At 66.0% G+C, this 112,011-nt stretch carries 107 protein-coding genes and 1 riboswitch (2 of these 108 only partly in view); of the genes, 64 read left to right on the top strand and 43 right to left on the bottom strand.

The window, feature by feature from the left end:
• Window positions 1-141, bottom strand: the beginning of a protein-coding gene (locus ACQR1I_RS13330) for a methyl-accepting chemotaxis protein (protein ID WP_434865044.1). The gene continues 5,478 nt to the left of window position 1, outside the view; only the first 141 of its 5,619 coding nucleotides appear in the window; its start codon is at window positions 139-141; its stop codon lies beyond the left edge, outside the window.
• A 384-nt stretch (window positions 142-525) separates the two neighbouring features.
• On the opposite strand from ACQR1I_RS13330, the gene ACQR1I_RS13325 reads away from it, so the two are divergent.
• The gene (locus tag ACQR1I_RS13325) at window positions 526-900 is read left to right on the top strand and encodes an Hpt domain-containing protein (RefSeq protein WP_434865043.1); all 375 of its coding nucleotides are present in this window, start codon (window positions 526-528) and stop codon (window positions 898-900) included.
• An 86-nt stretch (window positions 901-986) separates the two neighbouring features.
• Window positions 987-1,307, top strand: a complete 321-nt coding sequence (locus ACQR1I_RS13320) for a 2Fe-2S iron-sulfur cluster-binding protein (RefSeq protein ID WP_434865042.1) — start codon at window positions 987-989, stop codon at window positions 1,305-1,307.
• A gap of 53 nt (window positions 1,308-1,360) precedes the next feature.
• Here the strand turns inward: ACQR1I_RS13320 and ACQR1I_RS13315 are convergent, their stop codons facing one another.
• Window positions 1,361-1,825, bottom strand: coding sequence for an acyl-CoA thioesterase (locus ACQR1I_RS13315; protein ID WP_434865041.1), 465 nt, complete (start codon window positions 1,823-1,825; stop codon window positions 1,361-1,363).
• 169 nt (window positions 1,826-1,994) lie between these two features.
• Between ACQR1I_RS13315 and ACQR1I_RS13310 the strand changes: the two genes are divergently transcribed.
• Window positions 1,995-3,023: an NAD(P)/FAD-dependent oxidoreductase gene (locus ACQR1I_RS13310; protein WP_434865040.1), complete on the top strand. Its 1,029-nt coding sequence runs from the start codon at window positions 1,995-1,997 to the stop codon at window positions 3,021-3,023.
• 171 nt (window positions 3,024-3,194) lie between these two features.
• The gene (locus tag ACQR1I_RS13305) at window positions 3,195-3,821 is read left to right on the top strand and encodes a DUF2147 domain-containing protein (RefSeq protein WP_434865139.1); all 627 of its coding nucleotides are present in this window, start codon (window positions 3,195-3,197) and stop codon (window positions 3,819-3,821) included.
• A gap of 831 nt (window positions 3,822-4,652) precedes the next feature.
• On the opposite strand, the gene ACQR1I_RS13300 is transcribed toward ACQR1I_RS13305, so the two are convergent.
• Entirely contained in the window at window positions 4,653-6,596 is a 1,944-nt protein-coding gene (locus ACQR1I_RS13300; RefSeq protein WP_434865039.1) for a hypothetical protein, read from the bottom strand.
• 94 nt (window positions 6,597-6,690) lie between these two features.
• A complete protein-coding gene (locus tag ACQR1I_RS13295) occupies window positions 6,691-7,782 on the bottom strand; it encodes a lysylphosphatidylglycerol synthase transmembrane domain-containing protein (protein ID WP_434865038.1) in 1,092 nt (363 codons plus the stop codon).
• Window positions 7,783-8,169: 387 nt separating this feature from the next.
• Here ACQR1I_RS13295 and ACQR1I_RS13290 point away from each other — a divergent pair, with 387 nt between their 5' ends.
• Together ACQR1I_RS13290 and ACQR1I_RS13285 are read left to right on the top strand one after the other, a co-directional pair.
• Window positions 8,170-8,676: a ferritin-like domain-containing protein gene (locus tag ACQR1I_RS13290; RefSeq protein ID WP_434865037.1), complete on the top strand. Its 507-nt coding sequence runs from the start codon at window positions 8,170-8,172 to the stop codon at window positions 8,674-8,676.
• Window positions 8,677-8,845: 169 nt separating this feature from the next.
• A complete protein-coding gene (locus tag ACQR1I_RS13285) occupies window positions 8,846-10,258 on the top strand; it encodes an MFS transporter (RefSeq protein WP_434865036.1) in 1,413 nt (470 codons plus the stop codon).
• Between the two features lie 3 nt (window positions 10,259-10,261).
• On the opposite strand, the gene ACQR1I_RS13280 is transcribed toward ACQR1I_RS13285, so the two are convergent.
• Complete coding sequence (locus tag ACQR1I_RS13280; RefSeq protein WP_434865035.1) at window positions 10,262-10,705, bottom strand: hypothetical protein; 444 nt, start codon at window positions 10,703-10,705, stop codon at window positions 10,262-10,264.
• Between the two features lie 48 nt (window positions 10,706-10,753).
• Between ACQR1I_RS13280 and ACQR1I_RS13275 the strand changes: the two genes are divergently transcribed.
• Together ACQR1I_RS13275 and ACQR1I_RS13270 are read left to right on the top strand one after the other, a co-directional pair.
• Window positions 10,754-11,344 (top strand): hypothetical protein, encoded by a 591-nt coding sequence (locus ACQR1I_RS13275; RefSeq protein ID WP_434865138.1) that lies wholly within the window; start codon window positions 10,754-10,756, stop codon window positions 11,342-11,344.
• A gap of 87 nt (window positions 11,345-11,431) precedes the next feature.
• Window positions 11,432-12,019 carry a YdcF family protein gene (locus tag ACQR1I_RS13270; protein WP_434865034.1) on the top strand — a complete coding sequence of 196 codons (588 nt, stop codon included), beginning with the start codon at window positions 11,432-11,434 and terminating at the stop codon, window positions 12,017-12,019.
• Window positions 12,020-12,213: 194 nt separating this feature from the next.
• On the opposite strand, the gene ACQR1I_RS13265 is transcribed toward ACQR1I_RS13270, so the two are convergent.
• Window positions 12,214-12,639, bottom strand: coding sequence for a universal stress protein (locus ACQR1I_RS13265; protein WP_434865033.1), 426 nt, complete (start codon window positions 12,637-12,639; stop codon window positions 12,214-12,216).
• 53 nt (window positions 12,640-12,692) lie between these two features.
• A complete protein-coding gene (locus ACQR1I_RS13260; protein ID WP_434865032.1) occupies window positions 12,693-13,235 on the bottom strand; it encodes a SixA phosphatase family protein in 543 nt (180 codons plus the stop codon).
• A 105-nt stretch (window positions 13,236-13,340) separates the two neighbouring features.
• On the opposite strand from ACQR1I_RS13260, the gene ACQR1I_RS13255 reads away from it, so the two are divergent.
• From ACQR1I_RS13255 to ACQR1I_RS13210, 10 genes are all read left to right on the top strand, one after another.
• Window positions 13,341-14,777: an NAD(P)/FAD-dependent oxidoreductase gene (locus ACQR1I_RS13255; protein WP_434865031.1), complete on the top strand. Its 1,437-nt coding sequence runs from the start codon at window positions 13,341-13,343 to the stop codon at window positions 14,775-14,777.
• 95 nt (window positions 14,778-14,872) lie between these two features.
• On the top strand, window positions 14,873-15,376 hold the full coding sequence (msrB, locus tag ACQR1I_RS13250; protein WP_434865030.1) for a peptide-methionine (R)-S-oxide reductase MsrB: 504 nt from the start codon (window positions 14,873-14,875) through the stop codon (window positions 15,374-15,376).
• Between the two features lie 300 nt (window positions 15,377-15,676).
• The gene (locus ACQR1I_RS13245; RefSeq protein WP_434865029.1) at window positions 15,677-17,479 is read left to right on the top strand and encodes a flagellar hook-basal body complex protein; all 1,803 of its coding nucleotides are present in this window, start codon (window positions 15,677-15,679) and stop codon (window positions 17,477-17,479) included.
• A 43-nt stretch (window positions 17,480-17,522) separates the two neighbouring features.
• Window positions 17,523-19,388 carry a flagellar hook-associated protein FlgK gene (gene flgK, locus ACQR1I_RS13240; RefSeq protein WP_434865028.1) on the top strand — a complete coding sequence of 622 codons (1,866 nt, stop codon included), beginning with the start codon at window positions 17,523-17,525 and terminating at the stop codon, window positions 19,386-19,388.
• A gap of 12 nt (window positions 19,389-19,400) precedes the next feature.
• Window positions 19,401-21,272 carry a flagellar protein gene (locus ACQR1I_RS13235; protein WP_434865027.1) on the top strand — a complete coding sequence of 624 codons (1,872 nt, stop codon included), beginning with the start codon at window positions 19,401-19,403 and terminating at the stop codon, window positions 21,270-21,272.
• A gap of 92 nt (window positions 21,273-21,364) precedes the next feature.
• On the top strand, window positions 21,365-22,171 hold the full coding sequence (locus ACQR1I_RS13230; RefSeq protein ID WP_434865026.1) for a hypothetical protein: 807 nt from the start codon (window positions 21,365-21,367) through the stop codon (window positions 22,169-22,171).
• 10 nt (window positions 22,172-22,181) lie between these two features.
• Window positions 22,182-23,804 carry a hypothetical protein gene (locus ACQR1I_RS13225; protein ID WP_434865025.1) on the top strand — a complete coding sequence of 541 codons (1,623 nt, stop codon included), beginning with the start codon at window positions 22,182-22,184 and terminating at the stop codon, window positions 23,802-23,804.
• Between the two features lie 52 nt (window positions 23,805-23,856).
• On the top strand, window positions 23,857-25,047 hold the full coding sequence (locus tag ACQR1I_RS13220; protein WP_434865137.1) for an ATP-grasp domain-containing protein: 1,191 nt from the start codon (window positions 23,857-23,859) through the stop codon (window positions 25,045-25,047).
• On the top strand, window positions 25,044-26,552 hold the full coding sequence (locus ACQR1I_RS13215; RefSeq protein ID WP_434865024.1) for a pyridoxal phosphate-dependent decarboxylase family protein: 1,509 nt from the start codon (window positions 25,044-25,046) through the stop codon (window positions 26,550-26,552). The genes ACQR1I_RS13220 and ACQR1I_RS13215 overlap by 4 nt, the downstream gene beginning before the upstream one ends.
• A gap of 337 nt (window positions 26,553-26,889) precedes the next feature.
• Complete coding sequence (locus ACQR1I_RS13210; RefSeq protein WP_434865023.1) at window positions 26,890-28,440, top strand: flagellin; 1,551 nt, start codon at window positions 26,890-26,892, stop codon at window positions 28,438-28,440.
• Window positions 28,441-28,577: 137 nt separating this feature from the next.
• Here ACQR1I_RS13210 and flbT read toward each other — a convergent pair whose 3' ends face one another.
• On the bottom strand, window positions 28,578-29,003 hold the full coding sequence (flbT, locus tag ACQR1I_RS13205) for a flagellar biosynthesis repressor FlbT (RefSeq protein ID WP_434865022.1): 426 nt from the start codon (window positions 29,001-29,003) through the stop codon (window positions 28,578-28,580).
• 383 nt (window positions 29,004-29,386) lie between these two features.
• Between flbT and ACQR1I_RS13200 the strand changes: the two genes are divergently transcribed.
• The 3 genes from ACQR1I_RS13200 to flaF all read left to right on the top strand — a co-directional run bounded on the left by ACQR1I_RS13200 (window position 29,387) and on the right by flaF (window position 33,462).
• Entirely contained in the window at window positions 29,387-30,934 is a 1,548-nt protein-coding gene (locus ACQR1I_RS13200) for a flagellin (RefSeq protein ID WP_434865021.1), read from the top strand.
• Window positions 30,935-31,163: 229 nt separating this feature from the next.
• The gene (locus tag ACQR1I_RS13195) at window positions 31,164-32,735 is read left to right on the top strand and encodes a flagellin (RefSeq protein WP_434865020.1); all 1,572 of its coding nucleotides are present in this window, start codon (window positions 31,164-31,166) and stop codon (window positions 32,733-32,735) included.
• Between the two features lie 361 nt (window positions 32,736-33,096).
• Complete coding sequence (flaF, locus tag ACQR1I_RS13190; RefSeq protein ID WP_434865019.1) at window positions 33,097-33,462, top strand: flagellar biosynthesis regulator FlaF; 366 nt, start codon at window positions 33,097-33,099, stop codon at window positions 33,460-33,462.
• A gap of 223 nt (window positions 33,463-33,685) precedes the next feature.
• Here flaF and ACQR1I_RS13185 read toward each other — a convergent pair whose 3' ends face one another.
• The 4 genes from ACQR1I_RS13185 to ACQR1I_RS13170 all read right to left on the bottom strand — a co-directional run bounded on the left by ACQR1I_RS13185 (window position 33,686) and on the right by ACQR1I_RS13170 (window position 36,357).
• Window positions 33,686-34,072, bottom strand: a complete 387-nt coding sequence (locus ACQR1I_RS13185) for a hypothetical protein (RefSeq protein ID WP_434865018.1) — start codon at window positions 34,070-34,072, stop codon at window positions 33,686-33,688.
• Between the two features lie 218 nt (window positions 34,073-34,290).
• Window positions 34,291-34,776 carry a hypothetical protein gene (locus tag ACQR1I_RS13180; RefSeq protein WP_434865017.1) on the bottom strand — a complete coding sequence of 162 codons (486 nt, stop codon included), beginning with the start codon at window positions 34,774-34,776 and terminating at the stop codon, window positions 34,291-34,293.
• A gap of 70 nt (window positions 34,777-34,846) precedes the next feature.
• A complete protein-coding gene (gene flgJ / locus ACQR1I_RS13175) occupies window positions 34,847-35,233 on the bottom strand; it encodes a flagellar assembly peptidoglycan hydrolase FlgJ (RefSeq protein ID WP_434865016.1) in 387 nt (128 codons plus the stop codon).
• The gene (locus ACQR1I_RS13170; RefSeq protein WP_434865015.1) at window positions 35,233-36,357 is read right to left on the bottom strand and encodes a flagellar basal body P-ring protein FlgI; all 1,125 of its coding nucleotides are present in this window, start codon (window positions 36,355-36,357) and stop codon (window positions 35,233-35,235) included. Before ACQR1I_RS13170 ends, flgJ begins: the two co-directional genes overlap by 1 nt.
• Window positions 36,358-36,628: 271 nt before the next feature.
• On the opposite strand from ACQR1I_RS13170, the gene ACQR1I_RS13165 reads away from it, so the two are divergent.
• Complete coding sequence (locus ACQR1I_RS13165) at window positions 36,629-37,042, top strand: flagellar assembly protein FliX (RefSeq protein ID WP_434865014.1); 414 nt, start codon at window positions 36,629-36,631, stop codon at window positions 37,040-37,042.
• Between the two features lie 8 nt (window positions 37,043-37,050).
• Here the strand turns inward: ACQR1I_RS13165 and ACQR1I_RS13160 are convergent, their stop codons facing one another.
• Window positions 37,051-37,425 (bottom strand): winged helix-turn-helix transcriptional regulator, encoded by a 375-nt coding sequence (locus ACQR1I_RS13160; RefSeq protein WP_434865013.1) that lies wholly within the window; start codon window positions 37,423-37,425, stop codon window positions 37,051-37,053.
• 144 nt (window positions 37,426-37,569) lie between these two features.
• Between ACQR1I_RS13160 and ACQR1I_RS13155 the strand changes: the two genes are divergently transcribed.
• The 7 genes from ACQR1I_RS13155 (at window position 37,570) to ACQR1I_RS13125 (ending at window position 44,957) form a co-directional block, all read left to right on the top strand.
• Entirely contained in the window at window positions 37,570-38,181 is a 612-nt protein-coding gene (locus ACQR1I_RS13155) for an NAD(P)-dependent oxidoreductase (RefSeq protein ID WP_434865012.1), read from the top strand.
• Between the two features lie 227 nt (window positions 38,182-38,408).
• On the top strand, window positions 38,409-38,774 hold the full coding sequence (gene dksA, locus ACQR1I_RS13150; RefSeq protein ID WP_172889752.1) for an RNA polymerase-binding protein DksA: 366 nt from the start codon (window positions 38,409-38,411) through the stop codon (window positions 38,772-38,774).
• A 171-nt stretch (window positions 38,775-38,945) separates the two neighbouring features.
• Window positions 38,946-41,057, top strand: a complete 2,112-nt coding sequence (locus tag ACQR1I_RS13145) for a sensor histidine kinase (protein WP_434865011.1) — start codon at window positions 38,946-38,948, stop codon at window positions 41,055-41,057.
• A gap of 346 nt (window positions 41,058-41,403) precedes the next feature.
• Complete coding sequence (locus ACQR1I_RS13140) at window positions 41,404-42,195, top strand: 2-keto-4-pentenoate hydratase (protein ID WP_434865010.1); 792 nt, start codon at window positions 41,404-41,406, stop codon at window positions 42,193-42,195.
• Window positions 42,196-42,554: 359 nt separating this feature from the next.
• On the top strand, window positions 42,555-43,052 hold the full coding sequence (locus ACQR1I_RS13135) for a TadE/TadG family type IV pilus assembly protein (RefSeq protein WP_434865009.1): 498 nt from the start codon (window positions 42,555-42,557) through the stop codon (window positions 43,050-43,052).
• Window positions 43,052-43,603 carry a TadE/TadG family type IV pilus assembly protein gene (locus ACQR1I_RS13130; protein WP_434865008.1) on the top strand — a complete coding sequence of 184 codons (552 nt, stop codon included), beginning with the start codon at window positions 43,052-43,054 and terminating at the stop codon, window positions 43,601-43,603. Before ACQR1I_RS13135 ends, ACQR1I_RS13130 begins: the two co-directional genes overlap by 1 nt.
• 10 nt (window positions 43,604-43,613) lie before the next feature.
• On the top strand, window positions 43,614-44,957 hold the full coding sequence (locus tag ACQR1I_RS13125; RefSeq protein ID WP_434865007.1) for a TadE/TadG family type IV pilus assembly protein: 1,344 nt from the start codon (window positions 43,614-43,616) through the stop codon (window positions 44,955-44,957).
• A 396-nt stretch (window positions 44,958-45,353) separates the two neighbouring features.
• Here the strand turns inward: ACQR1I_RS13125 and flgH are convergent, their stop codons facing one another.
• The 4 genes from flgH to flgF are packed head-to-tail and all read right to left on the bottom strand — an operon-like array spanning window position 45,354 to window position 48,804.
• Window positions 45,354-46,133, bottom strand: a complete 780-nt coding sequence (gene flgH, locus ACQR1I_RS13120) for a flagellar basal body L-ring protein FlgH (protein ID WP_434865006.1) — start codon at window positions 46,131-46,133, stop codon at window positions 45,354-45,356.
• A 5-nt stretch (window positions 46,134-46,138) separates the two neighbouring features.
• Complete coding sequence (flgA, locus tag ACQR1I_RS13115; RefSeq protein WP_434865005.1) at window positions 46,139-47,206, bottom strand: flagellar basal body P-ring formation chaperone FlgA; 1,068 nt, start codon at window positions 47,204-47,206, stop codon at window positions 46,139-46,141.
• Between the two features lie 19 nt (window positions 47,207-47,225).
• The gene (gene flgG, locus ACQR1I_RS13110) at window positions 47,226-48,014 is read right to left on the bottom strand and encodes a flagellar basal-body rod protein FlgG (RefSeq protein ID WP_434865004.1); all 789 of its coding nucleotides are present in this window, start codon (window positions 48,012-48,014) and stop codon (window positions 47,226-47,228) included.
• Window positions 48,015-48,039: 25 nt separating this feature from the next.
• Entirely contained in the window at window positions 48,040-48,804 is a 765-nt protein-coding gene (gene flgF / locus ACQR1I_RS13105; protein ID WP_434865003.1) for a flagellar basal-body rod protein FlgF, read from the bottom strand.
• A 388-nt stretch (window positions 48,805-49,192) separates the two neighbouring features.
• Between flgF and fliL the strand changes: the two genes are divergently transcribed.
• The 5 genes from fliL (at window position 49,193) to ACQR1I_RS13080 (ending at window position 56,158) form a co-directional block, all read left to right on the top strand.
• Entirely contained in the window at window positions 49,193-49,687 is a 495-nt protein-coding gene (gene fliL / locus ACQR1I_RS13100) for a flagellar basal body-associated protein FliL (protein ID WP_434865002.1), read from the top strand.
• A 20-nt stretch (window positions 49,688-49,707) separates the two neighbouring features.
• Window positions 49,708-50,910, top strand: a complete 1,203-nt coding sequence (gene fliM / locus ACQR1I_RS13095) for a flagellar motor switch protein FliM (RefSeq protein WP_434865001.1) — start codon at window positions 49,708-49,710, stop codon at window positions 50,908-50,910.
• Window positions 50,907-51,386, top strand: a complete 480-nt coding sequence (locus tag ACQR1I_RS13090) for a DUF6468 domain-containing protein (protein ID WP_434865000.1) — start codon at window positions 50,907-50,909, stop codon at window positions 51,384-51,386. The genes fliM and ACQR1I_RS13090 overlap by 4 nt, the downstream gene beginning before the upstream one ends.
• Window positions 51,383-52,144: a MotE family protein gene (locus ACQR1I_RS13085; protein WP_434864999.1), complete on the top strand. Its 762-nt coding sequence runs from the start codon at window positions 51,383-51,385 to the stop codon at window positions 52,142-52,144. The genes ACQR1I_RS13090 and ACQR1I_RS13085 overlap by 4 nt, the downstream gene beginning before the upstream one ends.
• 102 nt (window positions 52,145-52,246) lie before the next feature.
• Entirely contained in the window at window positions 52,247-56,158 is a 3,912-nt protein-coding gene (locus tag ACQR1I_RS13080) for a tetratricopeptide repeat protein (RefSeq protein ID WP_434864998.1), read from the top strand.
• A gap of 131 nt (window positions 56,159-56,289) precedes the next feature.
• Here the strand turns inward: ACQR1I_RS13080 and fliP are convergent, their stop codons facing one another.
• Window positions 56,290-57,045, bottom strand: coding sequence for a flagellar type III secretion system pore protein FliP (gene fliP / locus ACQR1I_RS13075; protein ID WP_434864997.1), 756 nt, complete (start codon window positions 57,043-57,045; stop codon window positions 56,290-56,292).
• Complete coding sequence (locus ACQR1I_RS13070; protein ID WP_434864996.1) at window positions 57,042-58,124, bottom strand: flagellar biosynthetic protein FliO; 1,083 nt, start codon at window positions 58,122-58,124, stop codon at window positions 57,042-57,044. The genes fliP and ACQR1I_RS13070 overlap by 4 nt, the downstream gene beginning before the upstream one ends.
• Window positions 58,125-58,478: 354 nt before the next feature.
• Here ACQR1I_RS13070 and flgB point away from each other — a divergent pair, with 354 nt between their 5' ends.
• The 10 genes from flgB to ACQR1I_RS13020 all read left to right on the top strand — a co-directional run bounded on the left by flgB (window position 58,479) and on the right by ACQR1I_RS13020 (window position 67,651).
• Entirely contained in the window at window positions 58,479-58,886 is a 408-nt protein-coding gene (flgB, locus tag ACQR1I_RS13065) for a flagellar basal body rod protein FlgB (protein ID WP_434864995.1), read from the top strand.
• 27 nt (window positions 58,887-58,913) lie between these two features.
• Complete coding sequence (gene flgC / locus ACQR1I_RS13060) at window positions 58,914-59,339, top strand: flagellar basal body rod protein FlgC (protein WP_434864994.1); 426 nt, start codon at window positions 58,914-58,916, stop codon at window positions 59,337-59,339.
• Window positions 59,340-59,355: 16 nt separating this feature from the next.
• A complete protein-coding gene (fliE, locus tag ACQR1I_RS13055; protein WP_434864993.1) occupies window positions 59,356-59,712 on the top strand; it encodes a flagellar hook-basal body complex protein FliE in 357 nt (118 codons plus the stop codon).
• Window positions 59,713-59,852: 140 nt separating this feature from the next.
• Window positions 59,853-60,116, top strand: coding sequence for a flagellar biosynthesis protein FliQ (gene fliQ, locus ACQR1I_RS13050; RefSeq protein WP_008965881.1), 264 nt, complete (start codon window positions 59,853-59,855; stop codon window positions 60,114-60,116).
• A gap of 203 nt (window positions 60,117-60,319) precedes the next feature.
• Complete coding sequence (fliR, locus tag ACQR1I_RS13045) at window positions 60,320-61,087, top strand: flagellar biosynthetic protein FliR (protein WP_434864992.1); 768 nt, start codon at window positions 60,320-60,322, stop codon at window positions 61,085-61,087.
• A 14-nt stretch (window positions 61,088-61,101) separates the two neighbouring features.
• Window positions 61,102-62,181: a flagellar biosynthesis protein FlhB gene (gene flhB / locus ACQR1I_RS13040; RefSeq protein WP_434864991.1), complete on the top strand. Its 1,080-nt coding sequence runs from the start codon at window positions 61,102-61,104 to the stop codon at window positions 62,179-62,181.
• 155 nt (window positions 62,182-62,336) lie between these two features.
• A complete protein-coding gene (gene cckA, locus ACQR1I_RS13035; RefSeq protein ID WP_434864990.1) occupies window positions 62,337-64,904 on the top strand; it encodes a cell cycle histidine kinase CckA in 2,568 nt (855 codons plus the stop codon).
• A gap of 155 nt (window positions 64,905-65,059) precedes the next feature.
• Complete coding sequence (locus ACQR1I_RS13030; protein ID WP_434864989.1) at window positions 65,060-66,022, top strand: Tim44 domain-containing protein; 963 nt, start codon at window positions 65,060-65,062, stop codon at window positions 66,020-66,022.
• Window positions 66,023-66,201: 179 nt separating this feature from the next.
• Complete coding sequence (locus tag ACQR1I_RS13025) at window positions 66,202-66,888, top strand: lectin (RefSeq protein WP_434864988.1); 687 nt, start codon at window positions 66,202-66,204, stop codon at window positions 66,886-66,888.
• Window positions 66,889-66,946: 58 nt separating this feature from the next.
• A complete protein-coding gene (locus tag ACQR1I_RS13020) occupies window positions 66,947-67,651 on the top strand; it encodes a glutathione S-transferase (protein WP_434864987.1) in 705 nt (234 codons plus the stop codon).
• Between the two features lie 456 nt (window positions 67,652-68,107).
• Here the strand turns inward: ACQR1I_RS13020 and ACQR1I_RS13015 are convergent, their stop codons facing one another.
• Both ACQR1I_RS13015 and ACQR1I_RS13010 read right to left on the bottom strand, forming a co-directional pair.
• Window positions 68,108-68,332 carry a hypothetical protein gene (locus tag ACQR1I_RS13015; protein WP_434864986.1) on the bottom strand — a complete coding sequence of 75 codons (225 nt, stop codon included), beginning with the start codon at window positions 68,330-68,332 and terminating at the stop codon, window positions 68,108-68,110.
• A gap of 143 nt (window positions 68,333-68,475) precedes the next feature.
• Complete coding sequence (locus ACQR1I_RS13010; RefSeq protein WP_434864985.1) at window positions 68,476-68,952, bottom strand: hypothetical protein; 477 nt, start codon at window positions 68,950-68,952, stop codon at window positions 68,476-68,478.
• A gap of 67 nt (window positions 68,953-69,019) precedes the next feature.
• On the opposite strand from ACQR1I_RS13010, the gene ACQR1I_RS13005 reads away from it, so the two are divergent.
• The 4 genes from ACQR1I_RS13005 (at window position 69,020) to ACQR1I_RS12990 (ending at window position 74,705) form a co-directional block, all read left to right on the top strand.
• Window positions 69,020-69,346, top strand: a complete 327-nt coding sequence (locus ACQR1I_RS13005) for a hypothetical protein (protein ID WP_434864984.1) — start codon at window positions 69,020-69,022, stop codon at window positions 69,344-69,346.
• Window positions 69,347-69,545: 199 nt separating this feature from the next.
• Complete coding sequence (locus ACQR1I_RS13000; RefSeq protein WP_434864983.1) at window positions 69,546-71,792, top strand: DNA/RNA non-specific endonuclease; 2,247 nt, start codon at window positions 69,546-69,548, stop codon at window positions 71,790-71,792.
• Between the two features lie 160 nt (window positions 71,793-71,952).
• Window positions 71,953-73,608, top strand: coding sequence for a fumarate hydratase (locus tag ACQR1I_RS12995; RefSeq protein ID WP_434864982.1), 1,656 nt, complete (start codon window positions 71,953-71,955; stop codon window positions 73,606-73,608).
• A gap of 416 nt (window positions 73,609-74,024) precedes the next feature.
• Window positions 74,025-74,705, top strand: a complete 681-nt coding sequence (locus tag ACQR1I_RS12990) for a DUF429 domain-containing protein (protein ID WP_434864981.1) — start codon at window positions 74,025-74,027, stop codon at window positions 74,703-74,705.
• Between the two features lie 1,057 nt (window positions 74,706-75,762).
• Here the strand turns inward: ACQR1I_RS12990 and ACQR1I_RS12985 are convergent.
• The 4 genes from ACQR1I_RS12985 to ACQR1I_RS12970 form a co-directional block, all read right to left on the bottom strand.
• Entirely contained in the window at window positions 75,763-76,059 is a 297-nt protein-coding gene (locus tag ACQR1I_RS12985; RefSeq protein WP_434864980.1) for a hypothetical protein, read from the bottom strand.
• 103 nt (window positions 76,060-76,162) lie between these two features.
• The gene (locus tag ACQR1I_RS12980; RefSeq protein ID WP_434864979.1) at window positions 76,163-76,711 is read right to left on the bottom strand and encodes an inner membrane-spanning protein YciB; all 549 of its coding nucleotides are present in this window, start codon (window positions 76,709-76,711) and stop codon (window positions 76,163-76,165) included.
• A gap of 24 nt (window positions 76,712-76,735) precedes the next feature.
• The gene (locus ACQR1I_RS12975; RefSeq protein ID WP_434864978.1) at window positions 76,736-77,320 is read right to left on the bottom strand and encodes a hypothetical protein; all 585 of its coding nucleotides are present in this window, start codon (window positions 77,318-77,320) and stop codon (window positions 76,736-76,738) included.
• A 123-nt stretch (window positions 77,321-77,443) separates the two neighbouring features.
• Window positions 77,444-78,856, bottom strand: coding sequence for a carotenoid oxygenase family protein (locus ACQR1I_RS12970; RefSeq protein ID WP_434864977.1), 1,413 nt, complete (start codon window positions 78,854-78,856; stop codon window positions 77,444-77,446).
• 109 nt (window positions 78,857-78,965) lie between these two features.
• On the opposite strand from ACQR1I_RS12970, the gene ACQR1I_RS12965 reads away from it, so the two are divergent.
• Together ACQR1I_RS12965 and ACQR1I_RS12960 are read left to right on the top strand one after the other, a co-directional pair.
• Window positions 78,966-79,679 carry a TetR/AcrR family transcriptional regulator gene (locus ACQR1I_RS12965; protein WP_434864976.1) on the top strand — a complete coding sequence of 238 codons (714 nt, stop codon included), beginning with the start codon at window positions 78,966-78,968 and terminating at the stop codon, window positions 79,677-79,679.
• 45 nt (window positions 79,680-79,724) lie between these two features.
• The gene (locus ACQR1I_RS12960; RefSeq protein ID WP_434864975.1) at window positions 79,725-80,432 is read left to right on the top strand and encodes a DUF6321 domain-containing protein; all 708 of its coding nucleotides are present in this window, start codon (window positions 79,725-79,727) and stop codon (window positions 80,430-80,432) included.
• On the opposite strand, the gene ACQR1I_RS12955 is transcribed toward ACQR1I_RS12960, so the two are convergent.
• The gene (locus tag ACQR1I_RS12955; RefSeq protein ID WP_434864974.1) at window positions 80,429-81,043 is read right to left on the bottom strand and encodes a hypothetical protein; all 615 of its coding nucleotides are present in this window, start codon (window positions 81,041-81,043) and stop codon (window positions 80,429-80,431) included. The genes ACQR1I_RS12960 and ACQR1I_RS12955 overlap by 4 nt on opposite strands.
• A gap of 133 nt (window positions 81,044-81,176) precedes the next feature.
• Between ACQR1I_RS12955 and ACQR1I_RS12950 the strand changes: the two genes are divergently transcribed.
• On the top strand, window positions 81,177-81,848 hold the full coding sequence (locus tag ACQR1I_RS12950) for an SET domain-containing protein (protein ID WP_434864973.1): 672 nt from the start codon (window positions 81,177-81,179) through the stop codon (window positions 81,846-81,848).
• A gap of 14 nt (window positions 81,849-81,862) precedes the next feature.
• On the opposite strand, the gene ACQR1I_RS12945 is transcribed toward ACQR1I_RS12950, so the two are convergent.
• The 3 genes from ACQR1I_RS12945 to ACQR1I_RS12935 all read right to left on the bottom strand — a co-directional run bounded on the left by ACQR1I_RS12945 (window position 81,863) and on the right by ACQR1I_RS12935 (window position 83,259).
• The gene (locus ACQR1I_RS12945) at window positions 81,863-82,477 is read right to left on the bottom strand and encodes a class I SAM-dependent methyltransferase (RefSeq protein WP_434865136.1); all 615 of its coding nucleotides are present in this window, start codon (window positions 82,475-82,477) and stop codon (window positions 81,863-81,865) included.
• 126 nt (window positions 82,478-82,603) lie between these two features.
• Complete coding sequence (locus ACQR1I_RS12940; protein WP_434864972.1) at window positions 82,604-83,002, bottom strand: hypothetical protein; 399 nt, start codon at window positions 83,000-83,002, stop codon at window positions 82,604-82,606.
• Window positions 83,003-83,034: 32 nt separating this feature from the next.
• Entirely contained in the window at window positions 83,035-83,259 is a 225-nt protein-coding gene (locus ACQR1I_RS12935) for a hypothetical protein (RefSeq protein ID WP_434864971.1), read from the bottom strand.
• Window positions 83,260-83,363: 104 nt separating this feature from the next.
• On the opposite strand from ACQR1I_RS12935, the gene ACQR1I_RS12930 reads away from it, so the two are divergent.
• Window positions 83,364-84,179 carry a helix-turn-helix domain-containing protein gene (locus ACQR1I_RS12930; RefSeq protein ID WP_434865135.1) on the top strand — a complete coding sequence of 272 codons (816 nt, stop codon included), beginning with the start codon at window positions 83,364-83,366 and terminating at the stop codon, window positions 84,177-84,179.
• 67 nt (window positions 84,180-84,246) lie between these two features.
• Window positions 84,247-84,912, top strand: a complete 666-nt coding sequence (locus tag ACQR1I_RS12925) for a DsbA family oxidoreductase (RefSeq protein ID WP_434864970.1) — start codon at window positions 84,247-84,249, stop codon at window positions 84,910-84,912.
• On the opposite strand, the gene ACQR1I_RS12920 is transcribed toward ACQR1I_RS12925, so the two are convergent.
• Window positions 84,890-86,116, bottom strand: coding sequence for a GNAT family N-acetyltransferase (locus tag ACQR1I_RS12920; protein ID WP_434864969.1), 1,227 nt, complete (start codon window positions 86,114-86,116; stop codon window positions 84,890-84,892). The genes ACQR1I_RS12925 and ACQR1I_RS12920 overlap by 23 nt on opposite strands.
• A 137-nt stretch (window positions 86,117-86,253) precedes the next feature.
• The gene (locus tag ACQR1I_RS12915) at window positions 86,254-87,300 is read right to left on the bottom strand and encodes an HD-GYP domain-containing protein (RefSeq protein WP_434864968.1); all 1,047 of its coding nucleotides are present in this window, start codon (window positions 87,298-87,300) and stop codon (window positions 86,254-86,256) included.
• Between the two features lie 263 nt (window positions 87,301-87,563).
• On the opposite strand from ACQR1I_RS12915, the gene ACQR1I_RS12910 reads away from it, so the two are divergent.
• Window positions 87,564-89,063, top strand: a complete 1,500-nt coding sequence (locus ACQR1I_RS12910) for a caspase family protein (RefSeq protein ID WP_434864967.1) — start codon at window positions 87,564-87,566, stop codon at window positions 89,061-89,063.
• Window positions 89,064-89,279: 216 nt separating this feature from the next.
• Complete coding sequence (locus ACQR1I_RS12905) at window positions 89,280-91,307, top strand: pyrroloquinoline quinone-dependent dehydrogenase (RefSeq protein WP_434864966.1); 2,028 nt, start codon at window positions 89,280-89,282, stop codon at window positions 91,305-91,307.
• Window positions 91,308-91,322: 15 nt separating this feature from the next.
• On the opposite strand, the gene ACQR1I_RS12900 is transcribed toward ACQR1I_RS12905, so the two are convergent.
• Entirely contained in the window at window positions 91,323-91,574 is a 252-nt protein-coding gene (locus tag ACQR1I_RS12900) for a PilZ domain-containing protein (RefSeq protein WP_434864965.1), read from the bottom strand.
• 145 nt (window positions 91,575-91,719) lie between these two features.
• Complete coding sequence (locus tag ACQR1I_RS12895; protein ID WP_434864964.1) at window positions 91,720-92,160, bottom strand: PaaI family thioesterase; 441 nt, start codon at window positions 92,158-92,160, stop codon at window positions 91,720-91,722.
• Between the two features lie 288 nt (window positions 92,161-92,448).
• On the opposite strand from ACQR1I_RS12895, the gene ACQR1I_RS12890 reads away from it, so the two are divergent.
• Entirely contained in the window at window positions 92,449-92,745 is a 297-nt protein-coding gene (locus tag ACQR1I_RS12890) for a hypothetical protein (protein WP_434864963.1), read from the top strand.
• A gap of 114 nt (window positions 92,746-92,859) precedes the next feature.
• Window positions 92,860-93,090 carry a hypothetical protein gene (locus ACQR1I_RS12885; RefSeq protein ID WP_434864962.1) on the top strand — a complete coding sequence of 77 codons (231 nt, stop codon included), beginning with the start codon at window positions 92,860-92,862 and terminating at the stop codon, window positions 93,088-93,090.
• 15 nt (window positions 93,091-93,105) lie between these two features.
• Here ACQR1I_RS12885 and ACQR1I_RS12880 read toward each other — a convergent pair whose 3' ends face one another.
• The 3 genes from ACQR1I_RS12880 to ACQR1I_RS12870 form a co-directional block, all read right to left on the bottom strand.
• Window positions 93,106-93,375: a hypothetical protein gene (locus ACQR1I_RS12880; protein WP_434864961.1), complete on the bottom strand. Its 270-nt coding sequence runs from the start codon at window positions 93,373-93,375 to the stop codon at window positions 93,106-93,108.
• A gap of 51 nt (window positions 93,376-93,426) precedes the next feature.
• Window positions 93,427-93,666, bottom strand: coding sequence for a DUF6894 family protein (locus tag ACQR1I_RS12875; protein WP_434864960.1), 240 nt, complete (start codon window positions 93,664-93,666; stop codon window positions 93,427-93,429).
• A gap of 1,124 nt (window positions 93,667-94,790) precedes the next feature.
• Complete coding sequence (locus tag ACQR1I_RS12870) at window positions 94,791-95,150, bottom strand: ADP-ribosylation/crystallin J1 (RefSeq protein ID WP_434864959.1); 360 nt, start codon at window positions 95,148-95,150, stop codon at window positions 94,791-94,793.
• Between the two features lie 410 nt (window positions 95,151-95,560).
• Between ACQR1I_RS12870 and recA the strand changes: the two genes are divergently transcribed.
• On the top strand, window positions 95,561-96,649 hold the full coding sequence (gene recA / locus ACQR1I_RS12865) for a recombinase RecA (RefSeq protein ID WP_434864958.1): 1,089 nt from the start codon (window positions 95,561-95,563) through the stop codon (window positions 96,647-96,649).
• A 158-nt stretch (window positions 96,650-96,807) separates the two neighbouring features.
• Here recA and gcvP read toward each other — a convergent pair whose 3' ends face one another.
• From gcvP to gcvT, 3 genes are all read right to left on the bottom strand, one after another.
• The gene (gene gcvP / locus ACQR1I_RS12860; RefSeq protein WP_434864957.1) at window positions 96,808-99,681 is read right to left on the bottom strand and encodes an aminomethyl-transferring glycine dehydrogenase; all 2,874 of its coding nucleotides are present in this window, start codon (window positions 99,679-99,681) and stop codon (window positions 96,808-96,810) included.
• Between the two features lie 192 nt (window positions 99,682-99,873).
• Complete coding sequence (gene gcvH / locus ACQR1I_RS12855) at window positions 99,874-100,239, bottom strand: glycine cleavage system protein GcvH (protein ID WP_434864956.1); 366 nt, start codon at window positions 100,237-100,239, stop codon at window positions 99,874-99,876.
• A gap of 26 nt (window positions 100,240-100,265) precedes the next feature.
• Complete coding sequence (gene gcvT, locus ACQR1I_RS12850; protein WP_434864955.1) at window positions 100,266-101,414, bottom strand: glycine cleavage system aminomethyltransferase GcvT; 1,149 nt, start codon at window positions 101,412-101,414, stop codon at window positions 100,266-100,268.
• A 142-nt stretch (window positions 101,415-101,556) separates the two neighbouring features.
• Window positions 101,557-101,668: riboswitch (glycine riboswitch) on the bottom strand.
• Window positions 101,669-101,850: 182 nt separating this feature from the next.
• On the opposite strand from gcvT, the gene alaS reads away from it, so the two are divergent.
• The 5 genes from alaS (at window position 101,851) to ACQR1I_RS12825 (ending at window position 108,801) form a co-directional block, all read left to right on the top strand.
• A complete protein-coding gene (gene alaS, locus ACQR1I_RS12845) occupies window positions 101,851-104,526 on the top strand; it encodes an alanine--tRNA ligase (RefSeq protein WP_434864954.1) in 2,676 nt (891 codons plus the stop codon).
• Window positions 104,527-104,528: 2 nt separating this feature from the next.
• On the top strand, window positions 104,529-105,758 hold the full coding sequence (locus ACQR1I_RS12840; protein WP_434864953.1) for a cyclic nucleotide-gated ion channel: 1,230 nt from the start codon (window positions 104,529-104,531) through the stop codon (window positions 105,756-105,758).
• Window positions 105,759-106,960: 1,202 nt separating this feature from the next.
• Window positions 106,961-107,095: a hypothetical protein gene (locus ACQR1I_RS12835; protein WP_434864952.1), complete on the top strand. Its 135-nt coding sequence runs from the start codon at window positions 106,961-106,963 to the stop codon at window positions 107,093-107,095.
• Window positions 107,096-107,284: 189 nt separating this feature from the next.
• On the top strand, window positions 107,285-107,455 hold the full coding sequence (locus tag ACQR1I_RS12830; RefSeq protein ID WP_434864951.1) for a type II toxin-antitoxin system RelE/ParE family toxin: 171 nt from the start codon (window positions 107,285-107,287) through the stop codon (window positions 107,453-107,455).
• 146 nt (window positions 107,456-107,601) lie between these two features.
• Window positions 107,602-108,801 carry an adenylate/guanylate cyclase domain-containing protein gene (locus ACQR1I_RS12825; protein WP_434864950.1) on the top strand — a complete coding sequence of 400 codons (1,200 nt, stop codon included), beginning with the start codon at window positions 107,602-107,604 and terminating at the stop codon, window positions 108,799-108,801.
• A gap of 193 nt (window positions 108,802-108,994) precedes the next feature.
• Here the strand turns inward: ACQR1I_RS12825 and ACQR1I_RS12820 are convergent, their stop codons facing one another.
• The 3 genes from ACQR1I_RS12820 to ACQR1I_RS12810 form a co-directional block, all read right to left on the bottom strand.
• Window positions 108,995-110,002, bottom strand: a complete 1,008-nt coding sequence (locus ACQR1I_RS12820; RefSeq protein ID WP_434864949.1) for a hypothetical protein — start codon at window positions 110,000-110,002, stop codon at window positions 108,995-108,997.
• A gap of 126 nt (window positions 110,003-110,128) precedes the next feature.
• Window positions 110,129-110,521: a hypothetical protein gene (locus ACQR1I_RS12815; RefSeq protein ID WP_434864948.1), complete on the bottom strand. Its 393-nt coding sequence runs from the start codon at window positions 110,519-110,521 to the stop codon at window positions 110,129-110,131.
• A 14-nt stretch (window positions 110,522-110,535) separates the two neighbouring features.
• Entirely contained in the window at window positions 110,536-110,823 is a 288-nt protein-coding gene (locus tag ACQR1I_RS12810) for a DUF3303 domain-containing protein (RefSeq protein WP_434864947.1), read from the bottom strand.
• A 344-nt stretch (window positions 110,824-111,167) separates the two neighbouring features.
• Between ACQR1I_RS12810 and ACQR1I_RS12805 the strand changes: the two genes are divergently transcribed.
• Window positions 111,168-111,806 (top strand): DUF6778 family protein, encoded by a 639-nt coding sequence (locus ACQR1I_RS12805; protein ID WP_434864946.1) that lies wholly within the window; start codon window positions 111,168-111,170, stop codon window positions 111,804-111,806.
• Between the two features lie 42 nt (window positions 111,807-111,848).
• On the opposite strand, the gene ACQR1I_RS12800 is transcribed toward ACQR1I_RS12805, so the two are convergent.
• Window positions 111,849-112,011, bottom strand: partial view of a caspase family protein gene (locus ACQR1I_RS12800; protein ID WP_434864945.1) — the 3' end only. 1,541 nt of this gene lie beyond the right edge of the window; 163 of the gene's 1,704 nt are visible here — the last part of the coding sequence; its start codon lies beyond the right edge, outside the window; the stop codon is at window positions 111,849-111,851.

Below are 112,011 nucleotides of genomic sequence, written 5' to 3'. Positions count from 1 at the left end.
CATGACCGGCGGCACCCCGTCAGCGTGGACCGAGCCCGGCGGATCCCCGGGCACGGTCGAATCACTGATGTTCAAAGCCTCCTGAATGGCGGACAGCGCGACTTCAGTCGGGTCTTTGACCTTTTTGGGGGTGTTCGCCATGTTGAATCCGAGCCCTCGTCTTATTTCCGATCCGGCGAGCCGCGTACGAGTACCCTCTCGAAGCGCTCGAACCGAATGTCATCCTCCGCAGGCACCGGCGGTGGCAAATTCCGTCTGGTGGCCCACTCCATCCGGGGCTCATCCTATTGACTGTGCCTGTTGAAAGAAATGGCCGTGGTTAAGAGATTCTTAATCATCGTTAACAGCAGCCGTCGTTAACACACTAGAAGTTCTGCGAATTCCGGTTTCGGTCGCGATTGGGGCGGAGACGGGTCAGAATCGCGGCAAACCTGCGGCAAATGGGGCGGTAACAAAGCATTAACCATTGCTGTGCTTGGCTCACCACACGGGCGCCAGCTGCGCCCACCGCACCGGATTGCCGTCATGATTCCCGACCTGGAACGGATCGAATGGATGCCCTCGCCGCCGCTGGTGCCCGATGACGGGCCGATCAGCCTGGATCTGCTGCGCCACATGACGCTCGGCGATGCCGAGCTGGAGCGCGAGGTCCTCGGCATGTTCTCCAGCCAGGCTGTCCGCCTGCTGGAACGGCTGCAGGTGATGCCCGAGGACACGGCTTCGGTGGTCCACACCCTCAAGGGGGCAGCCCGCGCGATCGGGGCGCTGGATGTCGCCGACGCGGCCGAAGGGCTCGAGGCGGCGCTGCGCGACGGGGATCCGGCCGACGCCTTGGCCTGGCTCGGGACCGCCGTGGCGCAGGCGCGCGCGGCGATCGCGGACATGATCGGCGCGGCCTGACGGCACGGCGCCGGCGCCACTAGCGCGGAGCGGAGCGGTCCGTTATAGGACAGCCCGACCTCATTCCCTCCGCAGTACGAGCGCACATGGCCAAGATCACCTTTGTCGACCATACCGGCGAATCCCGAACCGTTGAGATCGAAAACGGCGCGACCGTGATGGAAGCGGCCATCCGCAACGCCATCCCCGGCATCGAGGCCGAGTGCGGCGGCGCCTGCGCCTGCGCGACCTGCCATGTCTATGTCGACGAAGCCTGGCGCGAGAAGGTCGGCCCGCCGACCCCGATGGAAGAGGACATGCTCGATTTCGGCTACGACGTGCGGCCGAACTCGCGTCTGTCCTGCCAGATCAAGGTGTCCGACGAGCTCAACGGGCTCGTGGTCTCCACCCCCGAGCGCCAGGCCTGAGCGCGTCGCGCCGCGGCCGTGGCGGCAACGGTGCCGGATGATCGACGCAGCGCTCATGCAGAGGGCATCAGCGCTATGCCGCGCCGGGTCCAGGGCTGCAGCGCGTCGATCAGCTTCGGCGTCAGCGCCGCCGGCCTGCGCGTCACCTCGTCGATCAGCACCATCACCGCGGTCGCCGAGGCCACGCAGCGGCCGTCGGAGAACACGACCTGCTCTGACGTCACCGACGTCCGCCCGAGCTTGACGACCCCCAATCCGAGCTCGATTCCGCCTGGCCAGCGCAGCTCGGCGCGAAAGTGCATGTCGAGCCGCACCATGATCCAGGCCAGCCCCTCCTGCGTCAGGCCATGGCGCGGATCCTTCATCAGCGTCACCCGTCCGGTCTCGAAATACGTCGCATAGACCGCATTGTTGACGTGCTGGTTCGGATCGAGGTCGCCAAAGCGCACATTGTCCGTGAGGCGGTAGGGGAAGTCCTCCAGAACGGGGCTCTGGTCGCGGCGGGCCGTCTCTGTCACCGATTGATCTCCATCATTTCATCACCTCTTCAAACCCCGCTAGACCGGCGGCTGCAAGCCGGGCGAGGGGCGGCTTTTGTGCCTTCCCTGCGACCGCCCCGTTGGCTACAAATTCGGAACCGCCATCTGCCGCCATCTTCCGAGCGGCGCCTCCAACGAGAAGAGCGACATGAGCGAAGCGATCAAGACCGATGTGCTGATTATTGGCGCGGGCCCGTGCGGACTGTTTGCCGTGTTTGAACTGGGGCTGCTCGACATCAAGGCGCATCTGATCGACATCCTCGACAAGGTCGGCGGGCAGTGCGCCGAGCTCTATCCGGAGAAGCCGATCTACGACATTCCCGGCGTGCCGATGGTCACGGGGCAGGGCCTCACCGACCAGCTGATGGAGCAGATCAAGCCGTTCAGCCCGACCTTCCATCTCGGTGAGATGGTCGAGAAGGTGGAGAAGATCGGCGACCCCGGTTTCCGTGTGACCACGGATGCCGGCAAGGTGTTCGAGTGCAAGATCGTGGTGATCGCCGCCGGCGGCGGCTCGTTCCAGCCGAAGCGTCCGCCGGTGCCGGGCATCGAGGCCTATGAGGGCACCTCGGTGTTCTATGCCGTGCGCAAGATGGAGCAGTTCCGCGACAAGCATGTCGTCATCGTCGGCGGCGGCGATTCCGCGCTCGACTGGACGCTCAATCTGCATCCGCTGGCGAAGCGCATCACGCTGATCCACCGCCGCGACGACTTCCGCGCCGCGCCGCATAGCGTCGAACAGATGCGCGCGCTTGTCGCAGGCGGCAAAATGGACCTGCGCATCGGCCAAGTCACTGCGCTCGAAGGCGCCAATGGCCAGCTCTCCGCAGCGACCATCAAGGGCAATGATAACGCTGTCGAGACCATCCCCTGCGAGATGATGCTGCCGTTCTTCGGGTTGACGATGAAGCTCGGCCCGGTCGCCGAGTGGGGCCTCGCGCTCGAGCACAATCTCATTCCGGTCGAGACCTCGGCATTCGAGACCTCGGTGCCCGGCATCTTCGCGATCGGCGACATCAATACCTATCCGGGCAAGATCAAGCTGATTTTGTGCGGCTTCCACGAGGGTGCGCTGATGGCGCAGAAGGCGCACCGCTACGTCTATCCGGAGAAGCGGCTGGTGTTCCAGTACACGACCTCGTCGTCGAGCCTGCAGAAGAAGCTCGGCGTGAACTAATTGCTTCGCGGCGGGGAACCCGAGATCGTCCAGCCAACTCAAATGTGAAGAAATGTTTCCTGCGCGCGCTGGTTTCACCGGCGCGCGAGACCTGTTATGGGCTGGAACGGTCTTCGAAACCGCCGTACTGTGCGGCCTTTCGATTTGTGGATTGGTCAAGGTGAGACGATGATGCGCAATGCGTTTCTTCCCCGGCTTCGGCTGATGTCTGGTGCGACGACGCTCGCGATCGGCGCGCTCGTCGTTGCCGGCGCGCTGCTGACGCGGCCTGCGCTTGCGGCGGAGCCGACCGCGGCCGGGCTGTGGCAGAAGGTCGAGGACGGCAGGCCGGTCGGCTGGTTTCTCTTCATCGATCATGATGGCGTGTTCGAGGGCGTGATCGCCAAGACGTTTCCGCGTCCGACCGACAATCCGAACGAGGTCTGCTCGAAGTGCACCGACGATCGCAAGAATGCGCCGGTGCTCGGCATCTCCTTCGTACGCGACATGAAGCGTGAGGGCCTGAAATACGAAGGCGGCAACGTGCTCAACCCGCGCGACGGCAACATCTGGAAGGCCAACATGCGGGTCACGCCGGACGGCCAGTCGCTGATCCTGCACGGCTATCTCGGCATCTCGCTGTTCGGCAAGGACGAGACCTGGACGCGTCTGCCGGATACCAGCATGGCGGAGATCGATCCGGCGATCCTCGCCAAATATCTGCCGCCGCCGGCACCGGTCCCGGCGACAGCGCGTCCCGCGACCAAGCAGGCTCCGCCGCCGATGACGAAGAAGCCGCCGCCGCCGGCGGTGAAGTAGTTGTTCGGCGCTGACGTCGTCGCCGAAGCGCTGACGATACGTTCTCATTGTGATAGACATGATGTCGCGATCTCGCGGCGCGTGGCGTCCGAGCTGTGCAGGACTTGCCGCCCTCTGGAAGTGAGAGGGCGCAGGGAATGCCGGGTGAGAGCCTCACCCATGGCCCGCCTGCGAAAAAAATGCAGGCGGCAGGAACCACAGGCAAAGCCGATCAACCGGCATTCCCTGCGCGATGTTTGACGGCTTATACGTCCTCTCCCCGGGGACCGGCTGTCTTGCCCCCGTCACCCGCGCAACGCCAAAGCGTTGTCGCGAGCTTGGCATCAGCGTCGGGATGCCAGGACCGTGACGACTTCACCGTGCGCCCCGGTCGTTCGTCGGCATGATCAGATCACGCTGCGACCGATGGCGCCCATCGCATCCCGCACTCCACGCTCGTGACGACCGCGAACCGCCCCTCTCATGAGCACGGGATGGCTCAAGAGAGCATGGTTTCTGGAAAAAAGAAACGAATAAATTCGCTCGGCTTGGCTGGACGGTGCGTTCGGCCTGATCTGGTTGACGAATTTCGTCTTTGCCGAATGGCGCCCAGGCGCCGCCGACACCCTGCGCGATTGCGTTGACCGATGCCCGACGGGCGACTCGGGTCCGAGGCGGAGGGGGGCTGTGCTCTATGAAAATACGAAGCTCCCGCCACTCAAGATCCCGCGACTTTGTTACTCCGTCATGCCCGGGACAAGCCCGGCCATGACGACGCGGAGAGAGGCACGCGCAAATCTCCGATCGGAGATGCGTAGCTCTGCGGGCGGAGGGGACGCTGCGGTAACGCGGCTACTCCAGGCCCCCATTCGACGGCAGCGGCTGGCTGGTAACGTTGCCTTCAACCGCGTCGAGGCTGAGCACCTGCGCGGCGGCCGGAAAGGCCGCATCGGCCATCGCGGCGTGGCCTTCGGCGGTCGGGTGTACGGCGCCGCCATAGACCGCCGACAGCACGCCCCAGCCTGCGTCGTGAATATCGGCCGGCTGCATTGCCGCCGGCAGGCCCTGCGGATAGGTCATCGCCGAGAAGTAGCTGTCGTTGGCGTCGCGGATCCAGCGGGCGCGCGGCAGATAGGGGCGATATTCGCTGGCGCCGCGGCCACACAGCAGCGGCTCGTTGGCGGCGGAGACGATGTTCGGATCGAAGCTCTTGCCGTCGGCCGCGAAGCACTCGCGGTCGAACGCGGGATCCTGCGCGGAGCGGGCGCAGAAGCCGTGCTGCGCGAAGGCCGGCTGGTGTGCATCGACGAAGCTCATGCGATCGGTGCGCGGGTCGCGGCACAGCACGCCTGCGGTGCATTGCGCGAGCCCGCGCAGCGCCGGCAGAAACTCGTTCTCGACGAAGCCCGCGACATTGGCGAGCCGCTGCGGATTGGCGGTGAAGGAGGGGTGCACCTCGAAGCCGGCCGGACCGCCGGGGCAGGGCGTGCCCGGGCCGCTCAGCGCCGGGTTGCCATAGGAGGTGTAGATGACGCGCGCGAGATCGCCGACCAGCGGCTTGAGCGCCTCGCGCAGCTTGACGAAGCCCTGCGGCAGGTCGCGCGCCAGCTCGCCGCGCGACTCCTCGACCGAGCCGATCACGCCGGAGCGCTTGAACAGCGTGCGCTCGGTCGGCGTGTCGACGATGACGTCGGCGACTAGGCCGGAGAAGTTGATGTCGTTGGCGCCGATCGACAGCAGCACCAGGTCGAGCCGGCGATCCGGCTGCCGGCGCTTCGCGGCCGTCAGCGCCTCGCGCAGCTCGCCGAGCTGGCCGTTGACGCCGCCGGCGCAGGTCGTGATCGAACGCCCCGGCGCGCATTCGCGGGCACGCTGGCTGCCGAACAGGCCGTCGGCGATGGTCGCTCCGGTGCAGGCGAGCGGCAGATAGGTGACCGCAACGTGCGGATAGCGCACGGCCAGCGCCAGCGCGGTGCGGGTCTGATAGCTGTAGAGCGAGCGATGACAGGCCGCGTTCATCCAGACGGCGCTGTGCTTCTGCCAGTTCTGCAGCGTGTCCGGCGCCTCGCAGGCGCGGCCGCCCTTGAAGCCGGCGCGGCTTGGCCGGTAATATTGTCCAGAGGCGCCGCCGAGATAGGAGCGGAAGCAGAAGCCGTCGTCTGCCAGCGCGACGGGACGGTCGGGGTTGCCTTCCCCCGCGGCGATGCTGTCGCCGAGACCCGCGATGAAGACGTCCCGGACCTGGATGCCGGTCTGAGCCCGCTGGGTGCCCTCGGCGCTGGTGACGTCGACGGTGGCGACGGTCTGGCGTCCGTAGCGGACGCGCAGATTGACCGGCTCGGCGCAGTCGAAGGTCGAGGTCTGCGGCCCGTCGCCATCGTCGAACGACCAGGCGCAGGTGGCGCCCACCGGCACCGGCCCGGTCAGGCGCACGGAGACCGGATGATCGATCGGCGTCAGATAGCTTTCCTTGACGTTGTCGCGGGTGCACGGCTCGTTGACGCGGCCGGTGAGGTCGATGCACAGCCGGTTGACGATGTTGCGCGCCCAGCCGCGGCCGTCGCTCTGGATCGCGAGAGCCTGCTCGGCGGCGAGGATGGAGCGGTCGCGCGTGGTCTCGGCATGCAGCAGGAAGTCGCGCTCTTCGCGGAACAGCCGGAAGCGGTTGCGCACCTCCCAGGTGATCTGCAGCTGCGAAGCGCCGAGCTGCGCGGCGGCCGGGCGGGTGGCGAAAGGGGCGAGCAGGCCGGCCAGCACGCAGGCGGCAAGCATCGGACGAAGGGACATTCGGTTCATGCGCCAGGATTCACGTCAGCCATGGGGCGGAAATAAGAGTGCAGCGCGGAAGGTCAACCGCGCCGCTCGCAAACTCTCGTGCAAGGCCTACGGATCAACCCTGCGAGTGTCGCTTGATCCGCTGCGGGACGGCGGCGGGCGCGGTCGCTGCCGCGCGCTTGGCGGCGATCTCGTCGGAGACCGCCGCCTGCAGCCGGCGCCGCTCCTGCCACGGCTTGACGACGCTGAGCCAGATTTCCCTGGTTCCCATGATCGAGATCGCAATCGCGAACGGGATCACGAAATACAGCACGCGGAACACCAGCAGGGTAGCGAGCAGCTGCTCGCGGCCGAACTGCGGCAGCGCCACCAGCATGGCGGCGTCGAACACGCCGAGGCTGCCGGGCGCGTGACTGGCGAAGCCGAGCAGGGTGGCAAGGATGAACACCACCGACAGCGACAAAAAGTCGATCGGCGGGTTCGACGGCACCAGCAGGTACATCGCAAGCGCGCAGAAGCCGAGATCGACGACGCCGATCAGGATCTGCACCAGCGTGAGCTGGGCCGAGGGCAGCACCACCTTCCAGCCGTTCTGGCCGAGCTGGCGCCGGTTCTTGCCGGCGGTCAGCCAACCGAGATAGGCGAAGATCGCCCCGAGGATGCCGATCGCGATCAGCTGATTGATCGCCGGGGGCAGCTGGTCCATCGACGAGGCCGCGGCCGGATGCAGGGTCATGCCGATGCCGAGCACGAACAGGTTGCCGAGCCAGAAGGTCAGTCCCGACAGGAAGCAGATCTTGGCGACGTCGATCGCCGACAGGCCATAGTCCGAATAGATCCGGAACCGGATGGCGCCGCCGGTGAACACCGTGGCGCCGACGTTGTGGCCGATCGAATAGCTGGTGAAGGCGCTCATCGCGGCGATGCGATAGGGCACGTGTTTCTTGCCAATCGTTCGCAGCGCAAAATAGTCGTAGAACGTCAGCGTGCAGAACGCGCCGACCACACACAAGGCCGCGAGCGCAATGTGACCGGGCGGAATCTCGGTCAGCGCGGTCAGGATGACGCCGGCGTCGACACCCTTGAGGGTGCGCACGAGCGTGGTGATCGCGAAGGCGATGATCGCAAGGCTCGCTGCAATCCCCAGCCGCTTCCAGCCGATCCATTTCTTGAAGCCACGCGACAGCGTGGTCAGCAGGCCTTGCATTCATCCTCCCGGCGGGGCGGCATCAAATCTTTGAAGAAGGGCGAAACCATTGAACGATGTGGGCGGGCAATCCTTGATAGCCTGTTCCTTAAGCTAAAACGCGCGCTTTGTGCAGTCCTTGACACAACGCAGCTCCGACTTCGCTTCGCGGGTCTGTCACACTCCAGTCACATGGCCAATCACATGGCCGAGGGAATGCGGCCGCCTTGGTTTGGTCCCAATGGTTACCTGAACGGTTCGATCTCGACAGCCTTGGTTCCGGCTGGTGCGTCCAATGGCGCCGGAACAACCTCCGTATCAACCGGTTAGCCGCCCGCGGGCGCAAGCGAACATGGTCACGGCCGGTCGGGCGGGGTGCCGTGTTCCGAACCAGAGGACGTCAGGCAAATGGGACTGTTCACCAAGGACATCAAGACGATGAACGATCTGTTCGTTCATCAGCTGCAGGACATCTATTACGCCGAGAACCAGCTCGTCAAAGCGCTGCCGAAAATGGCAGACAAGGCGACCGATCAGCAGCTGAAGCAGGGCTTTCTGACCCATCTCGAGGAAACCCGCACGCATGTGAAGCGGCTGGAGCAGGTGTTCGAAATGCACGGCATCGCGCCGAAGGCGGTCGATTGCCCGGCGATCGACGGCATCATCGAGGAGGCCGAGGAGGTCGCCGGCGAAGTCGCCGACAAGACCGTGCTGGACGCGGCGTTGATCAATGCCGGCCAGGCCGCCGAGCATTACGAGATCACCCGCTACGGCAGCCTCGTCGCCTGGGCCAAGCAGCTCGGCCGCAGCGACTGCGCCGCGGTGCTGCAGAAGACGCTCGACGAGGAGAAGGCGACCGACATGAAGCTGACCAAGCTCGCCGAGACCAGCGTCAATCTGCGCGCGGCCTCCTGACGTCAGCAGCCATGAGACAAAACGCCGCGCCCCGCGCGGCGTTTTGCTTGGGGAGAGCAGGGCAGCAAAGCCTAGGCACCGACGCTCATCTCACACTTCGATCGATACCGAAGCATCATTGTGACATGACAGGGTAAGATCGGACCGTTGCCTCGACAGGAGGTCCGGCATGAAGCTCTCTTCATCAACGGCCGTCGCACCGATCTCAGACGCGCCATTCGCTTCCCCCTCGCGTCTGCGGGGCGCGCTGACGCTGGCGGCGATGAGCCTGGGCTTCGGCGTCGTCCAGCTCGACATCACGATCGTCAACACCGCGCTGGAAAGCATCCGTACCGCGCTCGGCGGCGATGTCGCCGAGCTGCAATGGGTGGTGAATGCCTACACCATCGCCTTTGCCGCCTTCATCCTGACGGCGGGCGCGCTCGGCGACCGTCTCGGCGCGAGGCGCGTCTTCATCGCCGGGTTTGCGCTGTTTACGGCGGCCTCGCTCGGCTGCGCCCTGGCGCCGGATGCGATCAGCCTGGTGGCGCTGCGCGGCGTCCAGGGCCTCGCGGCGGCGCTGCTGGTGCCGAACTCGCTGGCGCTGCTCAACCATGCCTATCCGGATGCGAGGGCCCGGGGCCGGGCGGTCGGCATCTGGGCCGCCGGCGCCAGCCTGGCGCTGACCGCGGGGCCGTTCGTCGGCGGCGCGCTGATCGCGCTGGTCGGCTGGCGCGCCATCTTCGTCGTCAACCTGCCGATCGGCCTGGTCGGGCTCGGGTTGGCCAAGGCCTTCGCCCGGGAAACGCCGGTTCAGCCAGCGCGCGCGCTCGACCTGCCGGGGCAGGTCACGGCGGTGGCCGCACTCGGCGCGCTGGCAGCGGCAGTGATCGAGGCCGGCGTGCGTGGCTGGAGCGATGCGGGCGTGATGCTCGGCCTCGCCACGGCCCTCGTCGCCGGCGCGGCGTTCGTCTGGCAGGAGGGCCGGGGCGGACAGCCGATGCTGCCTCTGGCCCTGTTCGGCAATCGCCTGTTCGCGCGCTGTGCCCTGGTCGGGCTGCTCGCCAACATGGCGATGTATGGCCTGATCTTCGTGCTCAGCCTGTACTTTCAGGAGGTCGACGGGATGTCGCCGTTCACGACGGGACTGGCCTTCCTGCCAATGTTCGGCGTCGTATTCCCCATCAACCTGCTGGCGCCGCGTATCGCCGAGCGGGTCGGGCCGCGCACCACCATCGCGGTCGGCGCCGCGCTGTCGGCGGCCTCGTGCCTGGCGCTGCTGCAGGCCGCACCGGGCGCGCCTTATGCTGCCATTGCGCTGCAGCTGATCGGCCTGAGCTGCGGCCTCGGATTGATGGTGCCGCCGCTGACCTCGACCCTGCTCGGCAGCGTCGAGAGGTCACGCTCGGGCGTCGCCGCGGGAGTCCTGAACGCGACCCGGCAGAGCGGCAGCGTCATGGGCGTGGCGCTGTTCGGAGCGTTGATCGGACAGGCCGGCGCCTTCATGCACGGATTGCGGCTGTCGCTGATCATCGCCGCAGGCTTGATGCTCGCCGCGGCGGCGGTGATCCGCTCGGGCGGATCGGGCAGCGGCGCGCGCTAGCGGTCAGGTCTTGCGGAGCGCGAAATTGGCGCCGCAGAACGCCATCAGGGCGCCGAGGCACAGCGCGGCGAGGCCGGCCAGCACGCCGGACGCCGAGGGCCCGGGGCTCGGGCCCGAGATCGCCTGACCGATGCCCGCCAGCATCAGCACGCCGACCACGACCAGGAAGTTGCGCATGCGCTGCGGGAGTTCGCCGGACACCGCGCTGTGCATGATGTTGGCGATGAAATAGCCCGAGGAGAAGCCGACGGTCGCGATCAGCCACCACGCGATCGCCGAGCCGGCCGGCATGAAGGCGCCTTCCGCTGGCCCTTGGCTCTGCCACAGCCCGCCGAGATCGAGCCCGTAGCGGGCGCCGAGCATGTGCACGGCGAGCGCCAGCAGCACGCCGGCGGCCATGGCGCCGGCCAGGATCAGGCGCCGCGGAAAATAGATCGTTTCGCTCATTCTCCGTTTGTAGGATAAGGCGCGCGCCTCACGCAACAGGACCGATCCATTTCCGAGACCACCACCACAGCCGGCGCCGACCCGATCCGCTACGCCTACAAGGCGTCGCTGATCGGCGCGGCACAGGCGTTCGAGCTGACGGAGCAGGGCCTGTCGTGGCGGTTCGCCGGCCGTACCGGCCTGTGGCCTTACGCCGACATTGCCGCGATCCGGCTGTCGTTCCGGCCGGTGTCGATGCAGGCGAAACGCTTCCGCGCCGACATCACCCATCGCGACGGCCGCCGCCTCAGCATCATCTCGACCTCCTGGCAGACTGCGACCCTGATGGCGCCGCAGAGCGAGGCCTATCGTGCCTTCATCGTGGCGCTGCACGCGCGGCTCGCCGCCAGCGGCAGCACCGCGCGGCTCACCGCGGGCCTCGGCCGCTTCACCTATCGCGCAGCGCTCGCGATCGTCGCATTGCTCGCGGTGGCGATGGCCGGGCTGCTGGTGCGGGCGCTGATCATCCGCGAATGGTCCGGCGCGCTGTTCCTGATCGGCTTCGCCGCGCTGTTCGCCTGGTATGTCGGCGGCTTCATCACCCGCAACCAGCCGCGCAACTACACATTCACGGACGTTCCGGCCCAGCTGCTGCCGTGATCACGCGGCGACATCGTCGGTGATCGAAATTGACCGCGCGCAGCGGCCGATCATGCGAGGATGCACGGCCGTTGTTGGAGAGGGATCATGCAGGATCGGAGCTTGCGCATGCCTGAGGCCGATGAGATCGCCGCGATCACCGCGCGGCATTTCGCCGATACCCCGCTGCGTCCCGCCGATCTGCTGTTCGTGTTCGGCACCCGTGTCGAGGAGGAACTGCGCGCCGAGACCGCGGTGAAGCTCTGGCAGCAGGGCTATTTTCGCCACGCCATCGTCAGCGGCGGCATCACGCCGGGCGCGCATCTTTCGGAGTGCACGCTGATCAAGGCCGCCATGGTCCGGCGCGGCATTCCGGCCGAGCGCATTCTCGAAGAGCACCGCGCCACAAACACCGGCGAGAACGTGCTGTTCGCGCTGCCGGTTATCGACACAGCTCTTGGCCTCGCCAATGTCAGCAGCGTGATCTGCCTCGGCAACAGCTGGACCGCACGCCGCTATGCCATGACGGTGCAGCGGCACTGGCCGCAGGTGGAGAAGATGCTGCTGACGGTCGACGGCTTCGGCGTGCCGCGGCATCTCTGGCACACCCATCCCGAATTTCGCCGCCGCGTCCTCAGCGAGTGGGACAAGATCGGGCCGTACAAGGCGAAGGGGTTCATTGCGGAGTGGCCGTGATGCAGAAAGCTCCAGGCCTCCCCCTCGTCGCGTAGGGTGGGCAAAGCGGCCGCCGCCAGGCGGCAGCGTGCCCACCGCGGATCAGCGAACTCATCAGCATGATGGTGGGCACGGCGCGCGCAGACTGCGTAGACTAACAGGAATCTCCCGGGCGCGCCTTTGCCCACCCTACGCAGCGGGGCTGTCCGTGCGCCTCACGGCCTGACCACCAGCACCGAGCATTTCGCGTAGCGCACCACGTGCCCCGCGTTGCTGCCGAGGAAGTACGTCCGCATCGCCGGGCGGTGCGAGGTCATGACGATCAGGTCGGCATGGACCTTGGCGGCTTCTTCCAGGATCTCGTGATAGATGCCGCCCTGGCGTACCGTGTAGCTGATGCGCTCGGCCGGGATGCCGGATTCGCGCGCCACGATCGACAGCGCTTCCTCCGCGGTCTCGCGCTGCTGGGCGTCGAAATCGGCCGGAACGTATTCGGCGAGCATCACCGGGGTCATCGGCATGACGTTCAGGAGATGCACCGTGCCGCTCCAGGTCTGCGCCAGCGTCGCCGCGGTCGCGATGGCCGGCTTGGCGAGGTCGGTGTCGGCCAGATCGATCGGAACGAGAATCGATTTGAACATCGCGAGGCCTCCTGATTGCGCGAGCGCATTACGCGCCGCGCCAGGCTGCCGTGTCAATCGACCGAACCGTGCTTGAGCAGCTTCGGCGTCACGAACATCCTGAGATCGCCGCGCGTGAAGCTGACGTCGGTCCAGTCGTCGCTGGCGAAGTCGAGCACGGCAAGCGCCGCCGTGGGCATGTTGCGCGCCAGCTCGTGGCGGCCATCGGCATCGCCCTGGCCGGTGAGCGCCAGCGCCAGCTCGTGCAGGCCGGGATTGTGACCGACCACCAGCAGCACTTTCGGATCAGGCGCCGCGGCGAGGCGGATCTGATGCAGGATCTGCATCGCCTCGGCGGCGTAGAGCTCCGGAACGGACTCGACCCGCGGCGCGGCGACGCGGTCCTGCATCGCCGCCCAGGCGAGCTCCCAGGTCTGCTGTGCCCGGACCGCGGTCGACACCAGCACGAGCTCGGGCGCAAGCGGATGGCCGGCGATGAAGTCGCCGATCTCTGCGGCATCCTGATGCCCACGCTCGTCGAGACGGCGGTCCTGGTCGCGGCCTGACGGCGCGTCGGTCTCGGTCTTGGCGTGGCGCAGCAGCATCAATCGGCGCATGGAATTCGGTCTCGAATCGTTCAGGCTGTGTCAGGCTGTACCACGTCTCTTTATCGCCATTAAAAGCGTCATGACGTCCGGCACAGGGTTCGCTAAGAAAACGCCATGAGCGAGACTTCCACAAGCGTGAACGACGACGCGGATGCCGCAGCTGCGGCCGACCGTATCCGGCTGACTTTCGATCTCGACGTCGATGTCTGCATCATCGGCGCGGGGCTGGCCGGACTGACGACGGCGCTGTGCGCGGCGCGGCAGGGCGCCAGCGTTGCGGTGCTGGAAGGCCGCCATGTCGGCTGGAACGCCTCCGGCCACATGGTCGGCACGGTGCTGCCCGGATTCGACCTGGCTCTGCCGGAGCTGATCGAGCGCGTCGGGCTGCAGCAGGCCCGGGCGCTGTGGGCGTTGTCCTGGTCGGGCGCCGAGTTCATCCGGGCTCAGGCCACCGAGGCGGCGATGCCGGGCATCGCCATGAGCGACGGCGCGCTCGAGGTCTCCAACGTCGATGCCGGCGACGCCCTGATCCGGCGCCTGCAGCTGCTGCACGAGGATTTCGGCACCGAGGTCGAGGGCTGGCAGGTCGAGCGCGTCCGCACCGAGCTCAAGACCAGCCGCTATTTCCACGGCGTGCACTACCCGCGCGCGTTCCAGCTCGACGGCCGCAAATACGTCCACGCGCTGGCGCGGCTCGCGCGCAAGGCGGGGGCGCGGATCTTCGAGGATACGCCGGTGGTCAGCATCGATGCGTCGGGCGTGCGCAAGCGCATCGTGACGCCGTCGGCGCGGATGCGGGCCTCGCACATCGTGCTGGCGGGGAACATCCATCTCGGCGCGCCCTTGCAGAAGCTGTCGGACACGCTGCTGCCGGTGTGGCGCTATGGCGGCGTTACCGCGCCGCTCGGTGATGGTCTGGCCGAGGCGATCGCGTTCAAAGGCTCGGTCCACGACACCGACGGGATCGACCATTTCCGCATCGTCGACGGCGACCGGCTGATGTGGGCGAGCCCGGAGACCACCTGGGACGCCCGCCCGAGCGGCTTCGCCTCGGCCCTGCAGCGCCGGATCCGGACCGTGTTCCCGCAGCTCGGCCGGGTCGAGATCACCGAGACCTTCGGCGGCGTCACCGGTCAGACCGTGCACGGCATGCCGCAGATCGGACAGTTGCGCAAAGGCCTGTGGGTCGCGAGCGGCTTCGGCCGCCAGGGCATGAACACCTCGGCAATGGCCGGGCAATTGATCTCGCAGGCGATCCTGGCCGGCGACGACCGCTGGAAGCTGTTCTCGCCGTTCGAACTGGTGTGGGCCGGCGGCCTCAGCGGCCGGGTCGCCGGACATGTCGTCAATCTCTGGGTCCGCGGCCGCTCTGCTGCGGCCGGAACCTTGGCGCGGCATCGCGAACGGGCGCGGGCGCAGGAACGCGTCCGTGAGCTCAGGGCCGCGGAGGCCCGGCGGCAGGGCGCCCAGCGCCCGGGCTCCCGGCTGCCGCTGCGGCCGCAGCCGTCCGACCTGACCCGCCGTCCCGACGCCGGGGAGGGCGGCGCCTAGCTCGCAATAAAGTGAGACCATGGGAGCGCGCCCGACGTAACTTCGCGTGATCCCATCCGTAAGTCCGGTAACCCTATCGCCGTACGGAGACGTTCATGATCGACCGCCGCCTGATGTTCACCACTGCCGCCGGCCTGTTCGGCTTCGCCGCCTTGCGCTGGTTCGGCGGCTCCGCGCCGGCCCGCGCCGCCGAAAAGTTCGAGATCGAGAAGACCGAGGCGGAGTGGCGCGCCAAGCTGACGCCGGAGCAGTACGAAATCCTGCGCGAGGAGGGCACCGAGCGGCCCTGGACCAGCCCGCTGCTCAAGGAGCACCGCAAGGGCACCTTCGCCTGTGCCGGCTGCGACCTGCCGCTGTTCTCCTCGGAGACCAAATTCGACAGCGGCACTGGCTGGCCGAGCTTCTTCAAGCCGCTCGACAATGCGGTCGCCACGCGCCACGACAAGACCTACGGCATGGTCCGCACCGAGGTGCATTGCCGCCGCTGCGGCGGCCATCTCGGCCACGTGTTCGACGACGGCCCCAAGCCGACCGGACTGCGCTACTGCATGGACGGATTGTCGCTGGCGTTCCATCCGGCCAATCCGTCGTCCACCTGAGAAAAAATCTGCGCCTGGATTGCCGCGCGCGTGCGTTGAAGACCTGAAAAGCGGGTCTTCACGACGCGCCGGCATCTGCGCGCAGCAGCCGTGCCGGGCGGCGCTGGTGCACGCGCCGGCCCGGCAAGAACTGCCCGCTCGGCAATTGTTCACCAGTTTTGCCAGCGCTTTTTTCACGTCGTTATTTTTCAAGCCGTTGATTTTGCAGCAAATTCACATCTGGCACGGCGATTGCGACAGCTCTCCACGAAAACGCGGTCCGGGGCGAACCGGCCGTAGGGTCAATGTGGAGAGATTGGTATGGGTATCTTCGACGCGATGAACACCTCGGTGAGCGGCCTGTCCGCTCAATCATTCGCGCTGCAGAACATTTCCGGCAACATCGCGAACGCCTCGACCACCGGCTACAAGGGCATCGGCACCAGCTTCGAAGACCTCATTCCCAACGCCACCAACCCGACCCGGCAGAACGCCGGCGGCGTCACCGCCTTCGCCAAGGCGACCATCACCACCCAGGGCACCGTCTCGACGTCCTCGGTCGCCACCAACATGGCGATCAACGGCGACGGCTTCTTCAACGTGCAGAAGGCCTCGTCGGTCGTCGACAACGTCCCGGTCTTCACCGGCGTCACCGACTACACCCGCCGCGGCGACTTCCAGCTCAACGCCAACGGCAACCTGATCAACGGCGCCGGCTACTATCTGATGGGCGTCGCGGTCGACGCCAAGACCGGCAACGCGACCGGCAACGTGCCGACGGTGCTGCAGTTCGCCAACAACTTCGTGCCCGCGCAGGCGACCACCGCCATTCAATACGCCGCCAACCTGCCGACCCAGCCCAAGACCGGCGCCAGCGGCAATGCGGCGACCGGCACGCTGGTCGCGGCCGGCGGCCTCAACTCGGCCGACCTGTCCAACGTGCCGCTGCCGGTCGGTACCAATTTCTACTACGACAAGACGGTGACCGGCACCACGGCTCAGAACAAGGTCCCGGCGCAGATCACGACCTCGACATTGCTGAGCGGCGCCAGCGGCGACTCGATCTCGTCCAATTTCGCCACGGGCGATACGATCGTGATGACCGGCAGCGCCGGCGACGTCGTCACCTTCTCCTTCGTTGCCTCCGGTGCGTCGGGCAACCAGATCAACATCACCGACTCCGTCGGCACGCTGCTCGCCAAGATCGGCGCTGTGACGGGCGTGCAGCCGACCATCACGGGTGGCCAGATCACGCTGCATTCCGGTAGCGGCGAGGACTGGACGTTGACCAGCGCAGCCACAGGCTTCACCGCGCTCGGCTTCACGTCGCCGTTGAGCTTAGCGCGCAATTCCAGCGCCGGCACAGGCATCGTGATCGGCAACGATCTCACCAACTTCAACAACGAGACCATCTCCGGCGGCGCGGTCACGACCTACAACGCGGCCGGTACGCCGGTGAACGTGCAGTTGCGCTGGGGCAAGACCGATAGCGCGACGCTCGGCACCGGCCACAAGGACACCTGGAACCTGTTCTACCAGACCAACTCCAGCGCCACCGGCTCGACGGTGGCCTGGCAGAACGTCGGCACCAATTTCCAGTTCGCCTCCGACGGCTCGCTGACCTCGCCGACGACCTCCAACATCTCGATCCCGAACGTCGTCGTCGACGGCACCACGCTGGGCACCGTCAGCCTCAACATCTCCTCGGGCGGGCTGACGCAATATGCCAGCACGATCGGCTCGGCGACGATCAACAACATCTCGCAGAACGGCTTCGCCGCCGGTCAGCTGCAGTCGGTCGCCGTCAACAACAGCGGCATCGTCACCGGCACGTTCTCCAACGGCCAGACCATCAATTTGGCGCAGGTGACCTTGTCGCACTTCAACGGCACCAACTACCTGAAGGCGCTCGACGGCGGCGCCTATGAGGCGACCGACCAGTCCGGCCAGGCCATCATCGGCGCCTCCGGCAAGATCTCGGGCGGCTCGCTCGAGGGCTCCAACACCGACATCGCCGACGAGTTCACCAAGTTGATCGTCACCCAGCAGGCCTATTCGGCCAACACCAAGGTGATCACCACGGCCAACTCCATGGTGCAGGATCTTCTGAACGTGCTGCGCTGACGCGCAGCCACGTGGCAGTTGAATTGACATAAGGCAAACGAACATGGGTTTGAGTTCAGCCCTCGCCACCGCGATGTCCGGCCTGCGCTCGACGCAGGCGGCGCTGTCGATCATCTCGTCGAACGTCTCCAACGCCAACACGCCTGGCTACGTCGCGCAGAACCCGAACCAGATCGAGGTCGCCAGCGGCGGCTTCGGCTCGACGGTGATGACGACAGGCGTCAATCGCCAGCTCGACCTGTTCGTGCAGAACCAGCTCCGCACCGAGACCTCGGGCGGAGCCTATGCCAATCAAATGGCCAACATCCTGACCCAGCTGCAGAGCGTGTACGGCACGCCCGGCGGCAGCGGCACCCTGGAGACGGCGCTCAACAACTTCACGACTGCGCTGCAGTCGCTGTCCAACAATCCGAGCAACCAGTCGGCGCAGTCGGTGGCGCTGTCGGCCGCGCAGGGCCTCGCGCAGCAGCTCAATGCGACCACCAAGGGCATCCAGACCCTGCGCACCAATGTCGAGCAGGACATCGGCGATTCGGCGACTCAGGCCAACGCCGCGATCTCGCAGATCGCCACCCTGAACACGCAGCTGCAGGGCCTCAGCCCGTCGGATCCGCTGACCGCCACGCTGCAGGACCAGCGCGACAACGCGATCGACACGCTGTCAAAATTTGTCGACATCCGCGTCGTGTCGGACTCGACTAACGGCGTCAGCATCTTCACCAATTCCGGCGTGCAGCTGGTCGGTGCAGGCCTGAGCTCGCAGTTCACCTTCTCCTCGCCGGGCACGCTCGACGCCACCTCGCAATACAACAGCAACCCGACCAAGAACGGCGTTGGGCAGCTCAACATCAAGCTCTCCAACGGCGTCACGCTCGATGTCGTCGCCAACAATCTCTTGAACTCGGGCCAGATCGCGGCCGACCTCAAGCTGCGTGACCAGACCCTGGTGCAGGCGCAGACCCAGGTCGACCAGCTCGCGGCGACGATGGCTTCGGCGCTGTCCGACAAGACCACGGCCGGCACCGCGGTGACCGGGCCGCCGGCCGGCTTCGACGTCTCGACGACAGGGCTCCTGGCCGGCAACACGATCAACCTGACCTACACGGATTCGAGCAACGTCCAGCGCCAGGTCAAGATCGTCAACGTCAACGACCCGGCCGCGCTGCCGCTGCAGAACGCCACCGGCGCCAATCCGTCCTATGTCGGCGTCGACTTCTCGCTCGGCATGGCCTCGGTGGTCTCGCAGCTCAATAGCGCGCTCGGGTCGGCGCATCTGCAGTTCGCCAATCCCTCCGGCACGACGCTGCGCATCACCGACGACGGCACCAGCCAGGCGACGGTGAAGGCGGCATCGACCACGACCACGGTGCAGACGCTCGCCAGTGGCAACGCGCAACTGCCGGTGTTCACCGACGGCGGCGCGCTGTACACCGGCGCGATCACCTCGACCGGCTCGCAGATGACGGGACTCGCCGGGCGGCTCAACGTCAATCCGGCGCTGCTCAACGATGCGACCAAGCTGTCGACCTATTCGACCTCGCCGCAGACGGCGGCGGGCGATGCGACCCGGCCGGACTTCATTTTTGCGCAACTGACCTCGGCGACGTTCAGCTACTCGCCGACGACCGGGCTCGGCTCGCCGGCGCAGCCGTTCCAGGGCACCGTGTCGGGCTATCTGCAGCAGTTCGTCAGCCAGCAAGGCAGCGCCGCGACGCTCGCGACGCAGCTCAGCCAGGGCCAAAGCGTCGTCGTCTCGACGCTGAAGGAAAAATTCAACGCCACGGCCGGGGTCAACATGGACAGCGAGATGTCCAACCTGATCCAGGTCCAGAACACCTACGCGGCCAATGCCCATATCATGTCCGTCGTGCAGAGCATGATGCAGAGCCTGCTCCAGGCCTTTCAGTAAGGTGCGTGTCAGATGACGATCAGCAGTGTCAATTACGGAACGTCTCTGCTCGGCCTGTCCGTGCGGAACATCTCCAAGCAGCTCGCGGACCTCTCGACCCAGCTGTCGAGCGGCACCAAGGCGAACAACTACGCCGGGATGGGGCCCGACGAGGGTTTCGCCGTCGCGGCGCGGGCGCAGTTGTCGAACATCTCCGCCTTCACGCTGACGATGACCCACGTCAACACGGTGATCGGCGCGGTCAACACCTCGCTGCAGTCGCTGTCGAAGATCAACGACCAAGTGCAGAACGGGGCGTCGGCGACGCCGCAGAACCTGACCAGCACCGGCCAGACCACCGGACAGCTGACGGCCTCGTCGAACCTGTCGGCCATCGTCGGCATCCTCAACACCCAGGTCGGCGATCGCTTCATCTTCTCCGGCAGCGCGACCGACCGTCCGGCCATCGTGCCGGCCGACGAGATCCTGAACGGCACCGCCACCCAGGCCGGCCTCAAGCAGGTCATCGCCGAGCGGCGGCAGGCCGATCTCGGGCTCAATGGCCTCGGCCGCCTCAACCTCTCGGCCTCGGCGACGATGCCGATTACGCTTTCGGAGGACGTCGCCGGCTCGCCGTTCGGATTCAAGCTGAGCTCGGTGACGTCGTCGCTGACCAACGCCACCGTGACTGGGCCAACCGGCTCGCCAGCCGGCATCTCGGTCGACCTCACGGCCGGCAATCCCAACGCCGGCGATCAGATCGGCTTCACCTTCAAGCTGCCCGACGGCACCTCGGAATCGATCCAGCTGACCGCGTCGACCACGACGCCGGCGCCCGCCAACACCTTCGCGATCGGCGCGACGCCCGCCGCGACTTCGGCGAACCTCAATGCCGCGCTGAACACGGCGATCACGACGCTCGCCAACACCTCGCTCGTCGCCGCCTCCGCGGTCACGGCCGGCGACAACTTCTTCAACACCGCGAGCGCGGTGTCGGGCACTGTCGTCAACAACAAGGCTGCAACTCCGGCACCGATCACCGGCGCGACGCTGCTGTCGGGCGGGTCGCCCAGCAATTCGATCGCGACCAACTTCGCCAGCGGCGACACGCTCACGGTGAATGGCCAGACGCTGACCTTCGTCGGCTCCGGCGCGAACGGCAACAACCAGATCAACATCACCGACAACGTGCAGACGCTGCTGTCGAAGATCGATACGCTGAGCGGCACATCGAAGGCCTCGACGGTGAGCGGCGGCGCGATCACGCTGCGCACCGACGATGCAGCGAGCTTCTCGGTCACCAGCTCGAATGCCGGCGCCCTGGCGGCGCTCGGCTTCTCCGGCACGGTCACCGCTCCGACGCCGCCATTGCGGGTCTCCGGCACGCCCTTGGGGTCGGCAACGAGCTTGGTCAACGGCTCCACGAACACCGTGTCCTGGTACACCGGCAACAACGGTCCGGGCTCGGCGCGCTCGACCGCGACCATCCGCATCGACACCTCCCAGAGCATCCAGTTCGGCGCCCAGGGCAACGAGTTCGCGATCCGCAACCTCGTGCAGCAGACCGCGGTCTATGCCGCCGTCAACACCCCGCCGGCGGGCGCCAATGCAGGGCAGCAGATCGGTGCGCTGAGCCAGCGCATCGCCTCCAACCTGACGCCGCAACTCGGCCAGCAGACGATCTCGGACATCCAGACCGACTTCGCCAACGCCCAGACCACGATGAAGGACGCCACAGCGCGGCAGACCCAGGCCAAGGCGGCGATGCAGAGCCTGGTCGACCAGACCGAGGGCATCTCGCAGCAGGAGGTCGCGAGCCAGATCCTGCAGCTGCAGACCAACCTCCAGGCCTCCTATCAGACGACGGCGATGCTGGCTCAGTTGACGCTCGTGAAGTACCTGTAAAATCACGGGGACGGCGGTTAGGTATTCGTTAACCACGTCTCTTTAGCTTTTGTTCAGATGTGGGGCGGGAGCCTCGTTTTCTGGAGGCTGACGTGAGTAACCCGACCGACGAGCGCATCCATCTGGTGATCGCGACACCATGTTTCGGCGGCCAGGTGTCGAGCATCTATGCGAGCTCGGTGTTCGCCTTGCAGCGCGAGCTGCGCGCCACGTCGAACGTCGATCTCACCGTCCACATGCGCGACGGCGACGCGCTGATCACCCGTGCCCGCGCCAATCTCGTCACGCTGTTCCTCAATGACCCCACGGCCACCCATCTGCTGTTCGTCGATGCCGATATCGGCTTCACGCCGAAGCAGGTGTTCCGGCTGATCGAATCCGGCGGTGACATGGTCGCGGGCGTCTATCCGGTCAAGAAGGTCAACTGGACCAAGGCGCGCCGCGCGATCCATACCAACCGCATGGACCTCCCGGCGGCTTCGCTCGACTACGTGCTCGAGGTCGACAATCCCGACCACGTCGCCGTGGTCAATGGCTTCACCCGCGTGCGCTACGCCGGCACCGGGTTCCTGATGATCCGCCGCCGCGTCATCGAGGCGATGATCGCGCATCCGGCCTACGCGCCGCTGCAGTTCTTCCGCGAGCACTCGCACGATGCGCTCGCCGGCAGCCCGAACCGGTTCGCGCTGTTCGAGTGCATGATCGAGCCCGACACCGGCACCTATCTCAGCGAGGATTTTGCTTTCTGCAAGCGGTGGACCGATCTCGGCGGCGAGATCTGGGCCGATCTCGACAGCCGTCTGGATCACGTCGGCCCCTCCGTCTTCCATGGCAATGTCGCCTCGCAATTCGCGTCGGCCGTAGCGGTTCCCACCGCTGCTGCCGCCGACGCAGCCTGATGATGATCCGATGAACTCGGCAGCGACCCGGTCGGAGATCAGGAACTCATCCGGCCCGGAGCGGCGCGCGCAGGGCGCTGTGACCGGACTGCGCGATCTGTTCGCATTGCTCGGCGATCTCCTGATCGATGGCGGCGATGCGCGTCTCGCGCTGGACCGTCCCTGGGGGCGCAACGCCTATGGCTGCCCGCCATCGCCCGCGCCCGACATGCTGTCCTTCGCATCGAGCACGGCCTCGCCGATCTCCGAGCGCGCCTATGCCCGCGTCGAGTTGGCGCGCGAGCAGTTGATGCATGCCGCGATCTCGCTCGGGCTCGAGCAGGCGCTCGACCGGCGCACCGAGGAGATGCGCTGCGAGCTGCGCCAGCATCTCGGCTTGTCCGGCGATGTCGACATCGTGTTCTCGCCATCGGGCACGGATTCGCAGCTGCATGCGCTGGCGCTGACGCGGTCGCTGCTCGGGGACGACGTCACTAGCGTGGTCATTGGCTCCGACCAGACCGGCAGCGGCACGGCCGCGAGCGCGCGCGGCCGTCATTTCAGCACGCGAACCGCGAGCGGCCTCGCCGTCACCAAGGATGCGCCGATCGAAGGCCTCGACGGCGATGCGGAGCAACTGCCGCTGCTCGATAGCACCACCATGCAGGCGCGCGGTGATATCGACGAAGCCGCGCTCGCTGCCGTCGAGACCCTCGTGCGCGACGGCCGCAACGTGCTGCTGCAGGTGATGGACTCCTCCAAGCTCGGCTGGCGGGCGCCGGACCGCGCCTGTCTGGACGAGGTGTCGCAACGCTGGCCCGGGCGCGTGCAGATCGTGGTCGACGCCTGCCAGATGCGGCTGAGCCCGGCGCGGCTGGCCGAGCATCTCGATCGCGGTCATCTCGTGCTGATCTCGGGATCCAAGTTCTTCGGCGGACCGGCCTTCAGCGGGGCGCTGCTCGTCCCGCGCGGGGTGTCATCGGCTTTGCGCAACGGTTATCCGATCGCGCCCGGCATCTTCGATTACGTCAATCGCAGCGACTGGCCGTCCGGCTGGAGCGATCTGCGGGCGCGCTCCGCGCCGCGCGCCAATATCGGCCAATGGCTGCGCTGGGAGGCCGCGCTGGAGGAGATCGCGGCCTATCACCAGGTGCCGGCTACGTTTCGCCGGATGGCGATCAGGCAGCTCGGTGAGGCGATCGAGAGCCTGCTGATGTTGTCGCCCGTGCTGCATCCGATTGCGACCGGCGCTGTCGTTGCCGATGACGGCGAGTTCGGCTTTGCCACGGTGTTCCCGTTCGCGCTCCAGCGCAACGGCGAACTGCTCGGCATCGGCGAGACCCAGGCGGTCTATCGCGCGCTGCAGCTGGATCTGAGCGGGCGGTTTCACGGGCGCATGGCGGACGTCGCTGCACGCCGGTGTCTGCTCGGCCAGCCCGTCCGGATCGAACGGCCGTCGGGCGCGCCAATCGCCGCCTTGCGGCTGTGCATCGGGGCGCGCCAGATCACCGAGGCGTGGTCTGACGACGTCACCAGTCGCCGCATCAATCTCGACGCCGATATCGACCGGATCGTGGACGTCGTCGCAAAAACAGAGCTGCTCGTGTCGGATGTGAGCAGCCAGGATCTCAGGGACATCTGCAATGCCAACTGATTTGCTCGCGCTGGCCGACACCGCCGGTGCAGGATGCGCTGACCGGGTCGGCATGGCCAAGATCGCCAAGGCCGCTTTCGACGGAGAGGACCTCGAGCCGCGATGGACCGCGTTGCTCGCCAAGATGCTCGGCGGCAGCGCCGAGGCGGGGGAGGGACTCGACCTCGCGCTGATCGCGCAGCTGCGCGGCGACAAGGCGTCGGGGCTGGCAATCCAGCACGACGTGCTGCAGTCCCACCAGCTCTATCGTGTCGCGGGCGGGCCCGCGGCGCCGCGGCTGCGTGTGCTCGCGTTGGCGGCCGCCACCGACATGGGCAGCAACACGCCGATCGAGTTTCTGCTCGAGGACACCGACATCGAGCTAATGCTGCTGTACGTCGTGCCGGGCGCCGCGCTGCCGGCGCCGCTGCCGGCCCATGACGTCGCCATCGTGATCGCCTCGGACTCGGAGGATTGTCAGCATACGCTGCGCGAGATCGACGCCGTGGCCGCGCGCTGGCCGCGCCCGCTGCTCAATCCGCCGCAGCAGATCTGGCATCTCGATCGCGACAAGCTGCATGCGCGGCTCGCCGGCATCGAGGGGCTGGTCATTCCGGCGACGCTGGCGGCCGGCCGCGACCTGCTGGTCGAGATCTCCGAAGAGCGCGAGTGGCTGAGCGCGGTCGCGGAGGACCTGACGTTTCCGATCATCATCCGGCCGCGTGGCTCGCATGCCGGCGTCGGGCTCGAGAAGGTCGATGAGGCAATCGAGCTCTCGCTCTATCTCGACGAGCGCGACGAGCAGGAGTTTTTCGTCTCGCGCTTCATCGACTATGCCAGCGAGGACGGCCTGTTCCGCAAGTACCGGGTCGTGTTCGTCGACGGCACGGCCTATGCGTGCCACATGGCGATCGCCAACCGCTGGGACATCTGGTACCTCAACGCCGGCATGGCGGCGAGCGAGAGCAAGCGCCTCGAAGAGGCGGCGTTCATGCAGACGTTCGACATCGGCTTCGGCCGGCGGCACCGCAGCGTGCTCGCCGCGATCGCCGAGCGCATCGGTCTCGACTATTTCATCATCGACTGCGCCGAGACCAGGGACGGTGCGCTGCTGGTGTTCGAAGCCGACAACACGGCGGTCGTGCACAACATGGATCCGCCGGACGTCTTCCCCTACAAGCCGCCGCAGATGCAGAAGATCTTCGCCGCCTTCGCGGCCATGGTCACTAGGCGCGCCGCATCGGCGGCGGAGCAGGCGGCGTGAGCGCCACCGCGCCCACCGATCATTCCGTGCGGCCGGCCGAGACGCTCGACCCGCAGAATTGGGACGAGGTGCGCGCGCAGGGGCATCGCATGCTCGACGACATGATCGACTACGTCGCCGGCATCCGCGATCGTCCGGTGTGGCAGCCGATGTCGCCCGAGACGCGGCGACGCTTTCGCAGCGAGCTGCCGCGCGCGCCGACCGATCTGGCCGCCGTCTATGCCGATTTCAACGAGCTCGTCGTTCCCCATGCCACCGGCAACGTCCATCCCGGTTTCATGGGCTGGGTGCATGGCGGCGGCACGGTGGTCGGCATGCTGGCGGAGATGCTGGCGGCGGGACTGAACGCCAATCTGGGCGGCCGGGACCACGCGCCGATCGAGATCGAGCGCCAGGTGGTGGACTGGACGCGGCAGCTGTTCGGCTTCCCGCAGGGCGCCAGCGGCCTGTTCGTCACCGGAACCTCGATGGCCAATCTGCTGGCCGTTCTCGTCGCAAGGCGTGCGGCGCTCGGCGCGCGCGTGCGCAGCGAAGGCATCGGCGAGGCCGGGCAGCGGCTGCGGGCCTACACGTCGAAGGCCGCGCATGGCTGCATCGCCAAGGCGATGGACATTGCTGGCCTCGGCAGCAACGCGCTCCAATGCATCGGGATCGATGCGGCGCACCGGATCGATGTCGCCGCATTGCGCGGCGCGATCGCCCGGGACCGCGCTGCGGGCCTGCATCCCTTTCTCGTCGTCGCCTCGGCAGGCACGGTCGACATCGGCGCGATCGACGATCTCACAGCGGTGGCGGAGCTCTGCCGCAGCGAAGGCTTGTGGTTTCACGTCGACGGCGCCTTCGGCGCGCTGGCGATGCTCTCGCCCGAGCTGGCGCCGAAGCTCGCCGGGATCGAGCGGGCCAATTCGATCGCGCTGGATTTCCACAAATGGGGGCAGGTGCCGTACGACGCCGGCTTCCTGCTGGTGCGTGACGGCGAGCAGCATCGCGAGGCCTTTGCGTCGCCCGCCGCCTATCTGCGCCGCGAGACGCGCGGCCTTGCCGCGGGCACCGAATGGCCCTGCGATCTCGGGCCGGATCTGTCGCGCGGCTTTCGGGCGCTGAAGACCTGGTTCACGCTGCGGACCTTCGGCGGCGATGCGCTCGGCGCCATGATGGCGAAGAGCTGCGAGCTCGCGCGCGATCTCGAAGCGCGCGTGCTGGCCGAGCCCGAGCTCGAGCTGCTCGCGCCGGTCAACCTCAACATCGTCTGCTTCCGTTACCGCGGTGATGACGCCGATGCCGTCAACGCCGAGATCGTCGCCGACATCCACGAGTCGGGCATCGCCGCGCCGTCGACGACGATGTTGGACGGACGGCTCGCGATCCGCGCCGCCATCGTCAACCATCGTACCCAACAGATCGATCTCGCTCGTCTGGTCGCAGCCGTCCTGAGCTTCGGACGGCAGCGCACAGGCGGCGACACGCCGCTGATCGAGATGTCCTCGCCGTCGATCGCACCCTGAAGCCGGCGGCCATTTTTCGGCATGTAACCGCGCGCGGACTGCGCGCGGCGACGGCCGTTCGAAGCCTTTTCAAAGGTGGTTTACAGGCAATGAAGGCGGCGGGCGTTTGGTAAATCCCTGAGCGTTTTCAACGCGGCCGTCGAGCGTCCAGGACGATCCCCGACTGCTCTAAGCCTCTGTCCGAGCGATTGAAGCCGGAGAGCGCCACAACCATTTCAGCGTTTGTTAGCCACTCTTGTTCACCGTGACGCCCGTCACCAGGCCGGAAAATCCGGACTTGGCGACGCCCGATCTCGAAGGGATCGGGGTATTTGTTTCACACCAGAAAGGTATGAAAATGTCAGGCATTGTTCTCTCGGCGTCGGTGCGCCAGAATCTGCTTTCGTTGCAGTCGACGGCGCAGCTTCTCGCCACCACCCAGAACAACCTCTCGACCGGCAAGAAGGTCAACTCGGCGCTCGACAATCCGACCAACTTCTTCACCGCCCAGGGTCTCGACAACCGCGCATCCGACATCTCCAATCTGCTCGATGGTATCGGCAACGGCGTGCAGGTCCTGCAGTCCGCCAACACCGGCATCACCTCGCTGCAGAAGCTCGTCGACAGCGCCAAGTCGATCGTCAACCAGGTGCTGCAGAGCGCGGTCGGCTATTCTACCAAGTCGAACGTGACGTCGGCTGCGCTGAGCGGCGCGAGCGCCTCCGACCTGCTGGCTTCCAGCTCGACGGCGGTGACCGGCACGGCGGTGCAGAACGACGCCTCCTCCGGCGCAGGCAACATCACCGGCTCGACCAAGCTGTCGGGTACGTCGGCAACCTCGTCGAACAACCTCGCCAGCGGCATCACGTCGGGTGAAACGCTGGTCGTCAACGGCACCACCTTCACCTTCATCACCGGCACGTCCTCGACCGGCACCAGCATCGGCATCGGTGACACCGTGTCGAACCTGCTGTCGGCGATCCAGACGCAGGCCGGCGTGACCGCCACCCTCAGCAGCGGCCAGATCACCTTGACGCCTCCGGCGGCAGGATTGACGCTCTCGGGCAGCTCCGGCACCTTGGCCAAGCTTGGGCTGAGTGCTGTCGGCGACGGCTTGTCGGGGCAGACACTCACGGTCGCAGCCACAGGAGGTGGCACGGCCACGAGTATCACCTTCGGTCTGGGGACAGGGCAGGTGAAGTCGTTGACCGACCTCAACGCGAAGCTCGCAGCCAACAACCTGCAGGCCTCGATCGATTCGTCCACCGGCAAGATCACGCTCACCACCACCAACGACGCGGCGTCTGCCACGATCGGCGCGGTCGGTGGTACGGCGGCGGCATCCAGCCAGTCCTTCAACGGCCTGACGGCAGGGGCTCCGGTGGCTGACTCGACCGCGCAGACGCAGCGCGCGAACCTGGTCTCGCAGTACAACAACGTGCTGACGCAGATCAATCTCACGGCGGCGGATGCCTCGTTCAACGGCGTCAACCTGCTGAACGGCGATACGCTGAAGTTGACGTTCAACGAGAACGGCAAGTCGACGCTGTCGATCACCGGCGTCACGTTCAACACCGGCGGCCTGGGTCTGTCGACCCTGACCTCGGGCACCGACTTCCTCGACAACAACTCGGCGAACAAGGTGATCGGCGTGCTGAACAGCGCTAGCTCCACGTTGCGGTCGGAAGCCTCGACGCTCGGTTCGAACCTGTCGGTGGTGCAGATCCGTCAGGACTTCAACAAGAACCTGATCAACGTGCTGCAGACCGGCTCGTCGAACCTGACGCTGGCCGACACCAACGAGGAAGCGGCCAACAGCCAGGCGCTGTCGACCCGCCAGTCGATCGCGGTATCGGCGCTGTCGCTGGCCAACCAGTCGCAGGCGAGCGTGCTGCAGCTGCTGCGCTGATCCACGGCACGATCCGTTCGACATCGAAGGCGGCGGGGGAAACCCCGCCGCCTTTGCTTTTGGCCGGGTAAGACAACCAGAAGCCCGGCGCCGTCTGTGGCGGGCCGGGCGTTGGATGTTTGATCGAGGAGCGAGGCTCAGGCGGCGGAGCTGACCGGCTTGGCCTGCTGTTCGGCCTCGGCCTGCTCGATCAGCTGCTTCTCGTAAGCGACGAGCTTCTTGGCTTCCTTCAGCGCCTGATACAGATCGCCATTGAGGATGTGGCCATTGATCGCCTCGATGATCGGCCAGGCGCTCGGCACTGTCGTGATGATGTCGCGCAGCAGGTTGAAATAGGTGCCGTGATTGGTGTCCGCGCCCGGCGAGATGTACATCAGCTGGACGGCGAGATAGACGAGCTTGGCCGGCGTGTCGGCAGTCTCCGGCGTGAGAATGTCCTTTTCGCGCAGGATCGGGATATTGTCGCCGTCGATCAGCAGCCGCGCCCGCTGGTCCGTGTTGGTGATCACGCACGAGCCGATGATGATGCGCTCATGCGGCTTCAGTTCGACTTTCAGGGCCATTCTCGTCCTCCGTTGCGGCGATCGGCGCGGCGCTGAATCTGCTCCGGCGAGGCCGGTCACCGCTGTGGGGCCAGTCAAAATCGCAGCGGACAGTCTGCGCGCTCGATCGGTCGGCGCGCAGCGATCCTTTCCGAACATGGTTAACGCTCGGTAAACGACCGGCGAGCTTGGTAAATGTCAGGTGTTTTCAACGTGATGGCCGTGTGGCGCCGCAGGTATCAGGGGCGTCGCAGTCGGCGCAAGCGGGCTGCGCCGCGCGCCGCTTCACCGTTTGTTAGCCACTCCCATTTACCTTAACGGACGTCGCCCGGTTGCGAAGTCGATGCGGGCACAACCGATCCTGAAGGGTCGGTCTGTTTGAGTCACACCAGAAGGGTATGAAAATGTCAGGCATTGTTCTCTCGGCGTCGGTGCGTCAGAACCTGCTTTCGCTGCAGTCGACGGCTCAGCTCCTCGCCACCACCCAGAACAATCTCTCCACGGGCAAGAAGGTCAACTCGGCGCTCGACAATCCGACCAACTTCTTCACCGCCCAGGGTCTCGACAACCGCGCATCCGACATCTCCAATCTGCTCGACGGTATCGGCAACGGCGTGCAGGTGCTGCAGGCCGCCAACACCGGCATCACCTCGCTGCAGAAGCTCGTCGACAGCGCCAAGTCGATCGCCAACCAGGTGCTGCAGAGCTCGGTCGGTTATTCCACCAAGTCGAACGTGACGTCGGCGGCTCTGACCGGCGCGACCTCGAGCGACCTGTTGGGCTCCAGCACGACGGCGGTGACCGGCACGGCGGTGCAGAACGACGCGTCCTCCGGCGCAGGCAACATCACCGGCTCGACCAAGCTGTCCGGTACGTCGGCGACCTCGTCGAACAACCTCGCCAGCGGCATCACGTCGGGTGAAACGCTGGTCGTCAACGGCACCACCTTTACCTTCATCACCGGCACGTCCTCGACCGGCACCAGCATCGGCATCGGTGACACCGTGTCGAACCTGCTGTCGGCGATCCAGACCCAGGCCGGCGTGACCGCGACCCTCAGCAGCGGCCAGATCACCTTGACGCCTCCGGCGGCAGGATTGACGCTCTCGGGCAGCTCCGGCACCTTGGCCAAGCTCGGACTGAGTCAGGTCGGCGACGGCTTGTCGGGACAGACACTCACGGTCGCAGCCACCGGAGGCGGCACGGCCACGAGTATCACCTTCGGTCTGGGGACAGGGCAGGTGAAGTCGCTGACCGACCTCAACACGCAGCTCGCAGCCAACAACCTGCAGGCCTCGATCGACTCCACCGGCAAGATCACGCTCACCACCACCAACGACGCGGCGTCTGCCACGATCGGCGCGATCGGTGGTTCGGCAGCTGCGTCCAGCCAGTCCTTCAACGGTCTGACGGCGGCGGCTCCGATCACCGACGCAACGGCGCAGACGCAGCGTGCGAGCCTGGTCTCGCAGTACAACAACGTGCTGGCGCAGATCAACACGACCGCGTCGGATGCCTCGTTCAACGGCGTCAACCTGCTGAACGGCGACACGCTGAAGCTGACCTTCAACGAGACTGGAAAGTCGTCGCTGTCGATCACCGGCGTGACCTTCAACACCAGCGGCCTGGGTCTGTCGACGCTGACCTCGGGCACCGACTTCCTCGACAACAACTCGGCGAACAAGGTGATCACCGTGCTGAACAGCGCTAGCTCCACGTTGCGGTCGGAAGCCTCGACGCTCGGTTCGAACCTGTCGGTGGTGCAGATCCGTCAGGACTTCAACAAGAACCTGATCAACGTGCTGCAGACCGGCTCGTCGAACCTGACGCTGGCCGACACCAACGAGGAAGCGGCCAACAGCCAGGCGCTGTCGACCCGCCAGTCGATCGCGGTGTCCGCGCTGTCGCTGGCCAACCAGTCGCAGGCGAGCGTGCTGCAGCTGCTGCGCTGATCCACGGCACGACCATTTCGACACCGAAGGCGGCGGGGGAAACCCCGCCGCCTTTTTTGCGCCTGGATCGGCGCGACGGTCCGTATCAATACTGGTTCCGATCGCGCGGACGATGGAGGATGCGGGCAGTAACCCGGCGTTAAGCAAGAAATTTAAAGCGCCATTAACCATGTTTTAAAACAGCGTGGACTAGAACCTCCTGGTGAATAACTAGGAAGGTTTCACAAACATGTCCGGTATCGTTCTTTCGGCTTCGGTTCGCCAAAACCTGCTGGCGTTGCAAAATACCGCATCGCTGCTGGCCACGACTCAAAACAACCTGGCCACCGGCAACAAGGTCAACACGGCGCTCGATAACCCAACCGAATTCTTCACCGCGCAATCGCTCAACAACCGGGCGAGCGACATTGCGAACCTGCTCGACAGCATCGGCAACGGCGTCCAGGTTCTGCAGGCGGCAAATACCGGTCTGACCTCGCTCCAGAAGCTGGTCGACAGCGCAAAGTCGATCGCCAGCCAGGTCCTTCAGGCACCCACGGGTTATACGACCAAGTCGAGCATCACCTCGGCGGTCATTTCCGGCGCCACGGCGAACAATCTGCTCGGCAGTTCGTCGAACAAGTTCGTGGTCGGCAGCGTCACCAACAACGACAATCTCAGCTCGGCCGTCGCGATCACCGGCTCCACCAGGCTGTCGGGCACGGCAACCTCGACCTCGAACGATCTGGCCAGCAGCGTCACGACCGGTGATACGCTCGTGGTCAACGGTGTGGTGTTCACCTTCGTGGCCGGCTCCGTCTCGGCGGGCACCAATATCGGCGTCGGCGACACCGTCAGCAACCTTCTTGCCGCGATCGATTCGGTGACCGGCGCGACCGCGACGCCGTCATCGGTGACCGGCGGCCAGATATCTCTTGCGACAGGCACGGCACAGGATCTTACAATATCGGGCACCGCCTTGGCCAAGCTCGGATTGTCGCCCGGCACGACAACACGCAATCCTCCAGCTCTATCCGGAGAGACATTGACCATCGCCTCGACAGGAGGCGGTGTGGCGACGAACATAACGTTCGGAACAGGCGCATCGCAGATATCGACCTTGGCGCAGCTCAACACCGCGCTCGCCGCGAACAATCTGCAGGCCAGCCTGAGCACCAACGGTCAGCTCACGATCCTCACCACCAACGAAGCAGCGTCGTCCACGATCGGCGCGGTGGCCGGCTCGTCGACCGCGGCCAGCCAGGCCTTCAACGGCGTGACGGCGTCTACGCCGGTGGCCGACACCAACTCACAGACGACCCGCGCCGGTCTGATCGCGCAGTACAACAACGTGCTCGCGCAGATCGATACCACCGCGCAGGACGCCTCGTTCAACGGCATCAACCTGCTGAACGGCGACACGCTGAAGCTGACCTTCAACGAGACCGGCCGGTCCACCCTGAACATCACGGGCGTGACTTTCAACAGCACGGGTCTCGGCCTGTCATCCCTGGTGGTCGGAACCGACTTCCTCGACAGCAATTCGGCGAACAGGGTGCTGACGACGCTGAATAGCGCGTCGACCTCGATCCGCTCCGAGGCTTCGTCGCTGGGTTCAAACCTCTCGATCGTGCAGATCCGCCAGGACTTCAACAAGAACCTGATCAACGTGCTGCAGACCGGATCGTCGAACCTGACGCTCGCTGACACCAACGAGGAGGCGGCCAACAGCCAGGCGCTGTCGACCCGCCAATCGATCGCGGTGTCGGCGCTGGCGCTCGCCAACCAGTCGCAGGCGAGCGTGCTGCAGCTGCTGCGCTGAACACGATCCATCCTTACATCATCGAAGCGGCGGGCCTTGCCCGCCGCTTCTTGTTTGTCTGCAGCTCTCGTTTGTTGCGCGCTCAACGCGTGGACCACGCGCGCTTCCGGCGCGACGGTTGCGCGAGCCGGGGCATGGCAGCCTCGTTGTTTTACGGGGGTCCGCGCGGCGTTTTCTTTCTGACAATTTGAATCGCTGCGTTCGCATCAAATTAAGAGGTGCAGCAGACACGGAGATTTCGCGGTGTCCAGCAACGCCACGACATGAAATCCGCTAACAGCCGCTAACCATATTTTAAAGCAGCACAACGTACAAAACCCGAGCAGTTTGGTCGTGTCCCAGCGTCAGTCCGGAGTAATTGATGTCATACGCCGCTCAAGCCTATGCACGCACGTCGCAGACGACGGCATCACCACGGGAGATCGAAGCTCAGGCATTGTTGAAGGCGGCGCGGCAGCTGCAGGACGTTCAAGCCAATTGGAACGGCCCTGATCGGAACATGTACAAGGCACTGCTCTTCAATCGTCGTCTGTGGACGATTTTCATGAGCGCAATGGAGATGAACGACAATCCGAACTCGCTCGAGGTTCGCCAGAACATCGCCAACATCGGCGTGTTCGTGATGAAGCAGACGATCGAGATGCAGATGGATCCGAACCCCGCCAAGCTGAAGTCGCTGATCGACATCAACTGCCATATCGCCGCTGGCCTGTCCGGACGCAGCTGATCGACGAGGCCGGAGAGAATGGCATCCTTGGCCGATTTGACGGCCAACGGCCATACCACGATCGAGCACGTGGCGACCGGCGTGGCAAGGTCCGAGACCTGGCTCAACAACGCCCAGGCCCCCTCCGAACAATCAAGTCCGCCTTTCCTGTCCCCGAAACGACAGCGCCGCCCCAAGGGGCGGCGTGTCGTGGCGAGCGGGTGATCGGCTGCTCTGATCCCGCTCAGGCCGTACGGTCCGTCGGCATCACTCGCGGCACGTCTTCCTTGTGCAGATCCTTCTGCATGTCGAGGGTGTTGAAGTAGGCGCGGCGGCGCAGCACGGCCTCGTCGGGAAATTGGTTCACGACCTGGTCGGTCTTGCGATTGACGACCTGGAACACCAGCGCTGCCGCAGCACGGTCGTAATAGGCCTGGCGCGAGACGGACAGCTCGCTCGCGACGTTGGCCTGCACGTCGTTGCGCACAGGTGTGCCGGAGTCCGCCGCAGTCACGCTCTGACTGGGAGGAAGATCCGTCGGAACAGCGTTCACCACCGCCTGGTTCGACGGCTGAATGATCGGGGCAGGCGCTGGCGCACCCACCGGTCTAACGCTGAAGTCGGAACTCATGGCAGCCTCCTCATGGCCATCGAGTCAATTCCCAACCCATCCCGCTTGCAACTATGCCGATGACCAATCAACGTTATGTTAGGAAATAGGATGAACGCTGCGTTGCGTGTAATGCCACCGTTTTAATCTTAATCCGTGCATCGAACGGCGAGAGCCGCGCGACCTTCACGGTGGCGCGGCTCCCGATATTCGGGGAAGGGGGTCGACGTGCGGGCGGCTCAGAGCGTCCGGCTGACCGCCAGCGGCGTCAGATGGCGCGGCCCGGGGGCGGCGCGGCGGCCACCGGCGGTGTAGGTATTGGGGACGTTGCGGCGCTGGATCTCCGCGTTGACCCCGCGCACGACCTTCTCCGAGATGGCATGAGCCGTGGCCAGCACGGTCAGATTCACCTGCAGCATGGCGCGGAACGTATCGTGGTGGCGATGCAGCGTTGCCAGAAGCTCGGGAGTCGCCTGCTTCATGAACGGCTGGCTGGCCTTCAGGCGGCCCACGGTGGAGACGTAGTGACGTGAGAGCTCGGTCTTCTTCGGTCCGAATGCCATGCCCTCGCTGAGCTTGCCGGCGCGGACCAGCTCGGTCTCCTGCTCGATAACAGTGATCAGCTCGCTCATGACGCCGACCATCTCGTCGGCGAGCGCGCGCGCCTCGGCCGCGCTTGCCGCGGCGGTGTAGGTGGTTTTCTTCGCCTGGCCCTGTGCGGTCATTTCATAACTCCCTTGACTGACTTCCTTGGGCGTGAGCCGTAACGAGGCCACGCGCTTGTCACGCAAACGATCACGCCTTGACGTCGGCGGTCGTGCTGCTCTTGGCCTGCTGCAGGATCAGCGTGCGATAGATGTCGTTGGAAATGCCGACGCCGCCGGCCTTGGCGAAGTTCTTCGAATATTCCTCCGTCAGCATCGAGCGCCAGACACCGGTGCCCGGCGTGTTGCCGAATGGGCCATCGCCCTTCACGCCGCTCGTCATCTGCGAGAACATGGAATTGAGAAACATCGCCTCGAAATCGGTTGCAGTCGCCTTGGCTTTGGCCTGGGCCTTCGGGGAGACCTTGGTGAGGGCTTCTGCGAGATCGAAGTCGGTGCGGGGCGCTGTGGTCGCCGCCGCGTGCGGCATGCTGAGCGGCACGCGGCCGGCATAGGAATCGACGAAGGAGGTCGCCATCACATCACCTCGATGTCGGCTTCGATCGCGCCGGCGGCCTTGATCGCCTGCAGGATGCTGATCAGGTCGCGCGGTCCGATGCCGAGGCCGTTGAGGCCATCGACCAATTGCTGCAGCGAGACGCCGTCCTTGACGACTGCGAACTTCTTGCCGTCCTCCTGGACCCCGACGCTGGTGCGCGGCGTGACCACGGTACGGCCGCGCGACAGCGGGTTGGGCTGGCTTACCTGCGGGCTCTCGGAGATCGTGACGGTCAGGTTGCCTTGTGCGACCGCCACGGTGGCGACGCGGACGTCGCGGCCCATCACGATGATGCCGGAGCGCTCGTCGATGACGATCTTGGCGGCGAGATCCGGATCGACCTGCAGCTGCTCGATCTCGGTCATGAAGGCGACGACGTTGCCCTTGAACTCCGCGGGAATGCTGAGCTGCACCGTCGACGGATCGATCGGCTCGGCGGTCTTGACGCCGAGGAAATCGTTCACTGCGGCCGCGATCCGCTTGGCGGTGGTGAAGTCGGCATTGCGCAGCGCCAGCCGCACGTTCGGCAGCCGGTTCAGCGCGAACTCGATCTCGCGCTCGATGATGGCGCCGTTGGCGATACGGCCGACCGTCGGCACGCCGCGCACGATCTTGGCGGCCTCGCCCTCGGCCTGGAAGCCGGAGATCGCCAGCGAGCCCTGCGCCACGGCATAGACGTTGCCGTCGGCGCCGAGCAGGGGGGTGACGAGCAGGGTGCCGCCCTGCAGGTTCTTGGCGTCGCCGAGCGCCGACACCGTCACGTCCATGCGCGTGCCCTGTGTCGCGAACGGCGGCAGATTGCCGGTGACCATGACGGCGGCGACGTTGCCGGTGCGGATGGTGGCGCCGCGGATGTTGACGCCCATGCGCTCGAGCATCGCCTGCAGCGACTGCTTGGTGAACGGGATGTTGTTGAGCGTATCGCCGGTGCCGTTGAGGCCGACCACGAGGCCGTAGCCGATCAGCTGGTTCTGGCGCACGCCTTCGATATTGGCGAGATCCTTGATCCGCGACGTCGCATGCGCGGACATGACGGCAGAGGCCAGCGCCAGCATGGCGGCGCAAGCGGCCTGAAACAGGCGCGTAAGTCGGACGCGTCGCATCCTATGCTCCCCTCGAACTCTTCCAAGTGATCAATTGGCCACTCCCATGACCGCATGATCGGCATCATCTATGCGAGGGCCGTGCCAGGGCGATGCTCCTGACTAACTCATTGAAAGAGTGTGAAATCGATCGCGCGACTTGTTGCCATTCCGGGTCAGCACGGAGGAACGAAGCTGCCGCCCCGGCAGAATTTGCCGGGCCATTTACGCACCGTTAACCACGACGCAGCCAATCTCCGCTCCGACACGCAGAGCTTGCGGGGAGCCACCGATGCGCATCTACGGACCGAACGGAACGACGCTGAACACGTCGACCAGCTCCACGCGGAAGACCTCGTCCGGCGGCTTCAAGTTGCCCGACGCCGGCACCACGCAGGAGACGCGCGCGACCTTGGCGCCGAAGCAGACCGCCAACATCGACGCGCTGCTGGCGCTGCAGGGCATTGAGGAGGATCCGGCCGAACGCCGCAAGCGTTCGGTCCAGCGCGGCAAGCGCGCGCTCGACGTGCTCGATGATCTCAAGCTTTCGCTGCTCGCGGGCAAGCTCGATACAACCATGGCGCTGCGGCTGCGCGATGCCGCGGCCGACCTGAAGCAGACCTCCGGCGACGCGCGGCTGGACGCAATCCTGTCGGAGATCGAGCTCCGCGTCGAAGTTGAGCTCGCCAAGTCTGGGCAGACCTGACCGCCGGCTCAGGCTGCCTTCGCCGACGTCTGCGCATCGTAGCGCCGCTGCGCGGCGGTGACGTCCTTGAGATGCTGCTCCGCCCAGTCGCGCAACGGGTCGAGCGCGGCGGCGAGCGTCAGCCCGAGCGGCGTGATCGAATACTCGACCGTCACCGGTACGGTGGCGATCGCGCGCCGCCGCACCAGCCCGTCGCGCTCCAGGCTCTTCAACACTTGCGAGAGCATCTTCTGCGAAATGCCTTCGATCGTCCGCCGCAACTGATTGAACCGCAACGGTTCGTTGCGCAGCAGGATCAGGATCAGCACGGCCCATTTGTCACCGACGCGGTCGAGGATCTGACGGGTCGGGCAGTCGGCCGCATAGACGTTGGCAGCTCGCATCGGTTACTCCGGCGTGACCTGGTGATCTTAAAGTGCGCTCTAAACACCAGCATTCGTTCCGCTATCTAGTCACTATCGGATACCGAGGGGATTTCGTCCAGAGCCTTCGCTCCGACCGAACGATCGCAAACAAGGAGTTGCAGCATGAAGATCGCCGTCGCCGGTGCCTCCGGCCGTGCCGGATCCCGTATTACCGCCGAGCTGGCCAGCCGTGGCCATCAGGTCACCGGCATCGCGCGGAATCCGGAGAAGATCGCGGCCCACGCCAATGTCACCGCGGTGCAGGGCGATGCCAACGACCGCGCCGCGCTGGCCAAGCTGTGGGCCGGCCACGACGTCGCGGTCAGCTCGATCCATTTTCTGGCCAGCGATGCCGAGACCCTGATCGGAGCTGCCAGGGATTCCGGCGTATCGCGTTACCTCGTGGTCGGCGGCGCCGGCTCGCTCGAGGTCGCGCCGGGCGTGCGGCTGGTGACGACGCCCAACTTTCCGGCCATGTACAAGGCCGAAGCGGAGAAGGGTGGAGCGTTCCTCGACCGGCTGCGCCAGGAGAAGGAGCTCGACTGGACCTTCCTGTCGCCCTCCGCAATGATCGATTTTGGCGCCCGAACGGGCAAGTTCCGGCTCGGAACGGACCAGCTGTTGGTCGATGCCGAGGGCAAGAGCTTCATCACCTTCGAGGACTTCGCCGTTGCGATGGCCGACGAAATCGAGCGTCCAGCGCACCGGCGTGCCCGTTTCACGGTCGGTTATTGAGGCAGTCCCAGGCGCCCTGCCGTCCCGCCGCAATTTGGGCTGGACAATGGCGGGACGGCGGGGCGCCCGTGTCGATGGAAATATTGTCTGTCACAAGAGGCCGCTATATAACGCGGCCGCGAACGGGCGTATTCCGTCCGCCGGTGCCGAAACCGGCGCCAGCACGTACAGATGGGCTGACCTTGGAAAAGTTGAAGAACTACAAACCTTCCGAAAAAGAGCCTTTCATGAACGACCGCCAGCGCGACTACTTCCGCGCCAAGCTGCTGGCATGGAAGGAGGAAATCCTGCGCGAATCGAAGCTCACCCTGCAGGCTCTGCAGGAGGAGAACGTGAACCACCCCGACCTCGCCGATCGGGCGTCGTCGGAAACCGACCGGGCGATCGAGCTTCGCGCCCGCGACCGCCAGCGCAAGCTGATCTCCAAGATCGACGCGGCGCTCCAGCGCATCGAGGACAACACCTACGGCTATTGCGAAGAGACCGGCGAGCCGATTTCGCTGAAGCGGCTCGAAGCCCGTCCGATCGCGACGCTTTCGGTGGAGGCGCAGGAACGCCACGAGAAGCGCGAAAAAGTCTATCGCGACGAATAAGTCGCGGGGGTGAACCGGGAGCCATGATTGCGGCCGCCTGCCGGGTGCGGCCGCAGGATCTTTGCGCGCCGATCTGATGTCGCACGCTCCGCGGTTTCTCGCGGACGCGAGGAACTTTACCGCCGTTCCCGAATTGTTGGCAGTTCCATCTCGGAACGGCCGCGGGGGACTATGCGGAATCCGGAGACATCGACTGGCGCGCTGGAAGGCGCGCTCGCGGCCTTGCAGCGCTCTTATGGTGTTCTGAGCATCAAGGGACGTCTCGTGCTGCTGGCGGGCATCCTGTTCCTGCCCTGCGTCGGCCTGATTGCGTATGTCATCGCCTCGATGGCGCAATCCGCCGACGATTCCATCCGCCGCGGCCTGTCCTATGCAGCCCAGACCATCTCCGGCGCCGTCGACGCCGAGCTGCGTCGCTACATCGCTCTCGCCGAGGTGCTGGGGAAGTCCCCCGAACTGGGCGCGGCTGACATGACCGAGTTCGAAGCGGAGGCGCGCCGCGTCGGGCTGGTGAGCGGGGACGCCTGGATCGTCGTGTCCGACGCTGAGGGACGGCTGCTGCTGAACACCATCGGCGCGCCAGGCAAGCCGCTGGGCGAGCGCACCCCGGAGGGCCGGCGCTCGGCGGAGCGTGCGTTCCTGACCGGGCAACCGTCGATCTCGGACGTCTTCATGGGTCCCAATTCAGGCGAATGGGTCGCCACCGTCGACGTTCCCGTCTTCAAGGATGGCAAGCCGTTCCGGTCACTGTCGATCGCGATGCCCGCGACCAACTATACGCGGCTGCTGGCGCAGCAGCAGCTCCCGGCCGACTGGCTGGTCGGCATCATGGACGGGCAGGGCCGCTACATCTCGCGCATTCCGAAGAACGCGACGACGACGGGCCAGCCTGCGTCGGCTGGGTGGCGCGCCCATGCCAAGGCGCCGGGCATCTCGGAATTTCCGTCGGTGGAGGGCGACCGCATCATCAACGCCAATGCGCATCCGCAGCTCAGCGACTGGACGGTCGGCGTCGGCATCAAGCAGGGCGCGTTCGCGCAAGCGATCTCCTCGACCGTCAAGACCGCGACCATCGCGGCGACCACGATCTGCGCGCTGGCGCTGCTGCTCGCCGCGATGATCGGGACCAGTATCGCGCGGCCGCTCGGCAGCATCGCAGTGACGAGCTCGATCCCGGGAGAGGCCGGGCCGTCGGATCCTCCGGAGGTGCGAGCGCTCAATGCACGTCTGGCCGCGGCCGAAAAAGCTCAGGCCGAGAGCGCGCGCATCGTCCAGGACAACTTTCGACTGCTCGCTCACGCGCGCGATGATGCCTCGCGCACTGCCGAGCAGCTCAAGCTTGCCGCCAAATACGGCCGGCTCGGCACTTTCATCTGGGACCCGAAGTCTGGCACCAGCCAATGGTCGGACGAGATCGAGGAGCTCTATGGGCTCAAGCCCGGGACGTTCCCCGGTACCTACAACGACTGGCTGGCGCTCGTGCATCCGGAGGACCAGGCCCATGCCGACCACGACAACAAGCAGGCCTTGATCACCGGCGAGCTCGATTCCGAATGGCGGGTGCCGCTGCCGGACGGCTCGGTCCGTTGGATCGAGGCGCGTGCGCGGATGTTGCGCGGCGAGGACGGCAGCGATCTGCAGATGATCGGCGTCAACATCGATGTCACCGCGGCAAAAGAGGCCGACCGCAAGCGTGAGCTGCTGGTTCACGAACTGGCCCATCGCGTCAAGAACAGCCTGGCAGTGGTGCAATCGCTCGCGCACCAGCTGCTGCCCCGCCACGATGCCAAGGTTCGCGACTTCACCTCGCGGCTGCATGCGCTCGCCACGGTCCACACCAGCCTCGCGGAAAGCGACTGGCAGGGCGCCGATCTCGCCGCGCTCGTCACCAGCCAGGTGGCGCCGTTCGCCAGTGCACCGGATCAACTCGCCCTCAGCGGCCCCGCCATTCTGGTGCCTGTGGAGATGACGACCCAGCTGGCGTTGGTCATTCACGAGATGGCCTGCAACGCGAGCAAATACGGTGCGCTGACCACGCCGGCCGGCCATATCGAGGTCAACTGGTCGCTCGGCGCCGACGTGCTGCACGTCCGCTGGGAGGAGCGCGGCGGCCCGCCGGCGCGGGAGCCGCCGGTGGTCGGTTTCGGCAGCCGGCTGCTGACACGCACCGTCCGGCATCTGCAACGCACGTTCGGCGACAGCGGGCTGACCTGTTCTTTCGAGCTGCCCTGGCTGGAGACGCGCCAGGAAGCCGCTACGGAGGCTCTCAGCGAGGCGAACTGATCCCCGTGGCAGAGCCCGTTGCACCGCGCGCGGGGGGTGAGCAAAAGGGGCGCTCGGGCCATCCTCGTCGAAGGGGGCGCCGCCACCATGCGCGGGGCCTGCTCGGCTGGAATCCGCCAGCGAATGATGAGATCATCGCGGGCGTCGGCGGAGAGCCTGCTGAAGCTCGGCGGGAGTCGCCGCGACGTGGCTGAAGCACCATCTGAACAGCGCCGGCCCTTCGAATGCGGCGCGAAGTTGCCGTGAGAGGGGATAAGGCCAGCCACGAAAGCCGTTTGATAACAGGCTGTTCACCATAACATCTGAGAGGCCGCTTCGGGCGGCTGACAGCGGGAGTTGAACGATCATGGGAGCAGACGAGGTCCTTGCCGCCGCGCAATTGATCGTGGGCGCCCGCCGCGAGCGGACGCCGCTTGCGGCGCTGCCGGCTCACCTTCAGCCGAAGGATGAAGCGGCCGGCTATGAGATCCAGCATGAAGTTCACTGGCTGCTCGCCGAGCACGCCGGCGATTTCGCCGGCTACAAGATCGGTTGCACCAGCAAGGTGATGCAGGACTACATTGGCATTCCGCATCCTTGCGCGGGTGGCGTGTTCGCGGGCGGTGTTCACGCCTCCGGGGTCGTTCTGCGCGCGGCCGATTACGTCAGGGTCGGCGTCGAATGCGAGATCGCGGTGCGGCTCGCGAAGGACCTGCTGCCGCTGGATGCGCCGTTCACGATCGCGCATGTTGGGGACGCGATCGGCGATTGCCACGCCGCGATCGAGATCGTCGACGACCGTTATGTGAAATGGGAGACCATGGGCGCCCCGACGCTGGTGGCCGATGATTTCTTCGCCGCCGGATGCGTGCTCGGTCCCGCCGTCCCGCGCGATCGTGCCGGGGATCTCGCTGCCGTGCAGGGCCGCGCCTTCGTGAACGGCGCCTTGGCCGGGCAGGGCTCTGGCGCCGACGTGCTGGGCCATCCCCTCCATGCGCTTGCCTGGCTGGCCAACCATCTCGCCGCGCGCGGCGACGGGCTCGAGGCCGGGCAGCTGGTGCTGACCGGCAGCCTGGTGAAGACGGTGTGGCTCGCGGCCGGCGACCGGGTGCGGATGGAGCTGGATGGACTGGGCGTGGTCGAGGCAGCCTTCGTCTGAGGCGAGCGACGATCCATAAGAGAGCGGCCGTCCATCCGCCATCCTCGCTTGCCTGGACCGAAAGGCTGAAGGCCCTGATGGAACGTCGGGGGCGCCGGTTGCTGCGACCTTCCTTTCTGTGGAGTTGATCTGAGAACGCCGCGCTTCGTCTGGCCGGGCGGCCGACGCCGTATGAATACGGGGTGCTGCAGAACTAACTCCGGGTTTACGCGGATCCGTCATGTCTGAGTTCCTGCTCGGATTGAATCGCACAGTGGCGTGCTGGAATGATCAGATTGGCACCTCAACGTGCTCGGCGAATTGGATCAGTCGCTCGCTTCAGCGACGTCGCGCGTCGCGGGTTCCGTTGGCGGCGCTTCATGCGCGCCGAGCAGGGCGCGGCAGCCGTCGAATTCGGCCTGGTTGCGGCACCGTTCATCGCGCTGCTGGTGGCCATCATCCAGACGATGATCGTGTTTCTCGCGCAGCGCCTGCTCGATGAAGTGGTGAGCCAGGCCAGCCGCGTGATCCTGACGGGGCAGGCGCAGACCGCGGGGCTGACGCAGTCGCAATTCGCCGATTGGGCCTGCCAGAAGACGGTGATCTTCTTCACCTGCAACAATCTGATGGTGAACGTGCAGAGCTACAGCTCGTTTTCCGGCGTCAGCACGACGACACCGACGCTCACATTCGATTCGAAGGGCAACGTGACCAACACCTGGAGCTACTCGCTGGGCAATCCCGGCGACGTGGTCGTCGTGCAGGTGCTGTACCAATGGCCCGTCATGCTGGGACCGCTCGGCTTCAACCTGGCCAACCTGTCGAACGGCAACCGGCTTCTGGTCTCGACCAACGTCTTCAAGCGGGAGCCGTCGTGATGGCGCTGCTCCCTCGTCTTCGCCCGTCGCTTCAGGGCTTCATTGGCGACGACAGGGCCGTCGCTGCGACGGAGTTCGCCATCGTTCTCCCCTTCATGCTGGCGCTCTATCTCGGCAGCATCGAGGCCGGCAACGGCTTCGCGGTCCAGTTCAAGGCCTCGCTCGCCGCCAGCCGGGTTGCGGATCTCACCTCTCAATACACGAGCATCGACAACAGCACGATGAGCGGCATCCTCGGTGCCGCGTCGCTCGTGGTCGCGCCCTATACGACGTCGGACATGATCGTGACCGTCACCCAGGTCACGACGGATTCCAAGGGGCAGGGCAAGATCATCTGGAGCGACTCGCTCAACGGGACCCCCCAAACGGTCGGCAAGGCGGTCACCTTGCCCAAGGCGCTGCAGATCGCGAACACGTCGCTGATCTGGAGCGAGGTGACCTATCCCTACAAGCCCTGGCTCGGTTTCGTCTTCACCAAGACCATCAACGTCTACCAGACCAGCTATTTCTATCCGCGGCTCTCGACATCGGTCAGCCGCGTCAATTCCTGAGGCCTTCGTCATGCGTCGCAATCATCTCAGCGGCTTCCTCCGTGACGGCCGGGGTAACGTCGCGGTCATCTTTGCGCTGGCCATGGTGCCTGCCGTGTTCCTATGTGGCATGACGCTGGACTATGCGTCCGTCATCTACAAGCGCGAGCGGCTGAATGCCGCGGCGGACTCCGCGGCGCTCGCGGCGGTGTCGCCGTCCTTGATGTCGCAGACCACGACACAGGCGGCGACGGTGGCGACCAACGTGTTCTCGGCGCAGGCTTCGGCGATCTCCGGTGTGACCTATCCGGCGCCGCAGGTCTCGGTGACGCAGAATGGCTTGGCGCGCACCGCCACCGTCACCTACAGCGCAACGTCCACCAACATCTTCCCCAACGTGCTGGGGCAGAACGCATGGCCATTTAACGGCACCGCGACAGCCTCGTCCTCTTCTGCGCCCAATATCGACATCTACATGCTGCTGGACAACTCGCCCTCGATGGCGATCGCCGCCACCACGGCCGGCATCAACACGATGCTGAAGAACACGCCGCAGCAGGAAGGCGGCGCCGGCTGCGCCTTCGCCTGTCATCAGTCGAATCCCAACAGCACCGACACGCCGGGCAACCCGACGGGATGGGACAATTACAAGCTCGCGCAGTCGCTCAATGTGGTGACGCGCATCCAGAACATGGCCACGGCGACGAAGTCCCTGACCAGCACGGCAACGTCCTTGGCCGCGCAGTACAATTCCTCGTTCCGGATGGGCGTCTACACGTTCAACAGCAGCGATCTGGGAACGTCGCTGACGACCGTGCAGTCGCTGACGAGCAATCTGTCGCTGGCCGGCACGGCCGCGGCGAGCGTCGACGTGCTGCAGGTCTACTCGCAGAACAACATCACCTCGACCCTGTACAATTATGACGCCGATACGGATTTCGCCTCGGCGCTGTCCGCCATGAACAGCGTCATGGGCACGCCGGGCTCGGGCGCATCAGGCAGCTCTCCGCAGGGACTTCTGTTCATTGCGACCGACGGCGTCGAGAGCAAGCAGACCAGCACGTGCAGCCAGACGGTCCTCGTGCATCACGGCATCACACGCTGCGTTCAGCCGTTCGACATCTCGCTGTGCAGCACCATCAAGAGCCGCGGCGTCAAGATCGCGGTGCTCTATACCCAATACTATCCGCTGCCGACCGACAACTTCTACAACAACTACGTCGCGAAGTTTCAGCCCAATATCGGTCCCAATCTGCAGAGCTGCGCCAGCTCGGGCCTGTATTTTTCGGTCAGCACGGATGACGACATCACCGCGGCCATGACCACGCTGTTCAAGACTGCCATCTCGTCGATCGAATCCCATCTGTCCAACTGAGGCGCGGCGCACCGGTCCGATGCGGCCTCGATGCGTGCCGGATTGTGCCTTCGTCGCCCTGTCACGCGTGGCGTGACGGTCACGCGTGGCGTTGTCGAAACGAACACGGCCTCCGGCAGGGGAGCTACCGGAGGCCGCGTATACATCACCCGTGGCGCCTAGGTTCGCGTTGGGCAATGTGGGAGCTCGTTTCAGGTGATGGGCGGTGGCTGCGGGTCATCATGACCGTCTCGCGCTCGGCCGATCCGTTGCCTGACCCTCCTCGCCGGGCGAGGAGGGATTTTCATCCTGTTGTTCGATCCTTCGTTCCTGATTGCCGATCGCGTCGGCGGCGGCTTGCTCCGGAACCGGGCGGCCGGATGGTCCGCCCGATCACGTTCGATCTTGGTCTTCGCCTCAGAACGGCAGCAGGATGTCCATCACCTGCTGGCCATAGCGCGGCTGCTGCACGTCGGTGATCTGGCCACGGCCGCCGTAGGAGATGCGGGCCTGGGCGATCTTCGAGCTCTCGATGGTGTTGTCGCTCTGGATGTCCTCGGGACGCACGATACCGGCGACGATCAGCTCACGGATCTCGAAGTTGACGCGGATCTCCTGCTTGCCCTCGACCACCAGATTGCCGTTCGGCAGAACCTGCGTCACCACGGCGGCGACGTTGGTCTGCAACGTTTCCTGGCGCTGGATCGAGCCCTTGCCGTCGGACGACGCGGTGCCGTCGGCGGTCAGGATGCGTCCCGGCAGCACCTTCAGCGCCTGGGTGCCCAACGTCTTGGCGCCGATGAAGTCGGTGATCCCCGAATCTTCCGAGTTCTTGCGGCTGCGCTGGGTCTCGTTGGCGAAATTGGCCTGGTCGGAGATGCTGACCGTCACCGTGAGGATGTCGCCGACCTGATGCGCGCGCTGGTCCTTGAAGAAGGCGCGTGAGCCGTTGCGCCACAGCGAGTTCGGCGCGTAGGACACCGCTTCCGGCTTCGGCATCGGCATCTGCACCGGCTTGTAGCCCGGCTGTGTCGTCGGGTTGTCGATTTCCGTCAGCCTCGGCCGCTCGCCGATCTGCGTCAGGCGGTCGATCGAGGAGCAGCCACCGGCCACCGACAGCACCGCGAACGACACCGAGACCAGTGCGACCCGCCGCAGGCGCGCAGCACCCTGACCATCAAACTTGAACGTCGACATGAAACTTACTCGGCTTTCGGGGTGGCGGAGGAGGGAAGGCGGCTGGCGACGGACACGGGCGCGGCGATGTCGGCTTCCGAGGTCTGCGCCGGCTTGGCGACGGCGATGTCGACGGAGACCTGTCCACGTCCGCTGACGCGGCCGGCGATGGTGCGCTTGGACTGCAAATTGATGACGCTGACGACGTCGCCCTCGGTGCCGGATTCCAGCGCCTTGCCGCGCGTGGTGAGATAGATGCCGGCGGTCTGGTAGATCAGCGTCACCGCCTGGTCGCGCTGCACCAGGTCGGGCTTGGCGAGGTCGGTGGCCTTCAGCGCCTGACCGGCGCGGACCGGACGGCGCATCTGCATGCCGATCGCGAGCTCGCGCGAGGCCGGCTCGGCGCCGCCGAGTTCGGCGCGCGGCCGCCGCTCGGTCTGCAGGTCGCCGGCGCGGATCATCTCGTTGCGGTCGAGGTTGCGGATCAGCACCACGGCTTCGACGGTGTCGATCGCCGTGCCCGTGTAGCGCAGCTTGGTGGTCGCAGCGCCATTGCCATGGCCGAGCTCGAAGCTGACCTCGAACCGGCCGCTGCGCGGGTCGAAGCGGACATTGGTGGGCGCCAGGGCGCCGCTGGTGGACGCGTCGAACTTCAGGTCCTGCACCGGCTGGTCGAAGCTGACGTTGAGGCCAGCGGCATCGCCGAGCCCGTTGCGATGCTCGAGCGCCAGCGCCACCGCGTTGCCGATCTCCTTGGCATCGATGGCGCGGGCAAGCCGCGTCACCGCGACCTCCTTGATGTCGCGGATGTCGACGCCGATGACCTGGTGGCTGCGCAGCGTCGCGATCACCTGCGCGGCCGGCAGCACGCCGGTGGTGCCGAGATCGGGCGCGCGGTAGACGGCGACGTTCGCGGCCACGCCGGCATTCTCGATCAGGTCGCCGACGCGCACGATGTCGCCGGTGACGTTGACGGTGGCGCGCAGAACGGGAGCGCGGATCTGGTCGTCGGCCTCGCCGGCCAGCACCGGCACGGCGGTGGACGCCAGCAGGGCGGCGGCGAACAGGAAGGGGCGGGCAGTCCGGGTCATCATCGTGATCTCCCTTCAGACCTCAGCGGAACAGCGCAGTGGTCGACTGCATCATCTGGTCGGCGGCGGAGATGACCTTGGCGTTCATCTCATAGGCGCGCTGGGCGGCGATCAGCTCGCTCATCTCGCTGACGACGTCGACATTGGCCTGCTCCAGGCTGCCCTGGGTGATGCTGCCATAGCCTTCCTGGTTGGCGACGCCGTCCTGCGGCGCGCCTGAGGAGGGCGTGTCGGTGAACTGGTTGTTGCCGACCGGCTGCAGGCCGGCCTTGTTGATGAAGCGGGTGAGCTGGATGGTGCCGACGACGTTCGAGGTGGTCGAGCCCGGCAGCGTCACCGAGACCTGGCCTTGTGCGTTCACCGTGATGCCCGAGGCGTTCTGCGGGATCGAGATCGTCGGCTGCACCGGGTTGCCCTGCGCGGTGACGATGCGGCCCTGGTTGTCCATCTGGAAGGTGCCGTCGCGGGTGTACTGATAGGTGCCGTCCGGCATCAGGACCTTGAAGAAGCCCTCGCCGGTGATCGCCAGGTCGAGGTCGTTGCCGGTCTGCGACAGCGTGCCCTGGGTCATCGAGCGCGGCGTGCCGACGGTCTTGACGCCGCCGCCGATGTCGATGCCCACGGGGAGGATCGTGCCCTGGTCCGAGGACTGCGCGCCGACCCGGCGCATGTGCTCGTAGATCAAGTCCTGGAACGCCGCCGTCTGCTTCTTGAAGCCGGTGGTGCGGAGGTTGGCGATGTTGTTGGAGATCACCTGGACGTTGAGTTCCTGGGCCGCCATTCCGGTCGCAGCGGTGTGAAGCGCCTGCATCTTACGTCTCCTTCAAGGTCTGCGGTCAGGCCGGAACGTCGGCGAGTTTCTCGATCGCGTTCTTGCGCAGGTCGCTCTGGACCTGCAGCATGTTGGCGACCTGGGTGTAGGAACGCATCACTTCGACCATCTTGCTCATCTCGCCGACCGCGCTGACGTTCGACTTCTCGATGTAGCCCTGCTGGACGGTGGACTTGATGTCCTGCTGCGGCGCGGCGCCGCCCGGGGCGGAATACAGGTTGTTGCCCTGCTTCTGCGCGGCTTGCGGATCGGGGAAGCTGACCAGGCGCAGCTTGCCGCGGATCGAATCGGTGCGGTTGACGCCTTCGACCACGGTGACGGTGCCGTCGGGCGAGATGTTGATGTCGTGGTCGGTCGGCTGGAACACGATCGGGCCGCCGGTGCCGAGCACCGCATCGCCGGCCGCGGTGACGAGCTGGCCGGTATTGTTCATGTGCAGATTGCCGTCGCGGGTGTAGCGCTCGCCGGCTGCGGTCTGCACCGCCAGGAAACCGTCTCCGGAGATGGCGACGTCGAGCGCGTTGCCGGTGCGCTGCATCGAGCCCTGCGAGAAGTCGCGATAGGTGCCGCGGTCCTGCACATAGGCGACCTTGCGGGCGGCGCCCGGAAAATTGTCTTCATGCGCGCCGGAGGAGAGATACTCCTCGAACAGCTGCTGATCGGCCTTGAAGCCGTTGGTGTTGACGTTGGCAACGTTGTTGGCAACGACGTCGAGTTGCCGCTCCAGCACCATCTGCCGCGACAATCCGATGAGAAGCGCATTCTCCACCGGTCGATCTCCCCTCTTAACGAATCCCGCTCGCGGTGCCTCTCCCAAGGCGGCCTGAAGCGGGTCTTCTGTGAACCGTTCAGCTCTCCCAAGCCGGCGGGTTCGAGGGAGGTAGAGCGAAAGCCGTGCCAACCTGAAAATAGTATATGGATCAATGATTTGGGTTTTTGATGGGGCCCGACATACCCGGCAATAACGGCGCGCTAACCATATTTGCCCGGCAAGATTTTCCCACCTCCTTAACAAAAGAAAGCTTCCGTTAACCATTGTTACCGTAGCGTTCCCATCAACGAAGCGCGGATGCGCTGGGAGCATTGGTTTCGCGTCATCGAGCTTTCTGGCGGCATCGGTCGGCTTCCCGTGATTTTGTCTGGGGACACCGAAGGCCATGGCTGAGAACGAAGGCGGAGCAGGCGAGGGCGAAGAGCAAGCAGGCGCGCCCAAGAGCAAGCTCAAGCTGATCATCATGATCGTCGGTGCGCTGGCGCTGCTCGGCGTCGGCGGTGCGTCCTATTTCTTCTTCTTCGGCCAGAAGAAGGACGAGCATCATGCCGAGGCGGCGCCGGCGCCGAAGCCGCCGGCCTTCGTCGAAGTGCCGGATCTGCTGGTCAATCTGGTCGGCAATCCCGGTGACCGCGTCCAGTATCTGAAGGTGAAGATCGTGCTGGAGGTGAAGGAGGAGAAGCAGGTCGAGCACATCAAGCCGACGCTGCCGCGCGTCACCGACATCTTCCAGACCTACCTGCGCGAGCTTCGTCCGAGCGACCTCAACGGCTCCGCCGGCCTGTTCCGGCTCAAGGAGGAGCTCACCAAGCGGGTCAACGTCGCGCTGGCGCCCAACCAGGTCAACGCGGTGTTGTTCAAGGAAATCGTGGTCCAGTAAGGCAGAGAAGCTCAACGATCATGGCGGGCAACGATCCAGTCGACCAAGATGCGATAGCCGCGCAATGGGAAGCCTCGCTCGATTCCGAGGATCCCGCGGAGGCCGCAGAAGCCGCAGCTGCCAATGAACTCACCGAATCGATGGCCCTGCAATGGGCCGCGATGGTCGAGGACGGCAGCCGCGATTTCGGCGCCACCAAGAACGGCGGCGAGCGCGTGCTGTCGCAGGAGGAGATCGACAATCTCCTCGGCTTTACCGCAGGCGAGGTCAGCCTCGACGACCATTCCGGCATTCGCGCGATCATCGATTCGGCGATGGTCTCCTACGAGCGTCTGCCGATGCTCGAAATCGTCTTCGACCGCCTGGTGCGGCTGATGACGACCAGCCTGCGCAACTTCACCTCCGACAACGTCGAGGTCACGCTCGACCGCATCACCTCGGTGCGGTTCGGCGACTACATGAATTCGATTCCGCTGCCGGCGGTGCTCTCGGTCTTCAAGGCCGAGGAGTGGGAGAATTTCGGCCTCGCGACCGTCGATTCCACCTTGATCTATTCGATCATCGACGTGCTGCTGGGCGGCCGGCGCGGCACCAGCCAGATGCGCGTCGAGGGGCGGCCCTACACGACGATCGAGACCAATCTGGTGAAGCGGCTGATCGAGGTGGTGCTGGCGGATGCCGAGCAGGCGTTCCGGCCGCTGTCGCCGGTCACCTTCACCATCGACCGGCTCGAGACCAATCCGCGTTTCGCCGCGATCAGCCGCCCGGCCAATGCGGCGATCCTCGTGAAGCTGCGCATCGACATGGAAGATCGCGGCGGCAACGTCGAGCTGCTGCTGCCCTATGCGACGATCGAGCCGATCCGGCCGGTGCTGTTGCAGATGTTCATGGGCGAGAAGTTCGGCCGCGATCCGGTCTGGGAAGGCCACTTCGCCACCGAGATCGCGCAGGCCGAGATCGCCGTCGACGCCGTGCTCTACGAGGCGGACGTGCCGCTGAAGCAGCTGATGCGGCTGAAGGTCGGCGACACCCTGCCGCTCGACATCCGCCCCGATGCGCTGGTCGCGGTCCGTTGCGGCAGCACGATGCTGACCGAGGGACGGATGGGCCGGGTCGGCGATCGCGTCGCGATCCGCGTCACCAAGAATCTGCGCAAGCCCAATACCACGCTTGCAATGTTCGAAGGCGCCGAAGGCCAGAACAAGTTGATGGAGGCCCAATGAACCACTCCCTCGGATTGATCATCGAAAGCCTGGTCGCAGTCCTTCTGGTGCTGACCATCGGCTATTGCATGCTGCTGAACGCCAGGCTGAAGCGGCTCAAGGCGGACGAGCATTCGCTGAAGGCGGTCATCGCCGAGCTGATCACCGCGACCGAGATCGCCGAGCGCGCGATCGGCGGCCTCAAGCTCGCGGTGCGCGACGTCAACGACAATCTCGGCAATCAGCTCGCCGCGGCGACGCAGATGTCGGAGCAGCTGCGCAAGCAGCTCGCCGAGAGCGACGGCGTGGTGCGCCGTCTGTCGCGGATTGCGAGCGCCGCGCGTCCGATCACCTCGCCTGAAGCCGCCGCCGAGCCGGCGCCTGCGCCGGTGCCGGCGATCACCACCGAGCAGGTTCGCGTCTCCGGTGCCAAGGCGGTTGCCGCCGCGGCCCAGGCATTCTCTGAACGTCGAAGGACCGGTGGCCTTGCCGCATGAATGCGTTCCGTAACATCCGCGTCATTCCCGTCGTCCTGATCGCGGTGGCCTGCCTCGCGGTCCTGAAGGTGGCCGGCCTCGTGATCGATGGCGGCTACGTGTTCGACTATGATCCGCAATCCACCAAGCGGTCCTGGGCCCAGATCAACCTCGGCTACCCAGGCCGCGAGGACGACATCGTCACCGGCTCCACCCATGGAGAGCCGAAGAAGGAGGAGGCGCCCAAGCCCGCCGCCCCCGAAACCAAGCCCGACGGCGTCGTGATCAAGCCCGAGGAGAACCAGCAGCAGGTGTCGCCGGCGGAGAAGGCGATCCTCGAGCGGCTGCAGTCGCGCCGCCAGGAGCTCGAAGCGCGCCAGCGCGAGATCGACATCCGCGAGAGCCTGCTGCGCGCGGCCGAGCAGCGCATCCAGTCGAAGACCGAGGAGATGAAAGCGATCGAGAGCCGCATCTCCGGCGCGCAGGCCGCGAAGAGCGAGGCCGACAACGCCCGCTTCAAGAGCATCGTCACGATGTACGAAGGCATGAAGCCCAAGGACGCCGCCAAGGTGTTCGACCGGCTCGACATGTCGGTCCTGATCGAGATCGCTTCGCAGATCGCTCCGCGCAAGATGTCCGACATTCTCGGACTGATGACGCCGGAAGCGGCCGAGCGGCTCACCGTCGAGCTCGCCCGTCGCGCCGGCGCCGAGAAGCCCGACACAGCCGCCGAGCTGCCGAAGATCGAGGGCAAGATCGTGCCGGTGAGGACCAATTGAACCGCATGTTTAATGCGCCCTTAAACGCCGGCTCCTAGACTTCCGGCGTGGCGGGGCAGGCGTATCCGTCAAGTTACGGATATCGAACTGGAAGCTGTGACCATGGTGCGCACGTCTCCCATCGGATTGCGGTCGCAGGCCCGTGCGCACGTCCGCGCCGTGCTGGCGTTGCTGTCGGCGATCGTCATCGGCTTGATGCTGTCGACGGTCGCGGCCGGCGCCGCGCCGGTGCCGGGTGAGGCGAACCTGTCGGCCCAGAACGGCTATGCGCGGCTGGTGCTGAAATTCGCCGAGGACGTCGGTGCCGACGTCACCACCGCCGGCTCGATCCTGCTCGTCAGGTTCGATCGTCCGGCCAACGTTCCGATCGATCGCTGGGTCGATGCGGCGCCCGACTACATCTCCTCGGCGCGCGGCGATCCCGACGGATCGGCGCTGCGGCTGTCGCTGTCGCGCAAGGTGCGCGTCAACACCATGACCGCGGGCGAGCGCGTGTTCATCGACCTGCTGCCGGACAGCTGGACCGGTCCGCCGCCGCCGCTGCCGGCCGAGGTCGTGCGCGAGCTCGCCGAGCGCGCCCGCGCCGCCGAGCGCGCGCTGCGCCTGCAGCGCGCCGAAGTGGAATCCAAGAAGCGGCCGCCGATCCGCGTGCGTGCGCTGGTGCAGCCGACCTTCGTGCGCTTCGTGTTCGAGATTCCCGACGGAGTCGGTATCTCCTCGGTCATGAACGATCAGAAGATGTCGCTGTACTTCTCCGCGCCACTCAACTTCGATCTCGCCGATGCCAAGATCGTGTCGCCGCCGAACGTCGCCGGAATCAACCAGCGCATCGACGGCAACAAGACCGTGGTCGAGATCGGCATGATCGGCGAGGTCGACGTCCACGCCTTCCGCGACGAGAAGAACTACAACATCGACGTCGCCTATGTGCAGCCGGACAAGAAGGTGGCCGCGGTGTCCTCGGATACGCTGCCGGGCGCCAAGGCCGCCGCCGCGGAGAAGGGGCATGGCGACAAGGCCGGCGGCGAGAAGTCGAATGGCGACAAGCCGAAGCCCGCGGCTCAGCGCGACATCGTGCCGCCGACCTCGGAGACCATTGCGCAGGAGATGAAGGCGGAAGCCAAGCCCGCCATCGCGGCTCCGGCGACCGAACCCGCCGCCGAGCCGGCCCATGCTGCGGCCGCTGCGACGAAGACGGAAGCCGCGCCCGAAGCGGGAACGCACGAGGCTGCCAAGCCTGAAGTCGCCAAGCCTGAAGCCACCAAGTTCGAAATCGCCGAGTCTGAAATCACCAGGCCTGAAGATGCCAAGCTTGAGGCTGCCAAGCCTGAAGCTGCCAAGCCTGAGACTGCCAAGCCTGAAGTGGCGAAGGCGGATGCTGACCACTCCGCGCCGGAGAAGGTCGAAGCGCCGAAGATGGAAGCGGCCAAGCCTGATGCGTCCCATGCCGAGGCTGCGAAGCCCGAGTCCACGAAGGTCGAGTCTACGAAGGTCGAGTCCGCGAAGGCCGAGGCGGCAAAGCCGGCGGAGAAGCCCGCCGAGAAGGCCGCAACCGGCGCTGCCTCGCTGGAGGCGCTGCGCGACAGCGAGGGCCTGCGGCTCAGCTTCGGCTTCGGCCAGGTCACGCCGGCGGCGCTGTTCCGCCGCGGCGATACGGTGTGGATGGTGTTCGATTCGACCAAGCCCGTCGACGTCGAGCCGATCAAGGCCAAGGGCGGCGCGATCATCGGCGAGGTCAACCGGATGCCGCTCGACAAGGGCCAGGCGATCCGCATCCGCCTCAACCGGCCGCAGATGCATTCGCTCGGCAGCGACGACGGCGGCCGCAGCTGGACGCTGTCCTTCGCCGACAAGGGCCAGACCAATCAGCAGCCGCTGATGGTGATGCGCAACGTCACCGATCCGGCGCTCGCCAACGTGATGGTGCCGCTCGCCAACCCCGGGGCCGGGATGCTGCACCGGCTGACCGATCCCGATGCCGGCGACACGCTGCTGGTGGTCACGGCGCCGCCGCCGATCCGCGGCTTCATCAAGCGCCAGGATTTCGTCGATCTGTCATTGCTCGATTCCGTCCACGGCATCGCGGTGCGCCCGAACTCCGACGACGTCGCCGTCGAGATCGCGCCCGACAAGGTGATCCTCGGGCGGCCGGGCGGGCTGACACTCTCCTCGATCGGCTTCTCGCCGGAGCGGGCGCCGACGGCGGTCAGGCCGATGTTCGACATCGACGAATGGCAGAAGAACCAGGCCCAGCCGTTCGTGCCGCGCGAGGACATGCTGATCAAGGCGGCTGCCGAGGCGGAGCCGGAGCGCCGTGCGCAGGCGCGGCTGGCGCTGGCGCGCTTCTACATGGCGCGCGCGATGTATCCGGAGGCCCGCGGCATCACCAACCTGATGATCTCGGACTCCGACCCGCGCACCGACGAGACCGCGATGCTGATGATCCATGCGGTCGCCAGCATCCTGATGGGCCGGCCGGATCAGGGCCTGAAGGATCTCGCCACGTCCTCGATCGGCAACAATTTCGACTCGCAGATGTGGAAGGGGCTGGCCTATGCGCGGCAGGGCAAGTTCGCCGACGCCCGCGAGAAGCTGAAGAACGTCGAGTTCGCCATTGCCTCGCTGCCGCTGGACCTGCAGCGCATCGTGATCGCGGACGCGATGAAGTCGGCGCTCGAGATCAAGGATTTCGCCGGCGCCGCCAAGCGGCGCGCCGAGCTCGACGTGATCGGCGTGCCCGCGGACATGAAGGCGGACGTCGCCGTGCTGCGCGGCCGGCTGGCGGAAGCGATGGCGCAGGAGAAGGACGCGCTCGACGAGTACCGCTCCGCCATCAACTCCAACGACCGCATGGCAGCGGCCGAGGCCAAGCTGTACGAGATCAAGCTTCTGCAGAAGCGCGGCGAGATCAAGCCGCCCGACGCGCTCAAGGATCTGGAGACGCTGCAGGCGACCTGGCGCGGCGATGCCGTCGAGGTGCAAACGTTGCAGATGATGGCGCAGATGTACGAGGAGGCCGGGCGCTACGCTGACTCGCTCGAGGCCGCGCGCATGGCGACCCGCCTGTCGCCGAATTCCGACCTGGCGCGCCAGGCCCAGGACGCCGCGCAGCGGCTGTTCTCGCAGCTGTTCCTCGGCGGCAAGGCCGACGAGCTGCCGCCGGTCGACGCGCTCAGCATCTTCTACGGCTTCCGCGAGCTGACCCCGATCGGCCGGCGCGGCGACGAGATGATCCGCAAGCTGGCCGACCGTCTCGCCGGAATCGATCTGCTCGACCAGGCGGCCGAGCTCCTGCAATACCAGGTCGATCACCGTCTCGAAGGTGCGGCGCGCGCCCAGGTGGCCGCGCGTCTCGCCATGGTCTACCTCACCAACCGCAAGCCGGACCGCGCCATCGAGGCACTGCGCACCAGCCGCATCGCCGATCTCTCGGGCGAGCTGCGCCAGCAGCGGCTGCTGCTGGAGGCGCGCGCCGACAGCGACATCGGCCGCCATGATCTCGCGCTCGACATCATCACCAACGTCGGGGGCCGCGAGGCGATCCGGCTGCGCTCCGACATCTACTGGGCATCGCGGCGCTGGCGCGAGGCGTCCGAGCAGATCGAGCTGTACTACGGCGACCGCTGGCGCGATTTCCGGCCGCTCAATCCGGCCGAGCGCGGCGACATCCTGCGCGCCGTCGTCGGCTATGCGCTGGCGGACGATGCCATCGGGCTGGCGCGCTTCCGCGAGAAATACGCGCCGCTGATGACCGGCGAGGCCGACAAGATCGCCTTCGACGTCGCCAGCAAGCCGGCCAGCGGCTCGAGCGCGGAGTTCGCCCAGATCGCCAAGATGGCGGCCGGCGTCGATACGCTCGACGGCTTCCTGCGCGACATGCGGGCCCGCTTCCCCGATGCGACCGGCAAGCCGGAGGGCAAGGATGCCGCGAAGGATGCCGCCAAGGTCGAGTCCGACCAGACCGGCGGCCTGCCGCGCATCAAGGGCGTCAAGCAGGCGATCGCCGGCCGTTGATCTCGCGCGGAGCGGCGGCCCTGATCCAATGACCAAGCCGACCAGAGCGAGCTACTTCTCCTCACCCCTGAGGAGCCCGCCGCAGGGGCGTCTCGAAGGGCGAGGCCCCAATCGTGGCCTCATGGTTCTTCCTACCCGCCGTAGCTCTGCACCAGGCTGCCGGCCACCAGCGACCAGCCGTCGACCAGGACGAAGAAGATCAGCTTGAACGGCAGCGAGACGACGACGGGCGGCAACATCATCATGCCCATCGACATCAGCACCGAGGCGACGACGAGGTCGATGATCAGGAACGGCAGGAACAGCAGGAAGCCGATCTCGAAGGCGCGCTTGAGCTCGGAGATCATGAAGGCCGGCACCAGGATGCGCAGCGACAGCTCGTCGGGTGTCGCCGGCGGCGCCTCGCCGGACAGGTCCATGAACAGCTTGAGGTCCTTTTCGCGGACGTTCTTCTGCATGAAGCCGCGCAGCGGCACCGAGGCGCGCTGCAGCGCGTCCTCGACGCCGATCTGGTTCTCGATGAGCGGCCGCACGCCGTCGTCATAGGACTTCTGCAGCACCGGGCCCATCACGAACGCGGTCAGGAACATCGCCAGCGCGATGATCACCGAGTTCGGCGGCGCCGTCGCCGTGCCCATGGCGGTGCGCAGCAGCGACAGCACCACCACGATGCGCGTGAACGACGTCATCATGATCAGGATCGACGGCGCGATCGACAGCACCGTGAGCAAGGCGATCAGCTGGACCGCGCGCTCGGTGACGCCACCACCGCCGGCGCCGCCGAGATTGATGCTGATGTCCTGTGCAGCCGCACTCCCCGCCAGTGCACCGGCGGCAATCAGGACAGCAGTGAAAACGACTCTACGCGGGACGCAACCGGCTCTCACTGAGAGGACTTCGGACGGCCCAGCAGCGAGGCCATCTCGTCTTCCAGATTCTCGAAGCTGGTCTTGACCGGCTGCGGGGGCGGCGCCGGCTCGTTGCGTACCGCCTGGCGCAATGGCGTTGCCTCCGCAGCAGGGATCACCGGCGGCTCGGCCGAGGGACGCCGCAGCGCCGCCTCGAGACGCTGCGCCATCTCGGCCAGATTGGCCTCGGCGCTCTGCTGCACCGGCGGCGGTGGCGGAGCCATCTCGGCGACTGGCGGTGGCGGCGGCACCGCCACCGGCTCGGCGCGTTCGACGCGCTCGGGGGCAGGGCGTTCGGGAGCAGGGCGCTCGGGCCGGCGCACGGGCGGCATCTTCGGTCCCTGGCTGCTCCGTGCGGCCTCGGCCTGGCGCTGCGGCTCGGCCGGCCGAAGCTGGCGCGGCATCATCGGCTCACGGGCGGGCTCGCCGCGCGGCAGGCGCTCGGGGCGGGGCTCGCCGCGCGTGTCGTCCGGACGGGCCTCGCTGCGCTGCTCGGCACGCGGCTCAACGCGCGGGTCCTGGCGCCCCTCGCCACGGCGGGCGAGCGGCGGCGGCTCAGGCGGAAACTGCGGCGGCGGCTCGCGGCGCTCGGCGGCGGCGCCACGGCGGACCTCATCGATGAACGACGGCCGCGCCGGGCGCTGCGGCAGCTCCGGGACCTGCGGCTCGGGCAGTTCGACCGGCTCGCTCTTCGGCTCGGTGTCCCAGCCCGTCGTCTCGGACTGCGGCGCGAGGCGCGAAGCCGGTGGCTCGGCGGTGATGCCGGGGCGCTGCGGCAACTGCTCGCGCGCCGGGACGGCGCGGACGATGTTCGACTCGACCACGATGTCGGTCGGGCCACCGATCATCAGAAGATGCTCCATGTTGTCACGGCGCACCAGCACCAGCCGGCGGCGGCCGTCCACGGCGGCGGCATCGATCACGGCGAGGCGGGGCATCCGGCCGCGATTCGGATTGGTTCCGAGCCGATTCCCAGCGAATCGACGAACGAGCCAAGCGGCAAGGGCCATCAGCGCCAGCACCGCTACAAATGTAAAAAACGCCGTCAGCGCCTGCATCTCTGTCCCCGGCAAATACCGCGTCCTCTCGAAGTCTCTCGTCTGTCCAACGCATCGCCGGCGCGAACGGAGCTTCAGAACCGGAACCACCTGTTAACGCATAACGGCAGGAAATGCCGCTCGACGTCTTAATAGCCCATGAATCGGCCGGGCCAAAACGACTTCTTGGCGAGGTCAGCCGTCCCGATTTGATGCATGGCTCCGCTCGAAGCCGGCCAAATTCCTAAGAAATCGTCAAAACCCCGGGATAGTCCCGGGGTGCGGCGCACGGTTTCTTAACCGTTCATTAACCATATGGACGGCAATTTCTACCTACCACAACCGTCCGGCAGTCGGGCACAACCGAGCAACGCCATGTCCATCAACGATCTCCCCGTGCTGTCGGCGTTGCGCACCAAGATGCAATGGCACCAGGAGCGGCAGCGCGTCCTGGCCGAGAACGTGTCCAACTCGGATACGCCGAAGTTCAAGCCGAGGGATCTGGTCGAACCGAAGTTCACGCCGACCGGCCAGGCCGTCGGCGGCTCCGCGCCGCTGCCGCTGGCGCGCACCAGCGCCGCGCATATCGCGCCGGGCGCGGGCGATGGCGCAAGCTTCGATCAGAATCGCAAGGTGGGATTTCAGACGCGGCCGGCCGGCAACGCGGTCAGCCTCGAAGAGGAAATGCTCAAGGTCTCCGCCAACCAGATGGACTATGCCGCCGCGACCTCGCTGTACGGCAAGAGCCTGCATCTGTTGAAGACGGCGATCGGCAAGGGCTAGGCCCGATGAGGATGGAGATCGACTAGCATGGCAAATGACTCCAGCGACTTCCTTCGCTCGATGAGCATCGCGACGTCGGGCCTGCGTGCGCAGGCCGGGCGGATGCGCGTCATTTCGGAAAACGTCGCCAACGCCGATTCGACCGCCGCCAAGGCCGGCGGCGATCCGTACCGGCGCAAGGTCCCGACCTTCACGACGGCGCTCGACCGGGCGCTCGACGCGAAGGTCGTCACCCTGGGCAGGGTGGTGCCCGATCAATCTTCGTTCCGCGTCAAATACGACCCCAGTAATCCGGCCGCGGACGCGTCCGGCAATGTCAAGTACCCCAACGTCAATCCGCTCATCGAGATGACCGACATGCGTGATGCACAGCGGTCCTACGAGGCGAATTTGAACATCATCGGCGCCACGCGCCGCATGATTCAACGCACACTCGACATTCTGAAGACCTAGGACAGGAACGAAAGTCATGGCCTCCCCAATTTCCGCAGCGAATGCCTATGCGAATTCCGCCCGCGTGCTCGATACCAGTGGTTCGGGCAGCGCCTTCGGTGGTCTTGCCCGCGTGCGCGACGTGCTGGGCAATGGTGCCGGTGCCGACAAGGGTGGTCCGTCGTTCAGCTCGGTGCTGAAGGATGCGATCGGCAGCGTGATGGAGACCGGGCGCAAGTCCGACAGCCAGGCGGTCGCGATGGCCTCGGGCAAGGCGAACGTGATGGACGTTGTGACCGCGGTCGCCGAAACCGACGTCGCGGTGTCGACGCTGGTCTCGGTGCGCGACCGCGTCATCCAGGCCTACGAAGACGTGATGAAGATGACGATCTGAGCTCGCGCTCGATCGCATCGGACGTGACGCGTGGGGAGCGCGCGTCACGTCACGGGATCTGCGGGGCCGGGTATTCCGGCGTCGTGTGCAAGGCAAGGCGGCCCGATCAGGAGCCGACCGATAATGAGGGGCGACAGGACATGACCGGAGCTGAAACGCTCGACGTGGCGCGCGATGCGATCTGGACGATCGTGCTGGTGTCCTCGCCGCTGATGGTGGTCGGGCTCGTGGTCGGTGTGGTCGTGTCGCTGTTCCAGGCGCTGACGCAGATCCAGGAGCAGACGCTGGTGTTCGTGCCGAAGATCATCGCGATCTTCGTGACGCTGCTGCTGGCGCTGCCGTTCATGGCCGACGCGCTGCATTCCCACATGATGCGGATCTCGTCGCGAATCATCGGCGGATGAGGCAATGTTCCGGGCGACAGAGCGATCCCGAATCGGGGTGCGGCGGTCGATCGTAAGGGGCGGTCCGGGGGGCACCGCTGCTTTCGATCGAGCGCCGACGACGTTTCGGCGCAGCGCTCTGCAGGCCTGTTCGCTCGAGGCCATTTCTTCGCAGACCGGCGTGCCGCAGCAGCTTGCGGCCGGCGGGGCCGGGGCCGCCGACGATGCGCATCGACATCTCGTTTCTTCCGACGCTGGCGGCGGTGTTCATGCTGGCCTTCGCGCGCGTCGCTGCGATGGTGATGCTGCTGCCGGGACTCGGCGAGGTCAACATTCCCGTCCGCATCAAGCTCGCCACCGCGCTGCTGCTGACGATGATCGTGCTGCCGCTCAACCGTCAGGCCTATCAGGTCGATCTGCAGGCGCTGTCGCCGCTGGTGGTGATGATGGTGCACGAGATCATCATCGGGATCGTGCTCGGCGCGACCGCGAGGGTGACGCTGTCGGCGCTGCAGGTCGCGGGCTCGGTGATCGCGCAGCAGATGGGACTGGGATTCGTCACGGCGGTCGATCCGACGCAGGGGCAGCAGGGGGTGCTGATCGGCAACTTCCTCACCATGCTCGGCGTGACGCTGCTGTTCTCGACCGACAGCCATCATCTGGTGATCGCTGCCCTGAGCGACAGCTACAAGATCTTCGCGCCGGGCGAGCTCGTTCCGAGCGGCGACGTCGCCTCGCTGGCGACCAAGGCGTTTGCCGCCGCCTTCAAGATCGGCCTGCAATTGTCGGCGCCGTTCCTGGTGTTCGGCCTGGTCTTCAACATCGGGCTCGGCGTGCTGGCGCGGCTGATGCCGCAGATGCAGGTCTATTTCGTCGGCGCGCCGCTCTCGATCCTGATCGGCTTCCTGATCTTCGCGCTGGTGCTGGCCGCGATGATGGGCACGTTTCTCGGCTATTTCGAAGGCGTCCTTCACGAGATGACGCCGCGGTGAGGGGAGCCTGACCGATGGCCGACGAGGGCGATAGCGAGGACAAAACAGAAGACCCGACGCAAAAACGCCTTGACCAGGCGCTCGAGCGCGGCGACGTCGTCAAGAGCCAGGAGCTCAACACCTGGTTCGTGATCGCCGCCGCGACGCTGGTGATGTCGACCTTCTCCGGCTCGATCGGCACCGCCGTGCTGGTGCCGCTGCGCAATCTGATCGCCAATTCCTGGATGATCCACACTGACGGCGCGGGCCTCCTGGCGCTCGCGCGCAGTCTCTCGTTCGCCGTGATCGCGGCGATCGGCGTCCCGATCCTGATGGTGATGCTGGCGGCGATCGCCGGCAACATGATGCAGCACCGCCTGGTGTGGTCAGGCGAGCCGCTGAAGCCGAGCTTCAGCAAGATCTCGCCGATGTCCGGCGCCAAGCGGCTGTTCGGCAAGCAGGCGGCGGTCAACTTCGCCAAGGGCATCTTCAAGCTCGTGCTGCTCGGCACCGTGATGGTCATGATCCTGTGGCCGGAGCGGTTGCGCCTGGAATCGCTGTTGCACATGGACGTCGCCGAGCTGCTCGGCGTGACGATGTCGCTGACCAAGCACCTGATGGGCTCGGTGGTCGCGCTGCTCGCCTTGGTGGCGATCGGCGACTACCTGTTCCAGTACCGGCAATGGTACGAGCGGCAGAAGATGTCGCTGCAGGAGATCAAGGAGGAGTTCAAGCAGTCGGAAGGCGATCCGCACATCAAGGGCCGCATCCGGCAGCTCCGCCAGCAGCGCATGAAGAAGCGCATGATGGCCGCGGTTCCCAAGGCCTCCGTGATCATCACCAACCCGACCCACTACTCGGTGGCGCTGTCCTACGAGCGCGGCATGTCGGCGCCGGTCTGCGTCGCCAAGGGCGTCGACAACATCGCCTTCAAGATCCGCGAGATCGCCAAGGCGCACGACATTCCGATCGTCGAGAACGTGCCGCTGGCGCGCGCGCTCTATGCAACCGTCGAGATCGACGAGGAGATCCCGGTGGAACATTATCACGCGGTCGCGGAGATCATCGGCTACGTGATGGGGCTGCGGCGCAACCTTTCGGGGCGCCCGCGATGACAACCGAAACGGTCCGGGATCCGGCCGCAAAATACGGATAAACCATGGAATATCGGCTTGACGGGCTTGCGCTCGACCCGTCGATTCAGGCAGGTGGTAGCGGGAGCCGCGCGAACGGGCTGGGGCTCCCAGCCGACAGGTCGCGTCCCCACGCCATGAGCTCCGAACCAGACAACGAAGTGTCACCGGACCAGGTGAACCTGCCGGAGCGGTCGCGCCGCAGCGGCAGCATTCTGCTCATCCTGCTGGTCGCGTTCGGCCTCGTCGCCGTGGCGATCGCGCTGATGACGATCGGGCGCGCGCAGGCGCAGCCTTACATTCTCGGCCTGTTGTCGCTGCTCGCCACCGTCGGCCTGTTCAATCTGTTCGCCTTTGCCGCCGGCATCGTCCGCTTCGCCGACAAGGCGACCGATGATCCGGTGATGGGCGCGATCGCCGACCACGCCTTCGACGGGCTCGCGGTGACCGATCCGCGCGGCCATGTGGTCTACGCCAACGCCGCCTATCTCAGCATGACCGGAGCCGCGAGCGCGCAGGAGGCGCGCCCCGTCGAGCGCGTCTTCATCGGCAATCCCGATGTGTCCGAAGCCGTGTTCCGCCTGCTCAAGGCGGCGCGCGAGGGCAAGCGGCAGCAGGAGGAGGTGCGCATCACCGCCTCCGAAGGCGGCCAGGGCCGCTGGCTGCGCATGCGCGTGCGTCCGCTCGGCCAGACCAAGCGCCATGCGCGCTACGCGGTGTGGTCGATCGCCGACATCACCCGGGATCGCGAGCGCCAGGAGGACGTGTTCCAGGAGCTGCAGCACGCGATCGAATATCTCGACCACGCGCCCTGCGGCTTCTTCTCGGTCAATCCCGAAGGCAGCCTGGTCTATGTCAACGCGACGCTCGCCAGCTGGCTCGACTATGATCTCGCCGAGATCGGTTCCGGTGGGCTGAAGCTCGCCGACGTGGTCTCCGGTGACGGGGCGTCGCTGCTCACCTCGATCGTCGCGGTGCCCGGCGAGGTCCGCACCGAGGTGTTCGACATCGATCTGAAGATGCGCGGCGGCAAGACCATGCCGGCGCGGCTCTATCACAAGCTCGCCTTCGGCGCTGACGGCAAGCCCGGCGCCTCGCGCACCCTGGTGATCAGCCGCGCCCGCGACGAGCGCGCCGATCCGGAGCGCGCCGCCGAGGTGCGCTTCATGCGCTTCTTTGACCACACGCCGATGGCGATCGCCACCGTCGACCGTGGCGGCGCCGTCGTGCGTGCCAACGCGCGCTACGCCAAGCTGGCGCAGAGCGTCAGCGGCGACGTAGCTGCAGCGAAATCGATCTTCCGCACCGTCAGCCAGCGCGACCGGCATCTCCTGATCGCCGCGATCAACCAGGCCTCGGAAGGGCAGGCGGACATCCCGCCGGTCGAGGTGATGCTGGAGGGCGCCAAGGATCGCTTCGGCCAGTTCTTCGTCACCGCCGTCGACGAGGACGAGCGCGAGACCGAAGCCGCGATCGTCTATCTGCTCGAGACCACCGAGCGGCGGGCGCTGGAGAACCAGATCAACCAGTCGCAGAAGATGGAGATGGTCGGCCAGCTCGCCGGCGGCATCGCCCACGACTTCAACAACGTGCTCTCGGCCATCATGATGGCCAACGACTTCCTGCTGAACGCGCACAAGCCGACCGACCCGTCGTTCCAGGACATCATGCAGATCAAGCAGAACGCGACGCGCGCCGCGACCCTGGTGCGGCAGCTCCTCGCGTTCTCGCGCCGCCAGACCCTGCGGCCGCAGGTGCTGGATCTCGGCGACGCGCTGTCGGATCTCACGATGCTGCTGCGCCGGCTGATCGGCGAGAAGGTCAAGCTCGATCTCGCCCATGGCCGCGATTTGTGGCCGGTCAAGGTCGACGTCTCACAATTCGAGCAGGTGATCGTGAACCTCGCGGTCAACGCCCGCGATGCGATGCCCGACGGCGGCAAGCTGTCGGTGCGCACCGCCAACGTCTCGGCGGAGGAGGTCGCGCAGGGCGCCTACAAGGGCATGCCGGTCGCCGACTACGTCCGGATCGAGATCAGCGACACCGGCACCGGCATTCCGGCCGAAATCCGCGAGAAGATCTTCGAGCCGTTCTTCTCGACCAAGGAGGTCGGCAAGGGCACCGGCCTCGGGCTGTCGACCGTCTACGGCATCATCAAGCAGACCGGCGGCTTCATCTATGTCGATAGCGAGCTCGGCAAGGGCACCTCGTTCCAGATCTTCCTTCCGCGCCACATCGTCGTGCCGGAGGCGCAGCCCGAGCCGCAGGCGACCAACGGCGCCGCCAAGGAAGCGCCCGCCGCCGAGGCACAGAAGCCGCGCGCCGACCTGACCGGGCAGGGGACGATCCTTCTGGTCGAGGACGAGGAGGGCTTGAGGGCGCTGAACGCACGCGGCCTGCGCTCACGCGGCTACAGCGTCATCGAGGCCTCCAACGGCATCGAGGCGATGGAGGCGCTTGAGGAGTGCAATGGCGTGCTCGACCTCGTCGTCTCCGACGTCGTGATGCCGGAGATGGACGGCCCGACGCTGCTGAAGGTGATGCGGGAGAAGAACCCGGACATCAAGATCATCTTCGTGTCGGGCTACGCGGAGGATGCGTTCGAGAAGAGCCTGCCGGAGAACCAGCAGTTCGCCTTCCTGCCGAAACCCTTCACGCTCAGCCAGCTGGTCGCGGCGGTGAAGGAAACCATGGCGCCGCAATAGGTTACCGGGGCACCCTGGCAATGAGGCCGAGCGTGTTCAAGCCGCGACCCAGCGCCGCAGCCGCGCGGCCTCCTGCCGCCTTCCCTTTTTCGGGAATGTGCCCATCTTACGGGCATCCCCATTCCGGGGAGATATGGGAAACAGAGATGAGTTTCATGCAGCGCAAAAGCGGCCTCCTCAAGGCGATGGCCGTGGCCCTTTCCTTGGCGCTGCCGACGGTGCTCGCCGTCTCGGCGGCCGACGCCCGGATCGGCGGCGGCTCCAGCTCGGGCTCCCGCGGCACACGCACGTTCTCCGCGCCGCCTTCGACCACGACCGCGCCGGGTTCGGCGTCGCAGTTCAACCGCACCATCACCCAGCCTGGCCAGCCCGGCGGCTTCAACACGGCGGCGCCCGCGCGGGGCGGCCTGTTCGGCGGCCGCGCCGGTGGCCTGCTCGGCGGCCTTGCCGCCGGCTTCCTTGGTGCGGGCCTGTTCGGCATGCTGTTCGGCGGTGGCCTGTTCTCCGGTCTCGGCGGCTTCGCCTCGATCATCGGCCTGATTCTCCAGGTCCTGCTGGTGGTGGTCGTGGTCCGCTTCGCGATGGCCTGGTGGCAGCGCCGCAATCAGCCGGCCTATGCCACCGGCCCGAGCGATGGCCAGCAGAGCTTCCGTTCCGGCCTTGGCGGCCTCGGCGGCGGCTTCGCGGGTTTCGGCGGCGGCAGCAACACGCCGCCGCTGCAGATCCAGCCGGCCGACTATGAGGCCTTCGAGCGCCTGCTCGGCGACATCCAGCAGGCCTGGTCGAACGAGGACGTCGGCAGCCTGCGGCTCCTGTCCACGCCTGAGATGGCCTCGTATTTCGAGCGCGATCTCGAGCAGAACCAGGCCCGCGGCGTGGTCAACAAGGTCTCGGCCGTGAAGCTTTTGCAGGGCGACCTCGCCGAAGCCTGGCGCGAGAACGGCGCCGACTACGCCACGGTGGCGATGCGGTTCGCGCTCGCCGACAAGACCATCGAGCGCAGCTCCGGCCGCGTGGTCGAAGGCTCCGACCAGCCGCAGGAGGTCACCGAGATCTGGACCTTCCTGCGCCACCCCGGCGCCGAGTGGCAGCTGTCGGCGATCCAGCAGGTCAGCTGAAGCCGAACGGCACGACGATCATCAGGCGCCGCGGAATCCTCCGCGGCGCCTTTGCTTTGTCCTGAACCGTGCGGAATAATCCCGCGCCGAACGGGTTCCATAAGCTCGAACGACATCGCGCCCAAACGACATCGCGCCAAGCGATGCGCCGGCATCACGTCCACAAGGGAGGACACCGCATGACACCGATCCGTACCATCCTGACCACGAGCGCGCTGCTCGCCGCCGTCGCCGCCACTCCCGGCCTGATCGCACCGGCCGCGGCCGACAGCGCCGACATGAGCTTCTTCCTGACCAGCAACGGTCCGGGCAACGGCGGCAATCTCGGCGGCCTCGCCGGCGCCGACAAGCACTGCCAGACGCTGGCGCAGGGCGCCGGCGCGGGCGCCAAGACCTGGCGGGCCTATCTCTCGACGCAGGCCGCCGACGGACAGCCGGCCGTCAATGCCCGCGACCGCATCGGCAAGGGTCCGTGGCAGAACGCCAAGGGCGTCGTCGTCGCAAAGGACGTGGCGGACCTGCACAGCGGGTCCAACAATCTCTCCAAGCAGACCGCGCTGAGCGAGAAGGGCGAGGTGATCAACGGCCGCGGCGATACGCCGAACCGCCACGACGTGCTGACCGGCTCGCAGGCCGATGGAACCGCCTTCGCCGCCGGCGAGGACCGCACCTGCCGCAACTGGACCAGCGCGACGCAGGGCGCGGCCATGGTCGGCCATTCCGATCGCATCGGCCTGCGCGACGACGAGCCGTCGAAATCGTGGAACATGTCGCATCCCTCGCGCGGTCCCGACGGCGGCTGTTCCCAGGCCGATCTGAAGAGCACCGGCGGCGACGGGCTGCTATACTGCTTCGCGGCGAACTGATAGCCCGCGTCCGTCTTCGTCGCATCAGCGTGTGGGCGCATCACATCGAGGATCGCCCATGCGCTACGAGCTGTACTACTGGCCGATGATCCAGGGCCGCGGCGAATATGTCCGACTCGCGCTGGAGGAGGCGGGGGCGGCCTATCGCGATGTCGCGCGCGAGGAGGGGATCGCGGCGATGACCGCGATGCTGCAGGCCGACAGCAGCACGCCGCCCTTCGCGCCGCCGTTCCTGAAAGCAGGCCGCCGCATCATCGGCCAGACCGCCAACATCCTGCTGTTTCTCGGCAACCGTCACGGCCTCGCGCCAAAGGCCGAAGCCGGGCGGCTCTGGCTGCATCAGCTGCAGCTGACGATCACCGACTTCGTCGTCGAGATCCACGACACCCATCACCCGCTCGGGCCGACCCTGTACTACGAAGACCAGCGCGCGCCGGCGAAAAAGCGCACCGCCGAGTTCTGGAACGAGCGGGTGCCGAAATTCCTGGGCTACTTCGAAGGCCTGATCGCTCGCAGCGGGGGCGCCTACGTCACGGGACGCCGGCTCACTTACGTCGACCTGTCGCTGTTCCAGATCATCGCCGGCCTGCGCTACGCGTTTCCCAACCGGATGACGGCGTTCGAGCGCAACATCCCCGGTCTCGTCGCACTGCACGACCGCGTCGCATCAAGGCCGAACATCTCAGCCTACCTCGCCAGCGAACGCCGCATCCCCTTCAACGAGGACGGCATCTTCCGGCATTACAAGGCGCTGGATGCGTGAGAAGACCTCTGGGTGAGGAGCAAGCGAGTTCATGAGCTGATACTTCGGAGTTGCGCTCTTGCCTCTTGCGGCGGTGCGCTCCCTCTCCCCGTTCTTACGGGGCCGCAGCGAGCTTGGCTCGCGCTGAGAGGGTTGGGGTGAGCGGCAGCTACACGGGTGGTAGCAGTCAGTTATTCCGTCATGCCCGGGCTTGTCCCGGGCATCCACGTGGTTCTCAGCGCGCTGAACGGCGTGGATGGCCGGGACAAGGCCGGCCATGACGACGTGGAGGAAGACGAGCACACCACTGCGATCGTCATATGCGATAGCCCTGCCGCAAGCTGGGCGAGGCGCACTGAGAAAGCCCTCGCACTCCCCAGCCGCACGCCAGCGGCGCTGCTCTAAGCTTCGCCTACACGTATGGCGGCAGACGCCTCTAGCGCCGCCGCCATACGAAGTTGGCCTGAGGTGGGAGGATCAGGCAATGATGTCGACGCGGGTGCCCTGGCCGGGCGGAAGCGGCGGACGTGACGCCTGCTTCTCGGCCGCGGCCTCGTCGCCGGTCTTGTCCTGCTTGAACGACTGGCTCTGCTGCGTCTGATCCTGGCTCTGCGTCTGCTGTGTCTGCGGCTTGTTCGTCTCGGTCGAGATCGGCGGCGGTGAGGGCGGCGGTGATGACGACGAAACGCTCGAAACGGACATGGTCCAGCTCCTCGCTTGGTGTTGCCAGCAGCGTGGCCATGTCAGACGAAAGAGTCGTCAACCGGATCGGTCGAATTGTCTGCAACTGCCGGTGGCAGGCCGAATAGTGAACGGGTGGCTGATTCCGGTGCAGAAATGCCGCGTCACTGGTCCTTGCTGCGGCTGATGGTGATCGACGACTCGGTTTTGGTCCTGGCACAGCGCATGTCGAGCCGGCGGTAGCGGCTGGGCACGTCGTCGCCGCGGAAAATCCCGAGCCGGCGGTAACAGCGTGTGACGCCGCGCTGCATGTCGTCCTTCGGCAGGGTGAACACGATCGCTGCGGCGCTCGCCATCAGGTCGATGAAGGCCGGCGTCGGCTTGCGGTCGGACTTGCCGAACAGCTGGTTGCTGAAGTTCTTGGAGGAGCATCCCAAGGTGATCTCGCGCGCCTTGGGATGGGCGAGATACACCGTCCCGGCGGCGGTCTGGCCGATCCTGACGCCCTCGATGCCGTTCTTCAATTCCTTGGCGAGGTCGTCGCAGCGATCGGCGCGCGCCGGCTGCGCCGCCAGCACCGTGCCCAGCGCGAGGACAATCGCAAAGGCCGCGCGGCCAAACGAGCAGTCAAAAGAGTTCATTCCAAATACCCCCGGCACTATTGAAGCGTGCGCGCGCGGAGCATGCAAGCGCGATTGGTGGCTGTGGGTGGCTTGGCATCTGCCGATGTGGCAACGAAGCTCGGGTTCCTGCGCCGCAGTGGTCGTTCTCGATGCGGCGTGCTATTTCTTCATCATGAACAAGCGGCAGGTGAAAGACATCCTCGATCTTGTCCTGACCTGGTCGAGCGACCGGCAGGACGATGCTGCGGAGATCCTGACGCTCATGGAAGCGCAGGATCAGGCCGGCTTCCATCTAACGGACGAGCAGGTGCAGGAAGTCGAGCGGCGCAGGCGCGACTCTAGCGCTGAGTACCTGACACTCGATGAAGCCAAAGCAAGGATTGATCGTCTGCTCGGCCGAGCGTCGTGGTGAGCGCGGCAGTCGCTGCGGGACCTTCAATCACAATGCTTGCCTTGGTCCTTCGCGCGAGAGACCGGCAATCCTGACCGCGGCGAGCCACAGAGTCTCGCCGACCGCATCCGTCTTGTCACATCAGCGCTCATTGTGCTCTACTACGACGTATTCTCGTCATTCATTGCATCCATAGATTTCATTCAGCGAGGTCAGCGACATGGCCGCTCCTCCCGTCAAGCTTCACTACAGTCCCGAGATCGCCGCCGACGCGGCCAGGCGGTTCAAGTCGCGCACGCAATCGCGCCGCAAGCGCATGAGTGCTGCGAGCAAGGGCGAATACACCAAGGTCGAATCCAAGGAGCGGCTGGTCAATCACGTCAACCGGCTCCTGAGCGAGCTCGCCAGTTCGACCGCCGCTCCGGATGCGGCGAGCGCCCAGGAGACGCTGCGGCGCGAGGCGCCGGCGCTGCAGGGCCTGCCGTCGCCCGGCCAGGTCACGGCCAGCGACATCAACGACCGCTTCGTGGAACGCGTCATCGGCAATACGCGCGATTTCCTTGCGGTGCAGTTCTTCGACCGCGGCGCGCGCGCCAGCCGGGCGGTGTGCCGGATCGTCACGACTTTTCCGGACGGCGACGCGTTCGGTACCGGCTTCCTGGTCACGCCGCGGCTGCTGATCACCAATCATCACGTGTTCGCCGATGCGGATGCGGCCCGGCGCAGCCGCGCCGAGTTCAACTATCAGCTCGGCGGCGACCAGACGCTCGCCGTCGAGACCTTCGCGTTCGCGCCGGACGCGTTCTTCCTGACCGACCAGGGCCTCGATTTCGCACTGGTCGCGATGGCCGCGACCTCGACGAACGGCACCCCGCTCGCGCATTTCGGCTTCTGCCCGCTGATCGGATCCGAGGGCAAGATCATCACCGGCCAGCCCGTCAACATCGTGCAGCATCCGAGTGGCGGGCTGAAGCAGGTGGTGGTGCGCGACAACAAGCTGATCGACCTGCCGGAGAACGGCTCCGCGGTCGATCAATACGCCTACTACGAGGCCGATACCGAGCCGGGCTCATCGGGCTCGCCGGTCTTCAACGACCAGTGGGAGGTGATCGCTCTGCATCATTCCGGCGTGCCCAAGACCAACCGGCGCGGCGAGGCGCTCGATGCCAACGACAAGGTGGTGCCGCCCGACGGCGACCAGACCCGCGTCGCATGGGTCGCCAACGAAGGCATCCGCACCTCGCGCCTGGTGAAGTTTATCGCCAGCGCGATGGTCGCGCGCGGCAAGGATCTCAAGGACGAGTTCGTCAACATCAGCGCGGGTCAGACCCAGCCTCCGAGCGTTCAGCCGCCAAAGACGGAGACGACCGTCGTGACGCCACCCGTGCCGCCGTCTCCGCCGAGCCTGCCCGACAATCCAGCGCCGTCGGCCGCAGCGGTCTCGCAGGCCGGCGTGGTCTCGATCTCGGTGCCGCTGAACATCACGCTCAGCCTTGGCGCCATGGTGAGCGCCGGTGTCGCCGCGCCGGCGATCGCGGCGGCGCAGCCCAATGCAGCGGCGGCCGGTCTGCTGGAGCAGGCCAAGCCCGAGCCGTTCTCGACGCCGCGCCCGGGCTTCGACCCCAAATTCCTCGGCTTCGACGCGCCGCTGCCGAAGCTGACGCCGGCGGCCGCAGCCGCGGTGGCCAAGCTCGCCGATGGCGGCATCGAGCTGACCTATTTCCACTACAGCGTCATCATGAACGCGCAGCGCAAGCTCGCCTTCGTCTCCGCCGTCAATCTCGACACCGTCGCGAAATTCCAGGTCAAACGCGACGGAAAGGACAAGTGGTACTATGACAGCCGCATCCCGAAAGAGGCGCAGGCCGGACCCGAGCTCTATGCCGACAACCCGCTCGACTTCGGCCATCTGACGCGGCGCCAGGACGCCGCCTGGGGCGACGACGAGGACGAGGCCAACGCCGCCAACAACGACACCTTCCATCTGACCAACTGCTCGCCGCAGCATTCGGTGTTCAACCAGAGCAGCCTCGCCAGCCACAACGGCGTGATGCTGTGGGGCAACCTCGAAATGTATGTGACGGCGCAGGCCAAGAAGGATACGCCGCGGCTGTCGATCTTCAACGGCCCGGTGTTCCGCACCACCGACCAACCCTATCGCGGCATCCTGCTGCCGCGCGAGTTCTGGAAGCTGATCGTGTTCACGCGCGCCGACGGCCGGCCCGGCGCGGTCGCCTTCGTGCTGAGCCAGGAGAGCCTGATCCGCAATCTGCCCGCCGAGGAGTTCGTCGTCGGGCCGTACCGGCCGTTCCAGGTGCGCATTGCCGATCTCGCCGCGCGCACCCAGCTCGATTTCGGTATCATCAAGAGCTACGACCGCATGGGCGACGCCCGCCAGGAGAGCCTGATGGAAAGCGCCCGCGGTGCCGTCGTGTCGATCGGCAGCCTGGCCGATATCGTGATCTGATCAGGGCAGGGCCGGACGCCCCGCAATTCAGACGAAAGTAGGCATGGCGCGGCCCCGGTGCCGCCATGCCCATACATATGTTGCAGCCCTGCAAGATGGTCGATATCAGACCTGTCAAGACCGCTTTCGGCGGCCATTTCGAGAACCCCACGAGCTCGCCATGAACGCGCCCACCGCCTTTCCCGACCAGTCCAAGCCCGTCCCGCCCTACAAGCACACGCCGCTGTTTCCGCTGGGACCCGACACCACGCCCTACAAGAAGGTCACGGCCGAGGGCGTGCGGGTCGAGAAGGTGCTGGGCCGCGACATGCTGGTGGTGTCGCGCGAGGCGCTGCGCATCCTGTCGGAAGCCGCGTTCGGCGAGATCAACCACTTCCTGCGCCCGGGCCATCTGAAGCAGCTGCGCGGCATCCTGGAGGATCCGGAGGCCAGCCCGAACGACAAGTTCGTCGCGCTCGACTTCCTGAAGAACGCTAACATCTCGGCCGGCGGCGTGCTGCCGATGTGCCAGGATACCGGTACCGCGATCATCATGGGCAAGAAGGGCTGCAACGTCATCACCGACGGTGACGACGAGGCCGCGCTGTCCGAAGGCGCACGCGATGCCTATCTGCGCCGTAACCTGCGCTACTCGCAGGTCGCGCCGCTCTCGATGTACGAGGAGAAGAACACCGCCAACAACATGCCGGCGCAGACCGAGATCTACGCGGAAGGCGAGGACGCCTACAAGTTCATGTTCATGGCCAAGGGCGGCGGCTCGGCCAACAAGAGCTTCCTGTTCCAGGCGACGCCGTCGGTGCTGACCAAGGACCGGCTGCTGGCGTTTCTGAAGGAGAAGATCCTGACGCTCGGCACCGCGGCGTGCCCGCCTTATCACCTCGCCATCGTCATCGGCGGCACCTCGGCCGAGCTGTGCATGAAGACGGTGAAGCTGGCGTCCGCGCGCTATCTCGATGCGCTGCCGACGCAGGGCTCCGCTGACGGCAACGCCTTCCGCGACACCGAGATGGAGCAGGAAATCCACAAGATGACGCAGAGCCTGGGCGTAGGGGCCCAGTTCGGCGGCAAGTATTTCTGCCACGACGTCCGCGTCATCCGCATGCCGCGCCATGGCGCGAGCCTGCCGATCGGTCTCGGCGTGTCCTGCTCGGCCGACCGCCAGGTGCTCGGCAAGATCACCAAGGACGGCGTCTATCTCGAGGAGCTCGAGCATCATCCGGCGCAGTATCTGCCGGAGGTCGAGCAGGCGCTCGGCGGCGAGGTCGTCAAGATCGATCTCAACCAGCCGATGAAGGACATCCTCGCCACGCTGTCGAAGAATCCGATCAAGACCCGGCTGTCGCTGACCGGCACCATGATCGTCGCGCGCGATGCCGCCCATGCCAAGCTGCGCGAGCGCCTCGATCGCGGCGAGCCGCTGCCGGACTACTTCAAGAACCACCCGGTCTACTACGCCGGTCCGGCGAAAACGCCGGACGGGTACGCCTCCGGCGCGTTCGGTCCGACCACCGCGGGCCGCATGGATTCGTTCGTCGACCAGTTCCAGGCTGCCGGCGGTTCGATGGTCATGGTCGCCAAGGGCAACCGCGCGCCGGCCGTGCGCGAAGCCTGCAAGAAGCACGGCGGCTTCTACCTCGGCTCGGTCGGCGGTGCCGCCGCGAATCTTGCCGAGCACTGCATCAAGAAGGTCGAGGTGCTCGAATATCCCGAGCTCGGCATGGAAGCGATCTGGCGCATCGAGGTCGTCGACTTCCCGGCCTTCATCATCATCGACGACAAGGGCAACGACTTCTTCAAGGAGCTGAACCTCGGCTGAGGCGCGGCGGGAGCTGTGTTTGTTGCGAGCGGCCGGGAGCGATCCCGGCCGTTGGCGTATGGAGGAGGGCGGGATGAAGGAATTGGCGCATTCGGCAGCTCAGCTTGGTATTGGACTCGTGAACGTGCGCCGATGACGGTGCGCTCCCCTCCCCCTCTTGCGGGGAGGGGTCGGGGGTGGGGGTCCACGAGTCCCGCTCCATCGATGCGCAAAGAAGGACGCGCGATATCATCCGCCTCTCTCGATGATGCGTTCTTGGACGTGCGCTGCCATCAGGTTCAGCGCCCGGAGTCCCCCACCCCCGACCCCTCCCCGCAAGTGGGGGAGGGGAGCTCACTTCCGTTGTGGCGAACGGCCCGGCTCCGACGAGCGATGAGAAGAGCAATGCTCGAAATAGCATGAAGTAGAACAGCGTCATGCAGGCACAACGCTTCATCGGCCTCGATGGCTTCTCGCGCGGCTGGGTCGCCGTCTCTATCGACGGCGATCACCGCAGCATCAGCTTCCCGGCCGACATCTCGACTGCGCTTACAGCCCCCTTCACCCGCGCCGCCATCGACATCCCCATCGGCATGCCTGACGACGGCGTCCGCCGCTGCGACCAGCTTGCCCGCGACAAGCTCGCGCCGCATCGCTCCCGCGTCTTCACCGGCGCGTGGCGCTGGCTGTGGGAGGAGTTCACCGATCCCGACGAGGCGAACATCGAGGCGTCTCGGCGCGGGCAGGCGCGGGCCTCGCGGCAGCTCTGGCATCTCGGCCGCAAGATCATGGAGGTCGACGCCTTCGTGCGTGCGCATCGCGAACGCGATATCCGAGAGGCGCATCCCGAACTGGTGTTCCTGCGCCTGAACGGCGCGCCGCTGCCGTCGAAGAAGACGGAAGAGGGCGTGAGGCTGCGGCGCGACTTGTTAGTTGCCGCCGGCTTCACCGCCATCGACGACTGGCTGACCCGCGCCCGCCGCGGCACCGGCGCCAAGCCCGACGACGTGCTCGACGCCGGCGCAGTCGCGCTCGCCGCCCGCGACTGCGCCGGCAGCGTGCCGGAGGGCGAGGCGCCGCGTGACGCGTATGGCGTGCCGATGCAGATCTGGTTTTGAAGATGCGTGTGGGCGTCTAAATAGCGGCGCCCCTGCCGCCCCACCCTCCGCCGTCATTCCGGGGCGGCGCGCGCAGCGCGGCGAGCCCGGAATCCATTGTGCCGCGCGCTTCGCCGCACGATGGATTCCGGGCTCGTGCTGCGCACGCCCCGGAATGACGGCGGAGAGAGTGGCGCGGCTCGGTGAGTTGGAGGCTGCGGCACATTGTTGACTTCCGAAAAAAATAAATCTCTTGCTATTTTTCGGAAATCGTGATGTCCTCTCGCCATCCCGCCTCACTGCAAGGGGCGTTGCGCGCGATCGTCACGACACGCGAGGCGGGGAGGCGATGGCCGCGGATTGCCGCAGCATGCCCAGGGGTGTGCGGACGAACGGCGATGCGTGGACGTGAAATCGCGTGGTCCTGACCTCCCGGTGCCGAGGTCAAGTTGACGCCAGCGCTCGTGCGTTGCGTCGATGACGGGGGCAATCAAGCCGGTCCCCGGGGAGATCGCGTATAAGCGTGAAGACCATCGCGCAGGGAAGGCCGGGCGTTCCGGCTGCACCTGTGGTTCTGCCGCCTGCATTTTTCTCGCAGGCGGGCCGCAGGCGTCAGCCGACGCCTGGCCTTCCCTGCGCCCTTGCACCTTCAAGGGCATGCCGGATGCATCGCTCGGGCGTTATCAGCCGCGAGATCGCGGACGCATGTCCGGGCTGTTTGAGATGTGAAGCGGGAATGCCGGCGGCAAAAACAGTGTCGTCCCGGGCAAGCCGCGAGCACGCGACAGCGTGATCGTGGCGCCGACCCGGGACCCAGACGCCGCGGCGGATGTGACGGGCAAAAGGCCAATCGCCAGCGTGCCTCGAACCGCTTCCTGGGGGTATGGGTCCCGGCTCAAGGCCGGGACGACGGAGGAGGATGTGGCGCGGTTGGGTGGGCAAAGCGGCCGCCCGCAAGGGCGGTCGTGTGCCCACCGTCTGTCGGCACGCTCGGAGCCAATGGTGGGCACGGCGCGCGCGATGTTGTCGCGAGACGGCGATAGCGCGGCGCGCCTTTGCCCACCCTACTGAATAGCGATCAGCCGCGGGCGCCGGTAAAGGGGAAGCTGCCCATGAAGCCGATGCCCATTTCGCCGGAGATGGTGTCGCCGGAGACCTTGCCGGTGAAGTCGAGCGTCAGCGGCATCGGGTTGGTGATGGAGACCTTCCAGGCGACGTTGTCGCCGTTGACGGTGCCGTCGAAGATCTCGGCGGAATCGCCCTCGGCGGCCTGGGTTCCGGTCAGCGTCGAGCCGGAGCTCGTCACGCTCAACGTCGCGCTGCGCTCGCCCATCGGAGTGTTCAAGGTCAGATTCCAGTTGCCGTCCACAGCCATCGATCGTTCTCCTGGCGTTGCCATCCCGGACCCCGACGCATCGTGTGTCAGGTCCTTCTGGCGCCCCTATAGCGCATCTTGGCGCACAAGCCCATTGCGGCGATCAGGCCCGAGCCGCGCGCAGGCGGCTTGCGATGGCGAAGCGAAACGCGATGAACTGCAGGCCGAAGGCCGCGACCTTGGCGCCGGCGGCAAGCGTCATGTAGATCGCCCAGAGCTTGATGTCGCCGGTCATCGCCACGCCGATGGTGCCGAGGCCGAGCGCGAACATCAGCGCCGCCCAGGCATAGCCGGCGATGGTGACGTATTCGGGAATGGTCTCCGCCACGATGGCCGGGACGTAGCGCAGCATCCAGCCGCGCTTGAGCATGATCACGCCGATGGCGAAGTGCCCGATCGCCGGCTTGGCGAACATGAAGCGGGGGTCGTTGGTCAGCAGGGTCACGCTGCCGAGCACGATGACGAGGCCGATGCTGGCATAGGCCATGAAGCCCAGGCTCTGTCCCTTGATGCGGGCCCAGATCACCTGCGCGACCCCGACCGCGATCGCGGCGGTGGTGGCCAGCACGACGTCATCGGTGGCGACATACAAGATGAAGAAGACGGCAGCAGAGAGGAAATCGACAGCCAGCTTCCCAAACACGTCTTTCACGCACGTCTCCCTCGAGCAGTCCCGTCACGAATCCTGGCCGGACATTGCGGCGGCAGTCTGTGCGGCGATGTCTTTCGTCTTACGATACTCAGGATACCAACGCGTGAAATAAAGTGCACTGTTGCGTGCAGCAAAGGCCACGGCGAGGCCGGTCCAATAGGGCAGGCCGGGAACGTAGAGCGTCATCAGGTTGCCGACGACCATCAGCAGCGCAGAGACCGTCCAGGCGCCGGTAATGACGTAATTTGCGCGCAGAAAGCCGGGAATGGCCGCGGTTTCCGGCGGCACCATCTCCAGCGCATATTGCAGCGTGAACGGTGTGCGCAGCAGCATCGAGCCGAGCGACAGCGCGAAAATGCCGCAGTCGACCGCAAGCCGCACCGTCGACGCGCTGAGACTGAAATCGACGAGCTCGAGGTAGGCGGCTACGCCGAGGAACACGATGGCCGAGCCGAGCGCCAGGATCTTGATCGACCGCCCCTGGATGACGTCGTAGGCGACGACGGCGAGGCACAGCGCGGCGGCCACGGCGAGGCTGAGCGTGGCGGAGACCACCATCATCAGCGCAGCGTAGACGCCATAGGGCGCGAGAATGAGAAAGAGCGTCATCGACGGCTACTCCCGAGCCAATCTTTACATTGCCAAGATCAGTATGGCGCAACCCAGGCCGGGTCAAGCCTAATCTTGACACTGTCAAAATATTGTGAGGAGGGTCGCTTTCCGACTGCGGTATCAATGGGTTGGGTCGGCGCCAACCCAATTTCCGTGAAACCCGTCGGGAACGCGGTGGCCGAGATGGACCAGCGCGACCGGACCGCTGCCGATATCGGTGGCGTTGAACACCGCGAGGTCGGAGGTGTTCGTCGCCGCGCGCCAGATCACCGTCAGCAACCAGCCGTCGCCCTCGGCGGCCTCGGGGCTGCGCGGCACGAACACCGGCTCGGACAGGCTGTCGCCGTCCGGCAGCAGGTGGGTCGCGCGGCGTGCGCCCGTGCCATCGACATGCGCAAGGCCGGAGAGGGCGCCGAACAGCGGCCCGGTCGGGTTGGCGCAGGCGTACCAGCCATGATGGCTCGCGAGCCCGGCGCGGCGGTCGTCGATGCGCGGGAATTCGCCGGTGAGGTCGTCCAGATAGGTCTGCGTGAAGCGGTCGGTGTTGCCGGCGAGATCGAAGCTCCAGCGGCACAGCCGCGCGACGGATTTCGTCGGGTCGGTGGGCCGCCCGTCCGGGTGCGGAAACAGCGGTGCTTCCTCGAACTGCATCACGTCGGCGACGATGCGGTTGCCGTCCTCCCACGCATTCATGATGTGGAAGACGTAGCAGGCCGCGCCACGAAACCAGACGATGTCGGAGACATCGCCGCTGCGCTTCATCACGCCGACATAGGCGCCCTTGTCCGGCTCCCACGCATAGGGCGGCCGGCCCGACATCGCGCGCTCGATGCTGCCGGTGAGCGGCAGGATCGGAAACAGCACATGGTTCGCTGTGACGATGAAGTCGTGCACCATGCTGGCATAAGGCGCCTCGAAACGATTGAGGCGCGTCAGCTTGCCGGCTCCATCGACCGTGCCGTAGGTCAGCGCCGGCGTCAGCGGACCGGCGGCGTTGTAGCCGAAGAACAAGAGTTCGCCGGTGACCGGATCGGTCTTGGGATGCGCGGTGAAGGCGCCGCGCAGGCGGCGGCCGAAATCCTGGTAGCCGCGCGTGGCAAGCGTGCCCGGCTCGATCTCGGTCGGCAGATGCGCCTCCTCGAGCGCGAGCAGGCGGCCGGCATGGGCGATGATGTTGGTGTTGGCGACGCCGCCATCGGTGACATCGGCCGGCGCGTCGGGCAGCTTGCGGCCGAAGCCGCCGAACAGCGCGCGGCCCGCGCGGCGCTCGGCTTCGAATTTCGGCGTGCGGATCCAGCGGTTGCGATAGGAGGCGCGGCCGTTCTCGAGATGGAAGGCGTGCAGCATGCCGTCGCCGACGAACCAGTGCGCGCCCGGCGACTCGAACTGCGGATTGGGGCCGTTGCGATACAGCGTGCCGTTCAACTCGCGCGGCAGCTCGCCGGTAACCTTCAGGAACGGCGCATCGCATTCGAACGGGATCGGGGCGAGGTTGCTGCGCGTCGTCAGCGTCTTCGGCAGAGTGTCGCTCACGGCCGTTCCTCCATGTTATCTTTACGATGTAAAGATAAAGCTAGCGGACGACGCCGGGTGGGTCAAGCCAAATCTTTACGCTGTCAAAATTGCTTGTATAAGGAGGCTCATGACGAACAAGACCGAACAGCTTCGCGCCCGCAGCCGGCGCACCGCCACGGCCTCGCCACGACCCGCGCGCCGTCGTGCGGGGGCGGCAGAGGCGGCCGCGCCGTATCATCACGGCGCGCTGCGCGATGCGCTGCTGGAAGCGGCCGAGCGCGTGCTGGAGCGCGACGGGCTTGCCGGTCTCACCTTGCGCGCGGTGGCGCGCGAGGCGGGTGTCTCGCATGCGGCGCCGACGCATCACTTCAAGGATCTGACGGGTCTCGTCAGCGAGCTCGCCGCGATCGGCTTCCGCCGCTTCAATGCGGCGATGAAGGCGGCGGGCGAGCAGGCGGGCACGCCGCTCGATCGCGCGATGGCGCGGGCGCGCGCCTATGTCGCCTACGCCCAGGCCAATCCCGGCATGTACGGGCTGATGTTCCGCACCGAGCGGCTCGACTATTCGCGGCCCTCGCTGCACGAGGCCGCCGAGGCGTCTTTCGCGGGGCTGGCGGGCTCGGTGGCCGCGCGCGAAGGCCAGGTTGGCAACGAGGAGTTGTCGTTGGACCAGTCGGCGGCGATCGCGCGCGCGTGGTCGCTGGTGCACGGCTATACGATGCTGCTGCTCGATGGCCGTCTCGCCGATATCCTGCGCCGCTCGCCCCCGGGCACCACCGCCGAATCGCTGCTCGAAGCCATGCTGCGGGCCACGGTGCCGAAGCTGCCGCCGGGAGCGTAGTTCGACGCACCGGAAACCCGGCGCGGGATCATGCGTTGGTGACGCATGGCAAGAAAACCACGCACGCCCTGGAGCAAAGCCAATCCGCGCAAGCGCGCCGGCAAGGCCTCCACGCATTTGACGCCGGCCGAGAAGGCAACCGCCAAGGCCCGCGCCCGCCGCGCCGGGCGGCATTACCCCAACCTGGTCGACAACATGCAGGTTGCGGCGAAGAAGACGGCGAAGGCCGGCGGCCGCAAACGTTCGGCGAAATCGGCCACATCGAACGCGGCCAAGTCGAAATCAACCAAGTCGAAATCAACCAAGTCGAAATCGGCAACGTCAAAGACGACGAAGCGCGCCGCCTCGGCAAAGAAGCGCACCACCAAGCGCGGCGCGCCATCCTCGCGCAATCGCAAGACCGCACGCCACGCGCCGGAGAAGGATCCACGCGGTGGACTGACCGCCGCGGGACGCAGGGCATTTGCCGAACGCGACGGCGCGCATCTGAAGCCGGGTGTTACCAAAAAGATGGCGGACATGACGCCGCTGGAGATGCGCCGCAAGGGCAGCTGGGCGGTGCGCTTCTACGGACGGGATCCATTGCCGCCTCTGGTCGACGCGAAAGGGCGTCCGACACGGCTTGCGCTGTCGGCTCATGCCTGGGGCGAGCCGGTGCCGCGAACCGTCGCGGCCGCACGCCGGATTGCCGCGAAGGGCGAGCGGCTGCTCGCGCGCTATCGCCGCATCAAGGACAGCGATGCACGCGGCTAGGGCTGCGGCAGCGCGAGATCGATGACGCGGCCGCGCGGGCCCAGGACTTTCACCTTGTCCTTGCCGCAGGCGAAGCTCCGCGCAATCTCGTCGGCCGCCTGCCTCGCCAGCTCGTTGGCATTGTTGGTGGCGGCATCGACATAGGCGACATGGCACACCGGCCCCGGCGGCAGCCGCGTCACCACCAGCATCGGCTTGTCCTTCGGCCCCTTCTTGCCCTGGTCGTCATTGTCGGCGATCTGCCAGCGCTGAATGATCGCGAACGGCTTGCCGTCGGCAATGCGCCATTCGACGGTGGGGCCAGCGGAGTTGAACGGACCAAACCAGGTCTGGGCGGCCGGCTCCTTCGCAGCAGCATTGATGTTGCGGCCGGCCGACACGGTCTGGCGAAGGTCGCCTTCGTTCACGAGCAGGATGAGGCCGTCCTTGCCCGGACATGTCTGGGTGGAGCTGTCGCCATCGGACTTGCCGATGGTTCGACAATCCTTGGCAGCGGCGGAGGTGTAGACGCTCGCGATGCTCTCTGCGGCAGCCTGACTGCCCCACGCAGCACAGAGCGCGAGCACGCCGCTGATTCGCGCCAACGCGCCGAACGAGAAGCATTTCGACATGGTGAGGCCCCTGATGACCGGAACTGGTGCTGCAAACTGGGGACGGCGCGAAACTGTCGCGGGAAAGACCTGACAGCGCCGCGAATTTATCCTAGAACGGCGGCCTCGCGAGGTCCATCTCCACTCATCGCTCATGCCTGTCATCGATCAGTCCAAACCCTATCGCATCGGCCGCTCCAAGACGGGGCTCGGCCTGTTCGCCACCCAGCCGATCAAGAAGGGCACCAAGATCATCCGTTATTTCGGACCGCTCCTGGATTCGAAGAAGGCGGAGGAAGACGCGATCGAGAACAAATATCTGTTCGAGCTCGACAAGCGCTGGACCATCGACGGCTCGGTCCGCGAGAACGTCGCCCGCTACATCAATCATTCCTGCAAGCCGAACGCCGAGTCCGACGTCAAGCCGCGCAAGAAGAAGATCTTCATCCGCGCCATCAAGAACATCGCGCCCGGCGACGAGATCAACTACGACTACGGCACCGATTACTTCAAAGCCTATCTGAAGCCGATCGGCTGCAAATGCGATTCGTGCGAGAAGAAGCGCGCGAAGAAGAAGATCGAGGCGCGCGCCGAGCGGGCCAAGCAGAAGGCCAAGGACGAGCGCAAGGCGGAGAAGAAGGCCGAGAAAAAGGCAAAGCGGACGTCCGAGAAGCTCGCCAAGGACAAGGCCAAGCCGCGCGCGAAGACGAAGGTCAAGACCAGCGGCGACGCAGCGCGGGCGAAGAGCCGCCGGCCGGCAGCCGGCAAGCGCGTGAAGACCAAGTCCTCGCCGGCCAAGACGTTGAGCCGCGCCAAGGCGGCCTGATCGGATCAAGCCGCTCAGGGCTGCTTGGCGAACGCCAGCGTCGTCCAGGTCACGCCGGCAGCCCGGTTCTCAGCACCGATCGACTCGCCCTCCCGATTGAGCACGACGCTCAACCGCAGCTGCCGCGCAGCAGCGATCACCGTCTCGGCATCGATCTCGAACATCCGGCGCCCTGGCGGCACCGGCCCATGCCGCAGCGTCATGATCAGCATGCCGCCCGGCGCGACCCGTGCCGCGATGGTGGGAAGCGCGCGCTGCCGCTGCTCCTCATCGAGATGCATCAGCACGGCGGTGAGCATCACGAGCTCGAACTGCTCGTCACGCGCCGCCAGCACCGCGAGCTCGGGCAGGCTGTCGTCGATCCATGTGATGGCAGGCGAGGGATGCAGCTGCATGGCGCGGCTACGCAGGGCTTCCGTCGGCTCGACGGCAACCACCTGATGCCCAAGGCTTGCAAACCAGGCGGCGTCACGCCCCGTGCCCGCACCGATGTCGAGGACGCAACCCGGCCGTGTCGGCAGCAGATGAAGCACCGCCGCATGGACCTGCTCGGAGGGAGCGCTTTCGTAGCGAATGAACAGGCTGTCGGCCTCGGCGGCGTATCCTTCCGTTCCGCTCACATGCGGCATCGCTGCACTCTCCTGCCGGGCCTGGACTATGCAGAAGACTCGGGCGTCGTGCATGTCAAAAGTGGGCCGCGGGCGCGAGCGCCGGACCGCGCGATCAATACGGCCGGCGCTCATCACCTGTCGATCTCACACAGCGACCGTGTCTGCGCTCCGGCGCAAGCCCATGTATTGCAGCTCGGCAAACACGCCCGTGCCCACCGCCTGGGCGGCGACGAAGATCTCGCCGAGCACGTTCGGCGTGACGAGGCCCGAGAACAACAATGCGATGCTGCCGACGGTCCACGCCGCGTTGCCGGCGATGACCAGCAGCACCAGCGGCTTCGGCGCCAGTTGTCGCGAGCCCAGCCAGCCGACGAAGGCGGCATAGACGATCAGGAACAGACCGGTCTCGCGCAGCAGCGCCTCGGGCAGCTGCAGCAGGCTCGCCAGCGGCGCGGCATCGAAGGTGAGCGCGAGCCCGGCGACACCGCTGAACACGGCATCGGCGATCAGGGCGCGGCGGAGCAGGGTGGACGAGGTGATCATGTCGGGTCTCCTTCGGTTGGGTGGCGGGCGGTTCAACGGAACCAGGCGAGGACACGACGGCGCAGGCGCGCCGGGCACAGCGAGCGGGCGGCCCGGGTCTCGATCTCGGTCACCTGCGCAAAGACGAGGCTGCTCGTGACGTGCAGCAGCGGCTCCGGCATGTTGAGCGAGCGCGCCAGCAGCGATGTCGCGAGACCTGCCAGCCAGCGGCTGACCGCGGTGAATGGAAACGTCTCGGGATTGCGCTGCCTGCTCATGGTCATCTCCTGTGCCGAGAACGATGGCTTGCAGCGGGAGCCATTTCGATTACCTGCCAGGTCATGGAGGCAGTGACGTCTGCGTGATAGGTCTTTCGCCCATGATGACCCAGCTTGCTTCGGCGCGCACCGACCGCGCCAAACCGGTTCATGTCGGCGCGCATCTGCGGGAATGGCGGCAGCGCCGGCATCTGTCGCAGCTCGATCTCGCGCTCGATGCCGAGATCTCGGCGCGGCATCTCAGCTTCGTGGAAACCGGCCGCGCCGCGCCGTCGCGCGACATGGTCCTCAAACTGGCGGAGCGACTGGACGTGCCCCTGCGTGAACGCAATGTGCTGCTGGTCGCCGCCGGCTACGCGCCGGCATTCCAGCAACGCCCGCTCGACGATCCCGCGCTCAAGCCCGCGCGCGAGGCGATGAATCTCGTGCTCAAGGCGCACGAGCCCAATCCGGCGCTCGCGGTGGACCGCCACTGGAACCTGGTCGCCGCGAACCGGATGATCGCGCCGCTGCTGGTTGGGATACCCGAGCGGCTGCTGGCGCCGCCGCTCAACGTGCTGCGCGTGGCGCTGCATCCGCAAGGGCTCGCTGCGCGGACGGTGAATCTCGCCGAATGGTCAGGCCATCTGCTGGAGCGATTGCACCGGCAGTGCGAGGCGACCGCGGATGCCGGGTTGCTGAAGCTCTATGAGGAGCTGAAATCCTATCCAGTCCCGGCGCGCTCGGCGCCGCTCGCGACCGACAGCGTCGCGATTCCGTTGCGGCTGCGGACCGGCGACGATGTGCTGAGCTTTTTCTCGACCACGATGGTGTTCGGCACCCCGGTCGACGTCACCCTGTCCGAGCTGGCGCTGGAAACCTTCTTCCCGGCCGATGAACTCACCGCCGTCAGGCTGAAGCAGATGGTGACCTCGCCGTGACCCGTGCTTGTGTTGACCGGTGGCGGGTTTATCTTGGGCGGACTGTAAGCGAACCGGAGCGACGCGCATGAGCACCTTGAAGCCGCTGACCATCGACGTCGTGTCCGACGTCGTCTGTCCCTGGTGCTACATCGGCAAGCATCGCATCGAGGAGGCGCTGAAGCTAGTGCCGGACGTGCCGGTGACGTTGAACTACCGGCCGTTCTTCCTCAATCCCTGGGTGCCGCGCGAGGGCATCAGCCGCGAGCAGTATCTGACGACGAAGTTCGGCTCGGTCGAGGCCTACAAGGGCATCGCCGGCCGCGTGGTCGCGGCGGCCGAGCAGGAGGGGCTCAGCTACCGGCCCGACAAGGTCGCGCGCCAGCCCAACACCACCGATTGCCATCGCCTGATCCACTGGGCCGGCCAGATCGGCAAGGCGCCGGAGATGAAGCAACGGCTGATGGAGTTGTATTTCCGCGACGGCGGCGATCTCACCGATGTCGAGGTGCTGGTGCAGGCGGCGGCGGATTGCGGGCTAGATGCTGCCGTCGTCCGCAGGATGCTGGCGACCGAGGACGACGTCGCGCTGGTCTCGGGGCAGGCGCAGGAAGCCGCCGAGAAGGGCATCTCCGGCGTGCCGACCTACGTCTTCGCTCAGAAATACGCCGTCTCAGGCGCGCAGGATCCGCAGATGCTGGCGCGCGCAATCCGGCAGGTGTCGGCCGAGGTCAATGCCGAGGCTGCGGAGTAGGATTGCGGTTCTTCCGCCAGTCGCGGATCGCATGAACCGCGCGCCGGGCGAAGCCGAGACCCTCGCGCCGGGCGATCAGCGCGGCGTGGATGATCTCGACGGCCGGATCGCGCGCATGCAGCGGGATCAGCACGTCGCCGATCGCAAGCCGTCCGCGCCAGATCGGGTTGATCATGGGGTGGTCAGGACCAGCGGTGGAATCGGCGGTGCTGATCACAGGATCGCTGCAGAGATGACGCGTCAGGTCGAGCGTCAGCTGCACACCCGGCGAATATTTGGCGAAGCGCTCGTCGACGCCGAGCTTGAAGAAGAAGGCGCGGTCCTGATGCCGCAGCACGAGGCCCGCCGCCACCGCCGCGTTGCCCGCGTGAAGCGTGACGATCTCGCAGGCACGGTCCTGCGCCAGCGCCGGCGCCGCGCGGTGGATGAACGCTGCATCGCCGTCGTGCTGAACCAGCGCGGTGCCGCGTCGGCCCTTCCATCCGCTGGCTTCGAGGGTGAGGAAGGTTTCCAGCGCAGTCGTCACCTCGCCCGCCGAGCGCGCCACCTCGAAACGGACGGCGCCGTGTTCGGCCAGTCGGCGGCGCTGGCGGCCGAGTTCCTTCAGCTTCTTGGCGCCGAGTGCATCCTGCAGCACCATCTCGCCATCGCCGGTCGCATCGAGCAGCGCGCGCTCGTGGGATTGCACGATGCGTGGCCGCAAACCGTCCCGCCGCAGTACGTCCTCGAACGCGCGCATCGCGGGGCCGGCGGTGGACATGTCGCGCAACAGCACGGCGCGTGCGCCGGTGCGTCGCGCGGCCTCGAGCAGTCGAGTGATGGCCGTTTCCGCGCGGTCACTGTCGATCAGCGGTGTGCACAGCGTGCCGTAGGGATGGCCGCTCGCCAGCACCGGCAGCGGCAGCTGATAGGCGCGCCACAGCGAGGTGACCGGCATCAGGCCGATCAGCTGCCCGGGCCGATCGTCATCCCATGCGCTCAGCGCGGCCGTTCCGGTGCGGCCGCGGACCGACGCGTTCACCGCGAGTTCCCAGCCGGGCAGATAGTAGCCGTTCGGCTCCAGTGCGCGGCGCGCCAGATCCTGCCAGGCCTGAGATGCCACGCCGTCGAGCGGACCGGTGCGCGCCGTCGGCGACAGCTCGCTGCGGCGTCCATCCGCAACGGATGGCGCGCGTGCAATGGTATGATCGATGATCTCGGCCACGTCCCGCTGATCCCCTCGCTGCACGCAATTGCAGCTCGGTCGAATGGTAGTGCAAAGCTGACAAGATTGGCCTTGCCGATCAACTCGGATTTGCCGCATCGCCTTAACGGCGCATTCACCGCGAATGCGGCGCGCGCTCAGCGGATCAGCGCGACGTCGCGGAATGCGCCGATCAGCGGCTTCTCGAGCTTGCCCTCCATGCTCTGGAGGATCTCATAAGCCTTCTCGCGCGCCATCACCGGCTTGTAGCTGCGATATTCGATCAGTGCCGAGAAGATGTCGGAGATGGTGAGGATGCGTGTCAGATCGGGAATGTTGTTGGCCATCAGCCCGTCAGGATAGCCGCTGCCGTCGAGGAATTCGTGATGATGACGGACTGCGGTGAGCACCTCGGGCGTGATCGAAGGGTTCTCCTTCAGCACCTCGTACCCGGCCGCTGGATGAGTCTCGACCAGCGCGCGCTCCGTCGCATCGAGCCGGCCCGGCTTGTCGAGGATCGCGAGCGGGATCTTGGCCTTGCCGATGTCGTGGAACATCGCCGCCATGTACAGCCGCTCGAGGTCCGTGCTGTGCACGCCAAGGCTCAGGCCGAAATCGACGGTGATGCCGGTCACCAGCAGACAATGCTGATAGGTGCCTTCATGGTGGCGCCGAACGGTCGTGAGCCAGTCGGACAGGCCGTGCTCGGCGACGCAGTCGGCAATGCGTTTTCCGGCGCGCCTTGTCTCGGCGATGTCGATCTCGGCTCCGCTCAGCACGGCTGCAAACATCGCGGCAATGCTGGCTGCTCCCGCGGTCGCGGCCTGGCGATCGTCGACTGCGACGCTGATGGCGGCCGGGCTCGGTGGTGCGCCGAGGAGCTTTCCCAACAGCTGATTGCGACTCGGCGTATTCGACAGCACGCTGGTGGCGCCGAGCGCATAGGCCTGCACCGTGGACAGGCGCGATTTGTGATTGGTGAGGAAGATCCGCCGCGGGATGCGCGCGATACGGTCGGCGATCTCCTTCAATGCGGCGATGTTGTCGACGACGCGCAGATCAGCGGCGACCACGATGGCGTCGATATCACGGCCCTTGATGTCGGCGTCACCGATCAGTTCAGATGTAAGCGAGCAGCGCTCAGCCAGCATGCCGCGCAACAGCGCGAGCTTGGCTGTGTCATCGCCGACGAGGTGAACCTTCATGAAGAGCCAGATCCAGCAGTCATTCTGCACCCAATGAGGCTGAATGTTCCGCAACAATCGTTAAATTTGCGCCATTCGTTCATTCGGCGGCTTGCCTGTTGCGTTAGCCCGGAACTAACCCTGTCCGAGGGGACGGTAGCTGGTTCCGCGGGGGGAGCGTTCACCGCCACCGTTCGACCAATACTGCGGCATTTCGGCCGGGCATGAACCGGGTCGAGCGCCGGCTCGACCAATCGGCACATCCTGAGAAGATTGGAGTTCCCATGTTTCGCCACGCTCTCCGGGCCGCATTGCTCGCCGGCGGCCTGCTTGCCGGTCTGGCGCCTGCCATGGCCGAAAGCAGCCGGCTGGCGCTGGTGATCGGGCAGTCGGCATATCGATCGGTCACACCGCTGCCCAACCCTGCCAACGACGCCAGCGCGATGGCGAAAATGCTGGGAGAGGCCGGCTTCGACGTGACCACGGCGGCCGACCTGTCGCAGAAGGATTTGAACCGCGAGGTCGGCGACTTCGCCGCCAAGATCGCGAGCAAGGGTCCGGATACGGTGGCGCTGGTGTTCTATGCCGGCCACGGCCTGCAGATCGATGGCGAGAACTATCTGGTCCCCGTCGATGTCGATCCTCGCCGCGAGGCTGATATTCCGCTGCAGGCGGTGCGTCTCAACGATCTTCTGAATACGCTCAACTCAGTACCGAGCCGGATGCGCATCCTGCTGCTCGATGCCTGCCGCAACAATCCGTTCCCCGCGATCAGCCAGAGCGCCGGCCGCGGTCTGGCGTTGCTCGACACCAAGAGCGGCGCGCCCGGCACGTTCCTGTCCTACTCGACGTCGCCCGGCGCCGAAGCCGAGGACGGGACTGGTGGCAACAGCCCCTACACCACGGCGCTGCTGCAGGCGGCGCGCGAGCCGGGACTGCCGATCGAGGAGGCCTTCAAGCGCGTTCGCGTCGCGGTAAACAAGTCCACCGAGGGACGCCAGACGCCCTGGGACTCGTCGTCGTTGACGGAGGATTTCCGTTTCGTCGGCGCGACCGATGTCAGTTCCGCCAATGCCGGGCCGCGGCCCGTGGTCGCCAAGCGCAGCGTCGACGAATGGAAGCGCAGCCTGCAAGGCAAGCCGATCGAGGCTGCCAACGAGCTTATCGTCGGCGACGGCAGCGTCGAGGCCTATGAGGCGTTCGTCACGCTGTACACGGCGGCGCCCTACGGCCCGCAGGCGCGGCAATGGCTGGATCTGCACAACCGGATGGCGGCCTGGAACGATGCCGTGCTGATCAACACGGTGGCGTCCTACCAGAGCTTTCTCGATCGCTATCCAGACAGCGACCTCACGCCGACCGCGCGCAAGCTGATCGAGCGGCTGCGCAACCGTCCCGTCGTCACGCCTGTGGTCGCCGCGGCCAATGCAGCGATCCCCGCGGTGGCTCCCGCCATTCCGGCTGTCGCACCGACCAATGTCGCGGTCGGTCCGACCTGTCCGTGCACGCAGACGCCGCCGGCGCGCAAGTCCGAGCCCAAGCGGGTTGAGGAGAAGCCGGCCAGAAAGCGCGACGACGATCCGCCGAAGCGCGCCAGCCGCCCGACGCGCCGCGACCCCGGCGACGACGTGGTGGTCTATGCGCCGCCGCCGCCTCCGCCGCGTGAATATTATCCGCCACCGGTGCGAGTCGTTCCTCCGGTCAGCATCGGCATCGGGATCGGCGGAGGCGGCTACGGGCGCGGACCTTCGAACTACCCGACGCGGCGAGGCTACGGATACTGAACCTGCATCACATCGACATCACGCGCGGCCGTCCCACAAGGGCGGCCGCTTGCATTTGACTTGAGCTGAACCGCCGTTCGAACCAGCGTCCGCACTGACACGATCCACTCGTCCCGCGGCTCCGCCGTCCGTCCCATTGGGCTTGGACCGCGCGCTCACTGGCGTTTTCCTCAACTGGCGCGTCATCTGCGGCGCGGTTTGCGGGAAAGGTCGTCGATGTCGTTCCGTTGGGGTTTGGCCGCGCTCGCGGTGATCTGGACACACATGGTGCTTTCGCCCGCCTGGGCCTGGCAGCATTGGGGTGGAGATGCCGGCGGAACGCGGTTCTCTCCGCTGGCGCAGATCACGCCGGGGAATGTCGACCAGCTCGTGCAGGCCTGGGCGTATCACACCGGAGACATGGCGAGCCGATCACCGGCCGCCGCGCTTCGTACCAAGTTCGAGGCGACGCCGCTGCTGGTCGAGGACAGCCTCGTATTCTGCACGCCGTTCAACGCGGTGATCGCGCTCGATCCCGGCACGGGCGCGCAGAAATGGCGCTTTGATCCCAAGGTCGGCGATGGCCTCCGGCCCGCCAATCGTTACGCGTGCCGCGGCGTCGCCTACTGGGTCGACCAGAGCGCCGCGGCCGATGCCGCCTGCCGCAGCCGTCTGTTCATGGGAACGGTCGACGCCCGCCTGATCGCGCTCGACGCCCGCACTGGACGACCCTGCGCCGGCTTTGGCCGCGACGGCGAGGTGCGGATCGACATTGCCAAGGACTTGCTGTGGGCGGGCGAATTTCAGATCACATCCGCCCCCGTCGTCGGCCGGGACGTCGTGGTCGTGGGTTCGTCGATCGGCGACAATGCGCGCGTGGATGCCCCCGCAGGCACAGTGCGCGGCTTCGATGCGCGCAGTGGTGAACTGAGATGGAATTTCGATCCGCTGATCCATGACGGCATCACCGCGGGCCATGCCAACGTATGGGCGCCGATGTCGGTCGACGAAGCGCGCGGGCTGGTGTTCCTGCCGACGTCCTCTCCCAGTCCCGACTTCTTCGGCGGCCTGCGTCAAGGCGACAACCGCCACGCCGATTCCGTGGTCGCGCTGCGCGTCGAGAACGGCACGATCGCCTGGTCCTTCCAGACCACGCACCACGATGTCTGGGACTACGACCTGCCGGCACAGCCGACTCTGGCCCGGCTCGACAACGGGCAGGGCAGCCGTGATGTGGTGATCCAGCCGACCAAGCAGGGCTTCGTGTTCGTGCTCGATCGGGACACCGGCCTGCCAGTCTGGCCGGTCGAGGAGCGCGCGGTGCCGCAAGGTGCAGTCGAGGGCGAGCGTCTGTCGCCAACGCAGCCGTTCCCGACCCATGTGCCGGCCCTGCTGGAGCAGCGCTTCACCCCGGGCGACATCTTCAGGCCTGTGCCGAGCCTCATCGACTCGTCCTGTGACGAACAACTGGCCGGCTTGCGCAATGACGGGCTGTACACGCCGCCGACGACCCAGGGCACACTGCTGTATCCAATGACCGGCGGCGGCGTGAACTGGGGTGGGGCCGCGTTCGATCCCGTCCGTCAGATCCTCTACGCCAATGTCAGCCGGGCCGTTCACATCGTCAGGCTGATCCCGCGCGATCAGGCAGACCGGATGACGCCACCGCGCGGTGTCGACTTCGGAGCGCAGCGCGGCGCCCCGTTCGCGGTGACGAGGACCGTGGCGATGTCCCGGCTCGGCCTGCTGTGCAATCGGCCGCCCTGGGGTGAAATGGTCGCCGTCGACCTCAGGGCCGGCAAGATCGTGTGGCGCTCGACCGTCGGCACCACGGAGGACCGTGCGCCGCTCGGGCTCGCGTTCAAATGGGGCACGCCGCTCGTCAACGGCGTCCTCGTCACGGCTGGCGGGCTCGTCTTCACCGGGGCCATGGACGCCTATCTGCGGGCCTATGATGCTGGTTCGGGCCAAGAGCTGTGGCAGGGGCGGCTGCCGGTTCCCGGCGTCGCCAACCCGATGACCTACGAATGGAACGGGCAGCAATATCTGGTGATCGCAGCGGGCGGCCATTCCGAGGCTGGTACGACGCTGGGCGACAGTGTCGTGGCGTTTCGGCTGGCACGGGAGGGGGAGGCGCCGTCGTGGTGGTCACGGACGATCGACCGGCCCGGCGGCCGCTTCAACGGCGGCGCGTTACTGGCGGCGGTATTTTTGGTCGGGCTGCTGGGGCTCGCAGTGTGGCGGCGGCGCAAATGTCGGGCGTAGCCGGCCTGCATTCTTTCAATCGAAGGCGACGCCGATCCGTTTGTCGTGGCTCCACACCGCGTGGCAGCGCCGCGTGAACTTGTCGGCCGGGATCACCAGCGTGAAGGCTTCGGGCAGGCCGACAGGGCTCACCACCTCGACGCGGGCACCGGTGTCCGAGATGTTACGGACCGTGCAATCGACCGCGCCGCCGCCGTCGAATGCCAGCCTGCCTTGCTTCAGCACCCGATGCCGGGGCGCAATCCGTTTCTCTGAGGTCTCGTTCATCGCTCGCAACCCGATGCTGACTTGCCGTCAGCTTTCGCCTCAAAAGCGCATAAAATAAAACAGGCCCGGGTTTCATTGAGATAAATGCCGTGCGCAAAGGCCGCGCCGTCGTCTTCACCTTTTATTAAGGCTCCGGCCCATCCGGTCAGAGCATCGCGAAGGCGCTCGAGACCATGGCGACTGGTTTGCCGTCGGTCGCGCTCGTCAGTGTGACGCGGCCGAAGCTCATGGTCCGCCCCATCCGGATCACGCGCGCGTCGGCGAGCACGTCGGAGGAGGCGACGGCGCGCATGAAATGTGTGGTCTGATCGACTGTCGTCATCGGCCTGTAGCCGCCGCTCGCCGTCACCATTGCGATCACCATGGCGGTGTCGGCGAACGCCATGAGCGCCTGGCCACAGACGACGCCATTGTCCCGGCAGAGGCGAGACGAGAACGGCATTCGCAGGACTGCGCCGGGCTCCCCCTGCGCCGACGGTCTGATGTCCTCGACAGCCAGTTCGAGGTCCTGGATCCAGGGGGCAAACACCTCATTCAGAATGTTGCGCGCTTGCGTGATGGTGAAGTCGGCTGGGTCATTCGGCACGAACGGAGATCCTCCCATGATCACCTCCGCGGCTTGCTCCGGCAGGTGGAGTCAATGCATGGTTTGTCGCGGACGTGGCGGCTTGAAATGGCCGGAGTTGGAATCCTATGATGGATGCCCGCAACGGGACAGGTGGAATGCGACCCCGTGGCGCTGTTCTGCAGTCCGCGCGTTCACGAGACGAGCCAGGCCGAGCCCGCCTGAGGCCTGCCCGTTCCTGAGCCTTCGCACGGGCTTGGCGCGCGGGCCAGCGGTGCTATAAGGCGGCGGAAGACCGGGGAGTGACCAATGAAGAAGCTGATCGTGATGGTGTCGGTTGCTGTGCTGGCCGGTGGCGCCGTTCCAGCGTTGGCGCAGACGCCCCATATCAATCTCCTTGCTGACGGCCCCTCCAAGACCCCCGAGGAGAAGGAGGCTGAGGCGACCCGAGACAAGGCCTACAAGGACACGATGCGCAAGATCCCGGACGCCAAGGCGAACTCCGATCCGTGGGGCAATGTGCGCACAGTCGAACAGCCGAAGGCGACGCCTCCCGTGAAGACCACGGCGGCCAAGAAGCCGAAGACGGGCGCCAGCACGAACTGATCCATTGCCATTGAGGCGAACCGGGGCGGCGTTCTGCCTACGGTCTGCGTTCGGACTCGGATTCGCTGCAGCTTGGTCTATATTGACGGGGTTGCAGCGTGTTGGAGTTCTTCGATGGGGTTGCGCCCGCGGGACATTGCCAGCCGAATGGCGGCCCGGCGCCGAAGGGGCGACGGGTATGTGCGCGACACGTTCACCCTGCCACGCGAGGAAGCGCGCGCCAAAGCCCGTGACTATCTGAGCCGATATCCGAAGGCGGGCTATATGAGCGCCGTCGAAAGTTGGCGCGAGCTGCCCGACGGGGCCATCGAGTTCACGATGCGACGGCTGCCGAGCGCAGACTGATCCCGTGCGAGCGGCTCATTCCTTCTCGCCCAGGAGCTTGCGGGTATCCCGATTGATGAAGTGAAGCCGGGTACAGGCCTTGCAGACCACGGTTTCATAAGCACATGCGGGATCGCCCGCCCTCGGCTCTTCGAGCCAATGCTGAACGTTCATCCCGGTCCGCGGACATTTGAAGATCAAGTTACCCATATAGTTCCAATGTCTGCCATGATGGAAACAGACATTTTGATCTCGATCAATGTCGTGTGCCGAAAAGTCGATCAGCCGCGTCAAGGTTTCAGTCAACGATTGAATCGCCGTTCTGTATTCTACTCTGGATGAGCGGTCGGCGGCCCGTCAGGCCTGATCCAGCGACTCCGCGACGATGCGGATGCGGAACACGGGCTGTCTCGTTTCGTCGAGCAGCTCCATCTGCCATTCTGAATTTTCAGCGAGCTTCCGCGAGATGCTGCTGGCCATGTCGGCGCAGACCGTCGTCATCTCTTTCCAGGCTGCGTTGCGATCGACGCACTCGGTCCCATACTCGGACGCGCCTGAAAAGTGGCCATTACGGATACGAAAGAAATAGAGCGGCATTGCCAAAACCGGTGAGCCCTGACCGCCCCAGGCCGCTGGGTTTGATTTACGCAACGTAAATGGAGGCGGAAAACCCGATGGGATCAATTCCGGTAAAATACGGTCGACTATTGATAGTCCGCTCAGCGCCCGAACACGCGGTGATTGCAATGTTCGTCGAGCAAGTGAGCCCCGGACCGCCGCGATCCGAGGCTCCGCATCAACGTCGTAGCTTCCCCCTCGGGGCAGTTCGGCAATGACAAACAGAAGCATAGTGCAAGACTGGCGTGCGCGCCTTGCGACAAATCAAGGTTGCATCGTTTCGATGCGCAAGTGAGGGCTCGAAGATTCTGGCGGCGCCGCGAGACGTCGAGCAGCGTGTCGCACACGACAGCGGATTTGCCCCGGCCAGGTTTCGCTGCGAGCGCGGTCGGAGGCTCTTGAGCCAGGAGAGGCAGGTCGCACGTCGCGCTTCGTCCACTCCGGATTGATAAGAGGCCAATCAGTTCCGCCGAGATCGTTCAACGAGATGATACACCGCAAACGTCGAAAGCCCCGGACAGTGTCCGGGGCTTTCTTTCGGCGCGGATGGTTTCAGGGCCGAGCGCCTACACATGACAGAGGCGGCTACACATGCTTGCTGATATGAGCCTGCCATCGCCGCAACGAACAAACAAACTCGGGGCTGATCAAAAATTTGTTTCGCGTTCGACAACCGAATTCTTATACCGCAACCAAAAGTTTATGACAATGGCTCTTATCCGAAACGCCTGAGCCGAAATCGACGGCGAGTGATCTGTCTCACGCAGGCGCAAACGCTGCGGCATGCTACCGCGACCTCACGCGAAGCAGGTCTGATCAGCGGACCTGCTCAAAGCACTGGAACAGCGCTTGATCTGCCGACCATCATGTCGGCGCATTTGAACTGCTGATTTTTACGTTTGCTGGAGGTGGTTGCTTAGGGTCGTATCCAACGATCTGCGACAGCAGGCTGTTGCCGCGCCCTCCGGACCGCTGGGATCACAGGCCAGTCGTGCACGACGCTTACGCGTGCACACGAAATGAGCCGAACAAAAGCGGAAGAGACTTAGGAACTTCGTTCTACTCAGGAGAACCACGGGCGCGTCCGATCAGCGCACGCCCTATCAGGGAAAAGTTCTGACTAGCTCGATGAGTCCAACGATGGCGGCATTGAGTTCGGGGAGCTGTTCGCTCGGTATCCAATATTCGAGATGGTCACGGCCGCCGGCCTCCCGGACCTGATAACGAGAGATGAAGCTGCGCGCGATCGCGAAGCGCACCACATAGCCGTGGCCGCTTGCCGGCACGTTCCAGTCGCGCGCGATCTTCACCGCATAGTCTTCGCTGAGCACAGGGTAGAAGATCGGCTGCTCGGGCAAACGAGGTGGAAATGCGCGCATGCCGGACGCCTCGATCAAGACGAGTTCCTTCGGACCGACCGGGCGCCAGAGCGTCACTGTTTGTTCGACATCTGAAACCGGCATGGGTCTCGCAGAGTTGGCCGCAATTCGTCTGGGGATTGAACAGAACGCAGATCGAAAGATCCTGCAAGGCTGCTCGAGGCACGCACCTTCTGGTTGCGTTGGGTTCGTCCAATCGAGCATGGCGATGCCGGAATGGCGGCATCCACTCTGGCGCTTGGCATCCATGAATCTTCGGCACCTCCGCAATGAGGCGCATCGAGCCCGACGGCAGGTCGGGGCGGGCACGCCGGCTTCAGCGGCCGGTTCGGCTCACGCATGGTTGGCCGCCGAAGGGTCCGATCTGAAAAGCCTCAGATGTCGGAAAGAACATATTGCGAACAAAGAACAGATAGGGTACATTCACCTCAAGATTGCTGGCCACCTCGTTAACCGTTTGTCGATCCCGCGAATCCCCGCCATAAGGAGCGCCAATGTCCGCCACTGCCCTGCGTATCGTCGAAGGTTCCTCCATGGATAAGAGTAAGGCGCTCTCCGCGGCGCTGTCCCAGATCGAGCGTCAGTTCGGCAAGGGCTCGGTGATGAAGCTGGGCAAGAACGACCGCTCGATGGATGTCGAGACGGTGTCGTCCGGCTCGCTCGGGCTCGATATCGCGCTCGGCATCGGCGGCCTGCCGAAGGGACGCATCGTCGAGATCTACGGGCCGGAATCCTCGGGCAAGACCACGCTGGCCCTGCACACAGTAGCGGAAGCGCAGAAGAAGGGCGGCATCTGCGCCTTCATCGATGCCGAGCATGCGCTCGACCCGGTCTATGCGCGCAAGCTGGGCGTCAACATCGACGAGCTCCTGATCTCGCAGCCTGATACGGGTGAGCAGGCGCTGGAAATCTGCGACACCCTGGTGCGCTCCGGGGCTGTCGACGTGCTGGTGGTCGATTCCGTGGCGGCGTTGGTGCCGAAGGCCGAGCTCGAAGGCGAGATGGGCGAGTCGCTGCCCGGCCTGCAGGCCCGCCTGATGAGCCAGGCGCTGCGCAAGCTGACGGCCTCGATCAACAAGTCCAACACGATGGTCATCTTCATCAACCAGATCCGCATGAAGATCGGTGTGATGTACGGCTCGCCGGAGACCACAACGGGCGGCAACGCGCTGAAGTTCTACGCTTCGGTGCGCCTCGACATCCGCCGTATCGGTGCGATCAAGGAGCGTGACGAGGTGATCGGCAACTCCACCCGTGTGAAGGTGGTGAAGAACAAGCTCGCGCCGCCGTTCAAGCAGGTCGAGTTCGACATCATGTATGGCGAGGGCGTGTCCAAGATGGGCGAGATCCTCGATCTCGGCGTCAAGGCCGGCATCGTCGAGAAGTCCGGCGCCTGGTTCTCCTATGACAGCCAGCGCCTTGGTCAAGGTCGCGAGAACTCGAAGACGTTCCTCAAGGCCAATCCTGACATGACCGCCAAGATCGAGGCCGCGATCCGCCAGAACTCCGGCCTGATTGCCGAGCAAATCCTGGCCGGCAGTGCCGAGCGCGACGCCGACGGCGAGGAGCCGGCGGAGGAGTAGAGCCGAGCGAATAAGATGAAATGCAACGGGCGCCGGTCATTTGACCTTGGCGCCCGTTGTCGTTTGGATCGTGTGAAAGCTCGGCCGGATCTTTGAGGCCGAGCAACCGAACGCGGCGCGTCCGGTTGCTCGGGGTTCGTCAGATCAACATGCTGATCTTACTCCGCCGCCTGCGCGTAGTCGCCGACCGGCGGGCAGGAGCACACCAGGTTGCGGTCGCCGTAGACGTTGTCGACGCGGCCCACCGGGCACCAGTATTTGTCGGTGCGCGAGGTGCCCGCGGGGAAGCAGCCCTCGCTGCGGCGATAGGCCCTGTTCCAATCGTCGTCCGCAATGTCGTGCACCGTGTGCGGCGCGTGGCGCAGCGGCGACGCCTCGATCTTGAAGCGGCCCTGTTCGACCTCGGCGATCTCCTTGCGGATCGCGATCATGGCGTCGCAGAAACGATCGAGCTCGGCCTTGGATTCCGATTCGGTCGGCTCGATCATCAAGGTGCCGGCGACCGGAAAGCTCATCGTCGGCGCGTGGAAGCCGTAGTCGATCAGGCGCTTGGCGATGTCGTCAACGGTGACGCCGCTGCTCTGCTTCAACGGCCTGGGATCGATGATGCATTCATGCGCGACGCGGCCGCGCTCGTTGCGGTAGAGCACCGGGAAGTGCTGATCGAGCCGCGCCGCAACGTAGTTGGCGTTGAGGATCGCGATCTCGGTGGCGCGCGTCAGGCCGTCGCCGCCCATCAAGAGCATGTAGATGTAGGAGATCGTCAGGATCGAGGCCGATCCGTAAGGCGCGGCCGAGACCGGCCCGACCGGATGAGCGCTCGCGCCGTCCGTGTTGGGGTGTCCCGGCAGGAACGGTGCGAGGTGCGCCTTGACACCGATCGGGCCCATGCCCGGGCCGCCGCCGCCATGCGGGATGCAGAACGTCTTGTGCAGGTTGAAATGGCTGACGTCGGCGCCGTAGTCGCCGGGCCTGGAGAGGCCGACCTGCGCGTTGAGGTTGGCGCCGTCGAGATAGACCTGGCCGCCATGGGCATGGACGATGTCGCAGATGTCGCGGATGTGCTCCTCGAACACGCCGTGGGTCGAGGGATAGGTGATCATGATGGCCGCGAGCGTCTTGCTGTGGGCCTCCGCCTTGGCCTTGAGATCGGCGAGGTCGACATTGCCGCCCGTGTCGCAGCCGACCACGACGACCTCCATGCCGACCATGTGCGCCGACGCTGGGTTGGTGCCATGCGCGGAGGAGGGGATCAGGCAGATCCTGCGGTGGCTCTCGCCGCGCGCGGCATGATAGCCGCGGATCGCCAGCAAGCCGGCATACTCGCCCTGTGCGCCCGAGTTCGGCTGCAGCGACACCGCGTCGTAACCGGAGATCCGGCACAGCCAGTCCTCGAGATCGGCGAACATCGTGTGATAGCCCGCCGCCTGCGCGCGCGGCACGAACGGATGCAGGTTCGAAAATTCCGGCCAAGTCAGCGGGATCATCTCGGTGGTCGCGTTCAGCTTCATCGTGCAGGAGCCGAGCGGAATCATCGCGCGGTCGAGCGCGAGATCGCGGTCGGCGAGCTTGCGCAGGTAGCGCAGCATCTCCGTCTCGGAGCGGTGCGCGTGGAACACGGGATGCGTGAGGTACGGCCGCTGCCGCTTCAACTCGGCCGGGACAGCGTCGCGCGCGCCAGCTTCGATGTCAGCGTAGGACAGCTCGCCGCCGAACGCTCGCCAGACGGCTTCGACGACATCGGATGTCGTGGTCTCGTCGAGCGCGATGCGCAACTTGCTGCCGTGGCGGCCGAGATTGATGCGCTCGCCTTCCGCACGCGCGATGATCGAATCGGCCTTGGCGCCGGCTTCGACGGTGACTGTATCGAAGAAGCTCTCGCTGGCCGGCGCCAAGCCCAGCTTGCGCAGCCCGGCTGCCAGCACCGCGGTCCGGCGATGCACCGTGCGGGCGATCGCCTTGAGCCCTTCGGGGCCGTGATAGACCGCGTACATCGCCGCGATCACCGCCAGGAGCACCTGGGCGGTGCAGATGTTCGAAGTCGCCTTCTCGCGCCGGATGTGCTGCTCGCGGGTCTGCAGCGCCAGGCGGTAAGCGGGCGCCCCGCGCGAATCGACGGACAGGCCGACGATGCGGCCGGGCAGCGAGCGCTTCAGTGCGTCGCGCACCGCCATGTAGGCGGCGTGGGGTCCGCCATAGCCCATCGGCACGCCGAAGCGCTGCGCCGAGCCGATGGCGATGTCGGCGCCGAGTTCGCCCGGCGAGGCGATCAAGGTCAGCGCCAGCAGGTCGGCGGCGAGGATCGCCAGCGCGCCCTTGTCGTGCAGCCTTGCGATGGCTGCGCGCGGATCGCGCAACGCGCCGGTCGTGTCGGGATATTGCAGCAGGCCGCCGAACACCTCGGCGCCGTCCAGATCCTTGGCGGGATCGCCGACGATCAGCTGCCAGCCCAGCGGCTCGGCGCGGGTGCGCAGCACCGCCAAGGTTTGCGGGTGGACGTTGTGGTCGACGAAGAACGCCTTGGTCTTGCCGCGCGCCGACCGCTCGGCCAGCGCCATGGCTTCTGCAGCCGCCGTGCCCTCGTCGAGCAGCGAGGCGTTGGCGACATCGAGCCCGGTGAGGTCGCAGATCATGGTCTGGAAGTTGAACAGCGCCTCCAGCCGGCCCTGGCTGATCTCGGGCTGATAGGGCGTGTAGGCAGTGTACCAGGCCGGGTTCTCCAGGATGTTGCGCTGGATCACCGCTGGCATGAGCGTGCCGAAATAGCCCTGGCCGATCAACGAGGTGAAGACCTCGTTCTGCGCCGCCAGCGCGCGCATGTGGCCAATCGCCTCGACCTCGCTCAAGGCGGGCTCCAGCGAGAGCGGCGCGGCCTGCCGGATCGTGCCGGGCAGGGTCTGCGCCATCAGCTCCGCGACGGTTTTCGCGCCCACGGCCTCCAGCATCGCCGCGACGTCACGGGGCGAGGGACCGATATGGCGGCGGGCGAAGCTGGTGGCGGCATCATCGAGCGGCTTGAGCGGCGTGGTCATGAGGGCCTCGCTGGAAGATCCAAAGTTGGTGTCATCGTCCGTCCCCGGTTCTCGCCTGCGGCGAGCCCGAGGACAGGCTCCAGCGGACGATCCGGTACGCCGAGGCGCCTGTGGTCGACCGCTGACGCTGGTGAGTATTGGATGCCCCGCCTGCGCGGGGCATGACGGCGGGTGTGGTGACCCGCGAACTCATCACGCCGTGTGCGCCTTGTAGGCAGCCTCATCCATCAGGCCGCCGAGCTCGGCTTTGTCGGCGATCTTCAGCTTGAAGAACCAGGCCTTGCCATTGGCGTCGGTGTTGACCAGCGCCGGCTCGTCGACGATGGCCTGGTTGACCTCGACCACCTGGCCGGTGATCGGCGCGTAGACGTCGGAGGCGGCCTTCACCGATTCGACCACGGCGGCGGCTTCCGTCTTCTTCAGCGCGCGGCCGACCTGCGGCAGCTCGACGAACACGACGTCGCCGAGCTGGGCCTGGGCATAATCGGTGATCCCGATGGTGGCGACGTCGCCATCGATGCTGAGCCATTCATGGTCTGAGGTGTACAGCGTGGTCATGGACGTCCTTCAGCGCTTCTAAGGGGTCAACGTTTGTAGGTGTTGGGGACGAAAGGCGTGGCGGCGACCCGCACCGGCAGCCGCTGGCCGCGCACATCAGCGAACAGTTGCGTGTCGGGCACGGAGAGGGCGGTCGGCACATAGCCCATCGCGACGGGGGCGTTCAGCGTCGGGCCGAAGCCGCCGGACGTCACCTTGCCGACCGGCTCGGTCGAATCGGCGGTCGAGAACAGCGTCGCGCCCTCGCGCACCGGCGCGCGGCCCTCCGGCCTCAGGCCGACGCGGCGGCGGGCCGCGCCACCCTCGAACTGTGCCAGGATCTTGGCTGCCCCCGGAAAACCGCCGGCGCGCGCGCCGCCGTTGCGGCGAACCTTCTGCACCGACCATTCCAGCGCGGCCTCGACCGGCGTGGTGGTCGTGTCGATGTCATGGCCGTACAGGCAGAGCCCGGCCTCGAGCCGCAGGCTGTCGCGGGCGCCGAGCCCGATCGGCAGCACGTCCTTGTCGGACAGCAGCGCCTCGGCGAGCTGCTCGGCCTTGTCGGCCGGCACCGAGATCTCGTAGCCGTCCTCGCCGGTGTAGCCCGAGCGCGAGACGTAGCAGGCGAGACCGTCGACGCTGCGCGGACCTGCGTCCATGAACCGCATCGTCTCGGCCTCTGCACAGAATTTCGCCAGCACGCTCGCCGCCTTCGGTCCCTGCAGGGCGAGCAGCGCCCGGTCAGCCAGCGGCTGCACCTCGCAGACGTCGGACAATCCGTCGCGCAACAGCGCGATGTCCGCTTCCTTGCAGGCGGCGTTGACGACCAGCACCAGGTGCTCGCCGAAATTCGCCACCATCAGGTCGTCGAGAATGCCGCCGTCAGCATTGGTGAACTGGGCGTAGCGCTGGCGGCCGGCCGGAATGCCGATGATGTCTTGCGGCACCAGCCGCTCCAGCGCGGCGGCCGCGTCGGCCACGTTGCCGGATTTCGGCACCAGCGCGACCTGGCCCATGTGCGAGACGTCGAACAGCCCGGCGTGGCTGCGGGTATGGAGGTGCTCCTTGAGCACGCCGGGCGCGTATTGCACGGGCATCTCATAGCCCGCGAACGGCACCATCTTGCCGCCGAGGCTGACATGCAGCGCGTGCAGCGGGGTTCGCTTCAAAGAGTGGGGGGCAGCCGGTTCAGCCATCAGGGGTCCTCGCGCGGTTCCTCGGGACCAGTCCCGAAAAACACCACCGAAGCCCCATCTGTCGCTGTGCCTGAGAGTATTATCCCGTCGGCGGACGCCTCCCGGGATCAGGCCCGGCCAGCGTCTCTTTCCAGATGCAGTTGAAGTCGCGAGGGTCCTTTTGCCTGAGAGTTTCCGGGGCGGTTGCTCCTTCGGCGCCGGCCCTTGATGTTCAACCAGAACTTCAAAGAGCCGATCTCTCCCGACGCGACTGTCGTCAGTGCGGCCGACCAAACACCAGCTCGCGGGAGCTGTCAACGCGTCACCATGGCTTTCAACCAGCTTTAGGAGCCGTGCAGCAACCCCATGATGTTTCTGCACAGTTTCTGGACACGCGATAGTCCCTTGTCTAAAAGCATTGCCGCCGAATTCCCGGACTTTGCGCGATTGGATTGCTATGAGCGGCGTCAACGAGATCAGGTCGACCTTCCTCAATTTCTTCGCTGCGAACGGCCACGAGATCGTGCCGTCCTCGCCGCTCGTGCCGCGCAACGACCCGACTTTGATGTTCACGAACGCCGGCATGGTGCAGTTCAAGAACGTCTTCACCGGCGTCGAGAAGCGGCCGTACAACCGCGCCACCACGTCGCAGAAATGCGTCCGCGCCGGCGGCAAGCACAACGACCTCGACAATGTCGGCTATACCGCCCGGCACCACACCTTCTTCGAGATGCTCGGCAACTTCTCCTTCGGCGACTACTTCAAGGAGAACGCCATCGAGCTCGCCTGGAAGCTGGTCACCAAGGAGTTCGGCCTCCCGAAGGACAAGCTGACCGCGACCGTCTACATCGACGACGACGAGGCGTTCGGGCTGTGGAAGAAGATCGCCGGCCTGCCAGAATCGCGCATCATCCGCATCGCCGGCTCGGACAATTTCTGGCAGATGGGCGACACCGGCCCGTGCGGCCCGTGCTCGGAGATCTTCTACGACCACGGCGACAAGATCTGGGGCGGCCCTCCGGGATCGCCGGAGCAGGATGGTGACCGCTTCATCGAGATCTGGAACCTCGTGTTCATGCAGTATGAGCAGCTCGAGGGCGGGGTGCGCAATCCCTTGCCGAAGCCCTCGATCGACACCGGCGCGGGCCTCGAGCGCGTCGCCGCGGTGCTGCAGGGCAAGCACGACAATTACGACATCGACCTGTTCGTCGCGCTGATCCGCGCCATCGCCGACCTCACCAATGCCGACCCGCAGGGCCCGCAGAAGGCGAGCTTGCGCGTCATCGCCGACCACCTGCGCGCCTCGTCGTTCCTGATCTCCGACGGCGTGCTGCCGTCCAACGAAGGCCGCGGCTATGTGCTGCGCCGGATCATGCGCCGCGCGATGCGCCACGCCCAGCTGCTCGGCGCCCGCGAGCCCTTGATGCACAAGCTGGTCGGCACGCTCTCCCGCGAGATGGGCCAGGCCTATCCCGAGCTGATCCGCGCCGAGTCGCTGATCAAGGAGACGCTGCGGCTGGAGGAGACGCGCTTCCGCAAGACGCTGGAGCGTGGCCTCGCGATCCTCGACGAGAAGTCGTCGACGCTCACGAAGGGCGACATGTTCGACGGCGACGTCGCCTTCACGCTGTATGACACCTACGGCTTCCCGCTCGATCTCACGCAGGACGCGCTGAAGTCGCGCGGCATCAGCGTCGACCAGGCGTCCTTCACCGACGCCATGGAGCGTCAGAAGGCGAAGGCGCGCGCCGCCTGGGCAGGTTCGGGCGAGGCGGCCACCGAGACGGTCTGGTTCCCGCTGCGCGAGAAGCTCGGCGCCACCGAGTTCCTCGGCTACGACACCGAGACGGCGGAGGGAGCGGTCACCGCGCTGGTCAAGGACGGCGCCGAAGTCAACAGCCTCAAGGCCGGCGAGAGCGGCGTCATCGTGCTCAACCAGACGCCGTTCTACGGCGAGTCCGGCGGCCAGGTCGGCGACACCGGCGTGATGACCGGCGACGGCGTCCGCGTCCGCATCACCGACACCCAGAAGAAGGCCGGCGACCTGTTCGTGCATATCGGCACGGTGGAGCAGGGCACGCTCAAGCTCGGCACGGCGCTGCAGCTCGACGTCGATCACGGCCGTCGCTCGGCGATCCGCGCCAATCACTCCGCCACCCACATCCTGCACGAGGCGCTGCGCCAGGTGCTCGGCGACCACATCGCCCAGCGCGGCTCGCTGGTCTCGCCCGACCGCCTGCGCTTCGACTTCGTCCATCCGAAGCCGATTTCGCCGGAGGAGCTTGCCCGCGTCGAGGACATCGCCAACGACGTCGTGCTGGAGAATGCCGAGGTCACGACCCGGCTGATGGGACTCGACGACGCCCGCGAGGCCGGCGCCCGCGCGCTGTTCGGCGAGAAATATGGCGACGAGGTCCGCGTCGTCTCGATGGGCAACGTCGCCCGCGACCACGGCAACAACGCGATGGGCTGGTCGGTCGAGCTGTGTGGCGGCACGCACGTCAAGCGTACCGGTGACATCGGCCTGATCGCGGTGACGTCCGAGAGCGCGGTTGCGTCGGGCGTCCGCCGCATCGAGGCGCTGACGGCGCGCGGCGCCCGCGCGCATGCCAACCACAATCTTTCGCTCGCCAAGGCCGCCGCGGCCGAGCTGCGCACCACCGTTGACGAGGTGCCGGCGCGCATCACCGCGCTGATGGAGGAGCGCAAGAAGCTCGAGCGCGAACTGTCTGACGCGCGCAAGAAGCTCGCGATGGGCGGCGGCGCTGCAGCCGGCGGCGCCAGCTCCGGCGTGCGCGAGGTCAACGGCGTCAAGCTGATGGCCCGCGCGGTCGATGGCGTCGAGGTGAAGGATCTCAAGAGCCTCGTCGATGAGGCCAAGAAGCAGCTCGGTTCCGGCATCGTTGCCATCGTCGGCCGGGCCGAGGACGGCAAGGCAGGCGTCGTGGTCGGCGTCACCGCCGATCTCACCGCGCGCTTCAACGCGGTCGAGCTGGTCCGCGCGGCGTCCGAGGCGCTCGGCGGCAAGGGCGGCGGCGGCCGTCCCGACATGGCCCAGGCCGGCGGCCCCGATGGTGCCAAGGCGGAGGCTGCGCTGGCCGCGATCGAGAGCGCGATCAGCAAGGCCGGCTGATCGTGCCGCCGCTCGGGCCCGGCGAGAGCGTTCGCGACCCCGATCTGCGGGACCGGCTCTACGAGCTGCTCGAGCACGATCATCTGCCGCTCTCGGTCGGCTCGCGCTTCGTGCGCATGATCGTCATCGTGATCTTCGCCGACGTACTGGCGACGATCCTCGCCTCGGTGCCGCATCTCGATGCCCGCTTCGGGCCGACCTTCACCGCGGTGAAGGTCATGGCCGTGCTGGTGTTCGGCTTCGAATATGTTGCCCGGCTCTGGAGCGTCGCCGGCCACACGCCGCGCCACGTCTCGGCGCTGCGCGACCGGCTCGACTACGCCTTGTCGGCGCTCGGGGTCATCGATCTCCTGGCCTTCCTGCCGGCCGCGCTGGTGCTGTTGTTCGGCGATCATGCGATGCTGGCGATGCTCGCGGTGCTGCCGTTCTTCAAGCTGGTGCGCTATTCGCCGGCGATGCGCTCGCTGCTCGCGGCGATTCAGGCCGAGCGCCGCACTTTGGTCGGCTGCCTCGTGATCCTCGCCGGCGCCGTGCTGCTGTTCGCCTCGCTGCTCTACGCCGTCGAACGCGACGTGCAGCCCGAGAAGTTCGGCACCATTCCCGATGCGATGTGGTGGGCGATCGTGACGCTGGGCACCGTCGGCTATGGCGACGTGGTGCCGGTGACGGCGCTCGGCAAGGCGATCTCGGTGTTCACCATCGTCGGCGGCCTCGCGATGATCGCGCTGCCGGTCGCCATCATCTCCAACGCCTTTGCCGACGAGGTGAAGCGGCGCGACTTCGTCGTGACCTGGGGCATGCTGGCGCGGGTGCCGCTGTTCTCGCATCTTTCGGCCTCGGAGATCGCCGACATCATGCGTCTGTTGCGCGCACGCACCGTCGAGGCGGGCGAAATTCTCGTGCGTCGCGGCGACGTCGCCTCGTCGATGTATTTCATCACCGCGGGCGAGGTCGAGATCGAGCTGCCGACGCAATGCGTGCGGCTCGCCGACGGCACCTTCTTCGGTGAGATCGCGCTGCTGCACCGGACCAAGCGCTCCGGCACCGTCAAGGCCACGCGCAAGACGCGGCTGCTGGTGCTCGACGCCCAGGATTTCCACGCATTGATCACCCGCATGCCCGCGCTCGCCGCGCATGTCACCACCATCGCCAAGGCCCGCATGGCGGACTCCGGCGACCTCGCCCTCGCCGAACTGTCCCAGGCCGAGCACGACGACCAGCCCGGCGGGTAGGGGGCGGCAAGCCGTTCGGATACGGCTGCTATGCTCCCCTGAACAGCATTGTGTTCGTGCGCAATTGCGCACGCGGCGCCGGGTGAGACCGGCTTCTCGCGCAACAACCCCCGCTGTCATCCCGGCGCACGCCGGGATCCATACCCCCAGGGAGAGGTTTGAGGGCCGGCTGGTCATCGGCTTTTTGCCCATCACGACTGCTGCGGCGTATGGGTCCCGGATCGGCGCCGCGCCGCGCTGGTGCGCGTCGTGGCTTGTCCGGGACGACGGCGGAGTTTGTAGTCTCTGTAGAGTGGACAAAGCGGACGCCCGCAAGGCGGTCGGGTGCCCACCGTGCATCCGTTTGCTCGGCAGCCACGGCGGGCACGGCGCGCGATGGCGTTGGGATCGTCGCGCCAGCGGAGGCGCGCCTTTGCCGACCCTACGGCAGCATTGCTGGCGGTCGATTTCACATTCTCAAACAGCACGGACATGAATTCGCAATCTCGCGGCGCGTCGTGCCCGAGGTCTGCTGTTAGTCCGCCCTCGACAAATGATGAGGGCGCAGGGAATGCCGGGTGAGGGCCTCACCCATGGCCCGCCTGCGAACAAAATGCAGGCGGCAGGTACCACAGGCAAAGCCGGTTCATCCGGCATTCCCTGCGCGGCGGTTTTAACGCTTATACGCGATCTCCTCGGTGCACCGGGCTTGTTGGCCACCGTGGCGACGACGCGCGTGACGCACGCCATCGCGGGACACCAGCTTCGGGGTGTCAGGACCACGCGACTTCACGTCCGCGAGACCATCATTCGTCCGCACCATCCGGCGCGCTGATGCCCTCACGTCCACCGCATTGCCGGCCCAACGTTTCGTGACGACGCGTACGCCCCTCATCCGGACCGGAACGCAGGCAGTAAGGCATGGAATGCTGATTTTCGGAAGTAATTTATTTTTGCGTCGGGCTCTTGAAATGAGCGATGTCGTTGGGCGCATTGTTGAATTCAGATTTCAGTCGCATCCAATTCAGATCGGTCGATACAGCCTCCTATCCCGTCCGAGCACGCCCTGCCGCTCGTCGGGCAAATCAGGACAAAGGGGGCAGGACCGTCGCCCGACGATGTCACGGCGCACCATGGATTGCAGAACCGGCCTCGCAAAATCCGCTGACGAATGCTATGCTTTCAATCGGTCGCTTTGATGCGCCGTGTCCTTGGAAAAATTGATGTCCGAAACGAAGACCTACGCGCACCCCTCGGCTTTACCGCCCAGCGCGGCGGAACTCGCAGAATGGAATGCGTTGACGCGAGAAGAGCAGATCGCGCGCGTCAAAGAGTTTTTCGCGCATCCGGATTGCTAGACGTTCACCGACGAGACCGCTGAAGACATCATTGCGGCCTCCCGGCAGCGCGCCGCGGCGCGCCGTGGGTAGCTACCGCCTCAGCATCCGTGCGCGAAGTCAGCTCGCGCAAATCTATGAATACACTGAGAGTCATTTGGAGCCTATCAGGCGGAAGCCTATGCGTCCGGACTGATCCGAACTTTCGAATTGCTCTCAGATTTTCCTGCCATCGGCCAATCCGCCGAGGATTTCCGTCGAGGGCTCCGACGGTTTCGCTTCCAGGCGCACGTCGTCTACTACACGGTGTCGGTTGACGTGGTGGAGATCCGCGGCGTGTTGCACCACGCGCGCCAGATCAGATCCAGCCTGTTCGATTGATGCAGTCGGGAACCTAGCCCGGCATCCGTCCGGCTGCTCTCGGGCCTGCCCATTCGGACAGGTGTGACATGACGTCGATTGACTCTTTCGCACTGCGACACGACATCTCCGGGGATCGTCACGCTCAGGATGCCGAGGAGACCCCCATGACCGCAGCCGACGCCCATCCGGTCCCCGGCCAGCACCTTGCCGCCGACGTCGTGGACTGGCTCACCAACGGCACCCGCGACCAGCGCTTCATCGATGACATCTTTGCTCAGATGTGCATTCGCCTGCGGCAGGCCGGCGTTCCGGTCAAGCGGGCCACGCTGCATGTGCAGATCAATCACCCGCAATGGCTCGGTGCCCGCATCCTGTGGAGCGAGGGCATGGAGGGAGCCGAGATCGCCCGCGTCGACTACGACGTGCGGGAGCGGTCGGAATTCGTCGGCAGCCCGGCCAGCGAAATCCAAGATGGCGCCGACGAGATCCGCGAGAACCTGGCCCGCGATCCCAAGCTCGGCCGCCAGCACGCGATCTATGACGAGATGCGGGCGCAGGGCCTCACCGACTACGTCGCCTGGCCGATGTACCACACGCTCGGCAAGCGCCACATCGTGACCTTCGCGACCGACCGGCGCGGCGGGTTCGAGCCGGCGCAGATCGACGCGCTGCTGCGGCTCATGCCGGTGCTGGCGCTGGTAAGCGAGATCCGGATCAAGAACCGTCTGGCGCGTACATTGCTCGAAACCTATGTCGGGCCGCATGCCGGCGAGATGATCCTGGCCGGCGCCACGCGGCGCGGCAGCGGCACCACCGTGCGCGCCGCCATCATGATCTGCGATCTCCGGGATTTCACCCGGATCTCCGACAGCTGGCCGCGCGACGACGTCATCGATCTGCTCAACGGCTATTTCGACGCGATGGTCGAGCCGATCACCCGGCATGGCGGCGAGATCCTGAAGTTCATCGGCGACGGCCTGCTCGCGATCTTTCCGCTCAGCCAGCCGCAGGCCTGCGCCAAGCTGCTGTATGCGGTGAGCGATGCGCGCAAGGCGATGGCGGAATTGAACGGGCGCAACGCCAAGGCCGGCCGCGCGCCGCTCAACTACGGCATCGGCGTGCATCTCGGCGACGTCATGTACGGCAATATCGGCTCGCTCAGCCGGCTCGACTTCACGGTCATCGGCCCGGCGGTCAACATGGCCTCGCGCATGGAAGCACTGACCAAGCAGGTCGGCCGCAACGTGCTGCTGTCGCGCGCCTTCTGCGAGCATCTCGAAGGCGAATTCGCACTCGAGCGCGTCGGCGAGTTTCCGGTGCGCGGTTTCAGCGATCCGATCGAGCTGTTCTCGTTCGAGGGGTAGCGCGGAGATTGTTGTAGGGTGGGCAAAGCGGCCGCCGTCAGGCGGCAGCGTGCCCGCCGTTGCGCGCAGAGCAATCGGATAGATGGTGGGCACGGCGCCATGACGATCGCGATCGTGGAATGAGCACGGCTGCGCCTTTGCCCACCCTACAGTTGAACGAACGCGATGAGCAAATCCATGCGCGCCGTCTTGCTCAGCGGACGAACTCCCGCTGAAGCCGCAGGAAGGTCTCGGTCGGGCGATCATAGCTGACGAGCCTGACGTCGAGATCGAAGCTGGACGCCAGCAACAGCGCGCGGCGTAGCGCGTGCTCGATCCAGGCGTCCTCATTGCCGAATGCACCGCCGCCGACGCTGGTGAGCAGGACGATGTTCGAGCCGCTGACGGCGTTGAGCACGGCTGCCCAGATCGTTGCCTCGTAGGTGGCCTCCAGGATGAGGCGAGCGAACGTTTCCCAATATCGGGGCGCGGGCGAGCAGTAGGCCACGGGGAGCGCGGAGCAGAAGGCCTGCGACACCGTCGGTCTCGGCTCTTCCGCGTCGGTCAATTCGACATCGAAATGCAGGCCGATCCGAAGCTGTCCGCGCAATGCGTCGATTTCATCGCCATCGCTGGCGTCGAGGATGGACGTGATGGTGTCGAGTCCGGTGCGCGTGCACAGCGCATAGCCGTTCGTCATCGCCCACAATTCGCCGCCGCGGGGCAGGCGAGGTGTCAGCGACGCCCTGACATCCGCGAGCGCGTCGAGCTGACGGTCGCGGGTCTGGCCCGATTGGTCGCCGACCGGGGCAAAGTAGTTCCGGTAGATCGTCGCGGCGCCGGCGGCGATCGCGCAGGCTGGCCCCTGCGTCGGATCGTGCTGGTAGATCGTCACGCCGTCTTCCGGCGTCGCGTGGGGGCCCATCATCTCCAGCAGGTTGAACTGCGAGGCGACCTGGAACAGCGCCCCGGCGAATTCCGGCACCAGATGGAGCGTCCGGACATCGCCGCTGACCAGATTCACGCGAAGCCGCCCGGTTCTGCACGCCGTGCCTTGGACCCTGGTCCGGAGCTCCGACAATTTCGGCAGCTCCAGCCGTCCAGCCTGGTAGCTCTTTCCATTGACCAGAGATGTCAGCCGTCCGTCTTTGCAGGCCAGCCTGGCGCGCGTCGAGGCGTAGTCCAGCTCCTTGAAGCCCGTCAGTCGTTCGAACCAGTCCACGACATCAGCCTTTCGTCTTTGCGAGCCGACCGTATACGGCGAGACCGCCTCGGCGTCTGACGTTCGCACGAGACGCAGTGTAGGCCATCGCTGCTCACCCCGGCAATCAGCGACGCCGTCTTCGTCCTAGAGGATTCGCAGCGGCCGCCAGTAGACGAGGCCCGGCGCGAACAAGATGATGGCGAGCGCGACGGCGCCCCCGGCGATGCAGGTCATGATGATGGCCCGTGACGACAGGCCGCGAGCCGGCGGCAGGAACGTGAGGGCTCGAACAAGGGCTCCGGCAATGAAGCCCGCCCTTGCGAACGGCAGCATCGGGATGTCGAGTAGATCTTTCAGCGTACAGGCGCGGCTGCAGCCGCCTTGCTCAGGCGTCCACCATTCACGCAGGCCGCCGATCATCGTCGCCAGCGCGAGCAGCAGCGTTGCCGCCAGCAGCGCGCGCCACGATGGCATCAACACCGCGATCGCATAGGAGACGAGGCACACCGCGATCATCTGCGTCAGGATGTCGAGCATCGTCCGTCCGCGGCTCAGCTCTGATCCAGAAACGGCGCCACCACCTCGCGGGTCTCGGCGCTGCTGACGACGGGCACGATCTCGAACGTCATGCCGGTGTCGCGGGCGTTGGCGAGGATCCATTGCTGCAGCAGGCGGGCGTCGTCGCATTCCATCAGCTGGAAGCAGCGGTCGAAATTCGGTTCGATCCAGCTGCCGAGATATTTCAGGCCGTCGGGAAACGTGATGCCGGGGTCGCGCACGCGGCGGTAGACCGGGATCGGATCGCGGTCCTTGAAACGTTCGATCACCATGAACAGCATGCGCGCCTCCCTTGTCTCGGCTCGCGCGCATTCTGGGCTGGATTCGATCTGCGTGCCAGGACCGGCGCGTGGCACGGCCGGGTGATGCCCGAGAGAACGATCGCCCGGGGGCGCCTGATCCAGACAGCCGGCCGCGGCGCCATGGTTCGCTACGCGCCGCAAGGGGCGCTCCTGGCCCGTGGTGATGCTGCCGATGAGGCATGCACGGCACAGGCGCTCGGCTTTCGGCTCATGAGCCGGCTGCGCTGCTCGCGCGGTTTACGGTTCCATGTTAGTCCGCCAGGGATGGGCACGGGGGGCGTGACCCTCGAACTACAATCAAGAGTTGCAGTAGGGGCGTTACGATGACGAATTGCAGAGGTGGTGCCGGCGCGCTGCTGGCTTGGGGACGTCTGGCGGTCGTTGGACTGCTGCTCATGACGCTGCCGGGATGCGTCACGGTCGAGAATTCGCTGTCGCAGACCGATGTCGCCGCCATGCGGCTGACCGCGGTCACCGTCAGCTTCGCGCCCGATTCCGTTATCGTCTGGGACGATGGCGAGCGCGCTTATCGGCGGGCGAAGCTGCAGACCGACGACCAGTTCGCTGGGGATACGAAGAGCGAGGAATGCAAGGAGTTCATGCGCGCCCAGCTCGGCCCCCAAATCAAGTCGGGCGTCGAAAAGGCGATGGCTGGACAGCTCAACGGCGGGCGGCCGGTGCGGCTGGAGATTGTCGTGAAGCAGTTCGCAATCCCGTCGGTCGCTCAGCGCGTGATCGTTGGCGGCCATCCGAACATGCAGGCGGATGCTAATCTGGTCGATGCACAGACCGGGCGGGTGCTCTTGTCAAACCCCAAGCTCAACACCTTCGTGCCAGTCGGCAACGGCATCCTCGGGACGGCGATCCAAGCGGCGGTCGATCAGGCGTCGGACCAGACCCCGGAGGGCAAGCTGATCACAAGCTACGGGCAAACCTACCGCAACTGGTTGATGCGCACCTGAACGCTGCAAGGGCCGCTGTTGGGCAGTTCGCCGCGTCGCGGCTCACCGTCCTCCGGCCATCATCCGGCTGAGGCAGTTGTTGAACGACATCGTGTCGCCGCCGGCGCCGTTGCGGCCGTATTCCCACTTGCCGGTGGCGGCATCGCAGCGGCCGCCGATCTGGATGGCGCAGCGCTGGCTGATGCTGGTGCAGCGGCCGCCGCCG

The sequence above is a fragment of the Bradyrhizobium sp. HKCCYLS2038 genome (assembly GCF_051167655.1).
Classification (GTDB): domain Bacteria; phylum Pseudomonadota; class Alphaproteobacteria; order Rhizobiales; family Xanthobacteraceae; genus Bradyrhizobium.
This window is presented reverse-complemented; position numbering and strand designations above follow the sequence as displayed.

Bases quoted from the DNA above. Each gene is read 5' to 3' on its own strand.
- ACQR1I_RS13125 (WP_434865007.1), top strand. From the start codon at position 43,614: ATGCGTCGCAATCATCTCAGCGGCTTCCTCCGTGACGGCCGGGGTAAC.
- flgB (WP_434864995.1), top strand. From the start codon at position 58,479: ATGTCCATCAACGATCTCCCCGTGCTGTCGGCGTTGCGCACCAAGATG.
- ACQR1I_RS13265 (WP_434865033.1), bottom strand. From the start codon at position 12,639: ATGTTCAAATCGATTCTCGTTCCGATCGATCTGGCCGACACCGACCTC.
- ACQR1I_RS12940 (WP_434864972.1), bottom strand. From the start codon at position 83,002: ATGATCACCTCGTCCACCCTGCTCCGCCGCGCCCTGATCGCCGATGCC.
- msrB (WP_434865030.1), top strand. From the start codon at position 14,873: ATGATCGACCGCCGCCTGATGTTCACCACTGCCGCCGGCCTGTTCGGC.
- ACQR1I_RS13160 (WP_434865013.1), bottom strand. From the start codon at position 37,425: ATGCGAGCTGCCAACGTCTATGCGGCCGACTGCCCGACCCGTCAGATC.
- ACQR1I_RS13085 (WP_434864999.1), top strand. From the start codon at position 51,383: ATGAATGCGTTCCGTAACATCCGCGTCATTCCCGTCGTCCTGATCGCG.
- ACQR1I_RS13025 (WP_434864988.1), top strand. From the start codon at position 66,202: ATGACACCGATCCGTACCATCCTGACCACGAGCGCGCTGCTCGCCGCC.
- ACQR1I_RS12810 (WP_434864947.1), bottom strand. From the start codon at position 110,823: ATGCTGTTCATGGTGATCGAACGTTTCAAGGACCGCGATCCGATCCCG.
- ACQR1I_RS13070 (WP_434864996.1), bottom strand. From the start codon at position 58,124: ATGCAGGCGCTGACGGCGTTTTTTACATTTGTAGCGGTGCTGGCGCTG.
- flbT (WP_434865022.1), bottom strand. From the start codon at position 29,003: ATGGCCCTGAAAGTCGAACTGAAGCCGCATGAGCGCATCATCATCGGC.
- recA (WP_434864958.1), top strand. From the start codon at position 95,561: ATGTCCGCCACTGCCCTGCGTATCGTCGAAGGTTCCTCCATGGATAAG.
- ACQR1I_RS12910 (WP_434864967.1), top strand. From the start codon at position 87,564: ATGTTTCGCCACGCTCTCCGGGCCGCATTGCTCGCCGGCGGCCTGCTT.
- flgK (WP_434865028.1), top strand. From the start codon at position 17,523: ATGGGTTTGAGTTCAGCCCTCGCCACCGCGATGTCCGGCCTGCGCTCG.
- ACQR1I_RS13170 (WP_434865015.1), bottom strand. From the start codon at position 36,357: ATGCGACGCGTCCGACTTACGCGCCTGTTTCAGGCCGCTTGCGCCGCC.
- ACQR1I_RS13130 (WP_434865008.1), top strand. From the start codon at position 43,052: ATGGCGCTGCTCCCTCGTCTTCGCCCGTCGCTTCAGGGCTTCATTGGC.
- flgC (WP_434864994.1), top strand. From the start codon at position 58,914: ATGGCAAATGACTCCAGCGACTTCCTTCGCTCGATGAGCATCGCGACG.
- ACQR1I_RS12805 (WP_434864946.1), top strand. From the start codon at position 111,168: ATGACGAATTGCAGAGGTGGTGCCGGCGCGCTGCTGGCTTGGGGACGT.
- ACQR1I_RS12955 (WP_434864974.1), bottom strand. From the start codon at position 81,043: ATGTCGAAATGCTTCTCGTTCGGCGCGTTGGCGCGAATCAGCGGCGTG.
- flgH (WP_434865006.1), bottom strand. From the start codon at position 46,133: ATGTCGACGTTCAAGTTTGATGGTCAGGGTGCTGCGCGCCTGCGGCGG.
- ACQR1I_RS13090 (WP_434865000.1), top strand. From the start codon at position 50,907: ATGAACCACTCCCTCGGATTGATCATCGAAAGCCTGGTCGCAGTCCTT.
- ACQR1I_RS12990 (WP_434864981.1), top strand. From the start codon at position 74,025: ATGCAGGCACAACGCTTCATCGGCCTCGATGGCTTCTCGCGCGGCTGG.
- ACQR1I_RS12945 (WP_434865136.1), bottom strand. From the start codon at position 82,477: ATGCCGCATGTGAGCGGAACGGAAGGATACGCCGCCGAGGCCGACAGC.
- ACQR1I_RS13145 (WP_434865011.1), top strand. From the start codon at position 38,946: ATGCGGAATCCGGAGACATCGACTGGCGCGCTGGAAGGCGCGCTCGCG.
- ACQR1I_RS12985 (WP_434864980.1), bottom strand. From the start codon at position 76,059: ATGGCTGTGGACGGCAACTGGAATCTGACCTTGAACACTCCGATGGGC.
- ACQR1I_RS13030 (WP_434864989.1), top strand. From the start codon at position 65,060: ATGCAGCGCAAAAGCGGCCTCCTCAAGGCGATGGCCGTGGCCCTTTCC.
- ACQR1I_RS12885 (WP_434864962.1), top strand. From the start codon at position 92,860: ATGGGGTTGCGCCCGCGGGACATTGCCAGCCGAATGGCGGCCCGGCGC.
- ACQR1I_RS13010 (WP_434864985.1), bottom strand. From the start codon at position 68,952: ATGAACTCTTTTGACTGCTCGTTTGGCCGCGCGGCCTTTGCGATTGTC.
- ACQR1I_RS13255 (WP_434865031.1), top strand. From the start codon at position 13,341: ATGAGCGAGACTTCCACAAGCGTGAACGACGACGCGGATGCCGCAGCT.
- ACQR1I_RS12825 (WP_434864950.1), top strand. From the start codon at position 107,602: ATGACCGCAGCCGACGCCCATCCGGTCCCCGGCCAGCACCTTGCCGCC.
- ACQR1I_RS12900 (WP_434864965.1), bottom strand. From the start codon at position 91,574: ATGAACGAGACCTCAGAGAAACGGATTGCGCCCCGGCATCGGGTGCTG.
- flaF (WP_434865019.1), top strand. From the start codon at position 33,097: ATGTCATACGCCGCTCAAGCCTATGCACGCACGTCGCAGACGACGGCA.
- ACQR1I_RS13200 (WP_434865021.1), top strand. From the start codon at position 29,387: ATGTCAGGCATTGTTCTCTCGGCGTCGGTGCGTCAGAACCTGCTTTCG.
- flgA (WP_434865005.1), bottom strand. From the start codon at position 47,206: ATGATGACCCGGACTGCCCGCCCCTTCCTGTTCGCCGCCGCCCTGCTG.
- ACQR1I_RS13000 (WP_434864983.1), top strand. From the start codon at position 69,546: ATGGCCGCTCCTCCCGTCAAGCTTCACTACAGTCCCGAGATCGCCGCC.
- ACQR1I_RS12925 (WP_434864970.1), top strand. From the start codon at position 84,247: ATGAGCACCTTGAAGCCGCTGACCATCGACGTCGTGTCCGACGTCGTC.
- ACQR1I_RS13285 (WP_434865036.1), top strand. From the start codon at position 8,846: ATGAAGCTCTCTTCATCAACGGCCGTCGCACCGATCTCAGACGCGCCA.
- gcvT (WP_434864955.1), bottom strand. From the start codon at position 101,414: ATGGCTGAACCGGCTGCCCCCCACTCTTTGAAGCGAACCCCGCTGCAC.
- fliM (WP_434865001.1), top strand. From the start codon at position 49,708: ATGGCGGGCAACGATCCAGTCGACCAAGATGCGATAGCCGCGCAATGG.
- gcvP (WP_434864957.1), bottom strand. From the start codon at position 99,681: ATGACCACGCCGCTCAAGCCGCTCGATGATGCCGCCACCAGCTTCGCC.
- ACQR1I_RS13325 (WP_434865043.1), top strand. From the start codon at position 526: ATGATTCCCGACCTGGAACGGATCGAATGGATGCCCTCGCCGCCGCTG.
- ACQR1I_RS13140 (WP_434865010.1), top strand. From the start codon at position 41,404: ATGGGAGCAGACGAGGTCCTTGCCGCCGCGCAATTGATCGTGGGCGCC.
- ACQR1I_RS13295 (WP_434865038.1), bottom strand. From the start codon at position 7,782: ATGCAAGGCCTGCTGACCACGCTGTCGCGTGGCTTCAAGAAATGGATC.
- ACQR1I_RS13180 (WP_434865017.1), bottom strand. From the start codon at position 34,776: ATGACCGCACAGGGCCAGGCGAAGAAAACCACCTACACCGCCGCGGCA.
- ACQR1I_RS12905 (WP_434864966.1), top strand. From the start codon at position 89,280: ATGTCGTTCCGTTGGGGTTTGGCCGCGCTCGCGGTGATCTGGACACAC.
- ACQR1I_RS13195 (WP_434865020.1), top strand. From the start codon at position 31,164: ATGTCCGGTATCGTTCTTTCGGCTTCGGTTCGCCAAAACCTGCTGGCG.
- alaS (WP_434864954.1), top strand. From the start codon at position 101,851: ATGAGCGGCGTCAACGAGATCAGGTCGACCTTCCTCAATTTCTTCGCT.
- ACQR1I_RS12965 (WP_434864976.1), top strand. From the start codon at position 78,966: ATGACGAACAAGACCGAACAGCTTCGCGCCCGCAGCCGGCGCACCGCC.
- ACQR1I_RS13080 (WP_434864998.1), top strand. From the start codon at position 52,247: ATGGTGCGCACGTCTCCCATCGGATTGCGGTCGCAGGCCCGTGCGCAC.
- gcvH (WP_434864956.1), bottom strand. From the start codon at position 100,239: ATGACCACGCTGTACACCTCAGACCATGAATGGCTCAGCATCGATGGC.
- ACQR1I_RS13270 (WP_434865034.1), top strand. From the start codon at position 11,432: ATGCAGGATCGGAGCTTGCGCATGCCTGAGGCCGATGAGATCGCCGCG.
- flgJ (WP_434865016.1), bottom strand. From the start codon at position 35,233: ATGGCGACCTCCTTCGTCGATTCCTATGCCGGCCGCGTGCCGCTCAGC.
- ACQR1I_RS13220 (WP_434865137.1), top strand. From the start codon at position 23,857: ATGGCCAAGATCGCCAAGGCCGCTTTCGACGGAGAGGACCTCGAGCCG.
- fliL (WP_434865002.1), top strand. From the start codon at position 49,193: ATGGCTGAGAACGAAGGCGGAGCAGGCGAGGGCGAAGAGCAAGCAGGC.
- ACQR1I_RS12815 (WP_434864948.1), bottom strand. From the start codon at position 110,521: ATGCTCGACATCCTGACGCAGATGATCGCGGTGTGCCTCGTCTCCTAT.
- ACQR1I_RS13300 (WP_434865039.1), bottom strand. From the start codon at position 6,596: ATGAACCGAATGTCCCTTCGTCCGATGCTTGCCGCCTGCGTGCTGGCC.
- ACQR1I_RS12950 (WP_434864973.1), top strand. From the start codon at position 81,177: ATGCCTGTCATCGATCAGTCCAAACCCTATCGCATCGGCCGCTCCAAG.
- ACQR1I_RS13165 (WP_434865014.1), top strand. From the start codon at position 36,629: ATGCGCATCTACGGACCGAACGGAACGACGCTGAACACGTCGACCAGC.
- ACQR1I_RS13020 (WP_434864987.1), top strand. From the start codon at position 66,947: ATGCGCTACGAGCTGTACTACTGGCCGATGATCCAGGGCCGCGGCGAA.
- fliQ (WP_008965881.1), top strand. From the start codon at position 59,853: ATGACCGGAGCTGAAACGCTCGACGTGGCGCGCGATGCGATCTGGACG.
- ACQR1I_RS13015 (WP_434864986.1), bottom strand. From the start codon at position 68,332: ATGTCCGTTTCGAGCGTTTCGTCGTCATCACCGCCGCCCTCACCGCCG.
- ACQR1I_RS13235 (WP_434865027.1), top strand. From the start codon at position 19,401: ATGACGATCAGCAGTGTCAATTACGGAACGTCTCTGCTCGGCCTGTCC.
- ACQR1I_RS13155 (WP_434865012.1), top strand. From the start codon at position 37,570: ATGAAGATCGCCGTCGCCGGTGCCTCCGGCCGTGCCGGATCCCGTATT.
- ACQR1I_RS13225 (WP_434865025.1), top strand. From the start codon at position 22,182: ATGAACTCGGCAGCGACCCGGTCGGAGATCAGGAACTCATCCGGCCCG.
- flgG (WP_434865004.1), bottom strand. From the start codon at position 48,014: ATGCAGGCGCTTCACACCGCTGCGACCGGAATGGCGGCCCAGGAACTC.
- dksA (WP_172889752.1), top strand. From the start codon at position 38,409: ATGAACGACCGCCAGCGCGACTACTTCCGCGCCAAGCTGCTGGCATGG.
- ACQR1I_RS12930 (WP_434865135.1), top strand. From the start codon at position 83,364: ATGACCCAGCTTGCTTCGGCGCGCACCGACCGCGCCAAACCGGTTCAT.
- ACQR1I_RS12870 (WP_434864959.1), bottom strand. From the start codon at position 95,150: ATGCCGGTTTCAGATGTCGAACAAACAGTGACGCTCTGGCGCCCGGTC.
- ACQR1I_RS12960 (WP_434864975.1), top strand. From the start codon at position 79,725: ATGGCAAGAAAACCACGCACGCCCTGGAGCAAAGCCAATCCGCGCAAG.
- fliR (WP_434864992.1), top strand. From the start codon at position 60,320: ATGCGCATCGACATCTCGTTTCTTCCGACGCTGGCGGCGGTGTTCATG.
- ACQR1I_RS12975 (WP_434864978.1), bottom strand. From the start codon at position 77,320: ATGACGCTCTTTCTCATTCTCGCGCCCTATGGCGTCTACGCTGCGCTG.
- flhB (WP_434864991.1), top strand. From the start codon at position 61,102: ATGGCCGACGAGGGCGATAGCGAGGACAAAACAGAAGACCCGACGCAA.
- ACQR1I_RS13280 (WP_434865035.1), bottom strand. From the start codon at position 10,705: ATGAGCGAAACGATCTATTTTCCGCGGCGCCTGATCCTGGCCGGCGCC.
- ACQR1I_RS13245 (WP_434865029.1), top strand. From the start codon at position 15,677: ATGGGTATCTTCGACGCGATGAACACCTCGGTGAGCGGCCTGTCCGCT.
- ACQR1I_RS12995 (WP_434864982.1), top strand. From the start codon at position 71,953: ATGAACGCGCCCACCGCCTTTCCCGACCAGTCCAAGCCCGTCCCGCCC.
- cckA (WP_434864990.1), top strand. From the start codon at position 62,337: ATGAGCTCCGAACCAGACAACGAAGTGTCACCGGACCAGGTGAACCTG.
- ACQR1I_RS13305 (WP_434865139.1), top strand. From the start codon at position 3,195: ATGCGCAATGCGTTTCTTCCCCGGCTTCGGCTGATGTCTGGTGCGACG.
- ACQR1I_RS13320 (WP_434865042.1), top strand. From the start codon at position 987: ATGGCCAAGATCACCTTTGTCGACCATACCGGCGAATCCCGAACCGTT.
- ACQR1I_RS12835 (WP_434864952.1), top strand. From the start codon at position 106,961: ATGTCCGAAACGAAGACCTACGCGCACCCCTCGGCTTTACCGCCCAGC.
- ACQR1I_RS12875 (WP_434864960.1), bottom strand. From the start codon at position 93,666: ATGCCGCTCTATTTCTTTCGTATCCGTAATGGCCACTTTTCAGGCGCG.
- ACQR1I_RS13290 (WP_434865037.1), top strand. From the start codon at position 8,170: ATGGGACTGTTCACCAAGGACATCAAGACGATGAACGATCTGTTCGTT.
- ACQR1I_RS12915 (WP_434864968.1), bottom strand. From the start codon at position 87,300: ATGAAGGTTCACCTCGTCGGCGATGACACAGCCAAGCTCGCGCTGTTG.
- ACQR1I_RS12890 (WP_434864963.1), top strand. From the start codon at position 92,449: ATGAAGAAGCTGATCGTGATGGTGTCGGTTGCTGTGCTGGCCGGTGGC.
- ACQR1I_RS13210 (WP_434865023.1), top strand. From the start codon at position 26,890: ATGTCAGGCATTGTTCTCTCGGCGTCGGTGCGCCAGAATCTGCTTTCG.
- ACQR1I_RS13135 (WP_434865009.1), top strand. From the start codon at position 42,555: ATGCGCGCCGAGCAGGGCGCGGCAGCCGTCGAATTCGGCCTGGTTGCG.
- fliE (WP_434864993.1), top strand. From the start codon at position 59,356: ATGGCCTCCCCAATTTCCGCAGCGAATGCCTATGCGAATTCCGCCCGC.
- ACQR1I_RS13260 (WP_434865032.1), bottom strand. From the start codon at position 13,235: ATGCGCCGATTGATGCTGCTGCGCCACGCCAAGACCGAGACCGACGCG.
- ACQR1I_RS13185 (WP_434865018.1), bottom strand. From the start codon at position 34,072: ATGAGTTCCGACTTCAGCGTTAGACCGGTGGGTGCGCCAGCGCCTGCC.
- ACQR1I_RS13310 (WP_434865040.1), top strand. From the start codon at position 1,995: ATGAGCGAAGCGATCAAGACCGATGTGCTGATTATTGGCGCGGGCCCG.
- ACQR1I_RS12935 (WP_434864971.1), bottom strand. From the start codon at position 83,259: ATGAGCAGGCAGCGCAATCCCGAGACGTTTCCATTCACCGCGGTCAGC.